The organism is Streptomyces sp. NBC_00028 (genome assembly GCF_045041065.1).
In the GTDB taxonomy this organism is placed as follows: domain Bacteria; phylum Actinomycetota; class Actinomycetes; order Streptomycetales; family Streptomycetaceae; genus Streptomyces.
The window spans coordinates 7,835,437-7,949,734 of sequence record NZ_CP108293.1; the positions used below are offsets into that span (position 1 = coordinate 7,835,437).

102 protein-coding genes and 1 tRNA gene (2 of these 103 running past the window's edge) are annotated in these 114,298 nt (G+C 71.5%); 50 read left to right on the forward strand and 53 right to left on the reverse strand.

What is annotated here, in order from left to right:
* The 5 genes from OG885_RS35340 to OG885_RS35360 form a co-directional block, all read right to left on the reverse strand.
* Positions 1-242: the 5' portion of a glycosyltransferase gene (locus OG885_RS35340; protein WP_405738565.1), read on the reverse strand. It extends 745 nt beyond the left edge of the window; 242 of the gene's 987 nt are visible here — the first part of the coding sequence; it begins with the start codon at positions 240-242; its stop codon lies off the left edge, out of view.
* Positions 239-1,060, reverse strand: coding sequence for a glycosyltransferase family 2 protein (locus OG885_RS35345; RefSeq protein WP_399957568.1), 822 nt, complete (start codon positions 1,058-1,060; stop codon positions 239-241). The genes OG885_RS35340 and OG885_RS35345 overlap by 4 nt, the downstream gene beginning before the upstream one ends.
* Before the next feature lie 376 nt (positions 1,061-1,436).
* Positions 1,437-2,534 (reverse strand): GNAT family N-acetyltransferase, encoded by a 1,098-nt coding sequence (locus OG885_RS35350; RefSeq protein ID WP_405738569.1) that lies wholly within the window; start codon positions 2,532-2,534, stop codon positions 1,437-1,439.
* 1 nt (position 2,535) lies between these two features.
* A complete protein-coding gene (locus tag OG885_RS35355) occupies positions 2,536-2,970 on the reverse strand; it encodes a hypothetical protein (RefSeq protein ID WP_405738571.1) in 435 nt (144 codons plus the stop codon).
* Between the two features lie 166 nt (positions 2,971-3,136).
* Complete coding sequence (locus OG885_RS35360; RefSeq protein WP_405738574.1) at positions 3,137-4,348, reverse strand: S8 family peptidase; 1,212 nt, start codon at positions 4,346-4,348, stop codon at positions 3,137-3,139.
* Positions 4,349-4,664: 316 nt separating this feature from the next.
* On the opposite strand from OG885_RS35360, the gene OG885_RS35365 reads away from it, so the two are divergent.
* Positions 4,665-5,459, forward strand: coding sequence for an SGNH/GDSL hydrolase family protein (locus tag OG885_RS35365; protein ID WP_405738577.1), 795 nt, complete (start codon positions 4,665-4,667; stop codon positions 5,457-5,459).
* A 3-nt stretch (positions 5,460-5,462) separates the two neighbouring features.
* Here OG885_RS35365 and OG885_RS35370 read toward each other — a convergent pair whose 3' ends face one another.
* The 4 genes from OG885_RS35370 to OG885_RS35385 all read right to left on the reverse strand — a co-directional run bounded on the left by OG885_RS35370 (position 5,463) and on the right by OG885_RS35385 (position 11,709).
* The gene (locus OG885_RS35370) at positions 5,463-7,061 is read right to left on the reverse strand and encodes a serine/threonine-protein kinase (protein WP_405738580.1); all 1,599 of its coding nucleotides are present in this window, start codon (positions 7,059-7,061) and stop codon (positions 5,463-5,465) included.
* Between the two features lie 84 nt (positions 7,062-7,145).
* On the reverse strand, positions 7,146-8,708 hold the full coding sequence (locus OG885_RS35375; RefSeq protein ID WP_405738583.1) for a sulfite exporter TauE/SafE family protein: 1,563 nt from the start codon (positions 8,706-8,708) through the stop codon (positions 7,146-7,148).
* The gene (locus tag OG885_RS35380; protein WP_405738585.1) at positions 8,705-10,207 is read right to left on the reverse strand and encodes a tetratricopeptide repeat protein; all 1,503 of its coding nucleotides are present in this window, start codon (positions 10,205-10,207) and stop codon (positions 8,705-8,707) included. Before OG885_RS35380 ends, OG885_RS35375 begins: the two co-directional genes overlap by 4 nt.
* Complete coding sequence (locus tag OG885_RS35385; RefSeq protein ID WP_405738588.1) at positions 10,174-11,709, reverse strand: DUF4331 domain-containing protein; 1,536 nt, start codon at positions 11,707-11,709, stop codon at positions 10,174-10,176. Before OG885_RS35385 ends, OG885_RS35380 begins: the two co-directional genes overlap by 34 nt.
* Positions 11,710-11,917: 208 nt before the next feature.
* Between OG885_RS35385 and OG885_RS35390 the strand changes: the two genes are divergently transcribed.
* The 3 genes from OG885_RS35390 (at position 11,918) to OG885_RS35400 (ending at position 13,713) form a co-directional block, all read left to right on the forward strand.
* Positions 11,918-12,460 (forward strand): sigma-70 family RNA polymerase sigma factor, encoded by a 543-nt coding sequence (locus OG885_RS35390; RefSeq protein ID WP_405738591.1) that lies wholly within the window; start codon positions 11,918-11,920, stop codon positions 12,458-12,460.
* A gap of 14 nt (positions 12,461-12,474) precedes the next feature.
* Positions 12,475-13,317 carry an anti-sigma factor domain-containing protein gene (locus tag OG885_RS35395; RefSeq protein WP_405743018.1) on the forward strand — a complete coding sequence of 281 codons (843 nt, stop codon included), beginning with the start codon at positions 12,475-12,477 and terminating at the stop codon, positions 13,315-13,317.
* A 126-nt stretch (positions 13,318-13,443) separates the two neighbouring features.
* On the forward strand, positions 13,444-13,713 hold the full coding sequence (locus OG885_RS35400) for a hypothetical protein (protein ID WP_405738594.1): 270 nt from the start codon (positions 13,444-13,446) through the stop codon (positions 13,711-13,713).
* 235 nt (positions 13,714-13,948) lie between these two features.
* On the opposite strand, the gene OG885_RS35405 is transcribed toward OG885_RS35400, so the two are convergent.
* Both OG885_RS35405 and OG885_RS35410 read right to left on the reverse strand, forming a co-directional pair.
* On the reverse strand, positions 13,949-14,731 hold the full coding sequence (locus OG885_RS35405; RefSeq protein WP_405738597.1) for an ABC transporter permease: 783 nt from the start codon (positions 14,729-14,731) through the stop codon (positions 13,949-13,951).
* Complete coding sequence (locus tag OG885_RS35410; protein ID WP_405738600.1) at positions 14,728-15,678, reverse strand: ATP-binding cassette domain-containing protein; 951 nt, start codon at positions 15,676-15,678, stop codon at positions 14,728-14,730. Before OG885_RS35410 ends, OG885_RS35405 begins: the two co-directional genes overlap by 4 nt.
* Before the next feature lie 63 nt (positions 15,679-15,741).
* Between OG885_RS35410 and OG885_RS35415 the strand changes: the two genes are divergently transcribed.
* Positions 15,742-16,458 carry a TetR/AcrR family transcriptional regulator gene (locus tag OG885_RS35415; RefSeq protein WP_405738603.1) on the forward strand — a complete coding sequence of 239 codons (717 nt, stop codon included), beginning with the start codon at positions 15,742-15,744 and terminating at the stop codon, positions 16,456-16,458.
* Here the strand turns inward: OG885_RS35415 and OG885_RS35420 are convergent.
* Genes OG885_RS35420 through hmgA form a run of 3 tightly spaced genes read right to left on the reverse strand, consistent with a single transcriptional unit; the run spans position 16,455 to position 19,726 of the window.
* Complete coding sequence (locus OG885_RS35420) at positions 16,455-17,606, reverse strand: type ISP restriction/modification enzyme (RefSeq protein ID WP_405738606.1); 1,152 nt, start codon at positions 17,604-17,606, stop codon at positions 16,455-16,457. The genes OG885_RS35415 and OG885_RS35420 overlap by 4 nt on opposite strands.
* A gap of 26 nt (positions 17,607-17,632) precedes the next feature.
* Positions 17,633-18,382 carry a GntR family transcriptional regulator gene (locus OG885_RS35425; protein ID WP_405738609.1) on the reverse strand — a complete coding sequence of 250 codons (750 nt, stop codon included), beginning with the start codon at positions 18,380-18,382 and terminating at the stop codon, positions 17,633-17,635.
* A 27-nt stretch (positions 18,383-18,409) separates the two neighbouring features.
* On the reverse strand, positions 18,410-19,726 hold the full coding sequence (gene hmgA, locus OG885_RS35430) for a homogentisate 1,2-dioxygenase (protein WP_405738611.1): 1,317 nt from the start codon (positions 19,724-19,726) through the stop codon (positions 18,410-18,412).
* Positions 19,727-19,917: 191 nt separating this feature from the next.
* Here hmgA and OG885_RS35435 point away from each other — a divergent pair, with 191 nt between their 5' ends.
* The 14 genes from OG885_RS35435 to OG885_RS35500 all read left to right on the forward strand — a co-directional run bounded on the left by OG885_RS35435 (position 19,918) and on the right by OG885_RS35500 (position 40,430).
* Positions 19,918-20,586 (forward strand): hypothetical protein, encoded by a 669-nt coding sequence (locus OG885_RS35435; protein ID WP_405738614.1) that lies wholly within the window; start codon positions 19,918-19,920, stop codon positions 20,584-20,586.
* Positions 20,583-21,206, forward strand: a complete 624-nt coding sequence (locus OG885_RS35440) for a TetR family transcriptional regulator (RefSeq protein ID WP_405738616.1) — start codon at positions 20,583-20,585, stop codon at positions 21,204-21,206. Before OG885_RS35435 ends, OG885_RS35440 begins: the two co-directional genes overlap by 4 nt.
* A 71-nt stretch (positions 21,207-21,277) precedes the next feature.
* The gene (locus OG885_RS35445; protein WP_405738618.1) at positions 21,278-22,141 is read left to right on the forward strand and encodes a hypothetical protein; all 864 of its coding nucleotides are present in this window, start codon (positions 21,278-21,280) and stop codon (positions 22,139-22,141) included.
* Entirely contained in the window at positions 22,119-27,539 is a 5,421-nt protein-coding gene (locus tag OG885_RS35450) for a caspase family protein (RefSeq protein WP_405738621.1), read from the forward strand. The genes OG885_RS35445 and OG885_RS35450 overlap by 23 nt, the downstream gene beginning before the upstream one ends.
* A gap of 68 nt (positions 27,540-27,607) precedes the next feature.
* Entirely contained in the window at positions 27,608-29,839 is a 2,232-nt protein-coding gene (locus tag OG885_RS35455) for a molybdopterin oxidoreductase family protein (RefSeq protein ID WP_405738624.1), read from the forward strand.
* Between the two features lie 122 nt (positions 29,840-29,961).
* The gene (locus OG885_RS35460) at positions 29,962-31,362 is read left to right on the forward strand and encodes a CitMHS family transporter (RefSeq protein WP_405738627.1); all 1,401 of its coding nucleotides are present in this window, start codon (positions 29,962-29,964) and stop codon (positions 31,360-31,362) included.
* Positions 31,363-31,387: 25 nt separating this feature from the next.
* A complete protein-coding gene (locus tag OG885_RS35465; RefSeq protein ID WP_405738630.1) occupies positions 31,388-32,626 on the forward strand; it encodes an MFS transporter in 1,239 nt (412 codons plus the stop codon).
* A 102-nt stretch (positions 32,627-32,728) separates the two neighbouring features.
* A complete protein-coding gene (locus tag OG885_RS35470; RefSeq protein WP_405738633.1) occupies positions 32,729-33,367 on the forward strand; it encodes a hypothetical protein in 639 nt (212 codons plus the stop codon).
* 55 nt (positions 33,368-33,422) lie between these two features.
* Positions 33,423-34,322, forward strand: a complete 900-nt coding sequence (locus OG885_RS35475; RefSeq protein ID WP_405738636.1) for a class F sortase — start codon at positions 33,423-33,425, stop codon at positions 34,320-34,322.
* Between the two features lie 206 nt (positions 34,323-34,528).
* Positions 34,529-35,869, forward strand: a complete 1,341-nt coding sequence (locus OG885_RS35480; protein ID WP_405738639.1) for an ABC transporter ATP-binding protein — start codon at positions 34,529-34,531, stop codon at positions 35,867-35,869.
* Between the two features lie 53 nt (positions 35,870-35,922).
* Entirely contained in the window at positions 35,923-36,366 is a 444-nt protein-coding gene (locus tag OG885_RS35485) for a DUF3574 domain-containing protein (RefSeq protein WP_405738642.1), read from the forward strand.
* Positions 36,367-36,463: 97 nt separating this feature from the next.
* A complete protein-coding gene (locus tag OG885_RS35490) occupies positions 36,464-37,852 on the forward strand; it encodes an aldehyde dehydrogenase family protein (protein ID WP_405738644.1) in 1,389 nt (462 codons plus the stop codon).
* A gap of 11 nt (positions 37,853-37,863) precedes the next feature.
* Positions 37,864-38,943, forward strand: a complete 1,080-nt coding sequence (locus OG885_RS35495) for a Zn-dependent alcohol dehydrogenase (protein ID WP_405738647.1) — start codon at positions 37,864-37,866, stop codon at positions 38,941-38,943.
* 164 nt (positions 38,944-39,107) lie between these two features.
* Positions 39,108-40,430: an MFS transporter gene (locus OG885_RS35500; RefSeq protein WP_405738650.1), complete on the forward strand. Its 1,323-nt coding sequence runs from the start codon at positions 39,108-39,110 to the stop codon at positions 40,428-40,430.
* On the opposite strand, the gene OG885_RS35505 is transcribed toward OG885_RS35500, so the two are convergent.
* From OG885_RS35505 to OG885_RS35515, 3 genes are all read right to left on the reverse strand, one after another.
* Positions 40,422-41,342 (reverse strand): DMT family transporter, encoded by a 921-nt coding sequence (locus OG885_RS35505; protein ID WP_405738653.1) that lies wholly within the window; start codon positions 41,340-41,342, stop codon positions 40,422-40,424. The two genes, OG885_RS35500 and OG885_RS35505, sit on opposite strands and share 9 nt — an antisense overlap.
* A gap of 132 nt (positions 41,343-41,474) precedes the next feature.
* Positions 41,475-42,200, reverse strand: a complete 726-nt coding sequence (locus OG885_RS35510) for an ArsR/SmtB family transcription factor (protein ID WP_405738656.1) — start codon at positions 42,198-42,200, stop codon at positions 41,475-41,477.
* Positions 42,201-42,234: 34 nt separating this feature from the next.
* Positions 42,235-42,876 (reverse strand): TetR/AcrR family transcriptional regulator, encoded by a 642-nt coding sequence (locus OG885_RS35515; protein WP_405738658.1) that lies wholly within the window; start codon positions 42,874-42,876, stop codon positions 42,235-42,237.
* A gap of 89 nt (positions 42,877-42,965) precedes the next feature.
* On the opposite strand from OG885_RS35515, the gene OG885_RS35520 reads away from it, so the two are divergent.
* The 3 genes from OG885_RS35520 (at position 42,966) to OG885_RS35530 (ending at position 45,217) form a co-directional block, all read left to right on the forward strand.
* Positions 42,966-44,117, forward strand: a complete 1,152-nt coding sequence (locus tag OG885_RS35520) for an acyl-CoA dehydrogenase family protein (RefSeq protein ID WP_405743020.1) — start codon at positions 42,966-42,968, stop codon at positions 44,115-44,117.
* Positions 44,118-44,197: 80 nt separating this feature from the next.
* Positions 44,198-44,485 carry a YiaA/YiaB family inner membrane protein gene (locus OG885_RS35525; protein ID WP_399957662.1) on the forward strand — a complete coding sequence of 96 codons (288 nt, stop codon included), beginning with the start codon at positions 44,198-44,200 and terminating at the stop codon, positions 44,483-44,485.
* A 108-nt stretch (positions 44,486-44,593) separates the two neighbouring features.
* Positions 44,594-45,217, forward strand: coding sequence for a TetR/AcrR family transcriptional regulator (locus OG885_RS35530; RefSeq protein WP_399957665.1), 624 nt, complete (start codon positions 44,594-44,596; stop codon positions 45,215-45,217).
* 19 nt (positions 45,218-45,236) lie between these two features.
* Here OG885_RS35530 and OG885_RS35535 read toward each other — a convergent pair whose 3' ends face one another.
* A complete protein-coding gene (locus tag OG885_RS35535; protein WP_405738662.1) occupies positions 45,237-45,698 on the reverse strand; it encodes a MaoC family dehydratase in 462 nt (153 codons plus the stop codon).
* A 95-nt stretch (positions 45,699-45,793) separates the two neighbouring features.
* Between OG885_RS35535 and soxR the strand changes: the two genes are divergently transcribed.
* Positions 45,794-46,294 (forward strand): redox-sensitive transcriptional activator SoxR, encoded by a 501-nt coding sequence (gene soxR / locus OG885_RS35540; RefSeq protein ID WP_405738665.1) that lies wholly within the window; start codon positions 45,794-45,796, stop codon positions 46,292-46,294.
* Between the two features lie 77 nt (positions 46,295-46,371).
* On the opposite strand, the gene OG885_RS35545 is transcribed toward soxR, so the two are convergent.
* From OG885_RS35545 to OG885_RS35555, 3 genes are all read right to left on the reverse strand, one after another.
* Positions 46,372-47,439: an RNA ligase (ATP) gene (locus tag OG885_RS35545; RefSeq protein WP_405738668.1), complete on the reverse strand. Its 1,068-nt coding sequence runs from the start codon at positions 47,437-47,439 to the stop codon at positions 46,372-46,374.
* A gap of 106 nt (positions 47,440-47,545) precedes the next feature.
* Positions 47,546-48,277, reverse strand: coding sequence for a 3-keto-5-aminohexanoate cleavage protein (locus OG885_RS35550; RefSeq protein ID WP_405738671.1), 732 nt, complete (start codon positions 48,275-48,277; stop codon positions 47,546-47,548).
* Between the two features lie 235 nt (positions 48,278-48,512).
* A complete protein-coding gene (locus OG885_RS35555) occupies positions 48,513-49,115 on the reverse strand; it encodes a hypothetical protein (RefSeq protein ID WP_399957679.1) in 603 nt (200 codons plus the stop codon).
* A 221-nt stretch (positions 49,116-49,336) separates the two neighbouring features.
* On the opposite strand from OG885_RS35555, the gene OG885_RS35560 reads away from it, so the two are divergent.
* Positions 49,337-52,123: a penicillin acylase family protein gene (locus OG885_RS35560; RefSeq protein ID WP_405738674.1), complete on the forward strand. Its 2,787-nt coding sequence runs from the start codon at positions 49,337-49,339 to the stop codon at positions 52,121-52,123.
* 23 nt (positions 52,124-52,146) lie between these two features.
* Here the strand turns inward: OG885_RS35560 and OG885_RS35565 are convergent, their stop codons facing one another.
* Positions 52,147-53,490 carry a serine-threonine protein kinase gene (locus tag OG885_RS35565; RefSeq protein ID WP_405738677.1) on the reverse strand — a complete coding sequence of 448 codons (1,344 nt, stop codon included), beginning with the start codon at positions 53,488-53,490 and terminating at the stop codon, positions 52,147-52,149.
* Between the two features lie 107 nt (positions 53,491-53,597).
* Entirely contained in the window at positions 53,598-54,833 is a 1,236-nt protein-coding gene (locus OG885_RS35570) for an exo-beta-N-acetylmuramidase NamZ domain-containing protein (RefSeq protein ID WP_405738680.1), read from the reverse strand.
* A gap of 190 nt (positions 54,834-55,023) precedes the next feature.
* Here OG885_RS35570 and OG885_RS35575 point away from each other — a divergent pair, with 190 nt between their 5' ends.
* The 3 genes from OG885_RS35575 to OG885_RS35585 are packed head-to-tail and all read left to right on the forward strand — an operon-like array spanning position 55,024 to position 58,095.
* Complete coding sequence (locus tag OG885_RS35575; RefSeq protein ID WP_405738683.1) at positions 55,024-55,797, forward strand: SDR family oxidoreductase; 774 nt, start codon at positions 55,024-55,026, stop codon at positions 55,795-55,797.
* Positions 55,794-57,461, forward strand: coding sequence for a class I adenylate-forming enzyme family protein (locus OG885_RS35580; RefSeq protein WP_405738685.1), 1,668 nt, complete (start codon positions 55,794-55,796; stop codon positions 57,459-57,461). Before OG885_RS35575 ends, OG885_RS35580 begins: the two co-directional genes overlap by 4 nt.
* Before the next feature lie 40 nt (positions 57,462-57,501).
* Positions 57,502-58,095 carry a TetR/AcrR family transcriptional regulator gene (locus tag OG885_RS35585; protein ID WP_405738688.1) on the forward strand — a complete coding sequence of 198 codons (594 nt, stop codon included), beginning with the start codon at positions 57,502-57,504 and terminating at the stop codon, positions 58,093-58,095.
* Here OG885_RS35585 and OG885_RS35590 read toward each other — a convergent pair.
* From OG885_RS35590 to OG885_RS35605, 4 genes are all read right to left on the reverse strand, one after another.
* Positions 58,031-58,954 carry a LysR family transcriptional regulator gene (locus tag OG885_RS35590; RefSeq protein ID WP_405738694.1) on the reverse strand — a complete coding sequence of 308 codons (924 nt, stop codon included), beginning with the start codon at positions 58,952-58,954 and terminating at the stop codon, positions 58,031-58,033. The genes OG885_RS35585 and OG885_RS35590 overlap by 65 nt on opposite strands.
* Before the next feature lie 171 nt (positions 58,955-59,125).
* Entirely contained in the window at positions 59,126-60,340 is a 1,215-nt protein-coding gene (locus OG885_RS35595; RefSeq protein WP_405738697.1) for an acyl-CoA dehydrogenase family protein, read from the reverse strand.
* A gap of 6 nt (positions 60,341-60,346) precedes the next feature.
* Entirely contained in the window at positions 60,347-61,369 is a 1,023-nt protein-coding gene (locus tag OG885_RS35600; RefSeq protein ID WP_405738700.1) for a phosphotransferase family protein, read from the reverse strand.
* Between the two features lie 227 nt (positions 61,370-61,596).
* Positions 61,597-61,893 carry a hypothetical protein gene (locus OG885_RS35605; protein ID WP_399957705.1) on the reverse strand — a complete coding sequence of 99 codons (297 nt, stop codon included), beginning with the start codon at positions 61,891-61,893 and terminating at the stop codon, positions 61,597-61,599.
* A 120-nt stretch (positions 61,894-62,013) separates the two neighbouring features.
* Here OG885_RS35605 and OG885_RS35610 point away from each other — a divergent pair, with 120 nt between their 5' ends.
* Positions 62,014-62,985, forward strand: a complete 972-nt coding sequence (locus OG885_RS35610; RefSeq protein ID WP_405738703.1) for an NADP-dependent oxidoreductase — start codon at positions 62,014-62,016, stop codon at positions 62,983-62,985.
* Positions 62,986-63,010: 25 nt separating this feature from the next.
* On the opposite strand, the gene OG885_RS35615 is transcribed toward OG885_RS35610, so the two are convergent.
* A complete protein-coding gene (locus tag OG885_RS35615) occupies positions 63,011-63,337 on the reverse strand; it encodes a DUF202 domain-containing protein (protein ID WP_405738706.1) in 327 nt (108 codons plus the stop codon).
* Positions 63,334-63,726: a YidH family protein gene (locus OG885_RS35620; RefSeq protein ID WP_194083759.1), complete on the reverse strand. Its 393-nt coding sequence runs from the start codon at positions 63,724-63,726 to the stop codon at positions 63,334-63,336. The genes OG885_RS35615 and OG885_RS35620 overlap by 4 nt, the downstream gene beginning before the upstream one ends.
* Positions 63,727-63,787: 61 nt before the next feature.
* Between OG885_RS35620 and OG885_RS35625 the strand changes: the two genes are divergently transcribed.
* Positions 63,788-64,675, forward strand: a complete 888-nt coding sequence (locus OG885_RS35625) for a hypothetical protein (protein WP_405738710.1) — start codon at positions 63,788-63,790, stop codon at positions 64,673-64,675.
* Here the strand turns inward: OG885_RS35625 and OG885_RS35630 are convergent.
* Both OG885_RS35630 and OG885_RS35635 read right to left on the reverse strand, forming a co-directional pair.
* A complete protein-coding gene (locus tag OG885_RS35630) occupies positions 64,650-65,165 on the reverse strand; it encodes an NUDIX hydrolase (protein ID WP_405738713.1) in 516 nt (171 codons plus the stop codon). The genes OG885_RS35625 and OG885_RS35630 overlap by 26 nt on opposite strands.
* Before the next feature lie 48 nt (positions 65,166-65,213).
* The gene (locus OG885_RS35635) at positions 65,214-66,107 is read right to left on the reverse strand and encodes a DMT family transporter (RefSeq protein ID WP_399957717.1); all 894 of its coding nucleotides are present in this window, start codon (positions 66,105-66,107) and stop codon (positions 65,214-65,216) included.
* Positions 66,108-66,522: 415 nt separating this feature from the next.
* Here OG885_RS35635 and OG885_RS35640 point away from each other — a divergent pair, with 415 nt between their 5' ends.
* The 4 genes from OG885_RS35640 to OG885_RS35655 all read left to right on the forward strand — a co-directional run bounded on the left by OG885_RS35640 (position 66,523) and on the right by OG885_RS35655 (position 70,461).
* Positions 66,523-67,473 (forward strand): hypothetical protein, encoded by a 951-nt coding sequence (locus OG885_RS35640; RefSeq protein ID WP_405738717.1) that lies wholly within the window; start codon positions 66,523-66,525, stop codon positions 67,471-67,473.
* 30 nt (positions 67,474-67,503) lie between these two features.
* Positions 67,504-69,027 carry an APC family permease gene (locus OG885_RS35645; RefSeq protein WP_405738720.1) on the forward strand — a complete coding sequence of 508 codons (1,524 nt, stop codon included), beginning with the start codon at positions 67,504-67,506 and terminating at the stop codon, positions 69,025-69,027.
* 74 nt (positions 69,028-69,101) lie between these two features.
* Positions 69,102-69,857, forward strand: coding sequence for a molybdopterin-dependent oxidoreductase (locus OG885_RS35650; RefSeq protein ID WP_405738722.1), 756 nt, complete (start codon positions 69,102-69,104; stop codon positions 69,855-69,857).
* Positions 69,841-70,461, forward strand: a complete 621-nt coding sequence (locus OG885_RS35655; RefSeq protein WP_399957729.1) for a cytochrome b/b6 domain-containing protein — start codon at positions 69,841-69,843, stop codon at positions 70,459-70,461. Before OG885_RS35650 ends, OG885_RS35655 begins: the two co-directional genes overlap by 17 nt.
* A 1,110-nt stretch (positions 70,462-71,571) precedes the next feature.
* Here OG885_RS35655 and OG885_RS35660 read toward each other — a convergent pair.
* Entirely contained in the window at positions 71,572-72,969 is a 1,398-nt protein-coding gene (locus OG885_RS35660; protein ID WP_405738724.1) for a GntP family permease, read from the reverse strand.
* Between the two features lie 49 nt (positions 72,970-73,018).
* Entirely contained in the window at positions 73,019-73,525 is a 507-nt protein-coding gene (locus tag OG885_RS35665) for a gluconokinase (protein ID WP_405738727.1), read from the reverse strand.
* A 127-nt stretch (positions 73,526-73,652) separates the two neighbouring features.
* Between OG885_RS35665 and OG885_RS35670 the strand changes: the two genes are divergently transcribed.
* The gene (locus OG885_RS35670; protein WP_399957738.1) at positions 73,653-74,354 is read left to right on the forward strand and encodes a FadR/GntR family transcriptional regulator; all 702 of its coding nucleotides are present in this window, start codon (positions 73,653-73,655) and stop codon (positions 74,352-74,354) included.
* 6 nt (positions 74,355-74,360) lie between these two features.
* On the opposite strand, the gene OG885_RS35675 is transcribed toward OG885_RS35670, so the two are convergent.
* From OG885_RS35675 to OG885_RS35695, 5 genes are all read right to left on the reverse strand, one after another.
* The gene (locus OG885_RS35675; protein WP_405738731.1) at positions 74,361-74,732 is read right to left on the reverse strand and encodes a YchJ family protein; all 372 of its coding nucleotides are present in this window, start codon (positions 74,730-74,732) and stop codon (positions 74,361-74,363) included.
* 19 nt (positions 74,733-74,751) lie between these two features.
* Positions 74,752-76,095 carry a M1 family metallopeptidase gene (locus tag OG885_RS35680; RefSeq protein WP_405738734.1) on the reverse strand — a complete coding sequence of 448 codons (1,344 nt, stop codon included), beginning with the start codon at positions 76,093-76,095 and terminating at the stop codon, positions 74,752-74,754.
* A gap of 68 nt (positions 76,096-76,163) precedes the next feature.
* A complete protein-coding gene (locus tag OG885_RS35685; protein ID WP_405738737.1) occupies positions 76,164-80,015 on the reverse strand; it encodes a Pls/PosA family non-ribosomal peptide synthetase in 3,852 nt (1,283 codons plus the stop codon).
* 264 nt (positions 80,016-80,279) lie between these two features.
* Entirely contained in the window at positions 80,280-81,839 is a 1,560-nt protein-coding gene (locus OG885_RS35690) for a polysaccharide lyase family 1 protein (RefSeq protein WP_405738740.1), read from the reverse strand.
* Between the two features lie 158 nt (positions 81,840-81,997).
* Positions 81,998-82,085 (reverse strand) — tRNA-Leu (locus OG885_RS35695).
* Positions 82,086-82,272: 187 nt separating this feature from the next.
* On the opposite strand from OG885_RS35695, the gene OG885_RS35700 reads away from it, so the two are divergent.
* The 3 genes from OG885_RS35700 (at position 82,273) to OG885_RS35710 (ending at position 85,024) form a co-directional block, all read left to right on the forward strand.
* On the forward strand, positions 82,273-83,598 hold the full coding sequence (locus OG885_RS35700) for a M20/M25/M40 family metallo-hydrolase (protein ID WP_059196582.1): 1,326 nt from the start codon (positions 82,273-82,275) through the stop codon (positions 83,596-83,598).
* Positions 83,599-83,742: 144 nt separating this feature from the next.
* Positions 83,743-83,976, forward strand: a complete 234-nt coding sequence (chpH, locus tag OG885_RS35705) for a chaplin ChpH (RefSeq protein ID WP_399957754.1) — start codon at positions 83,743-83,745, stop codon at positions 83,974-83,976.
* Positions 83,977-84,100: 124 nt separating this feature from the next.
* Complete coding sequence (locus tag OG885_RS35710; RefSeq protein ID WP_405738745.1) at positions 84,101-85,024, forward strand: chaplin family protein; 924 nt, start codon at positions 84,101-84,103, stop codon at positions 85,022-85,024.
* A gap of 66 nt (positions 85,025-85,090) precedes the next feature.
* Here the strand turns inward: OG885_RS35710 and OG885_RS35715 are convergent, their stop codons facing one another.
* Positions 85,091-85,279 carry a DUF5703 family protein gene (locus OG885_RS35715; RefSeq protein WP_005485166.1) on the reverse strand — a complete coding sequence of 63 codons (189 nt, stop codon included), beginning with the start codon at positions 85,277-85,279 and terminating at the stop codon, positions 85,091-85,093.
* Between the two features lie 47 nt (positions 85,280-85,326).
* Here OG885_RS35715 and OG885_RS35720 point away from each other — a divergent pair, with 47 nt between their 5' ends.
* The gene (locus tag OG885_RS35720; protein ID WP_405738747.1) at positions 85,327-85,989 is read left to right on the forward strand and encodes a hypothetical protein; all 663 of its coding nucleotides are present in this window, start codon (positions 85,327-85,329) and stop codon (positions 85,987-85,989) included.
* Between the two features lie 143 nt (positions 85,990-86,132).
* Here the strand turns inward: OG885_RS35720 and OG885_RS35725 are convergent, their stop codons facing one another.
* Positions 86,133-88,328, reverse strand: a complete 2,196-nt coding sequence (locus OG885_RS35725) for a helix-hairpin-helix domain-containing protein (RefSeq protein WP_405738750.1) — start codon at positions 88,326-88,328, stop codon at positions 86,133-86,135.
* Positions 88,325-89,311, reverse strand: a complete 987-nt coding sequence (locus OG885_RS35730; protein ID WP_399957765.1) for an aldo/keto reductase — start codon at positions 89,309-89,311, stop codon at positions 88,325-88,327. Before OG885_RS35730 ends, OG885_RS35725 begins: the two co-directional genes overlap by 4 nt.
* Positions 89,312-89,488: 177 nt before the next feature.
* Between OG885_RS35730 and OG885_RS35735 the strand changes: the two genes are divergently transcribed.
* Positions 89,489-90,544 (forward strand): LLM class F420-dependent oxidoreductase, encoded by a 1,056-nt coding sequence (locus OG885_RS35735; protein WP_405738753.1) that lies wholly within the window; start codon positions 89,489-89,491, stop codon positions 90,542-90,544.
* Between the two features lie 236 nt (positions 90,545-90,780).
* Positions 90,781-91,569 carry a ferritin-like domain-containing protein gene (locus tag OG885_RS35740; RefSeq protein WP_405738756.1) on the forward strand — a complete coding sequence of 263 codons (789 nt, stop codon included), beginning with the start codon at positions 90,781-90,783 and terminating at the stop codon, positions 91,567-91,569.
* A 10-nt stretch (positions 91,570-91,579) separates the two neighbouring features.
* On the opposite strand, the gene corA is transcribed toward OG885_RS35740, so the two are convergent.
* Positions 91,580-92,578: a magnesium/cobalt transporter CorA gene (gene corA, locus OG885_RS35745; RefSeq protein WP_405738758.1), complete on the reverse strand. Its 999-nt coding sequence runs from the start codon at positions 92,576-92,578 to the stop codon at positions 91,580-91,582.
* A 62-nt stretch (positions 92,579-92,640) separates the two neighbouring features.
* On the opposite strand from corA, the gene OG885_RS35750 reads away from it, so the two are divergent.
* The 5 genes from OG885_RS35750 to OG885_RS35770 all read left to right on the forward strand — a co-directional run bounded on the left by OG885_RS35750 (position 92,641) and on the right by OG885_RS35770 (position 97,301).
* Complete coding sequence (locus tag OG885_RS35750) at positions 92,641-93,327, forward strand: histidine phosphatase family protein (protein WP_405738761.1); 687 nt, start codon at positions 92,641-92,643, stop codon at positions 93,325-93,327.
* 69 nt (positions 93,328-93,396) lie between these two features.
* A complete protein-coding gene (locus OG885_RS35755) occupies positions 93,397-93,987 on the forward strand; it encodes a DUF3090 domain-containing protein (RefSeq protein ID WP_399957778.1) in 591 nt (196 codons plus the stop codon).
* Positions 93,951-94,766: an SCO1664 family protein gene (locus OG885_RS35760; protein ID WP_405738764.1), complete on the forward strand. Its 816-nt coding sequence runs from the start codon at positions 93,951-93,953 to the stop codon at positions 94,764-94,766. The genes OG885_RS35755 and OG885_RS35760 overlap by 37 nt, the downstream gene beginning before the upstream one ends.
* Before the next feature lie 111 nt (positions 94,767-94,877).
* Positions 94,878-96,107, forward strand: coding sequence for a cysteine--1-D-myo-inosityl 2-amino-2-deoxy-alpha-D-glucopyranoside ligase (gene mshC, locus OG885_RS35765; RefSeq protein ID WP_405738767.1), 1,230 nt, complete (start codon positions 94,878-94,880; stop codon positions 96,105-96,107).
* Positions 96,108-96,335: 228 nt separating this feature from the next.
* Positions 96,336-97,301, forward strand: a complete 966-nt coding sequence (locus OG885_RS35770; protein ID WP_405738770.1) for an SMP-30/gluconolactonase/LRE family protein — start codon at positions 96,336-96,338, stop codon at positions 97,299-97,301.
* Between the two features lie 64 nt (positions 97,302-97,365).
* Here OG885_RS35770 and OG885_RS35775 read toward each other — a convergent pair whose 3' ends face one another.
* From OG885_RS35775 to OG885_RS35810, 8 genes are all read right to left on the reverse strand, one after another.
* Positions 97,366-98,400, reverse strand: coding sequence for a PAC2 family protein (locus OG885_RS35775; protein WP_405738773.1), 1,035 nt, complete (start codon positions 98,398-98,400; stop codon positions 97,366-97,368).
* A 159-nt stretch (positions 98,401-98,559) separates the two neighbouring features.
* A complete protein-coding gene (locus OG885_RS35780; protein ID WP_405738776.1) occupies positions 98,560-99,231 on the reverse strand; it encodes a FadR/GntR family transcriptional regulator in 672 nt (223 codons plus the stop codon).
* Positions 99,232-99,357: 126 nt separating this feature from the next.
* Positions 99,358-100,662 (reverse strand): amidohydrolase, encoded by a 1,305-nt coding sequence (locus tag OG885_RS35785; protein WP_405738779.1) that lies wholly within the window; start codon positions 100,660-100,662, stop codon positions 99,358-99,360.
* Positions 100,659-101,411: a nucleoside phosphorylase gene (locus OG885_RS35790; protein ID WP_405738782.1), complete on the reverse strand. Its 753-nt coding sequence runs from the start codon at positions 101,409-101,411 to the stop codon at positions 100,659-100,661. Before OG885_RS35790 ends, OG885_RS35785 begins: the two co-directional genes overlap by 4 nt.
* Positions 101,408-102,280, reverse strand: coding sequence for an ABC transporter permease (locus OG885_RS35795; protein ID WP_405738785.1), 873 nt, complete (start codon positions 102,278-102,280; stop codon positions 101,408-101,410). The genes OG885_RS35790 and OG885_RS35795 overlap by 4 nt, the downstream gene beginning before the upstream one ends.
* On the reverse strand, positions 102,280-103,320 hold the full coding sequence (locus tag OG885_RS35800) for an ABC transporter permease (protein ID WP_405738788.1): 1,041 nt from the start codon (positions 103,318-103,320) through the stop codon (positions 102,280-102,282). The genes OG885_RS35795 and OG885_RS35800 overlap by 1 nt, the downstream gene beginning before the upstream one ends.
* 1 nt (position 103,321) lies before the next feature.
* Complete coding sequence (locus OG885_RS35805) at positions 103,322-104,863, reverse strand: ABC transporter ATP-binding protein (protein WP_405738791.1); 1,542 nt, start codon at positions 104,861-104,863, stop codon at positions 103,322-103,324.
* On the reverse strand, positions 104,844-105,893 hold the full coding sequence (locus OG885_RS35810; RefSeq protein ID WP_405738794.1) for a BMP family ABC transporter substrate-binding protein: 1,050 nt from the start codon (positions 105,891-105,893) through the stop codon (positions 104,844-104,846). Before OG885_RS35810 ends, OG885_RS35805 begins: the two co-directional genes overlap by 20 nt.
* 293 nt (positions 105,894-106,186) lie before the next feature.
* Here OG885_RS35810 and mtnA point away from each other — a divergent pair, with 293 nt between their 5' ends.
* Positions 106,187-107,218, forward strand: a complete 1,032-nt coding sequence (gene mtnA, locus OG885_RS35815) for an S-methyl-5-thioribose-1-phosphate isomerase (RefSeq protein ID WP_405738797.1) — start codon at positions 106,187-106,189, stop codon at positions 107,216-107,218.
* Positions 107,219-107,291: 73 nt separating this feature from the next.
* On the opposite strand, the gene mtnB is transcribed toward mtnA, so the two are convergent.
* Genes mtnB through OG885_RS35830 form a run of 3 tightly spaced genes read right to left on the reverse strand, consistent with a single transcriptional unit; the run spans position 107,292 to position 109,212 of the window.
* Positions 107,292-107,900: a methylthioribulose 1-phosphate dehydratase gene (gene mtnB, locus OG885_RS35820; RefSeq protein WP_399957815.1), complete on the reverse strand. Its 609-nt coding sequence runs from the start codon at positions 107,898-107,900 to the stop codon at positions 107,292-107,294.
* Positions 107,897-108,616: an acireductone synthase gene (gene mtnC / locus OG885_RS35825; RefSeq protein WP_405738800.1), complete on the reverse strand. Its 720-nt coding sequence runs from the start codon at positions 108,614-108,616 to the stop codon at positions 107,897-107,899. Before mtnC ends, mtnB begins: the two co-directional genes overlap by 4 nt.
* Complete coding sequence (locus OG885_RS35830; protein ID WP_405738803.1) at positions 108,613-109,212, reverse strand: 1,2-dihydroxy-3-keto-5-methylthiopentene dioxygenase; 600 nt, start codon at positions 109,210-109,212, stop codon at positions 108,613-108,615. The genes mtnC and OG885_RS35830 overlap by 4 nt, the downstream gene beginning before the upstream one ends.
* Positions 109,213-109,727: 515 nt before the next feature.
* On the opposite strand from OG885_RS35830, the gene OG885_RS35835 reads away from it, so the two are divergent.
* The 4 genes in view from OG885_RS35835 to mtnK are tightly spaced (at most 34 nt apart) and all read left to right on the forward strand, a layout consistent with a single transcriptional unit that may run on beyond the window.
* Positions 109,728-110,825 (forward strand): substrate-binding domain-containing protein, encoded by a 1,098-nt coding sequence (locus OG885_RS35835; RefSeq protein ID WP_405738806.1) that lies wholly within the window; start codon positions 109,728-109,730, stop codon positions 110,823-110,825.
* Positions 110,812-112,371, forward strand: a complete 1,560-nt coding sequence (locus tag OG885_RS35840; protein ID WP_405738809.1) for a sugar ABC transporter ATP-binding protein — start codon at positions 110,812-110,814, stop codon at positions 112,369-112,371. Before OG885_RS35835 ends, OG885_RS35840 begins: the two co-directional genes overlap by 14 nt.
* Positions 112,372-112,405: 34 nt before the next feature.
* Entirely contained in the window at positions 112,406-113,449 is a 1,044-nt protein-coding gene (locus OG885_RS35845) for an ABC transporter permease (RefSeq protein ID WP_405738812.1), read from the forward strand.
* A gap of 8 nt (positions 113,450-113,457) precedes the next feature.
* Positions 113,458-114,298 carry the 5' portion of an S-methyl-5-thioribose kinase gene (gene mtnK / locus OG885_RS35850; protein WP_405738815.1) on the forward strand. The gene runs 332 nt beyond the window's last position, so the window shows 841 of its 1,173 coding nt (coding positions 1-841); it begins with the start codon at positions 113,458-113,460; its stop codon lies beyond the right edge, outside the window.

Sequence of the window (114,298 nt, forward strand, 5' to 3'; positions counted from 1 at the left end):
ATACCGGTGTTGCGGCCGGCCGACAGCCCGCGGGGGCCCGCGTTGGCGAGCACGCGCACATCCGCGGCCTCTTTGTACTCCTTGGCCAGCCGGTCCAGGAGCGCCGGATTGTGGTCGACGACCAGCAGCGTCTCCCGCGCCGGACACGACTGCGCCCGCACCGAGGAGACCGCCGCGAGGATGTCCTCCCAGCGGTCCTCGGTGTAGACGCAGATCACGACGGAGACGTCGGGACCGCTCAAGACACCTCTCCCCGGACCGAGTCGAGCAGCGGGGAGTGATGGGCCTGACGGCGCAGCTCACGCCGGTTGGAGCGCTCGCCGAGGATCACCTTGAGCACCCGGAACCCGTCGCGCACGGCCCGCAGATTGCTCGCGCCGTGAATGCGGAGGTACTCGTAACTCGGTATCTCCTGCACCTTGAGCCCCGCCTTGACCACCCTGATGTTGATCAGGGTCTCGATCTCGAAGCCCGTGCAGTCGAGGTCGATCTTGTCGAGGCAGTGCCGCCAGAACGCGTTGTATCCGTAGCAGAGATCCGTGTAGCGGGCGCCGAACTTGCGGTTGACGATGGTGCACAGGGCCCAGTTGCCGAGCTTGCGGATGAAGGTCATGTCGTCCGTGCCGCCACCGTTGGCGAAACGCGAACCCTTGGCGAAGTCCGCGCCCGAGACCAGGGCGGAGACATAGCTGAGGATCTCGTGCCCGTCGGCCGAGCCGTCCGCGTCGACCATCACGATGATGTCGCCGGTGCAGGCCTCGAACCCGGTGATCAGCGCGTCGCCCTTGCCCTTGCCGGACTGCCGGACGACCTTGACCTCCGGCCACAGCTCCCGGGCCACTTCGACGGTGTCGTCGGTGGAGTTGCCGTCCACCAGGACCACTTCGTGGATCCAGTCGGGCAGCGTCTTGAAGACGTACGGAAGATTCTCCGCCTCGTTCATGGCGGGGATCACGACACTCACCGGCGGTGCGATGGCCAGGTGAGTGGAGACTGGCCGGTACTTGCCGGCCGTGGACGGATCCTGGCCCGTTGCCGCCGGGCGCAGAACAGAGCTCATGAGTCTGGTTCCCTCTCGTCCGGTCGGACCGCCCGCCCCTGGGCGGCCCGGCTTCGTGTCCGGTTCGAAAGGGGGGTTTGTCACCTACGGCATGACGAAATGGATCTCCGAGCATGCCCGGGTGAGCTGGCATAGCTGGCCGACAGCCGAAAACGGCCGCCGGTCGCGCGGCACGACCCGGTCACCCAAGCGGTCACCGAGCACGGCACCCCCCTACCGCGCCCCGCTCCGGTCTGTCGCGGTCCTTGAGCCCTCCCCTAGTACCGCTGACGACGGACCGATGCGAGTGAGATGTACGACGGTATTGACGATTGAACCCGTATGGCAAGACCTGGAACCAGGCCTCACGTTTTTGTTGGTTTGACCGTTACGGAACCTATTGGTTGTACGAACGGAGCCTTCCCATTTTCTTGAGCATCCGGTCCGCCGGCGCGAACAGCTCCGGCCGGGACTGGACGGTGTTGCGCAGCGCCCGGACCGGGGCGCGGCGCGCCCGGTGCCCGATCGCGACCGGGTGACGCCGGGTCACCCACCCCTCCGACACGGTGATCTCCCGTGTCTTCAGGGAGTCCTTGTACTCCTTCTGCCCCCGGCCGAGATCGAGGTACGCGATCCCGTCGGCGGCGGCCGCCTCGGCCATCCGCAGATGCAGGACCAGCCCGGGGGAGTACTTCGCGTACTCCGGGTCGTACGCCGGGAACCAGCACGCGAGGATCCGCTCGGTGCGCAGCCCGAAGTGCGCCGCGATCGGCCGCTCGCCCGCGTAGAGCACCGACAGGAGGCCCGCGAACGGCTCGGAACGGGTGTGGAACAGCTGCTGCACCAGCCGGCTGATCCAGTCGTGGGCGAAGCGGTCGCTGCGCCCGGTCCTGCGGTACTGCGCGGACTTCCAGCCCATCAGGGTGCGCAGCATCGCCGGGTCGCGCTCGTCGTGGACGTAGCGCACCTCGCCGGCGTCCCGGCCGAGCCTGCGTTCCTTGGCGAGCGTGGTCCGGGTGAACTTCGGTGCCTGGGAGCGCAGATGACGCAGATAGACGGCGTACCCCTGGTCGACGTCCATGACCGGGGACGGAAAGCCGGCTCGGGCCCCCGCGGCGAACGGCTCCTGGCCCTCCACCAGGTGGTCGAACTCCCAGACGGCGAGCCCGCAGGCGCGCAGCAAATCCTGTGCGTCCCAGCCGAAACCGGGCCGGTATACCAGCCCCTGGGCGTCGGAGACGCCGAGGCCGACGGCCCGGCCGACCCCGGTCGCGCTGCGCTGGAACGGGAAGAACGCGGCCGGCTCCCCGTCCTCTCTTACGACCGCGATCCGCACCCCCTTGCGGCACCGGCCCACCGCGAGCGCGAACTCGGGGGACAGGAACGGGTTCGCCAGCTCGGGCGAGCCCTGCAGATGGGCCTTGGACTGAAGGGACGTCCACGCCGCCCGGTCGGCCGCGCTCAGCTCGCCGGGGCGGTACACATCGATGTCCACGTCAGCGAGTCCGTCCCGTCGTGGTGCGGCCGCGCCGGCGTACCCAGAGCAGCAGCAGGAGCAGCGCGCTGATCATGGTCACGGCCACGACACCGCCCCGGTAGGACCACCGGTGCACGGCGAGCATGCCCTGGGCCACCAGCATGTTGACGACGACCGAGCCGGCCAGGGCGGTGAGCACCCGGGCGAGCGGTGCGAGGCCGTGCAGCGCGGCGGCGACGGCGACGGCGGGCGCCGCCAGCAGGAAGAACAGCGTGAACGGACCGCGCAGCGGCGAGTCGGAGCCGGTCAGCGCGAGGATCGCGCCGAACCCGCCGACGGCCGTCGCGGCCCCCGCGAGCAGCGGCGACAGATCTCGCTCCGCGCCTCTCCACGCCCCTGGTCGCGTGCCCTCGGCACGGTCCCTTGACGATGTCCTGATACGTATGGTCTGCATTGGCGACTTTGCCCCCCGAAGCGCCGGATGCCGGGCTTCAATGTGACTCAGCCCTGTGGCGGTCGTCAAGAGCCGGAGGGCCCTGTGCGGGGGATGGTACGGACAAGCGGACAAGTGTTCCCCGGAGGCGGAAGTCGCCTCCGGGGAACGGTCGTTCAGGTGCGTGCTACGGGACGAGCTTCAGGAGCTTGTTCGGCGAGCCGGTGCCCGCGCTGGTGACCACGCCGGAGGTGGCGCCGTTCACCAGGGCCGAGGCGACCGTGGCCGGGGTGGCCGAGGTGTGGCCCGCGAGGTAGACCGCCGCGGCGCCCGCGACGTGCGGGGTGGCCATCGAGGTGCCGGAGAGCGTGGCGGTGGCGGTGTCGCTGGTGTTGTAGCCGGCGACGATCGACGAGCCGGGGGCGAAGATGTCCAGCGTGGAGCCGTAGTTCGAATAGCTGGCCTTGGCATCCGTGCTGGTGGTGGCGCCGACCGTGATCGCGGTGGCGACGCGGGCCGGGGAGTACGAGGAGGCGTTGGCGGAGCTGTTGCCCGCCGCGACCGCGTAGGTCACTCCGCTCGCGATGGAGTTGGCGACCGCCGTGTCCAGCGAGGTGGAGGCGGAGCCGCCGAGCGACATGTTGGCGACGGCCGGGGTGGTGTGGTTGTTGGTCACCCAGTTGATGCCCGCGATCACACCGGCCGTGGTGCCCGAGCCGCTGTTGTCGAGCACCCGCACCGCCACGATGTTGGCCTTCTTGGCCACGCCGTAGGTGGAACCCGCGATCGTGGTGGCCACATGGGTGCCGTGGCCGTTGCCGTCGGAGGCGGTGGTGTCGCCGTCGACCGCGTCGTAGCCGTACGAGGCACGGCCGCTGATCTGGGTGTGGGTGATGCGCACGCCGGTGTCGATGACGTAGACCGTCACGCCGCTGCCCGCGGTGTCCGGGTAGGTGTACGTGCCGGAAAGCGGAAGCGCGGCCTGGTCGATGCGGTCGAGGCCCCAGGGGGCGCTGGACTGCGTGGTGTCGGCGAGCTTGACGACCTGGTTCTGCTCGACGTGGGCCACGGCCGGGTCGGCCGCGAGTCTCCTGGCCTCGGTCGCGGAGAGGGTGGCGGAGTAGCCGTTGAGCACGGTGCCGAACGTCTTCCCGACCGTGCCGCCGTACTCCTTGACCAGGTTCTTGCCCGCGCTCGACGACGCCTTCAGGCCGGCGGATCCCGTCTTGAGCGTGACGATGTAGCTGTCCTTGACCGCGGTGGGGGAGTCGGCGGCGAGGACCTTGCCCTCGGCCGGCGCGGCCTGGGCGGGAAGTGTGGTGAGCCCACCGACGAGGGCGGCGGTCGCCAGGCTGGTTATCGCGGCGAACCGGAGCTTGTTGCTACGCAGTTGTGCCATTACGAGGGAGTCCTCCTCATAGGCGACGCGCACCGGGGTCGGGCACGCGTCAGTGGGGGGTGCGCGCGTGATCGCGCACACGACCCGGAACGTCGCGTTCCCGTCTCGGGCTGAGTAAAGAGTGGGTCATCTACGGGGGTCGCTCAAGGGAGTTGAGCACCCGTCAACAAACCTGTCATGCACGCGTAATCAAACACACTGCGAACACACAGGGTCGCGGTGTGCAAGACCTGAAAAGTCTTGGCATGGACACTTCCCGTCAACACGCGTAGTTGCTACGACGGTTGTGGCAGAGATCCTGCTAAAGGGAGGTTCCATGAGACGTTCCCGACTTGCCGTATACGTCACCTCACTCCTCCTCGCCACCGGCGCCGCGCTCTTCGGAGCGCCCCCGGCCCAGGCGGCGACCGGCCCCTACGTGGCCCTCGGCGACTCCTATTCGTCCGGGGTCGGAGCCGGCAGCTACATCTCCTCCAGCGGCGACTGCAAACAGAGCACGAAGGCCTACCCCTACCTCTGGGCCGCCGCCAACTCACCCTCGTCGTTCAGCTTCAAGGCCTGCTCGGGCGCTCGAACGGGTGATGTTCTGGCGAACCAGCTCGGCACCCTCAGCACCGGCACCGCACTCGTCACCATCAGCATCGGCGGCAACGACGCCGGCTTCTCCGACGTCATGACCACCTGCGTCCTGCAGTCCGACAGCTCCTGTCTGTCCCGCATCAACACCGCCAAGGCGTACGTCGACTCGACGCTGCCCGCCCAGCTCGACAACGTCTACTCGGCGATCAGCAGCAAGGCCCCCAACGCCCATGTGGTCGTCCTCGGCTACCCGCGCTTCTACAAGCTCGGCACCACCTGCGTGGGCCTCTCCGAGACCAAGCGGTCGGCGATCAACGGCGCCGCGGACTACCTCGACGCCGCCGTCGCCAAGCGCGCCGCGAACCACGGCTTCACCTGGGGAGACGTCCGCCCCACCTTCACCAACCACGAGATCTGCTCCGGCAGCTCGTGGCTGAACAGCCTGAACTGGCTCAACATCGGCGAGTCGTACCACCCCACCGCGGCCGGCCAGTCCGGCGGCTATCTGCCCGTCCTGAACAGCGCGGCCTGACCGTCACTCCTCGGTCGGCGTAGCAGAGGGGGAGGCCCCGCCCGTCGGGGTCTCCGTCTCACAGGTCACCGAGAACGGCACCGAGTTGGACGTCGTCCTCGCCGGATCGCGGACCTCGACGCTGATCTCGTTCCGATACGTCCCGCTGTCGTCGTACGTCGTCACGAACGCCGTGTCCTGCCTGGACTTCCCGCCCCCCTCCGGGAACGACAGCGTCTTCCACCCCTGGTCCATGACCTTCCCGTCCTTGGACTTCCAGCGGTACGTCACCTGCGCCGGCAGCCGGCCCACCGTGATCGTCGCCGTGAAGGAGGGCGCCTCGGCCTGCGCCGGCGGGCAGCTTCCCGTGTACTCCGTGTGGGCGCCGGTCAGCACGGCCTGCACGGTCTGCGGCGGCGGCGCGCTGGTGGTGGGGGTGCTCGGACCGGACGAGGAGGGCGGCGGAGCCTCGGTGTTCTGGTCCGTCCTGCTCGGGGTGGTCTCGCCCCGGCTGGTGTTGCTGCCCGTGTTGGCGTCACCACCGCCGTCGTCCCGGTTGAGCAGTGCGTACGTCAGCCCCGCGATGGCCAGCGCCAGGGCGGCGAGCCCGGCGATCAGCACGACCGCGGCACGGCGGTTGCGGTCGGGGGGCTGGGGCTGGGGCTGCGGCGTTGTGGGGGTGGTGGGACCGGTGGGACCGGTGGGGATCGGCGCGGTCGGCGGCTCCTCGCGGTACCCGGCGGTCGTAGGCGCATACGGAAAGGGGGCGGCCGGGACCGCGTCCGTACGCAGGGTGCCGCCCGCCCCGACGATCCGCAGATCCTGCTCGGCACGGTCGGCGGACAGCCGCTCGGCCGGGTCCTTGCGCAACAGCCCCTCGATGACGGGGGCGAGCGGCCCGGCCCGGTGCGGCGGCGGCAGTTCGTCGTCGACGATCGCGCGCAGCGTGTTCAGCGGGGTGTTCTGACGGAACGGCGAGTTGCCCTCGACCGCCGCGTACAGCAGCACACCCAGCGACCACAGGTCCGACTCCGGACCCGGCGTACGCCCCAACGCCCGCTCCGGCGCCAGGAACTCGGGCGAGCCGATCACCTCGCCGGTCATCGTCAGCGCGGAACTGCCCTCGACCATGGCGATGCCGAAGTCGGTGAGCACCACCCGGCCGTCGTTCGACAGCAGCACGTTGGCCGGCTTCACGTCCCGGTGCAGCACGCCCGCCTCGTGCGCGGCCCGCAGCGCGGCCAGCACCTCCGCACCGATGTGCGCCGCCCGCTGCGGCGAGAGCGGGCCCTCCGCGTCCAGGACGTCGGCGAGCGACACGCCCCGCACCAGTTCCATGACGATCCAGGGCCGGCCGTCCTGCGTGGCCACGTCGTACACCGTCACCACGTTGCGGTTGGCGACCCGGGCCGCGGCCCACGCCTCCCGCTCCAGGCGGGCGTACATCCGCTCCACCTCGGACCCGGCCAGTCCGGCGGGCGCCCGCACCTCCTTGACGGCGACCTCGCGGTGCAGCACCTCGTCACGGGCGCGCCACACGGTTCCCATGCCGCCCTCGCCGAGCGGGGACAGGAGGCGGTAGCGGCCGGCGATCACACGTTCACTGCCCGGTTCTTCGGACACGGGCGCCCCCTCTTCGCAGCAGGCGCGGCCTTCGCCGCGTTCGCGACTCCGCATGACTTCGCGTGATTTCTCCCCAAAAGTAGCTCAGCCGAGTGCGGATGCCGCCCCCTTGAGCACCAATCCAGCCCCGAGCGCCACGACGAGCAACGCCGACATCAGCGGCGCGTGCCGGCGCACGAGGGCCGTGATCGGATGCGTGGCCCAGCGGGGGCGCCGGTCCAGCAGCCGATTCATCCCGGTACCCAGCCTGACGACGGCGAACCCCGCCGCGGTGAGCGTGAGGGCGAGCCCCACGCCGTACGCCACGACGAGCAGGAACCCGAACCACGCCTGCCCGAGCGCCATCGCGCCTACGAGGACGACGACCGCGGAGGGGCTGGGGACAAGCCCGCCGGCGAAGCCGAGGAGGATCGTGCCGCGGAGGGTGGGGGCGGTGGAGTGGCTGTGGGTGAAGCCACCGTGCGTGTGCGTGTGGGTATGCGCGTGCGAGTGATCGTGATCGTGATGATGGTCATGAGACTGGCCATGGTCATGAGAGTGGCCGTGGGGGTGGGCGCCGACCAGCGCCAACTCGCGCTCGGGGGCCGCGGCGGACACCTGCGCGTGCGCATGGCCGCGCTGGTGCCAGGCCCGTCGTACGAGGGTCAGGCCCGCCCCGATCACCAGCGCGCCGCTCGCGACGCCCAGCCAGGTGATCACCGAGGGCGCCGCCCCCGAGCCCGCCGTGACCAGCAGGCCCAGGGCGACCACGCCGAGGGTGTGCGTGACCGTGACCGACGCGGCCAGGGGCATGACGTCCTTGAGGCGGGCCCTGCCGCCGCGGGCGGTGGCCACCGCGGCCATCAGGGTCTTGCCGTGGCCCGGGGCGAGGGCGTGCAGCGCGCCGAGGGCGACGGCGATGAGGAGGGCGAGGGCGGCGAAGCCCACGGTGAGGTCGTGGCGGGCGACCAGGGAGTCCAGCGCCCGCGTCCAGCGGTCGGCGCCGCGCGGGAGGACGGAGGCGGCGGGGGCGTCGGCATTCTCCTCGGCGAGGGCGGGGCCACCGGGGCGGACGCGCAGTGCCGCGGTGGTGGTGTCGGCGGGGGAGGAGAGCAACTCGCCCGGGTAGGTGGTCAGTTCGCGGGAGACCGAGGTCTTCGGTACGTCCGAGGCCGTCAGCGTCGTCCGGTCGCCGCGCGCGGTGATCTCCCGCCAGCCGGGGCCGGAGGCCGCGCCCGCGCTGCGGAAGCCCAGGGACACGGTCGCGTCCTCGGGGAGCGGTGCCGTCAGTTCGCACTCCACACGCAGGGTGTCGAGCCCGGCCTGCCCGGGCCGTACCGCCGCCTTGCTGCTCCTGACGCTCAGGGCCGCCGCCGTGCCGTCGACCGTGACCTCGCTGCCTTTCGCCGCCGTCTCGCAGCGCTGCCGGGCCCATGCGCCCATGCCCTGCCGCTCGATGTCCGGCTTGGCCTGGGTCGCCGGGATCTCGGCGAGGTCCTCGACATGGTCGACGCGAAGCTGCCCGGGGGCGGTGACCAGTCCGTCGTAGCGGTTGACGGTGAAGTTGCCGAGGGGGTGCGCGCTCGCACCGCCGGAGGGGACGAGCACGAGCGCGCACACGGCCGTCAGGACGGCCGCACCGGAGGCGAACAGACGACGGGTCCTCACTTGGCCGCCTCCAGCGTCTTCAGTGCCTTACGGGCCTCGGCGGCGCCCAGGGGCGAGAAGCCGGGGTTCAGTTTCAGGGCCGCGGCGAGATGGGTGCGGGCGTCCTCGGCGTGGCCGGTGGCGCGCTCGATCATGCCGCGGTGGTAGAGGAACGCGGCGCTGCGGTAGCCGGTGGCGGTGGCCTGGCGGGCGTAGGGCAGGGCTTCGGCGTCCTTGCCGTTGACGTGCAGGGCCCAGGCGAGGGCGTCCGCGGTGTGCACGGTGTGCCGGCGGGCCCACTCGGCGCGGGCCGCGCGCAGCGCCGCGGCCTTGTCGCCGTGGTCGGCGGCGGCGAGGGCGGTGTCGAGGTCGGCGTTGACGCCGTTGGCGCGGGCGAGGGCGGTCCAGGCGTCGACGAGGGCGTACTGCTCGTCGGCCTTCGCCCGCTCGCCCGCCCGCTCGTACAGCTCACCCAGCTCGACCAGCGGTCCCGGCAGCGGATAGCGGGCGACCACGTCCTCCATGTTCTTGAGGGCGGCTGCCCCCTCGCCGCTCGCGGCCTGTGCGCGGGCCCGGCCTTCGAGGGCGGGGATGTAGTCCTCGTCGGCGGCGAGCGCACGGGCGTAATAGGTGAGGGCCGACTTGTAGTCGCCCTGGTTCCAGGCGAGTTGGCCGAGCTGGGCGGCCACGTACGCCACGTCGCCCGGGGTGGTCGCGGAGCCGAGCGCCTGCTTCAGCACCCGCTCGGCGGTCGTGACGTCACCGCGCAGCTCCCGTACGTACGCGTACCGGGTGAAGACGGGGACGCCGGGCTTGCGGGCGTCAGCCGTGTCGGCGGCCTTCGCGGCGTCGGCGTAACGGCCGAGCTCGACAAGGGCGTCGACCCGCAAGGAGAGGGCCCGCTCGTTGTAGGGGTTCTGCTTCAGCACCTGGTCGGCGTACTTGAGGGCGTTGCCGAAGTCGTGCCGGGCCGCGGCGAGGGCGGCGCGCCCGGCGAGGGCCTGCTCGTTGTCCGGCTTCAGCTTCAGCGACCTGTCCAGGGCCTTGTCGGCCTGCGGATAGCGGGAGGGGTCGCCCTTGGTGCGGGCCTGCTCGACATAGGCGAGCCCGAGGGTGGCCCAGCCGCCGAAGTCCTTCGGCTGGGACCGGAGATGGTCCTGGAGGGAGGCGATGCTCGTGTCGAGGTCGCCGTTGGAGAGCAGCGCCGGTGACATGGCGCTCGGCGCGGCGGCGGCACTCGTACCGCCGCCGTCCCGCAGGGCACCGAAGGCGATGGATCCGCCGGTGAGCGCGATGGCCAACAGCACGGCGGAGCCGCTGAGTTGAACGACCCGCCCCCACCGCCTTCCCGGCGGGTCGTCATGCTTTTGCGAGGCCATGCCCTCTCCTAGATATGTCGAACAGTGCGGCGCGACCCGCGCCGTGGGGGATGAGTACGCGCGGGTCGCGCCAGTTTCAAAGGGACGTCGACTGCAAGAGAACCGACCTAGTACGGCCGAGTCCTCATCCGCCGCCACCACATGAGGCCGGCGCCCACGAGGGCAATACCGGCCGCACCCGCACCGGCGCTCGCGGCGATCAGCGTCGTGTCGTCCATGCCGCCCGAGGCCCCGGCCGGCTGCAACGCATCACCGAGCTGGTTACGGACGTCGTTGCCACCACTCGTGCCCTTGGCCAGCGCACCCCGAGAACCCGCCGTCGGGTTGGCCAGATACGGGAACGACTTGCCGAACTTCTTGTCGTTCTTGTCGACCGCGTCACCCAAGTCGTTCTTGGAACCGACGAGTTCACCCTCGACGACCTGGAGCGCCGCGTCGAGCACGTCGTCGGAGAGCCGACGCCCGTTCGGGAAGCCCGCGTTGTCGCCGTCGAGCACACCGAGCCGCTTGGGATCATGCGTCGGCTTGATGGACGTGTTGAGGCGCAGCTCCTCCGCCGGCCGTACGTGCGGCGGCTGGTTGAGGCCCTCGACGCCCTTCAGGAAGACGTCGACCAGGTCGTTGCGGGGCTCGGCGGGCGCCTTGATCTTGTAGATCGCCTCGATGAGCTTCGGCAGCTCCGGGTTGGTCACGTTGTCCAGGAAGTCGGCGTCGTTCCAGGGCGCGGACGCGTTGAACTTGTCCTTGTCCTCGATGGGGTTGACGACCTCGTTCACCAGCGGGTTGCCGAGGCGGGAGACCTGGGAGTAGTAGCCCTGGGCGTTCTTGCGCTGGGTCGTCGACCAGATGCCGACGATCGGCTGCTCCGCGGACTCCGTGATCATGTCCGTCGGCACCTGGAGGGCTATGGAGTTGACGTTGTAGCCCTTGAGCGTGTCCCGGCCGACCTCGGACAGGTTCCCGCCGTACAGCAGGTCGAAGACGCGCAGGTCCAGGAAGAACGGGTCGTCGGCCTGGCCGGCGAACGTCGTTGCGCCGCTGGACAGTTCGTGGATCGCCTCCTTGCGCAGCTTGCCGTAGTTCGGCATCGACGCCTTGCCCACGTTCGACGGGGCGACGGGCACGTCGTCGGCGAGCTTCGTCTTGGAGACGACCCTCTGGTTGTGGAGCTTGAACAGCTCCAGGTCGTACGACTGCGTGACGTTCAGGTCGGGGTCGTCGAGGCTCTCGACGGCACCGGTGTTGTAGAGGAACGTCTTCTTGTTCTTCGTGTGCGTCTTGAACGTGTAGCGGAAGAGCAGCTCGCCCTGCGCGTCACCGTTGTTGTCGACGTGGATGTCGTACTGGGCGTCCTCGGCGAACGTGTAGAAGTTCGGGCCGCCCGCCGGGTCCTCGAAGGGGATCCAGTTGGCGATGATCGTCGTCGTGTCCGGCTTGTCCGGGCTGACGAAGGCGTACACGTCCGTGTTGTCGTACTGCGGGTCGCCCGAGATCAGCGGGGCCTCCCGGTGACTGGAGGCGGAGGCCGCCCCCGGTTCCAGCGTGGCCACGCCGGCGGCTGCGAGCCCCCCGGCGGCCAGCGCACCACATACGAGGGTCACAAGGCTCCTGCGCCCCGCACCGCTCCTGGAGATAGGTGTCATGCCGTCCGTCCTCAGTCCAACTTGCCTGACGCTGGAGGATTCGGAGCAGGGGGCGGGCCGGATTGGTCGAACTTGAAAACTTATTTCCTCGCAGCTCGACCCGCGTTTTCGACGTTCTGATCCGTAACCCCATCCGGAGGTGTGTTCGTTGCGAATACCTCGTGGGAAAGGACGACCCGGATGCGGGTTCGCGGGAGGGGGAGACGAGTTGGAGGCGGACGAGCTTCTGGTGCTCGTGGCCGGCGGTGACCAGAAGGCATTCGAGATGCTGTACGGACTGGTGTCCGGGCCGGTGTTCGGGCTCGTACGACGGGTCGTGCGCGATCCGGCGCAGTCCGAGGAGGTGGCTCAGGAAGTGCTGCTCGAACTCTGGCGCTCCGCCGCGCGGTTCGACCCCGGCCGGGGCAGCGCCCTGTCCTGGGTCCTCACCCTCGCCCATCGGCGGGCCGTGGACCGGGTGCGCAGTGCCCGCGCGGCCGGCGAGCGCGAGCAGCGGGAGGCCCACCGGGCCCACCACACCGCCTTCGACCAGGTGACCGAGGAGGTCGAGGCGGGACTCGAACGCGAGTGGGTGCGCCGCTGCCTGGAACGGCTGACCGACCTCCAGCGCCAGTCCGTCACCCTCGCCTACTACGACGGCTACACGTACCGTGAAGTGGCCGAGCGGCTCTCGCTGCCGCTGGGCACCGTCAAGACCCGGATGCGCGACGGACTGACCCGGCTGCGCGAGTGCCTGGGAGGTGTGGCGTGAGCCTGCTCGACAAGATGCTGCGCCGCGACGACCCGCACTCGCTGGCCGCCCCCTACGCCCTGGACGCCCTGGAGCGGGCCGAGCGGACCCGCTTCGAGAAGCACTTGAGGAACTGTCCGGTCTGCGCCGCCGAGGTCCGCGCCCTGTCCGAGGACGCCGTCCGGCTGGCCTGGTCGACGGCGGCCCCGCCGCCGCCCGCGATGCGCGACCGTGTGCTGGCCGCCGTACGCACCACGGCACAGGAGCCGGCCCGGGCGCGCGAGCCCGAGGCGCGCGCCCGGACAACGCAACTGCCGCCGCACGTCTGGGGCACGCAACCACCGCCGTCGCGCTCCGGGGGCCCCTCCCACGCTTTCGGCAGTGGGGGAGCGCCCCGCGCGCGCCGCCCCCTGTTCGTGCCGTTCGCCACCGCCACGGCCGCCGCCGCGCTCGTCGTCGCCTCCCTGTTCGCCGTACAGGCGAACCAGACGCAGGACCAGCTGAACGCCGAGCGCGCCCAGGCACGTGAGATCGCCCACGTTCTCGCAGCTCCGGACGCCCGGGCCAGCACGGGAAAGGACGCGGACGGCCGCAGCATCGGCGTGATCGCCTCCGCGGCGGAGGGACAGGCGGTCATCACGTTGCGCGGATACGACGACGTCCCGAGCGGCCGCGTGAACCAGTTGTGGCTCATGCGCCCCGGCGCGCAACCGCGCTCCCTCGGGCTCTTCGAGGGCGACACGCCCTTGGTCGCGACCGGTCTCGACAAGGCGGCCACATCACTCGCTGTGACCGTCGAGCCCGACGGAGGGTCACCGCAACCCACCAGCCAGCCAGTTGTCCAACTCGCCCTGAAATCGGTTGGATTCGGAGAGTAATCAAGGAGGGGTCGTCAACACCCTTACGGGGAAGGTGAATCCTGTGACCGCGATACACGAGTGCCCCGCGGGGGCGATAGGGTTACCCTGCCCGGGCCGGGTGGACTCGTACGGGTGGGGAGTGACATGGATCAGATAACAGTGCGCAGCAGGGCCAGGGTCCCTGCGATCACCTGCGGGAGCAGCGCGACCAGTTCGCGTCTCGACCGCCATCTCGCGGTGCTCGGGGGTCCCGTGGTGCCGCAGCAGAAGGCTGCCGAGGCCACCACGCTGATGCGTGAGCTGACAGCGCGTGAGCCCGTGCGCAACCAGAGCGACCAGAAGGCGCGGGTCCGTCGGGTCTCGCTCTTCGCGCCGCTGCGCCGACTGCGTCGATCGCTGTTCGGCGGGCGCTGAGCTCCCGACTCGCGCTCGGGCGGTCGCACCGGTCCGGCACGGCGCCGCGAACCCGTCGTCCGTCATCCCCACGGCATGCGGCACCCTCCGGGTGCGGCCGCCCGAACGCGAGTACGCACATTCCCCCGCTCCCCATGAACTCGTCCGCGACACCCACCCGTTGACGAAGAAGCCCCGGGGTGCCCCGGGGCTTCCGTAAGCCTGGCCGTTCAACTCACGTCTCGTGCGCCGGAGTTCACCCCTCGCCGCGTGCGTACCGGCGCACCCCCAGCGGCACGAACACCGCCAGCAGCACCGCGCACCACGCCAGCGACCCGGCGACCGGATGCGCCACCGGCCACGCGGCCCCCTGAGGGACGGGCGCGTTGCCGAACAGCTCCCGCAGAGCCGTGGTGAGCGCGCTGATCGGGTTCCACTCGGCGATCGCGCGCAGCCAGCCCGGCAGATTGCCGGTCGGGATGTAGGCGTTGGACAGCAGCGGCAGCATGAAGGTCGCGCTGCCCAGCTGACCGGCCGCCTCCTCGCTCCGCGTCAGCAGCCCGAGGAAGATCCCGGCCCAGGTGCACGCGAACCGGAACAGCAGCAGCAGCCCCACGGCCGCGACCGCCTCCGGCGCGGACCCCTCGATCCGCCATCCCACCGCGAGCCCGACCAGCAGGAACGGAACCGTGCCCACGGCCGTGACCACCAGGTCGGCGACCGCCTGGCCCACCGGCACGGCGGCCCGGCTCACCGGCAGCGTCCGCAGCCGGTCCGTGACCCCCCGGTGCACGTCCTGCGCCGCCTGGAACATCCCGGTCATGATCCCGTTGGCGGCGGTCGCCACCAGTAGCCCCGGCACCAGGAACGAGCGGTACTCCGCGCCCGGCATCGCCAGCGCGCTGCCGAAGACGTAGCCGAAGAACAGCAGCATGCTGATCGGCATGGTCTGGGTCAGGATCACCAGCGCCGGGTTGTTGCGGACCCGCAGCAGCTGCCGGCCCAGCATGGCCGTGCCGTCGTAGGCGAGGGTGCTCATGCGGCTACCTCCTGCTCCCGCTCGGCCGTCAGACGCAGGAACACGTCGTCCAGCGTGGGTGGTCTGAGACTTGCGTCGAGCAACGGCACTCCCGCCGCGTCGAGTTCCCGCACCAGGCGCGGCAGCGTGAGCGTGCTGTCCCGGGTGACCGCGCCGACGGCCACCCGTTCGTGGTCGAAGGAGGGCTGCCCGCCGGTGAGCCGGTCGAGCACACCGGCCGCCGGTACGAGCACGTCCGGGTCCGCGACGACGACCTCGACGTAGGTGCCGATCACCGCCTTGAGCTGGTCCGGTGACCCGGTGTGGGCCACCAGGCCCCGGTCCACCAGGGCGATGTCGTCGGCGAGCTGGTCCGCCTCCTCCAGGTACTGGGTGGTCAGCAGGACCGTCGTGCCGTCCCGCTTCAGCTCCCGCACCGCGTCCCAGATGTCCCCGCGGCTCGCCGGGTCGAGGCCGGTCGTCGGCTCGTCCAGGAAGAGGACCTCGGGGCGGCGGACCAGGCTCGCCGCGAGGTCGAGACGGCGGCGCATCCCGCCCGAGTAGGTGGACGCGGGCCGGTCGGCGGCCTCGGTCAGCCCGAAGCGCTCCAGCAGCTCGCCGGCCCGCTCGTTCGGCGCCCGCATCCGGTGCAGCCGGGCGAACAGCCGCAGGTTCTGCCGGCCGGTGAGGTCCCCGTCGACCGACGCGTACTGCCCGGTCACGCCTATGGCGCGCCGTACCGCCGCGGCCTCGCGGACCAGGTCGTACCCCGCGACCCGCGCCGACCCCGCGTCCGGGCGCAGCAGCGTCGTCAGCAGCCGTACCGCCGTCGTCTTGCCCGCCCCGTTCGGTCCGAGCACCCCGCAGACCGTGCCCCGCGGGACGGCCAGGTCCAGCCCACGCAGGGCACGCACCTCGCCGAACCGCTTCTCCAGACCCTCACTAAGTACAGCGTACGTAGTAGTCATGGGTCGACCATAGCGCACTACGTACGCTGTACGTAACTAGGATGGTGGCCGAGGTGATGATCGATGGCGGGCCGAGCGGCCGTACCCGAAGTGATCTGGGCGCGCCCCGAGCGTGCGGGGCGGGGGCCGAAGCCGGCGTACACGCGCGCCGACATCGCGGCGGCGGCGGTGCGGATCGCCGACACCGAGGGCCTGGACGGGCTGTCGATGCGGCGCGTCGCGGCCGAGCTGGGCTGCGGCACGATGTCGCTGTACAACTACGTCCCCCGCAAGGAGGACCTGTACGAGCTGATGATCGACGCGATCGGCGGGGAGCACGAGATCCGGGAGCCCTCGGGCGACTGGCGTGCCGACATGCTCCGCAACGCGATGGAGACCCGCGGGATCATGCATCGGCACACCTGGGTGCCGCGGCTGATGTCAGGGGTCTACGGCTTCAGCCCGAACAGCCTGCGCTATCTGGAGCACTGCCTGGACTGTCTGGAGCCGCTCGACCTCCCGTACGCCACCAAGACGGAGCTGGTCGCGCTGCTCAACGGGGTCGTGACGACGTACACCGCGAACGAGATCGCGACGGCCGAGCGGACGCGGTCGATGCCGTGGTCCGAGGAGGAGGAGAACGCGGTGCGGATCGCCTACCTCGGGAGTCAGGTGGCTACCGGGGCGTATCCGAGGCTGGCGGCGGCGTTCATGGAGCAGAGCGGGCCGATCGATCTGGAGGGGGTGTTCAGGAGGGCGTTGGAGCGGGTGCTGGACGCGTTCGATCCGGAACGGCGTTAGATCAGGCCCAGTTGGCCTTCCGGGCCTTCCTCGTGGTGGTCGAGAACCGATGCCGGGCGCCTTGCCGAGTCCGGTACCGGCAGGACGCCCGCCCTGCGCAGGTCCGTCGTTCTGATCCTCGGCGTCAACTCGTCCTGAAGTGGCTCCACTTCCGCCAGTAGCGCCAACACCGTGATCAGCTCCAGGAGTTCAGACGTCCATGTCTGGGTCCAGGTCGCCGGGCGGATCGCTGCCAGAGTGCCCGGCTCGGGTTCTGCCGTGCGCGTCGTGAACCACTCCTCCAGGACCCTCACCCCGGCCACCTCGTAGTCCCACGCCTCCGGCGGCACCGGGGAGACGCGGCCCTCGTCGAGGTGGAGGGTCTCCTCGTCGCGGTCGTAGTGGAGGGTGAGGGGGCGGGAGGGGAGGGGGGCTCTGACGTAGGGGCGACGGCCTCCCGGCAGCTTGGGCCGGTCGCCGTCGCGGCGCATCAGCCACAGCAGACGGTGGCCCGACTCGACGCCCCGCGCCCAGAGTCCCGGGTCGTCGGTGAGCGGGACGGTCAGGTCGGGGCGGACGGCCGTCATGATCCAGGCGAGCACGTCCAGGGGGGACGGGGCTTGGCCGAGACGCTCGCCCAGGTACCCCAACAGGCCCGGCGCGAGGTTCGGTTCGGTGGCTCCGGGGCGGCGGTAGAGGGGGCGGACGCGGCCGGGGCGGAGCAGCGGGAGCAAGGACGTGGCGACCAGCGGCGGGCCCCCACCGCCCGCCGTCTCCGCCACGAACACCTGGTCGTCGTCCGCCACCCGCCACAACTCCGGGCGGGCGATGTCGATCAGACGGTGATCGGGGATCAGCCACTGTTCGTCGAAGGGAGCCGACAGGACACGGACGGGCTCCGGGCAGGGACCGGTCGCCCTGACCAGCTTCTCCGTGCCGCCGGTCCGGCCCGGCAGCTGCCCGACCGCGGAGCGCAGGGTGCGGGAGCGCGTCGGCTCGAACAGGGCCTCCCGGTCCGGGCCTTCGGCCTTCAGCAGGGCGTCCCAGCGGGCTTTCAGGGATGCCGCGTCCGGACCCGCCGGCCACCCCCGGCCGAGCCGCGGCGGTGCGACGGACCACGGCATGAGGTCCGCGAGCAGCGGAGCGTCGTCGTGCGTCACGCTGGGCATCGTACGACTTGGAAACGGCACCGGGGTCAGGTCGCCTCCAAGGTCACCGTGAAGGAGAAGCGGTCGCCGCGGTAGTGGATGACCGCCGCGTCCAGCACCCGGCCCTCCGTGTCGTAGGTGACGCCCGTGTAGTGCAGGATCGGGCTGAGCAGCGGTACTTGGAGGAGCTGGGCCGTCTCCGGGTCCGCGAGGCGGGCCTCCACGGTGTCCGTGATGCGGCTGATGTCCGCCCCGACGACATCCCGCAGCACCTTCGTCATCGGCCAGCGGACCAGGTCCTCCGGGTCGACCCGGGCGGCGAGTTCGGGGCGGATCCAGTTGCGCACGTGGTTGGTCGGCTCGCCGGTCTTCTCGTCGGAGCGCAGCCGGTGGTACGTGCCCACCTCGTCCAGATCGGGGAAGTACTCGGCGAGTTCGGGCGGCACCGGCCCCTTGCCGTGGTCGAGCAGCTCTGTGGTCATGCCCGACTGCTGGGCCACGATCGCGTCCACCGAGCCGAGCAGCCGCACGGGCGCGGTCCGCAGGGCGTTCGGCTCGATGAACGTGCCGCGCCGGCGATGGCGGGTGATCAGCCCTTCGTCCTCCAGCTCCTTGAGCGCCTGCCGCATGGTCAGCACGCTCACCCCGTAGTGCCCCGCCAGCTGCTCCTCGGTGGGCAGCCGCAGCGGGTCCTGGGGCGAGCGGCCCAGTATCGAGGCGCGCAGCGACTGCGACACCTGGTACCAGAGCGGCAGTTTGCGGTTCAGGACGATCGAGTCCGGGGCGAAGGAGGTCACCAGGCCATCCGTACCGGTCGGGGATCTTCAGTGCAAGGGGCGGAAGTGGCGCTCCAGGCCCTTCCACACGTCGTCGTAGTGGCGCTGGAGATGGTCCGCCTGGGCCGCGTGCGCGGTGAGCGTGACCGGCCAGCGCGTCTCGAACATGAACGCCAGTCCGTCGTCCACCTTCCGCGGCACCAGCTCCGCCGCGCTCGCCCTGTCGAAGGTGTCCCGGTCGGGACCGTGCGCCGACATCATGTTGTGCAGCGAGCCGCCGCCCGGCACGAAGCCCTCCGCCTTGGCGTCGTAGGCGCCCTCGATGAGGCCCATGTACTCGCTCATCACGTTCCGATGGAAGTACGGCGGCCGGAACGTGTCCTCGCCCACCAGCCAGCGCGGCGCGAAGACGACGAAGTCGACCCCGGCGAGACCGGGGGTGTCGCTCGGCGACGTCAGCACCGTGAAGATCGACGGGTCCGGGTGGTCGTACGAGATCGACCCGATGACGTTGAAGCGGCGCAGGTCGTAGACGTACGGGAGGTAGTTGCCGTGCCAGGCGACCACGTCCAGCGGGGAGTGGTCGTACGTCGCCGTCCAGAGGTTGCCGCAGAACTTGTTCACCACCTCCACCGGACCCTCGACGTCCTCGTACGCGGCGACGGGCGCCTTGAAGTCGCGGGCGTTCGCGAGACCGTTGGCGCCGATCGGGCCGAGGTCGGGGAGGCGGAAGGGGGCGCCGTAGTTCTCGCAGACGTAACCGCGGGCTGCGGTGTCGAGGAGCTCGACCCGGAAGCGGACGCCCCGCGGGATCAGGGCGACCTGGCCGGGCTCGGCGTGCAGCAGCCCGAACTCCGTGCGCAGCAGGAGCCCGCCGCGCTCCGGGACGATCAGCAGCTCGCCGTCGGCGTCGCTGAAGACACGGTCCATGGAGTCGGTGGCGTGGTAGAGGTGCACGGCCATGCCGGTGCGCTGGGTCACGTCGCCGTTGCCGCCGAGGGTCCACAGGCCGGCCAGGAAGTCGGTGCCCTCCGTGGGCTCGGGGAGGGGGTTCCAGCGCAGCCGGTTCGGGTCCGGGACGGACTCGGTGAAGGGGGCCGTACGGATCCGGCCGTGGTGGGTGTGGGTGAACGCCGGGTGGGCGGCGGAGGGGCGGATGCGGTACAGCCAGGAGCGGCGGTTGTGGGCGCGGGGTTCGGTGAACGCCGTACCGCTCAGCTGTTCCGCGTAGAGGCCGAGGGGGGCGCGCTGCGGTGAGTTGCGGCCCTCGGGCAGTGCGCCCGGAACCGCCTCCGAGCTGTGCTCGTTGCCGAACCCGGAGAGGTAGGTCAGGCCCTCCGCGGTCTTCCGTGCGTCCCCGCTCATGATCGCTCCCTTGCGCTCTGATTCCTATGGAACACCGTAGGAATGCGTTTTCGTCCGCGCAAGAGGGAGGGCCCGGTCCGGTGATCGGCCTGGTGATCGGCCCGCTCCGGGGTGGGCCTCCTCATCAGGGAGGATGAACAACCAGCCTTCAGGGGGATCCGACTTTCGGATGACTGTTCTACGCTCCCGGCATGTCGTGGACGCGGGCCCTGCCGACCGCGCTCGCGGTCTGTGTCCTTGTGCTGACCGGAACCGCGAGCTGCGATTCGGACGACGGGCGACAGAAGGAACAGGCGGTGTCGCCCTCACCGGTGGGCAAGGTCCTCAAGGACACCGACGAGGAGGGGCGGCACTACCGTGAGGTGGACGACAAGGACGCCCCCGAGGTCGACATCGAGGTGCAGCCGGAGGCCGACGACAGCTGGGACGTACACCTGACGGTCAGCAACTTCCGCTTCTCGCCGGCCGGCACGGAACCGGAGGCGGTGGAGGGGCGCGGCCTGGTCTACCTCTACGTCGACGGCGACCTCGTCTCCCGGCTGCGCACCCCGGACTGCCGCGTCCCCGGCGACCTCGTCCCACGCGGCACCCACACCGTCACCGCCCGCCTCTACGCCGACGACGGCACCGTGTGGGCGGTCGACGGCGAGGCGGTGGAGAGCGCGGCCGACATCACGGCGTCGGGCGCGGAGGCGTCGCCGGGCGCGGAGACATCCCCTGGCCCGGCTGCGTCCCCGACCCCGGCCGCCTCGCCGAGTCCGGAGACCGCCGCCGCCACGCCGGACGCGCTGAGTGCACCGGGCACGTATGTCCGTACTGGGGGGCGAGGTTCACCGGACCGCGCCGGAAAGGCATCATGAAGCCCGTGCCCCACGCGACATCCGCGACATCGCTCCGCCGAGCCCCTGTGCAGCGGCGCAGCGCCGAACGGCTGACCAGAATCCTCGACGCCTGCGCCGACCTGCTCGACGAGGTCGGCTACGACGACCTGAGCACACGGGCCGTCGCCCAGCGGGCCGGCGTCCCCATCGGCTCCGTCTACCGCTTCTTCGGCAACAAACGGCAGATGGCGGACGCCCTCGCCCAGCGCAACCTCGAACGCTTCACCGAGCAGGTCGGCGAGCGCCTCCAGGGCGCCGACGGGGGCTGGCGGGTGGCCCTGGACGCCGTACTGGACGAGTACCTCGCCATGAAGCGCACGGTGCCCGGCTTCTCCCTCGTCGACTTCGGCAACCAGATCCCCGTCGGCGCCCGCGTCGCCGAACCCAACCACCGGGTCGCCGACCGCCTCATCGAACTCCTCTCGGGCTACCTCGGCCGCGACGCCGACGAGGATCTGCGGCGCACCTTCCTCATCGCGGTGGAGACCGCGGACACCCTGGTCCACCTGGCGTTCCGGGTGGCCCCCGACGGCGACGAGAAGATCATCGCCGAGATGCGGGAGCTGCTGCGGGCTTATCTGTCCAGGGTGCTGGACTGACGCGGAACGTCCCGTGCGGGCACCCCCGTTGCTAAGGTGATCCCGCCTCGGCCCGGCGACAGGGGGACGCCATGACGCGGGTGGTATGCATCCACGGTGTCGGTCAACAGCACGCGGGGGAGCGCCAGTTGGCCTCCGCCTGGCACACCGCGCTCGCCGACGGCCTGCTGCGCGCCGGCTCTTCGCTCGCCCTGACGCCCGACGACGTGCGCTGCGTCTTCTTCGGCGACCTGTTCCGCCGGCCCGGCCGCACCCTCGCCGTCGGCGACCCGCCGCTCGACGCCTCCGACGTCGAAGCGGGCTTCGAGACGGAGCTGCTCCTCGCGCTGTGGCAGGAGGCGGCCCGCACGGACCCCGCCGTCCTGCCGCCGGACGCGCGGACCCTCGCGCGCACCCCGCAGTCGGTCCAGCGCGCCCTGAACGCCCTCAGCCGGTCCCGCTTCTTCGCGGGCGTCGCCCTGCGCGCCCTCGTCCTCGACCTCAAACAGGTCCGTGCCTATCTGTGCGACACCGCAGTACGGGACGCCGTCCAGGCGCGGGTCGCGGCCGCCGTGGACGAACGGACCCGGGTGGTCGTGGCGCACTCCCTGGGCAGCGTCGTGGCCTACGAGGCCCTCTGCGCGCACCCCCGGTGGCCGGTACGGGCGCTGGTGACGGCCGGGTCGCCCCTGGGCATCCGCAACCTGGTCTTCGACCGGCTGCGCACCGGCGTGCACGGCAGACCGGGCGACTGGCCGGGCGGTGTCGAACAGTGGACCAACCTCGCCGACGAGGGAGACGTCGTGGCCCTGGTGAAGGACCTGCGGCCGCTGTTCGGCGAGCGCGTCCGCTGTCATGTGGTCCACAACGGGGCCCGGGCGCACGACGCGACGCGCTACCTGAACACGGCCGAGGCCGGCCGAGCGGTCTCCGATGGCTGCCGCGTCCCCGGCTGAGGCCCCGGCGCCCGGCCCGCCCACCGGCCCCCCGCGCCGTTACCTCATCGCCGCCGCCGTCACCGAGGTGTCGGCACACCCCGAGGCCGAACGCGCCGAACTCGCCGACGACCTGCGCCGGATCGAGAACCTGTTCCTCGACGAGCTCGGCTACCGCCTGGGTGCCGACACCGGCCTCGACCCCACCCGCGAGGACCTGTGCGCCGCACTGCGCGGCTTCGCCACCGACCCCGACCGCCGCCCCGACGACCACGTCGTCCTCTACCTTGCCGCCCACGGCGTCATCGACCCCGACAGCCACGGTCACTACCTGCTCCTGCGGGACAGCCGCACGGACGACCTGTACGGCACGGCCCTGCCCACCGAGGACCTGGTCGGCCAGGTCTGGCAGGGCACCTCCGTCGAGCGGCTGCTCGTGCTGATCGACGCCTGCTACGCCGAGGAGGGCGCCGACAAGGCCCTGCGCGGCGCCCTCGACGCCCGCCGCTACCGGGAGCCGGTCACCGAGCACGGCAACACCGGCCTGGTGCTGGTCTCCGCGTCCCGCCGCAAGGAGGAGGCCTTCACCGGGGCGCTCTCGGCCGCCTTCGACCGGGCCGTGCGCCGCCATGCCACGGCCGGACACGCACCCGCCCACATCAGCCTCGAACAGGTCATGGCGGCCATCAGCGCCGACCCCGAGGTGCCGCCCGCCCAGCGCCCGGTCTGGTCCCTCGCCCACGCCACCGGCGACATCCCCGCCTTCCTGCCCAACCCCCGGTACCTGCCCGACGCCGCCGGGCTGAAGCTGGAGGAGATCGACCGGATCGTGGCCGTCGCCGCCCGCGAGAAGGACGCCCGCGAACAGGACATGCGCGGCTTCTTCCTGCCCCGGGCCCGCGGCACCGACGTCGCCACCGAGGAGGTCTGGGACTTCACCGGCCGGCATGTGGCCCTGGGCGACATCACGACCTGGCTCGACCCGCGCCGCGCCGAGGAACGCCTGTGCGTGGTCACCGGGGACCCCGGCTCCGGCAAGTCGTCGGTGCTCGGGATGGTCGCGGTGCTCACCGACCCCGAGCGCGCGGACGCCGTGCCCCGCGACGGACTGCCACCGCTGCTGCCCCGCCCCGGAGACGTCGACGTCCGCGTCAACGCCAGTCATGTGACCACCCGCCAGCTGCTGGACGCCCTGTCCGCCGCGGCCGGCTGCGCCGCCGACTCCCTCGGCGCGCTCTCCGCCCATCTGCAGACCCGGAGCAGACCGCTGGTCGTGCTCCTCGACTCCCTCGACGAGGCCCTCGCCCCGCACGAGACCGTCGACGAACTCCTCGCCCCGCTCACCGATCCCGAACGCCGCCTCCCGCTGCGCCTCCTGGTCGGCGCCCGCCCGCACATCGCCGACCGACTGCCCGCCGACGCACCGCGCATCCACCTCGACTCCGAGCGGTACGGCGATCCCGGTGCCGTCCGCGCCTACGCCCGCAAGCTGCTCACCGCCCCCGGATCCACCCTGAGGCAGACCGAGCCCCGCCTCCTGGACGCCGTCGCCGAAGCGGTCGCCGAGGCCGCCGGCCGCTCCTTCCTCGTCGCCCGCATCACCGCCCGCACCCTGGCCCGGGAACCCCGCCCCCCTGATCCGTACGACCGGACCTGGCGCGACGGGCTGCCCAGACTGCCGGGCGAGGCCATGGAGCGCGACCTGGTCCAGCGCCACGGCCCCCTCGCCGCCCGCGCCCGCGACCTCCTGCTGCCGCTCGCCTACGCCCAGGGCGCCGGCCTGCCCTGGGCCGGCGTCTGGCCGCGCCTGGCCTCGGCGCTCACCGGCCGGGACTACGGCGACGAGCACGTCGTATGGCTGCGGCAGGCGGCGGGGTCGTACGTCGTGGAGAGCGTGGAGGCCGGGGGGTCGGTGTACCGGGTGTACCACCGGGCGCTGATCGAGTACCTGAGGGAGGGGCGGGACACGGAGGCCGTCCAGCGGACGATCACCGAGACGCTGCGGCCCGTCGAACACCCCTATGTGCGGCGGTACCTGGCGCTGCACGCGGGGGAGGGCGGGGTGCTCGACCCGCTGGTGCAGGACGCGGGGTTCGTGCTGGGCGCCGAGCCGGGGCGACTGCTGGCGGCGCTGCCGGCACTGCGGACGCGGGAGGGGCGGCGGGCCGGGCGGGCCGTGCGGGATCTGGAGGAGGAGCTGCGGGACCGCGCGGGACGGGGAGCGGACCCGGAAGGACGGGCCCGGCTCCGGCTGGCGGCGGTGTGTCGACGCGCCGAGCCGCTGGCCGCCTCCTGCGACCGGGGTGAGGAGGAACTGCCGTGGCGGGCGCGGTGGGCGGCGTGGAATCCGGAGCAGGGGGAGCGACGGTACGACGGGATGAACTTCGGGCTGGGGAGCGGGGTGGTGGTGCCGCAGGAGGACGGCGCCCGGTTCCTGGACCTGGAGCGGCGCATCCCTGTGTGGATCGACCTGGACGACGGGGGCATGTCGCGCGCGGACCAACAGGAGGCCCGCTGGTTCCGTCGGACCCTGACCGCCGTGCCTCAACTGGGGTACGCCGCAGCGGGGTTGTACGCCGACTTTCACGCCGCGCTGGACAAGGGACAGGTGCGCATGACGCACTTCGCGCGCCTGCTGCACCTCTGGCAGGACGCCACGCAACGTACGTGGGTGCTGCCGCCGGTCCCGGAGGTCGACCCACGGGTCGAGGAGCACTTTCCGCAGACCGCGGACCAACTGGTGGTGGCCGTCGGCCCGGACGGGCTCCCGACGGTCGCGGCCCTGCGGATGCGGAGCGGGCATCTGCTCGTCTACCGACTCGGCACCACCCGGGCCCATCCGCCGCTGACCCGGCGCCAGCGCCGCTCGCAGACGGAGTGGGCGCTGGAGGAGTGGCAGGAGCGAGCGGACTGGCTGACGGGCGTGACCGAGCTGGTGCTGTCCCCGGCGGAGACGGGATACCGCGTGACCGCCTGCACGGCGCCTCGACAGTCGGCCGGAACGCTGTTGCTGGGCTGCGACGACGGCCGGGTCGTGCATCTGGAGTGGGAGACCCACGAGAGTCGGGAGACGGCGGTCACCGGCCATGAGGGCGCCGTCACCCTCATCGAGCAGATCGGGCCCCACCCGCTCGGCCACCTCCTGGTGACCGCGGGCGAGGACGGCACCGTACGGGTGTCGTCCCTCGCCACCGGCGAACCCGTCAGAACCCTGCTGACGGACATCGCGCCGACCATCTCGCTGGCCGTCCACCGCGTCGGACGCCGGTGGATCGTCGCCGCCGTGACGGAGGACGGCCGTCTGCACCGCATCGACCTCGACAACGGACGTCCGCTCGGCCTGCCCATCCGCGTGGACCGGATCCGCGTCCACGCCGTGGCCTTCGATCTCGGCCCCACGGCCTGTGTCAGCGTCCAGGGCGACCGGCGCGGCCTGCAGATCTATGACCTGGTGACCGGCGAGCGCGTCGGCGGCCAGGTCCTGGAGCACGCCGCGACGGCGCTGTGCCGGGTCGGCGACACGGTCTGCGTCGGCGGCTCGGACGGTGTCGTACGCCTGTGGCCCACCCCGCACGCGGCGGACTCCACGCGGGTCACCGCGCACGAGTCGCAGGTGCTGGCCCTCGGGGAGATCCGCGGCCCGACCGGTGAGCCCGCTGTGGTGAGTGTCGGGCAGGACTGGGTGATCCGCTGCTGGGACCTGGCGAGGTCGCACGAACTGTGGCGGCGCTGGTTGCCCGTGCCGCCGCCCGGGCCCGGCGTGCGGGCGATCCACCCGGTCAGCTGCGCGGCCGTGGGCCACCTCGCCGACGGCCGCGACTACGCCGCCGTCGGCGAGTACGCCGGGCACGTCCGGATCCTCGTCCTGCGCGCCGGAACGCCGGTCGCCGAGCAGGAGTTCACCGTCGCGGACACGCTCACCGAACTGACCACGGGCCGCATACGGGGCCGGGACGTCCTGGTCGCCGGCACCGGGACGGGCCGGATCGTCTGCTGGGACGTCGGCGCCGGGCGGATGTACGTGTACGGTCCGGCTCCCGCCGAGGAGGTGTGGACCACCGCCCTGGCCCTCGCGCCCGACGGCACCGGACGACTGGCCGTCGGCGGGCTCGACGGCTCGGTGCGCGAGTGGTCCCTGCCGGCCTGCCGCCCCCTCGGCCCGGCCCGGCCCACGCATCGGGGCCTGGTGCGGGCTCTCGCGCACACCACCGGCGGGCTGGTGAGCGGCGGTGTCGACGGCCGGCTGATCGCGCACGACGACGGCTGGGAGCGACGGCTGCCCGAACCGGTCGCCACGCTGCACCGGACGGCGGACGGACTGCTGTGCGGTGACGACCGAGGTCACATCTGGTGGTTGCGGGAGGGACCGGAGGGCCGCCGGGTCGTGGAGGCGCTCGACGCGGTCCGTCCCGTGACGGCCGTCGCCGCCCTGCCCGCCGCGGCGCGGCCGGGAGGACTCCTGGTGGTGACGGGTGGCGGCGACGGCTCGCTCCAGGCCCGGGACGCGGAGCACGGCACACTGGTCCGTCGCCTGCGGCCGGTCGGGGAGTCCGCGCCGAACTGGCTGGGCACCGTGTCGGGAAGCCGGCCACGGCTCTTCGCCAGGAACGAGGAACGGCTCCTGCAGTACTGGGACTTCGGCCCGGACGGCATGCCTGCCGCGGACGGCCGTCCCGTCTTCCTGCCCCTGGACCACGAGCGTTCCGATGTGCGGCACACGACGCTCCCCGACGCGACCGGGGCCCAGGTGCTGTTGTCGCTCGCGACCGACTGGCCCATGAACCAGCGGGTTCTCGCCCTCGACGTCGACCGTGGCCCGTTGGCCGACGAACCGTGTCCCGTCGGCGGAACCAAGGGCTTCCCCGTCGGGACCCAGCTGGCGGTGTACTGCGCGGGCAGACTGCTCGTCCTGCTGGCGCTCGATCCGGAGGTGCTGGGTGTGCTCGACACCACGACCCGCCAGTGGGCGATTCTTCAGGTGCCGAGCAGTTGGCTCGTCGGCGCCTTCGCCCTGCCCGGTCCCGACGGCGGGGAACTGCTGCTGGTCAGCGACGTCGACACGGTGATCCTGCCGTGGAGCCGGCTCCGGACCCTGTTCGCGCCCCCTGGCGAGCGGCCGCGGCGATTCCGGGAGTTCCGGTTCCGGGGGCACAGCCGCTGGTACGGAGTCGCCGAGGGCGTGGGCGTGCGCACCGAGCACCCGCCCTCGTTCTTCCCGGACCTGTGCGTGCTCCTCCCCGACCGGCAGCGGTACGTCCTCGGCGACCGTGCCCAGCTGCTGGTCGCCCGCGCCCGCGGCGGCGCGATCCCGCGCCGCATCACCCTGCCCTCCCCCTGTACGGCCCTGGCCACCGGCCCCCAGGGCGAGCTGATCGTCGGCACCGGCAACGGACCGATCCTGTTCGACCGGCTCGGCTGACCCCTCCCCTCCATGCCTACTGGTCGGTATGCTCTCCCGGGACAGGCACCGCTGCCCCGGGAGGACCCGTGTCCCGCACCGCCCTGCGTATCTGCCCCCTGTGCGAGGCCACCTGCGGCCTGACCCTCACCATCGAGGGGACCCGGGTCACCGGCGCCCGCGGCGATCGCGACGACGTCTTCAGCCGGGGGTTCATCTGCCCCAAGGGCGCCTCCTTCGGCGCCGTCGACGGCGACCCCGACCGGCTGCGCACCCCGCTGGTGCGCCGGGACGGCGAGCTGCGCGAGGCCACCTGGGAGGAGGCCTTCGACGCGGTCGCCGCCGGCCTCCGCCCGGCCGTGGAGCGCTACGGTCCGAACGTCGTCGGCGTGGTGCTGGGCAACCCCAACGTGCACACCATGGCCGGCGCCCTCTACCCGCCGGTCCTGCTCGCCGGCCTCGGCACCCGCAGCGTCTTCACCGCCTCGACGGTCGACCAGATGCCCAAGCACGTCTCCAGCGGGCTCCTCTTCGGCGACGCCAACGCGATCCCGGTGCCCGACCTCGACCACACCGACCATCTGCTCCTCATCGGCGCCAACCCGCTGGAGTCCAACGGCAGTCTGTGCACCGCCCCCGACTTCCCCGGCAAGCTCAAGGCGCTCAAGGCCCGCGGCGGCACCCTCACCGTCATCGACCCCCGCCGCACCCGCACCGCCAGGCTCGCCGACCGCCACCTCGCGATCCGCCCCGGCGCCGACGCACTGCTGCTGGCGGCGATGACGTACACGCTGTTCGAGGAAGACCTCGTCGACCCGGGGGAGTTGACCCCGCACCTCCAGGGGTTCGACGAACTCCGGGATGCCGTACGGGACTTCACCCCCGAAGCCGTCGCCGAGGCCTGTGACGTCGACGCCGGCACCATCCGTACCCTCGCCCGTGAGCTCGCCGCCGCGCCCACCGCCGCCGTCTACGCCCGCATCGGCAGCTGCACCGTCCCGCACGGCACGCTGGCCAGCTGGCTGGTGGACGTACTGAACATCCTGACGGGGAACCTCGACCGTCCGGGCGGCGCCCTCTTCCCGCAGGCCGCCACCGACCGCACACCCCGGCCCGCCGGACCCAGCCACGGCTTCGCGCTGGGGCGCTGGCACTCCCGGGTGAGCCGGTATCCGGAGGCCAAGGGGGAGCTGCCGATCTCCGCGCTCGCCGAGGAGATCGACACCGCGACGCCCGAGGGCGAGCCCATCCGCGTGGTCGTCACCGTCGCCGCCAACCCCGTCCTGTCGGTGCCCGACGGCGACCGGCTCGACAAGGCCCTCGGCGGGCTCGACTTCATGGTCAGCGTCGACCCCTACCTCAACGAGACCTCGCGCCACGCCGACGTCGTCCTGCCCCCGCCCCCGCCCTCGCAGAGCCCGCACCACGACTTCGCCTTCAACACCCTCGCCGTGCGCAACCAGGTCCGATACAACCGCCCCGCCGTCCCGCTGGAGCCCGGCCGGATGGCCGAGACCGAGATCCTGGCCCGGCTGGTCCTCGCCGCGACCGGCATGCACGGCGCCGACCCCTCCGCCGTGGACGACCTGGTCATCGGACAGACCCTCGGCAAGGCGGTCAAGGAGACGTACTCCCCGGTGCACGGCCGTGACGCCAAGGAACTCGCCGGACAGCTGGCCGGCGTCTCCGGCCCCGAACGGCGGCTCGACATGATGCTGCGCCTCGGCCCCTACGGCGACGGCTTCGGCGTACGACCGGACGGGCTGAGCCTGGAGAAGCTGCTGGCCCATCCGCACGGCATCGACCTCGGACCGCTCGCCTCCCGGCTGCCGCAGCCCCTCAAGACGCGCAGCGGCAAGGTGGAGCTGCTGCCGCGGCCGATCGCCGACGATCTGCCGCGCCTGCGGCAGGCCATGGCCGAGCGTGCGGAGGGTCTGGTTCTCGTCGGCCGCCGCCATCTGCGTTCCAACAACAGCTGGATGCACAACGTCCCCGCCCTCACCGGCGGCACCAACCGCTGCACCCTGCACATCCACCCCGAGGACGCCGCCGGCCTCGGGCTCGTCGACGGACAGGCGGTCGGGGTGAAGGGCGCCGGGGGAGCGGTGACCGCCCCCGCGGAGATCACCGACACCGTGCGCCGGGGCGTGGTCAGCCTCCCGCACGGCTGGGGCCACGACCGTCCCGGAACCCGCATGAACCACGCGGCCAAGGACCCCGGCGTCAACGTGAACCAGCTGCTCGACGGCCGTCTCCTGGACCCGCTGTCAGGCAACGCGGTGCTCAACGCGGTACCGGTCGAATTGATCACGAAGCTGTGACCTGCAGTTTTGCGCTTATTGCTCGCACGTCAACGTCTTGTTAACACCGCTTGACGGCACCTAACGTCCATCGCACCGCCGGCCCTGGTGGGAGTTCAAGGGCGAACGTTAGGTATCCACTCATGCTGACCATCCTCGGCTTCGCCATGATCGCGACCTTCCTGGTCCTGATCATGATGAAGAAGATGTCGCCGATCGCGGCGCTCGTGCTGATTCCGGCACTGTTCTGTGTCTTCGTCGGAAAGGGCGCCAAGCTCGGTGACTACGTCATCGACGGCGTCACCAGCCTCGCCCCCACCGCGGCGATGCTCATGTTCGCGATCGTCTACTTCGGTGTGATGATCGACGTCGGCCTCTTCGACCCGATCGTGCGCGGGATCCTGAAGTTCGCCAAGGCGGACCCGATGAGGATCGTCGTCGGTACGGCGATCCTCGCCGCGATCGTCTCGCTCGACGGCGACGGCTCGACCACCTTCATGATCACCGTCTCGGCGATGTACCCGCTGTACAAGCGCCTGAAGATGAGCCTGGTCGTGATGACCGGTGTCGCCGCCATGGCCAACGGCGTGATGAACACCCTGCCGTGGGGCGGCCCGACCGCCCGTGCCGCCACCGCGCTCAAGCTCGACGCCAGCGACATCTTCGTCCCGATGATCCCGGCCCTCGCCGTCGGCCTGCTGGGCGTGTTCGTCCTGTCGTACTTCCTGGGTCTGAAGGAGCGCAAGCGCCTCGGTGTGCTGACGCTGGACGAGGTGCTCGTCGAGGAGAAGGAGTCCGAGACGGTTCTCGTGGGCGCCGGTTCCGGTTCCGGTTCCACGGGCAAGACGGTCACCGGCGGTTCGGGCTCCGGCACCGACGCCGAGGACGACGACGAGGAGCGCTTCACCGTCCTCGACCCCCACCGCGCCACCCTGCGCCCCAAGCTGTACTGGTTCAACGCGCTGGTCACGGTCACGCTGCTCACCTCCATGATCATGGAATGGCTGCCGATCCCGGTGCTCTTCCTGCTCGGCGCCGCGCTCGTGCTCACGGTCAACTTCCCGCACATCCCCGACCAGAAGGCCCGGCTCGCCGCCCACGCCGACAACGTCCTCAACGTCTCCGGCATGGTCTTCGCCGCCGCCGTCTTCACCGGCGTCCTCCAGGGCACCGGCATGGTCGACCACATGGCCCGCTGGATGGTCGACGTCATCCCCGACGGCATGGGCCCGCACATGGCCCTCGTCACCGGCATCCTGAGCCTGCCGCTCACCTACTTCATGTCGAACGACGGCTTCTACTTCGGCGTCCTGCCGGTCCTCGCCGAGGCCGGCGCCGCCCACGGCGTCTCCCCGCTGGAGATGGCCCGCGCCTCCCTCGTCGGCCAGCCGCTGCACATGTCGAGCCCGCTCGTCCCCGCCGTGTACGTCCTGGTCGGCATGGCCAAGGTGGAGTTCGGCGACCACACCAAGTTCGTGGTCAAGTGGGCCGCCCTCACCTGCCTGATCATCCTCGGGGCAGGCATCCTCTTCGGCATCATCTGAACCACCCTCGATGGAGGACTCGCACATGGCGCCCGGTAGGAACCGCGGCTGGCTGCTCCGCCTCGTCATCGCCTTCAGCTTCGCGCAGGGGGCGGTGTCGATGGCCCGGCCCGCCGTCTCCTACCGGGCCCTCGCGCTGGGCGCCGACGAGCAGGCCATCGGTGTCATCGCGGGGGTCTACGCCCTGCTCCCGCTGTTCGCCGCGGTCCCGCTGGGTCGGCGCACCGACCACGGCCGCTGCGCACCCCTGCTGCCCGTCGGGGTCATCCTGATATCCGGCGGCTGCGCGCTCAGCGGACTCGCCGACTCCCTGTGGGCGATGGCGATCTGGAGCGGGGTGATGGGCCTCGGACATCTCTGCTTCGTGATCGGCGCGCAGTCCCTCGTCGCCCGTCAGTCCGCCCCGCACGAACAGGACCGCAACTTCGGCCACTTCACCATCGGCGCCTCCCTCGGCCAGCTCGTCGGCCCGATCGCCGCGGGCGCGCTGATCGGCGGCGACGACATGGCCGGCACCAGCGCGCTCGCCCTGCTCGTCGCGGGGGCGGGCGCCGCGGTCGCCTTTGGCTCGCTGTGGCGCATCGAGGACCGTACGGCGGTGAAGTCCCGTACGCGGCAAGGCGACCGGGTGCCCGTCGGGCGCATCCTGCGCGCCCGGGGTGTCCCCGCGGGCATCTTCATCAGCCTCGCCGTCCTGTCCGCGACCGACATCCTCACCGCCTATCTGCCGGTGGTCGGTGAGCACCGGGGCATCGCCCCCTCCGTGATCGGCCTTCTGCTCAGTCTGCGCGCGGCGGCCACCATCGCCTGCCGGCTGGTGCTGACCCCGCTCCTGCGGCTGCTGGGCCGCGCCATGCTGCTGACCGTCACGTGTCTGCTGGCCGCCGTGGTGTGCGCGGGCATCGCCCTGCCGGTGCCGGTGTGGGCGCTCGCCCTGATGCTCGCCGTGCTCGGCTTCTGCCTCGGCGTCGGGCAGCCGCTGTCCATGACGACGGTCGTCCAGGCGGCCCCCGACGGCGCCCGCTCCACCGCCCTCGCCCTGCGCCTGACCGGCAACCGCCTCGGCCAGGTCGCCGCGCCGGCCACGGCGGGCCTGGTCGCTGGGGTCGTGGGCGCGGCGGCGCCGTTCGTGATGCTCGGGGCGCTGTTGCTGCTGTCGGCGGGCGTCGCGCTGCGCTCTCCGGCGAAGCCGGCCGGGGCGTCGGGGGCCGCGCCGGGGCTGCGCCGTTCGGGAAGGGCTGTGGGCCGTAAGGAGGACGCCTGACGGAGTGTCGGGCCGTGGTACCCCGCCGGAGAGGGCGCATATGACAGAGAGTCAGGCGCGATGCGATTCGTATGAAAATCGCCAGACTCGGAGGAATTGCGCATGCTCATCGCCGCCCGTCCCCGCCGCGCCAGCGGCCGTACCGCAGCCCTCGCCGCGCTCACCGTCGCCGGCACCGTACTGATCGGCGTACCTGGCACCGCCGCGGCGGCCCCCGGCGACAACGGCGACGTCAAGATCCACAAGACCGGCACGCCCCCCGGCGATCCCAGCAACGAGCCGAAGGTCTGTGACTTCTATCTGGACGCCGTCAACTTCGACGCTCTTGAGCACTTCACCTACACCATCGACGGGCAGGGCAACGGACCGAACGCGGGCACCGGGCACCTCGCGGGCAGCGCCACGGCAGACGCCCAGGGCGCCGCGCACACCGGGACGCTGACGCTGTCCGACGGGCTGTACAAGCTCGTCTGGAAGGGCGACAACTGGCAGGGCGCGGGCAAGCAGAAGGTGTTCACCGTCGACTGTGGCGGTTCGTCGCCGTCGCCGACGCCGACTCCCACCTCGACGAGGCCGGGCGGCGGCCCGGGCGGTCCCAACGGCGGCCCGCCGGCCGGCGGTGGCGGACTCGCCCGGGACGCGGCGATGGGGCCGGTCGCCGGCGCCGCCGCGGTCGGGTTGGCCGCGGTCGGCGGCGCGGTGTGGCTGCGACTTCGCCGTCGCCCGCATGGCGCGTCCTAGTCCGAGGCGCGGGCCCCGGCGCCGGACGCGTGTCTACCGGCTGACGAGGACGGTCGTGGCGGTCCTCGGTCTCGTGCTGGCCGGTGCGCTCTGGACGCACGACGCGGATTCCGGCGGCGCTGCGGTGCCCGGCACGGCGGTGGACGCCGCCGCGCCGGGCACCGCCGGGGCCCCGGCCGCCCGTGCGCAGGGAGGTACAGGGCGGGCGGAGGCGGGAGCGGGGCAGCAGGAGCGCCCCGCGAGGGGTACCGGCCTGCACATCCCGCCGTCCACCCCGGCCGGCGCCCGGAGCCCGGCCCCCGCCGCGGGCGGGAACAAGGCCCGGTCACCCCAGCCGTCCACGACCGGCAGCGGCGTACGGCCCGGCCGCCCTCCGGCCCCGACCGCAAGCGGTGTACGGCCCGGCCGCCGTCCGGCCCCGACCGCAAGCGGTGTACGGCCCGGCCGCCCTCCGGCCACGGCCCTTCGCCCCCTGCCGCCCTCCCGGGCCACCCGCATCCTCATCCCCTATCTGGACGTCGACGCCCCGGTCACGGACCTGCGCCTGGACCGGAACCGGCGTCTGGAGGCGCCGCCGGGTGACGATCCGAACCTGGCGGGCTGGTACAAGGACGGCCCGGCTCCCGGCGCGCAGGGGACCGCCGTGGCCGTGGGTCACCTGGACACCGACACCGGCGGTGCGGTCTTCGCGGGTCTGTCCGAGCTGAAACCCGGCCGTCTGATCGAGGTGCGGCGAGCGGACGGCCGGAGCGCCGTCTACACGGTTGACGCCGTGCGGGAGTTCGAGAAGGCGCACTTCCCCGACCGGGAGGTCTACGGCTCTCGAGGCCGTCCCGAACTGCGCCTCATCACCTGCGGCGGCAACTACGACCGCAGAACCGGCTACTCGGGCAACCTCGTCGTCTTCGCCCACCTGTCGGCAACCCGGGTGGCACCGGCGGCGCCCCGGCACTGAGGGCACCCCCTCCGGTCCGGCCACCCGGGGCTGAATATGGCCGTCCGGTTTCTCACTTGCTGGACCATGGCGTCCGATCCTGCCCATTCCCTTCCCCCTGCCGCGCACATTCCGTTAACTTCCGTGACTCATAGGCCCCGTGCGACTCGCCCGGGGCATTCGGCCACGGAGCAACAGCGCTCAGTCAGCCCCCGGGGGCACCTGCCATGACACGCGCCATCTCTCTGCACGACGTGAGCAAGAGCTATACGCGAGGCACCCGGGTGGTGGACCGGCTGACGCTGGACATCGCACCCGGTGAGTTCCTCGTGCTGCTCGGTCCCTCCGGGTGCGGCAAGTCCACCGTCCTCAGGATGATCGCCGGCCTGGAGGACATCGACGAGGGCGAGCTGCAGCTCGACGGCGAGTACGCCAACGATCTCCCGCCGTCGGGCCGGGACATCGCGATGGTCTTCCAGAACTTCGCCCTGTACCCGAGCATGACCAGCCGCGACAACATCGGCTTCCCGCTGCGCATCGAGACCCCCGGCGCGGACCCGCGTCCGCGCGTGGACGCCACCGCCCGGATGCTCGGCATCGAGGAACTCCTCGACCGCTTCCCCGCCCAGCTCTCCGGCGGCGAACGCCAGCGCGTCGCCATGGGCCGGGCCATCGCCCGCCACCCCTCCGCGTTCCTGATGGACGAGCCGCTGTCCAACCTCGACGCCAAGCTCCGCAACCACCTGCGCGCCGAAATATCCGCGCTCACCCGCGAGTTGGGCGTCACCACGGTCTACGTCACCCACGACCAGGCCGAGGCCATGTCACTCGGCGACCGCGTCGCCGTCCTGCGCGGCGGCGTCCTCCAGCAGGTCGGCAGCCCGCGCGAGGTCTACGCCCTGCCCCGCAACGTCTTCGTCGCCGCCTTCATCGGCACCCCGCGGATCAACCTCCTCCAGGGCCTGGTCCGGGCCCCGCTCGACGGCGCGATGACCATCAGCCTCGGCAAGCAGTACCTCCGGCTGCCCGAACCCCTGTCCCTGGACCACCAGTTGCTCCGCGTCCAGCAGGGCCGCGAGGTCATCGTGGGGCTGCGCTCGGAGGCGGTGCGCATCGCCAAACCGTCCGCCGCCCGCCCCGGCGAGATGCCGCTCACCGGTCTGGTCGAGCACGTGGAGTTCCAGGGCCACGAGAACCTCGTCCACTTCAACACCGGCTCCCGCCCGGCCGTCGTACCCGACCTGGAGGCCCCGCGCCCCGCGGCCCGCCCGACCCGGCGCCGCCGCCGTGAGGGAGGCCCCGGCGTCATGGACCGCCTCCGGCAGCGCGCCGACGCCCTGCGTGCCGGCCCGGTGGTGGTCCTCGACGAGCCGGTGGCCGCCGCGCCCGTGGTGCCCCCGGACGGCCGCCTCCCCGGCGACCTGATCGTCCGCACCACCCCCGACCTCCAGCTCCGCCACGGCATGCACGTCCCGCTCCTCGTCGACCTGGCCCACCTCTTCGTCTTCGACCAGCACGGCGAACGCATCAGCCCGACCCCGGCCCGCCTGCCCGACCTGGAGGAGTGAATCCCGGCGCGGTGTCCGGGTGCGGAGAGGCGTGTACCGCTAGGCATACCTGCATGAACGTGCACCTCACCCGAACCCGCGCCACCCTCACCGCCGTCGGCCTCCTCCTGGCCGTCGGCGCCCCCACGGCGTACGCCACGCTCGACGACGGCACCCCGCAGCGCGGCGAGCCCTACATCGAGACCTCCCTCTTCTTCGGCACCGAGCGCCCCGACGGCGGTCCGGCCGTCACCGACCGGCAGTTCATGGGCTTCGTCGACAAGGAGGTCACCCCGGACTTCCCGGACGGGCTGACCGTGCAGAACGGCCGCGGACAGTGGCGGGACGCGAGCGGGAAGATCGAGAAGGAGCGGTCGTACGAGCTGATCCTGCTGTACCCGGTGGCGCAGGCGGGCGCGAGCGACCGGAAGATCGAGGAGATCCGGCGGGCCTACGAGAAGACCTTCGGCCAGGAAGCGGTGGGGAGGGTCGACGACCGGGCCAGGGTCAGCTTCTGATGGCATGAGGGCATGAGCGTCTGGCATTCGAAAACTAACATCGCTAGTTTATGTGCCGGACGACGACATGGTCACGCCCCCGCCGGGAGGACGCACGATGAAGGCACATGACGGCATGTACATCGACGGCACATGGCGGCCCGCCGCCGGCCGGGACACGATCGAGGTCGTGAACCCGGTCGACGAGCAGGTGATCGGCCGGGTCCCGGCCGGTACCGCCGAGGACGTCGACACCGCCGTACGGGCCGCCCGTGCCGCCCTCCCGGCCTGGGCGGCCACCCCGCCCGCCGAGCGGGCCGCGCGGCTGACCGCCCTTCGGGACGCCCTGGTGGCCCGCAAGGACGAGATCGCCGAGACGGTCACCGCGGAGCTGGGCTCGCCCCTGAAGTTCTCCGAGAACGTGCACGCCGCCGTCCCGATCGCCGTCGCCGGCTCGTACGCCGAACTCGCCGCGACCCACGCCTTCGAGGAGAAGGTCGGCAACTCCACCGTCTTCCACGAGCCCATCGGCGTGGTCGGCGCGATCACACCCTGGAACTACCCACTGCACCAGATCGTCGCCAAGGTCGCCCCGGCCCTCGCCGCCGGCTGCACGGTGGTCCTGAAGCCCGCCGAGGACACCCCGCTCGTCGCCCAGCTCTTCGCCGAGGCCGTCCACGAGGCCGGCGTACCGGCAGGTGTCTTCAACCTCGTCACGGGCCTCGGCCCGGTCGCGGGCCAGGCCCTCGCCGAGCACCCGGGCGTCGACCTGGTCTCCTTCACCGGCTCCACCGCGGTCGGCCGCCAGATCGCCGTCACCGCCGGCGCCGCGATCAAGAAGGTCGCCCTCGAACTCGGCGGCAAGTCCGCCAACGTGATCCTGCCGAGTGCCGACCTGGCCAAGGCCGTGAACGTCGGCGTCGCCAACGTGATGTCCAACTCCGGCCAGACGTGCAGCGCGTGGACCCGCATGCTCGTCCACCGCGACCAGTACGACGAGGCCGTGGCGCTCGCCGCGACCGCCGCCGCCAAGTACGGCGACCGCATCGGACCGGTCGTCAACGTCAAGCAGCAGGCGCGGGTGCGGAGTTACATCGACAAGGGCGTAGCGGAAGGCGCCCGGCTGGTCGCCGGAGGGCCCGAATCCCCGCGCGAGCAGGGCTACTTCATCGCCCCGACCGTCTTCGCCGACGTCACGCCCGAGATGACGATCGCCCAGGAGGAGATCTTCGGCCCGGTCCTGTCGATCCTCCGCTACGACGACGAGGACGACGCCCTGCGGATCGCCAACGGCACGGTCTACGGCCTCGCCGGTGCCGTCTGGGCCGGCGAGGAGACGGAGGCGGTGGCCTTCGCCCGCCGGATGGACACCGGGCAGGTCGACATCAACGGCGGCCGCTTCAACCCCCTCGCCCCCTTCGGCGGGTACAAGCACTCCGGCGTCGGCCGGGAGCTCGGCGCGCACGGACTCGCCGAGTACCTCCAGACCAAGTCCCTCCAGTTCTGAGGAGCGCATCCATGGTTCGCGCAGCAGTCCTTCCCGCCGTGGGCGCCCCGCTGGAGATCACCGACATCGAACTCCCGGACCCCGGCCCCGGCCAGGTCCGCGTCCGGCTCGCCGCCGCCGGCGTCTGCCACTCCGACCTGTCCCTGTCCGACGGCACCATGCGGGTCCCGGTCCCGGCGGTCCTCGGCCACGAGGGCGCGGGCACGGTGATCGCCGTGGGCGAGGGCGTCACGGGGGTGGCGCCAGGTGACGGTGTCATCCTCAACTGGGCCCCCTCCTGCGGCCGTTGCCACGCCTGCTCACTCGGTGAGGTCTGGCTGTGCGGCAACGCCCTCAACGGCGCCGCCGACGTCTACGCCCGCACCGCGGACGGCACCGACCTCCATCCCGGCCTGAACGTCGCCGCGTTCGCCGAGGAGACGGTCGTCTCGGCGTCCTGCGTCCTGCCGCTCCCCGACGGCATCCCGCTCACCGACGCGGCCCTCCTCGGCTGCGCCGTCCTCACCGGCTACGGCGCCGTCCACCACTCGGCACGCGTCCGCGAGGGCGAGACGGTCGCCGTGTACGGCGTCGGGGGAGTGGGCCTGGCCACCCTTCAGGCGGCCCGGATCGCGGGCGCGTCGAAGATCGTCGCGGTCGATGTCTCCCCGGAGAAGGAGGAGTTGGCGCGCGCGGCCGGGGCCACGGACTATGTGATCGCCTCCGAGAACACCGCCCGCGAGATCAGGGGCCTCACCGGCAAGCAGGGCGTGGACGTGGCCGTGGAGTGCGTGGGCCGCGCCTCGACCATCCGCACCGCCTGGGACTCCACCCGCCGCGGCGGCCGGACCACGGTCGTCGGCATCGGCGGCAAGGACCAGCAGGTCACCTTCAACGCCCTGGAGATCTTCCACTGGGGCCGGACCCTGGCGGGCTGCGTCTACGGCAACTCCAACCCGGCGGAGGACCTGCCGGTGCTCGCCGAGCACGTCCGCGCGAGCCGCCTGGACCTCGGCGCCCTGGTGACGGAACGGATCGCACTCGACGGCATCCCGGCCGCGTTCGAGAACATGATCGCGGGCAAGGGCGGCCGGGCGCTGGTCGTCTTCTAGCGCGCGGCGCCTGTGACCCGGCCTGACCCGAGGCCGGGTCACAGGCGTGCCCACCGGCCCCTTGAGTGCTCCGGGCAACCTTCCCGCACAACCATTGCCTCCATACCGTCCGGTTAGTATGTTCGCCGCCAACGTCCCCACAGCACCCACCGGAGTGTGCACGCATGGACATGGCCCCCTCCGCTCCCTCCCTCCCCACGACCGCCCTCCCCACGGTCAACCGCCGCCGCGTAGCCACGGCGGCCGCCCTCGCCTCCGCCGTCGAGTGGTACGACTACTTCGTCTTCGGCATAGCCGCCGCCCTGGTCCTCGGTGATCTGTACTTCCCGGCGGGCAGCTCCACCGCCGGCGTCCTCGCCTCCTTCGCGACCTTCGCCGTGGGCTTCCTGGCCCGTCCGATCGGCGGCATCGTCGCCGGTCACCTCGGCGACAAGCGGGGCCGCAAGCCGATGCTGGTCCTGGCGCTCACACTCATGGGCCTCGCCACGACCGGCATCGGCCTGCTCCCGACCTACGACACGATCGGCGTCGCCGCCCCGATCCTGCTGGTCGCCCTCCGTGTCGTACAGGGCATCGCGGTCGGCGCGCAGTGGGGCGGCGCGATGCTGCTGGCCACCGAGTACGCCCCCGAGGGCAAGCGCGGCATCTACGGCAGCGTCGTCCAACTCGGCGTCCCCATCGGCGTGGTGACCGCCAACACGGTCTTCCTGCTGGCCGGCGCGTTCACCACGGACAGCGGGTTCGCGGCCTGGGGCTGGCGAGTCCCGTTCCTCATCGGCCTGTTCGTCCTCGCACTGGCCTGGTACATCCACGCCAAGGTCGAGGAGACCCCCGAATTCCGCGAGGCGGAACGGCAGTTGGCGGAGAGGGAGAAGTCGGAACAGAGCTCCCCGCTCCGCACGATCCTCCGCGACCACCTCGGCACGGTCCTCCTCGCGGGCGGCTCCTTCGCCGTGAACACCGCGACCTTCTACATCCTGATCACCGGCGTCCTCGACTACACGACCCGCGAACTCGACATGAGGAAGAGCGCGGTCCTCACCGTCTCGCTCTGTGTCAGCCTCACCCAGCTCGTCCTGATCCCGGCCGCGGCGGCACTCTCCGACCGCTACGGCCGCATCCGGATCTACACCATCGGCGCGATCGGCATCGCCGCGTGGGCGATCCCGCTGTTCCTGCTGATCGACACCGGCTCACTGCTCTGGCTCGCGGTCGCCACCTTCGTCGCCAGCTGCTTTTTGAGCATCATGTACGGCCCCCAGGCCGCCCTGTTCGCCGAGCTGTTCACGCCGGAGATGCGCTACACCGGCGCCTCCCTCGGCTACCAGATCGCGGCCGTGGCGGGCGGCGGACTCGCGCCCTTCCTGATGGTGCTGCTCCTGGAGGCGACCGGCACCTCCCTGGCCGTCTCCGGCTACATCATCGCCCTCTCCGTCATCGCCCTGATCTCCATCAAGGTCCTTGCGGGCAGGGCACGTTCACACTGAGTCGGTGACCTTCGCGGGCCGTGGCGCCACCGCCGCCGCGGCCCGCGACCGGGACACCGCGACCCCCGCGAGACACAGCACCCCGCCCGCCAGCGTGAACAGCCCCGGCACCTCACCGAGCACCACCCAGGACATCAGCACCACCAGCGCGGGCACCGCGTAGGTGGTCGCGCCCATCCGGCTGGCGGTCGTACGGGCGAGGGCGTACGCCCAGGTGGTGAAGGCGAGCGCGGTGGGAAAGACCCCCAGATAGACCATGTTGAGCGTCGCGGAGACGGGCGCGTCGGCCACCTGGCGGACCAGCTGCCCGGCGAACGGCAGACACACGACGGCCCCCACGAGACAGCCGTACGTGGTGACCTGCAGCGCACTCGCGGCCCCGAGCGCCGGCTTCTGCGCGACGACCCCACCGGCGTACGCGATCGCCGCCATCAGACACAGCACCACCCCGAGAACGGACGACCCACCCCCGCCCGACATCGACACCCCCACGGTGACGGCCCCCGCGAACGACACCGCCATCCCGGCGAGCAGCCGCGGCGGCATGGCATCCCTGAGCAACCGCGCCCCGAGCAGCGCGATGAGGATCGGCCCGATATTCACGACCAGCGCCGCGGTACCGGCGTCCACCTGCTGCTCACCCCAGTTCAGGACGACCATGTAGACCCCGAACCAGAGCAGCCCGGATATCCCGATCCCGGGCCAGGCGGCTCGGGGCGGGGGCCCTTCACGTCGTACGAGACACAGGGCGCTCAGCGCGATGACGCCGGAGAGCAGCCGCCCGAGCGCGAGGGCACCGGGCGAGTAGACATCCCCCGCACTCCGGATGGAGACAAAGGCGGAGGCCCAGAGCAAGACGGTGACAACGGCGGCACCGGCGGCTACAAGATCAGGGCGGCGGGCGTTCATCATTCTCCCGAGGCTAGGTAGAGAACAGGAGCGGGGCTCGCGCTTTTCAGACACGGAGCTGTGACGCCGCTCAGGGGCGCGGGGAACTGCGCGACCAGCCACGAAGCACCCGCAGACGCATACGAACCTGTGCAGTTACTTGAGCGCGCTTGACTCGATACCCAAGAGCTCACCCAGCGCCCGCTCACCCAACGCCGTCACCTTCACCGCCCGCTCCGACCCGATCCGCACACACCACCCCACCTCCAACGCATGCCGGCACAACGCCGCCCCCGCCACCCCGGCAAGATGAGGACGCCGCTCCGTCCAGTCCAGACACCCCCGCACCAACGGCCGCCGACTCTTCCGGTCGAGCCCGATCCCCACCGCGTCGAACCACGCCAACCCCGCGTCCGTAAGGGCGAACCCCGCGTCCTGGCTGAGCAGCAGACGCGTCGTCATCGCATCGGTGACCACGATCCCGAGCCGCCCCGCAAGATGGTCATAACAAGTCCGCCCCCGTGCCATCGCGGACCCCGCACTGGACTCGCGCAGACTCCGTGGCCGCGCACCCGCATCCGGCGGAGCCACCTGCGCCGCCAGTTCCTCCACCAACTGCGCCACCCGCGCGTCGGCGAGCCGCACATACCGGTGCCGCCCCTGCCGCTCCTCCGCGAGCAGGCCACCCGCGACGAGCTTGCCCAGATGCTCACTGAGCGTCGACGCCGCGACCCCCGCGTGCCGCGCAAGCTCACTCGCCGTCCACGCCCGTCCGTCGAGGAGCGCCAGCAGACACGCGGCCCGTGTCTCGTCGGCGATGAGCCCGGCCAGCCGGGCCAACCGGGCAGCCTGGGGATCCCTGGAGGTCATGCCTCCCAGCATGGAACACGAACGCTTCGGCGCCCACCGAAGCGTTCTACGCAGGCCGCCTGACCTGCTCGTACTGCATCGCCAACCCGTCCAGCAGCGCAGCGACCCCCGTCTCGAAGGCCCGCTCGTCGATCTTCTCCTGCTGCTCGGCGAGAAGGTGGGCCTGGCCGAGGTGCGGATAGTCGGCGGGGTCGTACGCGCTCTGGTCGTCCACGAAACCCCCGGCGAAGGAGCCGAGCGCGGAGCCCATGATGAAGTACCGCATCAGCGCGCCGATGGACGTGGCCTGCGCGGGCGGCCAGCCAGCGTCGACCATCGCGCCGTACACCGCGTCCGCGACCCGCAGTCCGGCGGGCCGTCGGCCGGGCCCCTGGGCGAGGACGGGAACGATGTGCGGATGGTCCCGCATCGCGGACCGGTAGGAGACGGCCCAGTCGTGCAGCGCGGTCCGCCAGTCGCGGCCGTCCTCGAACATCGACAGGTCGACCTGGGCGCTGACCGAGTCGGCCACGGCCTCCAGGATCTCGTCCTTGGTGCGGAAGTGGTTGTAGAGCGAGGGCCCGCTGACCCCCAGCTCGGCGGCGAGCCGCCGGGTGGAGACGGCCGCGAGGCCCTCCGCGTCCACGAGGGCCCGTGCCGTCTCGACGATCCGGTCGGTGCTGAGGAGGGGCTTGCGCGGTCGGGCCATGGCGCACATAGTAGGGCTGCACAAAGAAACTAGCAGTGCTAATTTAAATGTACTCCTTTCATGCGCCTTTCAAGTGGGGTGATCTCGTGGTGAACCTGGGACTCAGCGAGGAGCAGGAGGCCGTACGGCGGCTCGCCCGCGACTTCGTGGAGCGCGAGATCGCCCCGCATGTCATCGCCTGGGACCGCGCCGAGGAGGTCGACCGGGGCATCGTGAAGAAGCTCGGCGAGGTCGGGTTCCTGGGCCTGACGATCGACGAGGAGTACGGCGGCTCGGGCGGCGATCATCTGGCGTACTGCCTGGTCACCGAGGAACTCGGCCGCGGTGACTCCTCCGTGCGCGGGATCGTCTCCGTCTCCCTCGGCCTGGTCGCCAAGACCATCGCCGCCTGGGGGAGCGAGGAGCAGCGGCGGCAGTGGCTGCCGGGGCTGACCTCGGGGGAGTACGTCGGCTGCTTCGGCCTCACCGAACCCGGCACCGGCTCCGACGCCGGGAACCTCGTCACCCGCGCGGTGCGCGAGGGCGACGACTACGTCATCAACGGCACCAAGATGTTCATCACCAACGGCACCTGGGCCGACGTGGTGCTGCTGTTCGCCCGCTCCACCGACGCCCCCGGCCACAAGGGCGTCTCCGCCTTCCTCGTCCCGACCGACACCCCCGGCCTGAGCCGCCGCACCATCCACGGCAAGCTCGGCCTGCGCGGCCAGGCCACCGCCGAGCTGGTCCTGGAGGACGTGCGCGTCCCCGCCTCCGCGCTGCTGGGCGAGGAGGGCAAGGGGTTCTCGGTGGCCATGTCGGCGCTCGCCAAGGGGCGGATGTCGGTCGCGGCGGGCTGTGTCGGCATCGCGCAGGCGGCCCTGGACGCGGCCGTGCGGTACGCCGGTGAGCGGGAGCAGTTCGGCAAGCCGATCGCGGGCCATCAGCTGGTCCAGGAACTGATCAGCGACATCGCGGTCGACGTCGACGCGGCCCGGCTGCTCACCTGGCGGGTCGCCGACCTCATCGACCGCGGCCTGCCCTTCGCCACCGAGTCGTCCAAGGCCAAGCTCTTCGCCTCGGAGGCCGCGGTCCGGGCCGCCAACAACGCCCTCCAGGTCTTCGGCGGCTACGGCTACATCGACGAGTACCCGGCGGGCAAGCTGCTGCGCGACGCCCGCGTGATGACCCTCTACGAGGGCACCAGCCAGATCCAGAAGCTGGTCATCGGGCGGGCGCTGACCGGGGTTTCGGCCTTCTGAGGCGTTCTGAGTACCTGCGTCGGCGGGCCTGAGTATCTCGGCGGATGTGGCGCGCACCGCGTCCGCCGAAGCTGGTCCCCATGAGCGACACACCGGTCAAGCAGCAGAGCACGGCGGCCTTCTACGGCCAGGCCGTCGCGTCCTTCGCCGTCGCCATGGCGGCGACCGCCATCGGCATCGTCCGACTGGACGCCAACGCCTGGGTGCGGGGCTTCCTCGCCATCGCCGTCCTGTATCTCGTCACCTCCGCCTTCACCCTCGCCAAGGTCATCCGGGACCGCCAGGAGGCCGGGCAGATCGTCAGCCGCGTCGACCAGGCCCGCCTGGAGAAGCTCCTCGCCGAGCACGACCCGTTCGAGAAGCTCTGAGCCGTGTTGCTGGACTGCGGCGACCTGATCCGCCGGACGGGCACTAAGCGCTCGCTCACCTGGGGCGGTATGGTGGTGCCTCTGTACGTGGAGAGGGGCGAGCAAGCGATGAGTACGGCGGAGGACACGGCCGGCGGCGAGACGTCGGCGTGGGGCGAGGTCACGCCCGACGCGGCACGGCGCCTGCTGATCGCGGCGGTGGAGGCCTTCGCCGAGCGCGGCTACCACGCCACGACGACGCGGGACATCGCGGGCCGCGCGGGCATGAGCCCCGCCGCGCTCTACATCCACTACAAGACCAAGGAGGAGCTCCTCCACCGCATCAGCCGGATCGGCCACGCGAAGGCCCTGGAGATCCTGCGGACCGCGGCCCGCCGCGAGGGCACCGCCACCGAGCGGCTCGCCGACGCGGTCGGCTCCTTCGTCCGCTGGCACGCCGGCGGCCGTACGACGGCCCGCGTCGTCCAGTACGAGCTGGACTCCCTCGGCCCCGACGCCCGCGCCGAGATCCTCGACCTGCGCCGGCAGTGCGACGCCGAGGTGCGGGCGATCATCGAGGACGGCGTCGCCTCCGGCGAGTTCGACGTCCTGGACGTCAAGGGCACCACCCTCGCCGTGATGTCCCTCTGCATCGACGTGGCCCGCTGGTTCAACGTCGACGGCCCCTGGACGCCCGACGAGGTCGGCGCGCTCGACGCCGACCTCGTGCTGCGGATGGTGGGAGCCAAGTAGCTCGCGGGGGCGGTGGCCCTCAGAGGTAGTAGCGCGACACCGACTCGGCGACACACACCGGCTTGTCGCCGCCCTCGCGCTCGACACTGAAGGCGACGGTCACCTGGACGCCGCCCGGCACATCGTCGACCCCGGTGATCACCGCGGTGGCCCGCAGGCGCGAGCCGACCGGGACGGGCGCGGGGAAACGCACCTTGTTGGTGCCGTAGTTGACGCCCATCTTCACGCCCTCGACCTTGATCAGCTGCGGCCCGAAGAGCGGGAGCAGGGAGAGGGTCAGGTACCCGTGCGCGATGGTCGTGCCGAACGGCCCGGTGGCGGCCTTCTCCGGATCGATGTGGATCCACTGGTGGTCGCCGGTGGCGTCGGCGAACAGGTCGATCCGCTTCTGGTCGACCTCCAGCCAGTCGGTGTGCCCCAGCTGCTCGCCCACCGCCGCCTTCAGGTCGTCGGCGCCCGTGAAGATCCTCGGCTCTGCCATGTCCCGCCTCCTCGTTCCGGACTCACTCTAAGCGACTGCTTAGCATGGTCGGCCTCGGGGGCCGTGTCAACGGAAGTCTGGGTAGGGTTCGAGGGGTGCCCCAGATTCCCGAGAAGATCCACGAGCTCACGGTCGGCCAGCTCGCCGCGCGCAGCGGTGCCGCCGTCTCCGCCCTGCACTTCTACGAGGCCAAGGGTCTGATCAGCAGCCGCCGCACCACGGGCAACCAGCGCCGCTACGCCCGTGACGCCCTGCGCCGGGTCGCCTTCGTGCGGGCCGCGCAGCGGGTGGGCATTCCGCTGGCGACGATTCGCGAGGCGCTGGCCGAACTGCCGGAGGAGCGGACGCCGACGCGGGAGGACTGGGCGCGGTTGTCGGAGGCGTGGCGGTCCGAACTCGACGAGCGGATCAAGCAGTTGAATCGTCTGCGGGATCACCTCACGGACTGCATCGGGTGCGGGTGTCTGTCGTTGGAGTCGTGTGTCCTGTCCAACCCGGATGACGTCTTCGGGGAACGGCAGGGGGCGGGGTCGCGGTTGCTGGTGGAGAAGCGGGATCGGGGGGAGCGGTGTGTGCCTGAGGAGCGGTGCGGCTAAGGGGGCGGGGGGGGGGCGTTGCCGGGTGCGGGTGCGTTGTGGCTGGTCGCGCAGTTCCCCGCGCCCCTTAGGTGCGTTCACTCGTACTCTGTTGCGTTCTTCCTGGTCAGATACTCCGGACTCACCGCCTTCGCTATTGCCCTGCCACCCGTCACCTCGCTGTAGCGCTCGGTCGTCGGACGGATCACGACGCCCTCTCTCAGGTGCAGGTCGCGGCCCGACACCGTTTCTTTGCCGCTTGCCGCCTCCAGCACCCGCTCGATGTCGTACGGCCCCTCGAAGAGCCTCGGGACCAACGGCAGCTCCCCGTCCAGGAGTTCCGCCGGGTTCAGCCAGCGCACCTCGCCGTCGATCTCCGCGGAGACGTCGAAGACCGCGTAACCGAGGGTGTCCCGGCGGCCGTCCGCGCCGTACGTGAGGTCCTGCACGCCCGCGCCGTAGACCTCGGCGAAGATGCCGACCCGGGTCGCGCCGAGCCGGTCGGCCAGGCGGGCCGCGGCCTCGGGGACGCCATGGGCGTGCACTGCCCGCCAGTACAGGTTCCGCGGATCCTCCTTCAGCGCCAGCGACTTCGCGCCGAAGCCCTTCGAGGAGACGTACACCCGCTCCTCGCCCGCGAGATACGTGAGCAGGCACGCCGAGCCGTGCAGTTTCTCGGTCAGGACCACCGGCTCGCCCGGGGTGAAGACGTCCGGGTAGCGCTGGATGTTCTCGATGTCGACCCAGGGCAGCAGATCGGGCGCGGACTCCACCTCGCCGCTCATCGTGGGCGGGATCGGGGGCACCCACTTGGTGATGCCGAGCCGCTCCGCGAAGTCGGTGCCGTCCACGGCGGCCCGCGTCAGGTCGACGCCGGCGAGTGCCGAGGGCCGGCACACGATGCCCTGCGAGAGCTCACCGCGCAGCCGTACGGCCTTGACCCGGTCCGCGTTGCCACCGGCCAGCCGTCCGGTCAGCCCCAACTCCTCGATCAGACCGGCGGGCAGCACGGACTGCTCGGGGATGTACACGGCCGCGTCGCCGGTGCGATAGGCGCCCTTGGCGACGACGGCCCGGTACAGGCCCACCTGGGCCAGTTCGAGCGCGTCGGCGTTGGGGTGGTCGTGGACGGTCAGCACTTCGGCGGTGACGCGCAGCGTCGACATCGGGGCTCCTCGGTCATGTGCTCAGGTGTGTTTCATCGCCTCCAACTGTCCGTATGTGAAAGGGGTGGAGCGAGGGGATTTGTGGCTGGTACCGTCGCCGGTCCGTTCACGACGAGCGTCTCGCCCACCCGTACTGGACCAGCCCCGCCGCCACCAACTGCGCGTTGGACGCCGCCGGTTCGCCGTCCGGCAGCAGCAGCGTGTCCTCCAGGCCGATCCGGGTCGCAAGACGCAGGCGTCCGGCCAGCCGCAGGACCGGCCACGCCCCGCCGTCCTCGCCGTGCAGCAGCACCGGGCGGCCGTGCGGTGCCGTGCCGAGGTCGGTCAGCAGGGCGCGGGCCGTGTCCTGGGCGGTGTCCGGTGAGGTGTCCGTCACCTCGGCCAGCACCCGCAGCATCCTCGGCCCGAGCGGTGATCTCGCGAACCGCGCCGCCGCGTCCGTACCGGACCAGATCCCGGCCTCCACGCCCACGCCCCGCTCGATCAGCGCGGCGGCCAGCTCCTCCGCACCCGGTTCGTGCCAGTTGACCGACGCGTGGTCGGGGAGTGCCGTCCAGCTTCGGATCCGCTCCAGGCGGGCCGCGGGGTCAGGTTCCGCCCAGGCGCCTGTGGTGACGCCGACCGGGACCGACACCCGTGCCCGTATCGCCTCCAGGGTGGTCGCGAGCACCCGGGGTGACAGCGTGTCGCCGCCGCAGGGCGTCTTGGGGTGGACATGGACGTCCGTGGCCCCGGCCGCGACCGCCGCCGCCGCGGACTCGGCCATCGCCTCCGGTGACAGCGGCACCGCCGCACCGTCGGCCGCCCCTCGGGGCCCGTTGAGACACACCTGAACCATGACTCGATGGTGCCAGTCGGCACCGACAACGACCCCGGCGAAGGCCGTACCTGTGGACAACCGGCCCGATGTGGAAAACCCGGGGCAACGCTCACGGCCGCCATACGTCGTCACACGTCTCGTACGTCGTCGTACGCCGCCATACGTCGTCACACGTCTCGTACGTCGTCGTACGTCGTCGTACGTCGTCAAAGAGGGGGTGCGGCATCCCCGGCGCACCCCCGGGTCGCACCACTCAGGCGGACACCAGCAGCCGTCCACGCCTGGACGCCGCCAGGGCCTCGGGCGTCAGCACCGGACGCGGCACCACGATCCCGCAGTCCGTGCAGACGGGGCCCGAGGAGGGTTCGTGGGCCAGGTCGTACTTCCAGACCAGTCGCTCCCCGCGGCACACCGGGCACAGGGAACCCGGTTCACGCTCCAGCCCGGAGATCAGTTTGCGCAGCACGTCGGCCAGCGGTTCACGGGGGTGGAGCCGCGGGTCGTCGCACCAGGCGACACCGAAACCGCCCCAGGTCAGCCGGTGCCAGTCGTCGACACTGCCGGGCCTGCGCAGTCCGTCGTGCTTCTCCTTCTTGCGTCGCTCGGCGAACTCGACCTCATAGGCCAGCCAGACCGAACGCGCCTCCTCCAGCTCGTCCAACGCGGCCACGAGCCGCGCCGGATCGGGGGAGCGGTCCTCGGGACCGAATCCCGCCCGGGAGCACAAGTGGTCCCAGGTCGCCCTGTGTCCGTACGGAGCGAAGCGCTCAAGGCACTTGCGCAGTGAGTAGCGTCGCAGCGCCAGATCGCACCGTGGATCTCGCACCTGTCTCGCCAGACTCCGGAAACCGGCCATCGCCCTGCACCTCCGTCACACCTGCACCTGTACTTCGGTCACTTCGGCGTCGTCGAACGGACGTCGCCGAATAGACGTATCGACAAGCGATTTGGCTCCATCCGATTTCCGATGACCCCCATTCGCCTCCGGATCGGGTACCAAAACTTGACGCATGTTCATCTTCAATCCCGGGGATACCGGCGGTAACGTCCGGCCCACCCCCGTCGGTAGGAGCTGCCATGCCTCGGCGCACCTCACGCACCGCTCTCGACAGACTGAGAACTCCCGGCAGACTCACCGGGTTCCTGAAGACCGCATCCGTATGCGCCCTGATTGCCGGTCTTTTGTCCCCTCTTGGCCAAGCAGCGGCGGCAGCCGAGGCGACGGCCGCCAACGACTACTGCGGCAGTCAGTGCTCCGACATCCTGCCGCCCGGCGAGAACGGCAACGCCACCCTCGCCCAGATCCTCCTCAACCAGGCCTTCGGCTCCCAGCCCGAGCACGCCGAGGACCAGCTCGGCCCCTACGCCAACCTGGCCAAGGGCTACTCCTCGCTCACCAACGCCACCATCAACACCTTCTTCAACGACGCCTCGTTCGGCGTGGCCTCCGATCAGGTCGCCTCCACCCTCAGCCCGGCGGGCCGCACCGACGTGACGATCGTCCGCGACAAGAAGACGGGTGTGCCACACATCACCGGTACCACCAGATACGGCACCGAGTTCGGCGCCGGCTATGCGGCGGCCCAGGACCGGCTGTGGCTGATGGACGTCTTCCGCCACGTCGGACGCGGCCAGCTGACCACCTTCGCCGGCGGCGCCCCCTCCAACCAGGGCCTTGAGCAGCAGTTCTGGCGCAACGCCCCCTACAGCGAGGCCGATCTCCAGACCCAGATCGACAACGCCGTGGCCAACAACGGCACCCGCGGCCAGCAGGCGCTCGCCGACGCCAACGCCTACCTGGCCGGCATCAACGCCTACATCGACGCCTCCGACAGCGGCCGCTACTTCCCTGGCGAGTACGTGCTGACCGGCCACAAGGACTCCGTCACCAACGCCGGCACCATCGACCACTTCAAGCTCACCGACCTGGTCGCGCTGGCCTCCGTCATCGGCGCCCTGTTCGGTTCCGGCGGCGGTGGCGAGGTCAACAACGCGATATCGCTGCTGGCCGCCCAGGAGCAGTACGGCGTGACGAAGGGCACCGAGGTCTGGGAGTCCTTCCGCGAGCGCAACGACCCCGAGGCGGTCCTCACCGTCCACAACGGCGAGAGCTTCCCGTACGCCACCAAGCCCACGACCCCGCAGGGCGAGGCACTCCCCGACGCCGACTCCGTGTCCACCGAGCCCCTGGTCTACGACCCGACCGGCACCGGCGGCGACCAGAGCGCCTCGGCGGCAGCCGCCACGGCGACCGCGAACGCCCTCACCTCCGCCAAGCGCGGCATGTCCAACGCCCTCGTGGTGAGCGGCAAGTACACCGCGAGCGGCCACCCGGTCGCCGTCTTCGGCCCGCAGACCGGCTACTTCGCACCCCAGTTGCTCATGCTCCAGGAGATCCAGGGCCCGGGCATCAGCGCCCGCGGCGCCTCCTTCGCGGGTCTGAGCATGTACGTCGAACTCGGTCGCGGCCAGGACTACGCGTGGTCCGCCACCACCTCCGGCCAGGACATCATCGACAGCTACGCCGTCGAGCTGTGCCAGGACGACTACCACTACCTCTACCACGGCACCTGCACGGCCATGGAGAAGATCGAACAGAAGAACTCCTGGGCCCCGACCACGGCCGACGGCACCGCCGCCGGCTCGTACACCATGCGGGTCTGGCGCACCAAGTACGGCCCGGTGGAGTACCGCGCGACCGTCGGCGGCAAGAAGGTCGCCTACACCACCCTGCGCTCGTCGTACATGCACGAGGCCGACTCGATCATCGGCTTCCAGATGCTGAACGACCCGGACTACGTCAAGAGCCCGCAGACCTTCCAGAGCGCGGTGCAGCACATCAACTACACGTTCAACTGGTTCTACGCCGACTCCACGCACACCGCGTACTACAACAGCGGCGACAACCCGGTCCGCGCGAGCGGCGTCGACGCAGAGTTCCCGGTGTGGGCGCAGTCGGCGTACGAGTGGAAGAACTGGAACCCGACGACCAACACCGCCGACTACACGGCGGCTTCGGCCCACCCCAACTCCATCGACCAGGACTACTACATCTCCTGGAACAACAAACAGGCGAAGGACTACACCACCGCGCCCTGGGGCGACGGCTCGGTGCATCGCGGCAACCTCCTGGAGGACCGCGTGAAGAAGCTCGTCGCCGCGGGCGGCGTCACCCGGGCCGCGCTGGTGAAGGCGATGGCCGACGCGGCGCTCGCCGATCTGCGCGCGGAGGACGTGCTGCCCGACCTGCTGAAGGTCATCAACAGCAGTACGGTCACCGACTCCACGGCCGCGGCGGCGGTGACCAAGCTCCAGACCTGGCTCACGGCGGGCGGCAAGCGCACGGAGACGTCGGCGGGTTCGAAGGCGTACGCCAACGCGGACGCGATCCGCATCCTGGACGCGTGGTGGCCGCTCCTGGTGGAGGGCGAGTTCAAACCCGGCCTCGGCAGTGACCTGTTCACCGCGTTCCAGGCCAACCTGCCCGTCGACGAGTCCCCGTCGGCCGCGCACGGCCCGACCGGCGCGCACGCGGGCAGCTCCTTCCAGTACGGCTGGTGGTCCTACGTCGACAAGGACATCCGCGCGGTGCTCGGCGAGACCGTGCAGGGGCCGCTGGCGAACAAGTACTGCGGCGGCGGCAGCCTCAGCGCCTGCCGGGACATCCTGATCAGCACCCTGAAGACGGCGGCCGGCAAGACCGCGGCCCAGGTCTACCCGGGTGACGACCTGTGTTCCGCGGGCGACCAGTGGTGTGCCGACTCGATCGTCCAGCGCACCCTCGGCGGCATCAAGCACTACAACATCAGCTGGCAGAACCGGCCGACCTACCAGCAGGTCGTGGAGTTCACCTCACACCGGTGAGCTGAACGGACGGTGGCGGCGGGTCAGCGGATACGGCCCGCCGCCACCACCAGCTGTGCCAGCTCGCGGTGCACGATGTCGCTGTGCGCGCCGGCCGGCGCACCGCCGTCCTTCACCACCGACGCCGCGTCGACGTTCACGCACCCCGAGGTCGGCAGCGTCGTCTTGAGCGCGTCGGCGAGCTTCCACGCGCGCGTACCCGGCACGGCCTGCACCCCGTCATGGCCCATCGCCCCCCACTTGGCGCCCAGCATCCGCCCCAGGTCCACCCCGGCGGCGCTCGCCGCGTCCCCGGCCATGCGCGAGGCCAGCGGATACATGGTGCTCAGCGCCTGGTCGAAGCGGGAGAAGCAGCACACGAGGGGGCCGTCGATACGGTTCTGCTGCCCCTGCAACACCCCGCCCGCGCGCGCGTCGTGCGGCAGCCGGGCCGCGAACGCGTAGTGCGAGAAGGCCCCTTGGAGCAGCGTCACCGACTTCACGGTGTGCACCCCCTCGGGCAGGCCGCGCAGCGCGAACGACACCAGACGCCCGCCGAAGCTGTGCCCGACGAGATGCACCCGCACCTCCGGCCGCTTCGCCGCGAGCTGCCCGATCACCCGCCCGAGCCCCCGCTCACCGACCGTCCCGGCGCGCCGCTTCATCGCGTAGTACGTCGCCTGCCGCAGCAACTCGTGCGCCCCGTCCCAGGGGTTGGGGATCGAGAACCCCTCCGTCACGCCGTCCGGCACTCCCTCCGGCACCCCGTCCGGTGCCTCGACCTCGGCGAGCCCCCGCGCGAAGTCCTCGCACACCCCCACCACCGGACCGGAGAACATGTCCGGCTCGCTCTGCGGCACGCCCTCCGCGAGGGTGTCCGCCCCGAACAGCGCCTGCGGCCCCGCCGGGACCACCTCGACCAGCATCCGTACCAGCCGCCCGAACTCCTCCAACTCGGACTCCTCGCGGGGCTGCTGGTCCAGCATCCGCGCGATCTGGTCGATCACGGTCGCCCGGCCCGGGAAGGTCTCCAGCAGGGCGTGCCGGGTGTCCTTGTCCAGCGCCGGACGCCGGGTGGTCTCGGCCGCCACCGACCGCGGGAAGTCCGGGATCGGCTCGTCGCAGAACCGCATCGACGGCCACACCACCCCCACGAACCCGAGCTTCGCCTTGGGCGCGAGCTCCGGGATCGGCGCGAAGAAGCGGCTGTAGAGCCGGGTCGCGCCCGAACGGTCGTTGTTCCAGCCGTGCGCGAAGACGATCAGATCCTTGACGCCGCGCTCCGCGACACCGGACAGCAGCCGGTCGCGCCGTCCGCCGTCCGGGTCGCCGTCCGCGTCGAAGGTCAACTCCCAGTACGGACTCACGCTCATCGCCGGATCCGCCATGACTGGCCCCCTCGTCCCCCGAAGTGGTGCGATGCCGTCGCATCGTCCTCCTGTGGGGCGAAGTTGGCCATACTTCGCGAGTCAACTGCCCGGTTCGGCCCAGGGGCTCATCTGTACAGCAGGTACTCCTTACGGATGCGGCGGAACGCCGCCAGCTCCTCCCGCCAGCCCGCCACCACCTCGTCGGGGCCCGCGCCCGCGTCGATCGCGGTCCGCACCTGGGTCGAGCCGGTGAGCTTGTCGATCCAGTTGTCGGACCGCCAGGCGAACCCGGACCACCCGCGTTTCGCGGTCACGAGCAGCGCGACCCCCGTGCGCACGGGGTCGTACGCGGCCCGGTCGTGCACATGGATCTGCACCCCGCCGACCGTCCTGCCCTGGAACTTGGAGAACGTCGGCGCGAAGTACGCCTCCCTGAAATGCACGCCCGGCAGCCCGAGTTCGTTCGCGGCGGCGGCCCACCGCCCGTCGATCCCCTCCGCGCCGAGCAACTCGAAGGGACGGGTGGTGCCCCGCCCCTCCGACAGGTTCGTCCCCTCGAAGAGACACGTCCCCGAGTACACCAACGCGGTGTCCGGCGTGGGCATGTTGGGGCTCGGCGGCACCCACGGCAGCCCGGACGCGTCGTAGAACTGCGACCGCTTCCATCCGGTCATCAGTACGGTGTCCAGCGCGACGGGCGTGGTCAGGAACTCCCCGTTGAACAGCCGCGCCAGCTCGGCGACCGTCATGCCGTGCGCCTGCGAGATCGGCTGCCTGCCGATGAAGGTGGCGAACTCCTTGTGCAGGACGGGGCCTTCGGCAAAGCGGCCGGTGACCGGGTTCGGGCGGTCGAGCACCACGAACCGTTTCCCGGCGAGCTGGGCCGCCTCCATGCAGTCGTAGAGCGTCCAGATGTACGTGTAGAAGCGCGCGCCCACGTCCTGGATGTCGAAGACGACGGTGTCGACGCCGGACGCGGTGAAGACGTCGGCGAGGGGTTGGCCGCTCTTCAGATAGGTGTCGTAGACCGGGAGCCCGGTGGCGGGGTCGTCGTAGCGGCCCTCGGAGCCGCCGGCCTGCGCGGTGCCGCGGAAGCCGTGTTCCGGGCCGAAGACGGCCCGGAGGTCCACGTGAGGATCGGCGTGCATGACGTCGACGATGTGCCGGGCGTCCCGGGTGATGCCGGTGGGGTTGGTGACGATTCCTACGCGTTGGCCGTTGAGGAGGGTGTAGCCGTCGGCTGCGAGGCGCTCGAAGCCGGTGTGCAGGTGGCGGTGCGGGGCTGCGGAGGCGGGGGGTGCGGAGGAGAGTGCGGTTGCTGCCGTGGTCGCTGCGAGGAGTGCTCGTCTGGATAGGCGCATGAGGTGCACGTTAGGGGCTCCCGCGGGTTGTGTGGAGAGTGCGGGCCGCCAGTGGCTTGTCGCGCCCACGCGGCGGAGCCGCAAGTCGATACAGACCCGCGCCCCCAGGGGCGTGATCCCACCCCCTTCCTAGAGACATACCGACCGGTTAGTCTGGCCGTCTCCGCAGAGCCGCAGTCGAAGGAGATTGATGGTGGAAGCCTTGCAAGGTGCTGGTGTCGTCGTCACCGGAGCCGGAGGGGGGATCGGGGCCGCTCTCGCGCGGCGGTTCGCTGCCGAAGGGGCTCGGGTCGTCGTCAATGATCTCGACGCCGACCGGGCCAAGGCCGTCGCCGACGAGATCGGCGGCATCGCAGTGCCCGGGGACGCCTCCGCGGTCGTCGCCGACGCGCGCGCCGCGCTAGGCGGGGACGTCGACGTCTACTGCGCCAACGCCGGCGTCGCCTTCGGCGGGCCCGAGGTGGACGACCTCGCCGATGCCAAGGCCTGGGAGCTGTCCTGGGACGTCAACGTCATGGCCCATGTGCGTGCCGCCCATGAACTGCTCCCGGGATGGCTGGAGCGGGGGAGCGGGCGGTTCGTGTCGACCGTGTCCGCGGCCGGGCTGCTGACCATGATCGGGGCCGCCCCGTACGCCGTCACCAAGCACGGGGCGTACGCCTTCGCCGAGTACCTGTCGCTGACCTACCGGCACCGGGGCGTCAAGGTCCACGCCATCTGTCCCCAGGGCGTGCGCACCGACATGCTGGCCGCCACCGGCACCGCGGGCGACCTGGTGCTCAAGCCGACCGCCGTCGAGCCGGAGGACGTCGCCGAGGCGCTGTTCCAGGGCATCGAGGAGGACCGCTTCCTGATCCTTCCGCACCCCGAGGTCGCCGCGTACTACCAGGCCCGCGCCGCCGAGCCCGACCGCTGGCTGGCCGGCATGAACCACCTCCAGCAGAAGTGGGAGGAGGCGCGGTGACCGACTCCCTGTACGCCGCCAAGCCCTGGGTCGCCCTCCTCAACGACGCCCAGCGCGCGCCCATAGACCCCGCCGACTCCCTCGTCCACGCTCTGCGAAGGGCTGCCGGTGACGTCCCCGACCGCGCCTTCCTCGCCTACTTCGACGGGCGGCTCAGCTACCGCGAGGTCGACGAGCTGAGCGACTCCGTCGCCGGGCATCTGGCCGCCCGGGGCCTGGAGCGCGGCGACCGGGTGGCGATCCTGCTGCAGAACTCGCCGCACTTCGTGATCGCCCTGCTGGGCGCGTGGAAGGCGGGCGCGATCGTCGTGCCCGTCAACCCCATGTACAAGGCGGGGGAGGTCACCCATGTCCTGCGGGACGGCGAGGTGGCCGCGCTGATCTGCTCCGACCGGGCCTGGAAGTCGTATCTGCGCGAGACGGCCGCGGACTCGCCGGTGCGGATCGTGCTCACCGGCTGCGAGCTGGACTTCCAGACGCGCGACGACGCGCGCGTACTGGCCTTCGAGCGGCTGCCGCAGGCCGCCGACGCCGACGACCTGGCTGCTGTGGCCCGCGCGGGCCACCAGGCCCCCGAGGGCCGTGACCCGGCCCCCTCCGACATCGGGCTCATCAGCTACACCTCGGGCACCAGCGGCGCCCCCAAGGGCGCCACCAACACGCACGCCAACATCATGTGCAACGCCGAGCGGCAGCGCATGGGCCTGGCCCTGCCGGACGCGCCGGTCTACTACGCGCTCGCCCCGCTGTTCCACATCACCGGGATGGTGTGCGAGCTGGGGGCCTGTCTCAACAGCGCGGGCACGCTGGTGCTGACGTACCGCTTCGAGACGGGTGTCGTGCTGGAGGCGTTCGCCGAGCACCGGCCGCACTACACCGTCGGCCCGTCCACCGCCTTCATGGCGCTGGCCGCCCACCCGGACGTCACCCCGGACCACTTCTCGTCCTTCGTGAACATCTCCTCCGGTGGCGCCCCCGTGCCGCCCGCGCTGGTGGAGAAGTTCCGGGCGGGCTTCGGGCCGTACATCCGCAACGGCTACGGGCTCACCGAGTGCACCGCGCCCTGCGCCTCCGTGCCGCCCCAGCTGGAGGCGCCCGTCGACCCGGTGTCCGGGACGCTGGCCGTGGGCCTGCCGGGGCCCGAGACGGTCGTGCGCATCGTCGACGACCAGGGCGCCGAGGTGCCCTTCGGTGAACAGGGCGAGATCCTCGTGCGCGGACCCCAGGTCGTGCCCGGCTACTGGCGGCGCCCCGAGGCCACCGCCGAGACCTTCCCGGACGGCGAGCTGCGCACCGGCGACATCGGGTTCATGGACGAGCAGGGCTGGCTCTACGTCGTCGACCGTAAGAAGGACATGATCAACGCGTCCGGCTTCAAGGTGTGGCCGCGCGAGGTCGAGGACGTGCTGTACACCCACCCGGCGGTGCGCGAGGCGGCGGTCGTCGGCGTGCCGGACGGGTACCGCGGCGAGACCGTCAAGGCGTACATCAGCCTGCGTCCGGGTGTCGACACGGACCCGGATGAACTCGCGGTGTACTGCAAGGAGAGACTGGCCGCCTACAAATACCCGAGGCAGGTGGAGATCCTCCCCGACCTGCCGAAGACGGCGAGTGGGAAGATCCTCCGACGGGAACTGCGTTCCCGCCCGCAGGACGAGCACTAGCGAACGAGCGGCAGCAAACGGAAGGGCAGGTGGCGACAGAGTGGCCAGGACGACGGACGGGGACGGTACGCCCGTCCCGCAGCGGCTGCTGGCCGCCGCCACCCGGCTCTTCGCCGAACAGGGCTACGACCGCACCTCCGTGCAGGAGATCGTCGAGGCGGCCGGCGTCACCAAGGGGGCGCTGTACCACTACTTCGGCTCCAAGGACGACCTCCTGCACGAGGTGTACGCGCGCGTGCTGCGCGTCCAGCAGGAGCGCCTGGACGCGTTCGCGAACGCGGACGAGCCCATCGAGAAGCGGCTGCGGGGCGCGGCGGCGGACGTCGTCGTGACGACCATCGAGAACCTCGACGACGCGTCGATCTTCTTCCGCTCCATGCACCATCTGAGCCCGGAGAAGAACAAGCAGGTGCGCGCCGAGCGCCGGCGCTACCACGAACGCTTCCGTGCGCTGGTCGAGGAGGGCCAGGAGGCGGGCGTCTTCTCCACCGCCACCCCGGCCGACCTGGTCGTGGACTACCACTTCGGCTCGGTCCACCACCTGTCGACCTGGTACCGCCCCGACGGCCCTATGGCCCCGCAGGAGGTCGCCGACCACTTGGCCGACCTGCTGCTGCGGGCACTGCGCCCGTGAGATGACCGAGGAGGGCCCCGGCCGCCGGATTGCGCGGCCGCGGCCCCCGCCCGGCGAGCACCACCGTCCGCCCCGGCTCCGGCTGCCGGATCTCCACGCACGGCAGCCCGGCCCGCTCCCCGATCGGCCGCGGCACGAACGCCACCCCGATCCCGGCCCGCACCAGCTCCACCAGCAGCCCGGCCTGGGTGACGTCACAGGTGATCCGGCGCTCCAGCCCGCAGTGGGCCGCCAGCCGCCGTACGGCCGTCTCCAGGCCCGTGCCCGCCCGGAAGTCGACGAACGGCTCCTCGGCGAGGTCCTTGATGAGCGTGCGGCCCGCCCTGGCCAGCGGATGGCCCGGCGCGGTGATCAGCACCAGCTCCTCGTGCCAGGTCGCGTACGCGGTGAGCCCCTCGGGCAACTCCCGGGCGTCCGGCGCCAGATACGCCAGGTCCAGCTCCCCGGCGCGCAGCGCCTCCGTCAGCTCGGTCACCGTCGCGTCCCGTACGGACACCTGGATGCCGGGGAAGTCCCGGTGGAAGGCGGCGAGTTCGGCGGGGAGGTCGACGCAGGTCAGCGTCTGGATCGTGCCGATCGCCACCCGCCCCGCCGCCAGCCCCGCCACGGCGGCTACGGCGTCCCGCGCGGCCTCCGCGCCGGCGAGCAGCGCGCGGGCCTGGGGCAGCAGGGCGCGCCCCGCCTCGGTCAGGACGACCCGCCGCCCCGTGCGGTCGAACAGATCGGCGCCCAACTCCCGTTCCAGGTTGCGGATCGAGGTGCTGAGCGCCGACTGGACGATGAGTTCGGCCCGGGCGGCGGCCGTGAAGCCGCCCTCGGTGACGACCGCCATGAAGTGGCGGAGCTGGCGCATCTCCATCCATCTATCCTAGAGATGGCGCCCAGCGAATCCATCTGTTGGACCGTTGGACGGCCCGCGAGCCAGGCTGGACGCATGACTCGCAGACCGACTCTCTGGCACCGCCTCGTCTCCTTCGCCCGCGCCCTCGCGCGCGCGGACCATCACTACTCGGGCGGCTATTGACGGCTACTAGAGGTACTTCTTCAACTCCCGCCGCGCCAGCGACCGCTGGTGCACCTCGTCCGGGCCGTCCGCGATCATCAGCGTCCGCGCACCCGCGTACAGCTCGGCCAGCGGGAAGTCCTGGCTGACCCCGCCCGCGCCGTGCAGCTGGATCGCGCGGTCGATGATGTCGACCACCGCGCGCGGCGTGGCGATCTTGATGGCCTGGATCTCCGCGTGGGCGCCCCGGTTGCCGACGGTGTCCATCAGCCAGGCCGTCTTCAGAACCAGCAGCCGCAGCTGCTCGACCGTCACCCGCGCGTCGGCGATCCAGTTGTGGACCACGCCCTGCTGGGCCAGCGCCTTGCCGAAGGCGTTGCGGGACACGGCCCGCCGGCACATCAGCTCGATCGCCCGCTCCGCCATGCCGATCAGCCGCATGCAGTGGTGGATCCGGCCCGGACCGAGGCGGGCCTGCGCGATGGCGAAGCCGCCGCCCTCCTCACCGATCAGGTTCGCGACCGGCACGCGCGCGCGGTCGAAGATCACCTCGGCGTGACCGCCGTGGTAGTGGTCCTCGTAGCCGAAGACCTTCATGGCGCGCTTGACCGTCACACCCGGGGTGTCGCGGGGGACCAGGACCATGGACTGCTGGCGGCGGATGTCGGCGCCGTCCGGGTCCGTCTTGCCCATCACGATGAAGATCTTGCAGTCCGGGTTCATCGCCCCGGAGATGTACCACTTGCGGCCCGTGATGACGTAGTCGTCGCCGTCGCGCTCGATGTACGTCGTGATGTTGGTGGCGTCCGAGGAGGCCACCTCCGGCTCGGTCATCGCGAACGCCGAGCGGATCTCCCCCGCCAGCAGCGGCTCCAGCCACTGCTTCTTCTGCTGCTCGTCGCCGAACTGGGAGAGCACCTCCATGTTGCCCGTGTCCGGCGCCGCGCAGTTCAGCGCGGTCGGCGCCAACTGCGGCGAACGGCCGGTGATCTCGGCCAGCGGTGCGTACTGGAGGTTGGTCAGCCCGGCCCCGTACTCGGCGTCGGGCAGGAAGAGGTTCCACAGGCCCTGCCTGCGCGCCTCCGCCTTCAGCTCCTCCACCACGGCGGGCGTGTCCCACGGGGACGCGAGCGCGGCGCGCTGCTCCTCCGCCACCGCCTCGGCCGGGTAGACGTACTCGTCCATGAAGGCGAGCAGCTTGGCGCGCAGTTCCTCGGTGCGCGCGTCGAACGCGAAGTCCATGGCGGGTCAGCCTTCCTGAAGGGTGGTGAGGCCGTGCTGGATGAAGACGGGGACGAGGTCGCCGATGCGGTCGAAGCCGCGGCCGACCGTCTGGCCCAGGGTGTAGCGGTAGTGGATGCCCTCCAGGATCACGGCGAGCTTGAACCAGGCGAACGCCGTGTACCAGGAGACCTGGGAGACATCGCGCCCCGAGCGGGCCGCGTAGCGCTCGACCAGCTCCGCGGGATCCGGGTGTCCCGGTGCCTCGGCGGTCGTGGAGACGGGGGAGTCCGGCATGCCCAGCGGCAGGCTGTACATGACCAGCAGCCCCAGGTCGGTGAGCGGGTCGCCGAGCGTGGACATCTCCCAGTCGAGGATCGCCTTGATGCGGTCGTCCTCACCGATGAGCACGTTGTCGAGCCGGTAGTCACCGTGGATGACCGTGGCGGCGGGAGAGGCGGGCAGCCTGCGCCCCAGCGTCGCGTGCAGCTCGTCGATGCCGGCCAGCTCACGGTTGCGGGAGGCGTCCAGCTGCTTGCCCCAGCGGCGCAGCTGTCGGTCCAGGAAGCCCTCGGGGCGGCCGAAGTCGGCGAGGCCCACCTCGGCGGGGTCCACCGCGTGCAGCTCGACGAGGGTGTCCACGAGCGCCAGCACCGCGTCACGCGTGCGTGCCGGGCCGAGCGGGGCGAGCTGGTCGGCGGTGCGGTACGGGGTGCCCTCGACGAACTCCATGACGTAGAACGGCGCCCCGAGCACCTCCTCGTCCTCGCACAGCAGCAGCGGCTCGGGCACCGGCACGTTCGTCGGGTGCAGCGCGCTGATCACCCGGTGCTCGCGCCTCATGTCGTGCGCGGTGGCCAGGACGTGGCCGAGCGGAGGCCGTCGTACGACCCAGCGCGAGGTGCCGTCGGAGACCGTGTAGGTGAGGTTCGAGCGTCCGCCCTCGATCAGCCGGCCGGTCAGGGGGCCGTGGACCAGGCCGGGCCGCTCGCGGTCGAGCAGGCCGCGCAGCCGGTCGAGGTCGAGGCCGGGCGGATGGTCGGGGCTCATGCATCGCTCCTACGGGCAGGTGAACGGTGTCTGAGGACCATGATGCCGACCGGTCGGTATGCCGTCCAGTGTGCAGGGCGAACGTGATTCGGGCCACGATAGGCCGACGGCTCCCCGCGCGCCTACGACGGGGAGCCGTGGAACCGCTTCCTACGTGCTTCTCGGTGCCTTCGCCGGGGCCTTCTTCCGCGCCCTCTGCGCGCCTTCTCGGGCAGGTCGGCGACGGGTCAGTGATCGTCCCAGTGCCCGTTGTGCGCGGCGTGCCGGTGGCCGTCGTGCAGATAGTCGACATGGTCGCCGTGCAGGACGCTCTCGTGACCGCAGCCGTCCCCGTGCCGGTGCTCGTGGGCCTCGTGGGCGACATGGTCGCCCGGCTCGCACTCGTCCCAGTGCCCACCGTGCTCGCGGTGCAGATGCCCGCCGTGGGCGTAGTCGACGTGGTCCCCGTGCGGGACCTCGGTGTGTCCGCAGTCCGGGCCGTGGGCGTGCGTGTGGGAGGCGTGTTCCTGGTGGAGGGTGCTCATGTGCTCACCTTCGGAGAAGCCTGGGGTCTTGCCGATGACGTCGGACAGGCTGCCACGCGAACGCCGCATATCCGGGCATCCCGCTTGCGTGGCGTCCGACTACCCCGGAGGGTCGGTGCCATGAAGGCCATCAGCTACTCACGCTACGGCGGCCCCGAGGTCCTCGCGTACGGCGATGTGCGCGACCCCAAGGTCGGGGTCGACGCGGTGCTGGTCAAGGTCCGCGCGGCGGCCGTCAACCCGGTCGACTGGCACTGCCGTGAGGGGCACCTCGACCGGATCCTCGACCCCGTCTTCCCGGTCGTCCCCGGCTGGGACGTCTCCGGAGTGGTCGTCCAACTCGGCGTCTCCGTCACCGAGTTCGAGGTCGGCGACGAGGTCATCGGCTACGTCCGCGAGGACTTCCTGTCCCGCGGCACCTTCGCCCAGTACGTGGCCGCCCCCGTGCGCACCCTCGCCCGCAAGCCCCGCAACCTCTCCTTCGAGGAGGCGGCCGGCCTGCCGCTGACCGGTCTGACGGCTTACCAGGTGCTCGTCAAGGCGCTCCAGGTAAAACGCGGCGAGACGGTCCTCGTGCACGCCGCGGCCGGCGGGGTCGGCTCGATCGCGGTACAGCTCGCCCGACACATCGGCGCCCGGGTCATCGGTACGGCGAGCCCGGCCAACCACGACTTCGTACGGAGCCTCGGCGGCGAGCCGGTCGCGTACGGCGAGGGTCTGGCCGAACGGGTGCGTGGGCTGGCCCCGGAGGGCGTGGACGCGGCGTTCGACACGATCGGCGGCGAGACCCTGACGGTCTCCGCCAACCTCCTGGCCCCCGAGGGCCGCCTGGTCTCCATCGTGGACGCCGAGGTCGTCGCCTACGGCGGCCGCTACTTCTGGGTCCGCCCCGACGCCGACGACCTCCAGCGCCTGTCCGAGCTCGCGGAACAGGGCGTGGTCTCGGTGCATGTGTCGGAGAGCTTCCCGCTGGAGCGGGCGGCGGAGGCACAGCGGCTGAACCAGGAGGGGCGGACCAGGGGGAAGATCGTGGTCACGGTGGACTGGGAGGCGGGGGAGGTGGGGGAGGACGGCGCGGACTCGCCGGACTAGCCGGGCCGGCCGGGCCAGCCGGGTCTCAGAACACCAACGCCGCCCCGCACACCGCCACCGCCACCGTGCACAGCGCCGCGGCCGTGGCGTGCCGCGGGGTGAGCGCCGAGGGGCTCGTCTCCGCGGCGAGCGCCCGGATACGGCGGTGCGCGAGCATCAGGAAGCCCAGCCACAGCACGGTGCACAGCGCACACGCGACGGCGCCGACCGCGGACACCTCGCCGTGCAGCGCGGTCTTCACGGCGAGGACGGCGGCGACCGTGCCGGACAGGGTCGTACGACGCCACGCGAGCCGTGTGCGCTCCGGCTGGAGCCCCGGATCGCGTCCGGCGTCGGTGACCGCCGCGCTCACCCCTCCCACCCGACGAGCACGACGACGACCATCGCGAGGGCGACGACCGCGACGACCACGCTCAGCAGCGCCGGGAACCGCGACACCGGCAGATCCTCGCCCCGGCGCATCGCCCGTTCGCAGCGCATCCAGTGATTGACCGCCCGCAGGGAGCACAGCACACCGGCGCCGAGCAGCGCGAGGGCCAGCCCGACCCGCCAGCCCCAGCGCAGGTCCGGCAGGAACTGGTCCACGGCGAAGCCCCCGCCGATCAGCGCGAGCGCGGTGCGCAGCCAGGCCAGGAAGGTGCGCTCGTTGGCGAGCGAGAACCGGTAGTCGGGCGTACCGCCTTCCTCCCGGACCTCCTCGGGCGCGAACCAGAGCCGGACGTTCCGTGCGAATTCGATCACGCGCAGGACCCTACCCGGCGGGCCCGGGCCGTTGTCAGTGGCGGTCGCTACGGTTCGGGACATGGATCTTCCCCCGCCGCTCGCCGGGTACGCGCAGCCCGGCCACGCCATCGCCCCCGCCGAGCACCTGCTCGTGCTGCCGGGGTTCTGGCCGGCGTACCTCGGGCCCGTCTGGCGGGAGTTCGCCGACGAGCCCGAGGTGTTCGGCGCGGACGCGGCGGACGTCGACGCGGCGGCCGAGGCGCTGTACGGGCCGACGGAGAGCTGGCCGGCGTTCCGGATCCCGCTGCGCGGCGGACGGGTGCTGTGGGTCGTGCACCGCAACTTCCCGGACGACGCGGGCACGGACTACCTGCTCACCGACCCCGACGGGCCCACGGAGACGCGGCTGGCCTCGATCGACGGCCACCACAGCGGGCCCGGCCTGTCCTGGCCGGACCTGGTGTCGGCCGCCGACGAGGTGCCGCCGGCCGCCGAGGGAGTGCGGGCCCCGGCCCAGCGGCTGCTCCTGCTCCTCCCGGCGTTCGCCGACGCGGAGGTCCCGGACGACGAGGGTGCCGAGCGGATATCCGGCGCGCTCACCCTGGTGGGCGTGCCCGAAGAGGCGGCGGGCGGCATGGCGGACCGGCTCCTGGAGCACCCCCTGTGGCCCGCGCCGTTCTGGCCCGGCCGGGGTCGCAGCCCACTCGGCCGAGGCAGCGGACCGGGTGGGCCGGCCTCCGCCCCTGCGGGCAGCGGACCGGGTGGGCCGGCCTCCGCTCCTGCGGGCAGCGGACCGGGTGGGCCGGTCTCCGCTCCTGCGGGCAGCGGACCGGGTGGGCCGGTCTCCGCTCCTGCGGGCAGCGGACCGGGTGGGCCGGCCGCCGCCCCTGCGGGCAGCGGACCGAGCGGGCCGGTCTCCGCCCCCGCGGGCGTGCTCGGCCTCAGCTCCCCATCCGGTGCTCCCTGAGCCGCGCGTACGCGTCCACCCCGTCCGGCACCCACTCCCACTCCGTCAGCCGCCGCTCCACCTCGTCCTCGGTCAGGAAGTCGTGCCAGGCGACCTCCTCCACCTGCGGACTGACCGGCAGCTCGCAGCGCACCTCGTACACCGCCGACCACCAGGTCTGCCCGGCCCCGTCGTCGTACAGGAACTTGAAGAGGAAGGTCGGCTCGGGGAGGCCGCTGACGCCCAGCTCCTCCTCGGCCTCGCGCAGCGCCGCCCGGTCGTAGGACTCGCCCGCGCCGACCACCCCGCCGACCCACATGTCGTAGAGGGACGGGAAGACCAGCTTGGTCGGGGTGCGGCGGTGCACGAAGAGCCGCCCGTCGGCGTCCCGCGCCTGGATGAAGACGCAGCGGTGGCGGAGCCCACGGGCGTAGGCCTCACCGCGCGGGGACCGCCCGACGACCTGGTCATGCTCGTCGACGATGTCGAGGATCTCGTCAGCAGCGCTCATGGGCCCATCCAAGCAGCCCGGGCGGACACGCCTGCCGCGTCCTCGGCCTCAGTTCGGCTGGAGCCGCCGCGCCCGGACTGCCTGCGTCGCCCCGCTCGGCATGGCCGGGTGCAACCCGAGGAGCACGATGCCCACGACGACCGCCGCGAGGCCCGCCGCCTCCCACGCCAGTGCCCCGGTGTCGGTGCGGAGCCGGTCGCCGAGGAAGCCGACGCCGCAGATGATGCCGGCGAGGGGCTGGGCGGCGGTCAGGGCGGGCAGGGACATACGGAGGGAGGCCGTCTCGAAGGCGCTCTGGACCAGGACCAGGCCGGTCACGCCGAGCGCGAGGACGGCGTAGGGCTGCCAGCCGGTGAGGACCTCCATGAGGCCGCCCTCGGAGAAGCGCTGGCCGGTGACCCGGGTGAGGGCGTCCTGGACGCCGTAGAGGAGTCCGGCGGCGACGGCCAGCAGCGCCGGGCCCGAGCTGAGGCGCGAGCGCTTGGCGTACGTCGTCAGGAGCAGCGCGAGCCCGATCATGGCGCCGATGATCAGCCAGTGGCGGAAGGGGTCGGCCACGGCGGAACCGCCGCGCGGCTCACCCGCCACGATGAACGCCGTCACGCCACCCGCGAGCAGCAGCAGCCCCGCCCAGCCCTGGCGGCCCAGCGACTGCTTGGTCTGATGCCGGGAGAGGGCCATCGCGAAGAGCAGGTTGGTCGCCAGCAGGGGTTCGACCAGGGAGATCTCGCCCTGCCCCAGCGCGATCGCGCCGAGGACCATGCCGGCCACCATCAGTGCGATGCCGCCGAGCCAGCGCGGTACCCGCACCAGGTCGAGGAGCAGCCGGGGCGAGAGGAAGTCGTTCAGGGGCGCGCGCTGGGCCGCGTTCTGCTGGAGGACGAAGCCGATGCCCAAGCAGCAGGCCGCGCTCACGGCGAGAACCAGAACCAGAACCGACACGCTGCGTACCTCGATCACTCGGCCGGGCCACGGGGCGGGTTAGGGGCCGACTGTAGCGCCGTTGACCCCGGCCTGCTCCCGGGAGTACCCGGATCCGGGCGGTTGACTCGGCCACGCATCGGGACGGCGCGGCCTTTCCGTCATGGTGGGCGCCCTCGTCGCGCGGCGCCATGGCGTGCGCCACATCCGGCCGTACTCAGGTTCGCAGGCGGGCGGTGAAAATTCACAACTACCCCACCAGTCCCTCAAGTTGACGCGTGTAACACCCGTTCCAGCCTTGACGGGAACCATTGGCTGCGGGTTTGCTGTCCGTGATCAGTTGCCCACGCCCTGATGATCAGTCCGCTGATCACCCCGTGGGCCCACCCCTGCCGACAGTCGACGTCGCGCCACGTCGCACGAGGAAGTCTCCGCGGTGTCACCACCCCCGCCACCCCTGGGCCGCAGCCGCCGACGCGCGGCCCAGGCCTTCGACGCCGCCCTCGACGACGCCGAACTCGTCGCCGCCCGCGCCGCCCTCGCCCAGGGCCGCTGGCAGGCCGCCCGCTCCCTCCTCGCCCACACGGGCGACGACTGGGACCTGCGCGGCCACCGCGTCACCGGCCTTGCCCAGGAGTCCTACAGCGCCGCCTGGACGCGCGACTGGCAGCTCGCCGAACCCGAGTCCGCCGACGCCGCCGTCCTGCTCGCCCTCGCCCAGGTCCAGCGCGCCCTGCGCGGCAAGGAGAAGCCGGAGCGCGCCCGAGAGGCCTGCCGGGCCGCCGCCGACCGGGCGCCCGCGGATCCCACGCCCTGGCTCGGCCTGCTCATGCTGGAGCAGGGCTCGACCGCCGCCGAGAACGCGGTCCGGCTCTTCGAGCAGATCCGCGCGCGCTTCGCCGACCATCACCACGCCCACCACCTGATGGTCGCCCGCCTCGCCGAGCACCGCGCCGCTTCCGGCCCCGACCCGCTCCACGAGGTCTACGACTTCGCCAACTGGGCCGCCGAGCAGGCCCCCGCCGACTCGCCGCTCGCGATCCTCCCGGTCGTCGCCCACGCCGAGCGCTACCGCGTCCTCGCCACCGCCGGACACGAGCCCCCCGACCCGGCCGCCTCCGGGCACTGGGTCGGCCGCCGGGCCCGCCAGGTGATGAAGGCCGCGTTCGACTGGTGGCTGGAGTGGGAGCACGAGGGCCACCCCCGCCGTCTGGTCGACCTCAACTTCCTCGCCCACGCAAAGGTCTGCGAGGGCCGCGGCGCCGAGGCCGCCGCCCTCTTCCACCGCATCGGCGAACACGCCACCCCGGCCCCCTGGTCGTACCCCGACCGGGACCCGCACTCCGCCTTCCGTGCCGCCCGCGACAGCGCGCTCGGCACGGCGTAACGCCCCCGAACCCAGCTAAGGACGGTCCCGATGACCACGAGCAGAGCCAGCGCCGGCGACGGCATCAGTACCTACAAGGGCCAGGAACGGGCCCTGCGCGCCGACCGCCTGGGCACCGGCGGCCTGCTTCTGTCCGTCCTCGCCGCGACCGCCCCCCTCATGGTCGTCGCGGGTGTCATGCCCACCACATTCGCGGTGATGGGCATCGTCGGCCAGCCGCTGCTCTTCGTCGTCCTCGGCGTGATCCTCATCCTCTTCAGCGTCGGCTACGCCGAGATGAGCCGGCACGTCCACAACGCGGGCGCCTTCTACGCCTACATCTCCCGCGGCCTCGGCGGCACCGCCGGCGCGAGCGCGGCCCTCGTCGCCCTCGTCGCCTACAACGCCCTCCAGGTCGGCATCTACGGCATCTTCGGCTTCGAGGTCTCCGGCCTCTTCGCCACCTACGCCGACCTGGAGATCGCCTGGTGGATACCGGCGCTCGCGGCCGTGGCCGCCGTCGGCGCGCTGGGCTGGCTGAAGATCGACGTCAACGCGAAGGTGCTCGGCGTCCTGCTGGTCATCGAGGTCGCCCTGGTCGTCATCTTCGACATCGCCGCCGTCGCCGACCCCGCCAAGGAAGGCCTGTCCCTGCACGCCTTCAACCCGGACACCCTCACCGGCGCGGGGGTCGGCACCGCGCTCTGCTTCTGCATCGCCGCCTTCCTCGGCTTCGAGCAGGCGCCCGTGTACGCCGAGGAGACCAGCCGCCCGCACGTCCTGGTGCCGCGCGTGATGTTCCTCGCGGTCGGCGGCGTCGCCGTCTTCTTCGCGCTCAGCAGCTGGGCCCTCACCGTCGCCACCGGCCCCTCCGCGATCGTCGGCGAGTCGCAGACGCAGAGCGCGGGCCTGCTCTTCGGCCTCACCGAGTCCCGCCTCGGCGGCACCTTCACCGACGTCCTGCACGTGCTCTTCGTGACCGGCATGTTCGCGGCGATGGTCAGCTTCCACAACGTCGTCGCCCGCTACGCCTTCGCCATGGGCCGCGAGGGACTGCTGCCGCGCGCCTTCGGCCGTACGACGGGTTCCAGCGGCGCGCCCGGCACCGGCTCGCTGCTCCAGACCGCCGTCTCCGCGCTGGTGGTGATCGCCTTCGCGGTCGCCGACGACAAGCCGACCGGCGACCCCACCGAGCCCGTCCTGCACCTGTTCACCTGGGGTGGCAACATCGGCGCCCTCGGCGTGATCCTGCTGATGGCCGCGGCCTCCTTCTCGGTTGTCGTCTTCTTCGTCCGCCGCGGCGCCGCCGGCGCCCAGGCCTGGCGGCTGGCCACCTCCGCCGTCGCGGGCCTCGCCCTCCTCGTCATCGCCGGCTACACGGTGAAGGACTTCGACGTCCTGGTCGGCGCGGGCCCCGACTCGTCCCTGAGCTGGCTCCTGCCCGGCATCGTCGGCGCGTCCGTGCTGGTCGGCCTCGCCCAGGGCCTGTACCTGCGCTCCCGCTCCCCGGAGGCCCACGCCCGCATCGGCCTGGGCAACGAGGCGTTCCAGCTGGAGAAGGCGGCGCAGTCGTAAGAAGTGGTTACGGAAATCTGACGGGCACCCGCGAAACCTGGTCCGCCAGGGCTCGCGGGTGTTCGAATGACTACGTGAATCCCGAACAACCCGGGGCGGAGGGCCCGCACCCCCAGACGCCCGAGACGGCGGGCCGGCCCATCGGCCGCCGCGTCCTCCTCGGCACCCTCGGCCTGGGCGCCCTCGGCGTGGTCGCGGCGCCCACCCTCCAGCGCGGTCTGGAGGCCTTCCTCGGCAGCGCCGCCGACAAGGACCCCACCGGCCTCACGGGGCTGCTCCCCAACGGCGGCGGCTTCCGCTACTACTCGGTCGCCTCCTCCGTCCCCCACAAGAACGCCGCGAACTACCGCCTGAGGATCGACGGCCTCGTCGACCGCCCGGCCACCTACACCCTGAACGACCTGCGCGCGCTGCCGCAGACCCGGATGGTCAAGGACGTCCAGTGCGTCACCGGCTGGAGGGTCCCGGACACCCCGTTCGAGGGCGTACGCCTCTCCCATCTGCTCGACACCGCCGGAGTGCGGGCCGAGGGCACGGCGATCCGCTTCTCCTGCTTCGACGGCACCTACACCGAGAGCCTCACCCTCGACCAGGCCCGCCGCGCCGACGTCCTGGTCGCCCTGCGCATGCAGGACAAGGACATCGGCCACTCCCACGGCGGCCCGGTCCGCCTCTATGTGGCCCCCATGTACTTCTACAAGTCGGCCAAGTGGCTCTCCGGCATCACCGTCACCAAGGACGTGCAGCCCGGCTACTGGGAGGACCGCGGCTATGACGTCGACGCCTGGGTGGGCCGCTCGAACGGACGGGACGATGACCCTACGAGCTGACGCCCCGCCCGCGACGAGGATCCGCCGCTTCGGACCCGCGCAACGCTGGGTCCACCGCACGACGGCCGCCCTGATGGGCGTCTGCGTGGCCACCGCCGCCTGTCTCTACATCCCCGAGTTCGCCGAACTCGTCGGGCGCCGCGAACTCGTGGTCCGTATCCACGAGTGGGCGGGCCTCGCCCTGCCCGTCCCCGTCCTCGCGGGCCTCGTCTCCCGCGCCTTCCGCGCCGACCTCGGCTTCCTCAACCGCTTCGGCCCGCACGACCGCCGCTGGCTCCGCGCCGCCCTGCACCGCGACAAGCGCCCCTCGTCACGCCCCGCGGGCAAGTTCAACGCCGGGCAGAAGATCTACGCCTCCTGGATCGCCGGCGCCACCCTGGTCATGCTCGGCACGGGCCTGCTGATGTGGTTCACCCACCTGACCCCGATCCGCTGGCGCACCGGCGCGACCTTCGTCCACGACTGGCTGGCCCTGACCATCGGCATCGTCCTCGCGGGCCACATCGGCATGGCCCTCGGCGACCCGGAGGCCCGCCGCGGCCTGCGCACGGGCCTGGTCAGCAAGGAGTGGGCCGACCGGGAGCACTCCCTGTGGCGTCACTGACCCGCCCGGTGTCGCGGCCCCATCAGGCGCTACGACGGTGAAGGCGCCCTGCGCCCGCACCTCGACGCCCCCGAACTGAACGGCCACGTCGACGCTCCTGGGCAGCCCGCCCGGGTCGAGCGCGGGCACCACCACGTCCAGCACCATCCGGTCACCCTCCTGGGCGCCGAGTACCGGCGGCCCCTCCGGCAGCCGCCCGTCGATCAGCACCCGCCCGTCCCGCAGCAGTTCGGCGGGGTCGAAGTAGACGCCGGTCAGCTCGACGGCGACCGTCTCGCCGGGCCGCGTCTCGCCGTCACCGCCGGTGTCGACACCGGCCAGTCGGCAGGCGCAGGCGGGTGCCCCGGAGGAACGGGCATCCAGCCGCACGGCCGCGGCGGGGTGTCGCCGGTGGAAGTCCAGCAGACCGCCGAGGACGGCGTACGCGGCACGCCCCTTGCAGGTGGCGGCTCGCCCGGCGACGGCCGCGTACTCCTCGGCCGCCGTCTCCCAGCCGCCGCCCTTGCCCTGCACGGCCAGACAGGCGGAGGCCAGGCCGCGCAGCACCTGCCATTCGGCATCCGCCGACGCGGCCGGGATGCCGTCGAGGACGGTCCCGCATTCGGCTGGGGCGCGGAGCCGGTCGTAGACGCTCGACGGGTCCGAAGTGCCGTCGGTGTTCGGTGAGTTCGGGCCGGGCGGTAGCCACGGAGGGCTCTGGAGGGGCCGTATGCCGGGCGAAGGGGTGGGGGAGTGGCTGGAACTTCCGGTCCCGCGCGGACTGTCGGTGACGTGCGGGGTGCCCGCGTGGCCGTGGGGTGACGGGCGGGCCGGCGTGGGGGAGGGCAGGGGCGCGACCCCGCGTCCCGCGGGGGCGTCGCTCGACGGACCGGCGGTGACGGCCCCACCGCCTCCGTATCCCCGGTCCGGCGTGTCCCTCCCGTCCCCGGTGAAGGCCGCGGCGGCCACCGCGACCGCTCCCGCGATGAGCAGCCCCGAGACACGCACCCCCAGGGAAACCGCCATGACGCCCCCCGACGACGGTAGGCCCCTGGGGTCAGAACCCAGGGGCCTACCATCATCGGGCCACCGGCGGCCGCTGGGGAAGCCGGTGAGTGCGACGTCGTACCGCTAGATGATCAGCGAGAGCAGCAGGACCAGACCGCCCGCGACCACCGAGATGATCGTCTCCATGACGGACCAGGTCTTGAGGGTCTGGCCGACGCTCAGGCCGAAGTACTCCTTCACCAGCCAGAAGCCCGCGTCGTTGACATGGCTGAAGAAGAGCGAGCCGGCGCCGATGGCGAGGACGAGCAGAGCCGTGTGGGTCGTCGACATGTCGGCGGCGAGCGGGGCGACCAGACCGGCCGCGGAGACCGTGGCCACCGTCGCCGAACCGGTCGCGAGACGGATCGCGACGGCGATGAGCCAGGCCAGCAGCAGCGCCGGGATCGACCAGTCCTTGGAGATGTCGAGGATCATCGCGCCCACGCCGGTGTCGATCAGCGTCTGCTTGAAGCCGCCGCCCGCGCCGACGATGAGGAGGATGCCCGCGATGGGCGCGAGCCCCTTCTCCACCAGCGGCGTAAGACGGTCCCTGCCGAACCCGGCGGGACGCAGCAGCGTGAAGATGCCGACGATGACCGAGGCGAGCAGCGCGATCAGCGGGGAACCGATGACGTCGAAGACACGCTGCGTCGTGTTCTCGGGGTCGTCGATGACGATGTCGACGAGCGCCTTGGAGAGCATCAGCACGACCGGCAGGAGGATCGTCGCCAGCGTGGCGCCGAAGCCGGGACGCTTGTCCAGGTCCTCCGAGACGCGCTGCGGAATCATCTTGTCCGGGGCCGGGACGTCCACCCAGCGGGCCGCGTACCGGGAGAACAGCGGACCGGCGATGATCACCGTGGGGATCGCGACGAGGACGCCGAGCGCCAGCGTGACGCCCAGGTTCGCCTGGACCGCGTCGATCGCGACCAGAGGGCCGGGGTGCGGCGGGACCAGGCCGTGCATCACGGACAGACCGGCGAGGGCCGGGATGCCGATGCGCATGAGCGAGTAGTTGCCGCGCTTGGCGACCATCAGCACGACCGGGATCAGCAGGACGACGCCGACCTCGAAGAACAGCGGCAGACCGATCACCGAGGCGATGAGCACCATGGCCCACGGCATCGACCGGCCGCCCGCCTTGGCGAGGATCGTGTCGACGATCTGGTCGGCGCCCCCGGAGTCGGCGAGCATCTTGCCGAGGATCGCGCCCAGCGCGATCAGCACGCCCACACCGGCCACGGTGGTGCCGAGACCGGTGGTGAAACTGGCGATGGCCTTGTCGAGGGGCGCTCCGGCGAACGCGCCCAGCGCCAGCGACCCGATGGTCAGCGACAGGAACGCGTGGAGCTTGAACTGGGTGATGAGCAGGACGATGACGGCGATGCCCGCCAGGACGGCGATGCCCAGCTGAGCGTGACCGGCCGAGGTGATGGGCTCGACGGGGTCCGCTGCCAGCAACTCGACGCTGAGTCTGGTCACGGGGGTTTCCCTTGCAGGTACGGGGACGGGGGAGAGAGGCTGCGGGGGGTTACGGGAGTTCGCTCAGGGCCTTCGCGGCCCGGGCGGTGATCTCCTCGGGGCTGCCGGTGACGTCCACCACGACACCCGTCTCGTCGCCCTCCAGCGGCTGGAGGGTGGCGAACTGGGAGTCGAGCAGCGCGGTCGGCATGAAGTGCCCCTGCCGATGCGACATCCGGTCCTCGATGAGGGCGCGGTCGCCCGCGAGGTGCACGAAGACGAGCCCGGGAGCGGCGACGCGGAGCCGGTCGCGGTACGACCGCTTCAGCGCCGAGCAGCTGACCACCCCGCCGAGCCCCTCCCGCCCGTGCGCCCAGTCGCCGATGGCGTCCAGCCATGGCCACCGGTCGTCGTCGGTGAGCGGGGTGCCGGCCGACATCTTGGCGATGTTGGCCGACGGGTGGAAGTCGTCGCCCTCGGCGTAGGGGACGCCGAGACGCGCTGCGAGCAGGGGACCGATGGTGGTCTTGCCGGTGCCCGCGACGCCCATGACCACGACGACATGGGGGGTGTTCATCGCTGCCTACCTGTCTTCGTTGACGTGATGTCGACGCAACTGAAACTCATTAGGTACGACTAATCAAGAGTCTGTGACGAATAAGTCTGACTTTTTGAGCCCGTGATCCGCCGCGTACGCTGAGTGCATGAGCACACCGGGCCGGGGTCTGCACGGCCAAGTACTGGACACCCTCGGCCCCGCGATCACCGCGGGCGAGTACCCGCCGGGCAGCGTTCTGCGCACGGACGAACTGGCCAAGGAGTTCGAGGTCTCCCGCTCCGTCATGCGGGAGGCGGTCCGCGTCCTGGAGTCCATGCACCTGGTCGAGTCCCGCCGCCGCGTGGGCGTGACGGTCCGCGCCAAGTGCGAGTGGAACGTGTACGACCCGCAGGTCATCCGCTGGCGCCTGGCCGGCGCCGACCGCCCTCAGCAGCTGCGCTCGCTGACCGTCCTGCGCTCGGCGATCGAGCCGGTCGCGGCGGGCCTGGCCGCCAAGCACGCCACCGCGGAGCAGTGCGCCGAACTCACCGAGTCCGCCCTGGGCATGGTCGCCCACTCACGCGGCCACCAGCTGGAGGGCTATCTGCTCCACGACATGGCCTTCCACCGGGTGATCCTCACGGCCTCGGGCAACGAGATGTTCGCCCGCCTCGGCGACGTCGTCGCCGAGGTCCTGACCGGCCGCACCCACCACGAGGTCATGTTCGAGGACCCCGACCCGGCCGCGGTCACCCTGCACGTCCAGGTCGCGGAGGCGGTCCGCGAGGGCGACGCGGTCCGCGCGGAGACCCTGACCCGCGAGATCACGGTGGGCGCGCTCCAGGAACTGGACATCCTGGCGCCGTAGCGGGCGCTACGCGGGAAACTCCCCGTCGACATACACCCAGGCCCCGTCCACCCGCTCGAACCGGCTGCGCTCGTGCAGCGAGCCCCCGGCGTACGAGGCCCGGAACTCCACGGTCCCGGTGTGGTGGAAGGCGGACCCGTCACCCGTGCCCAGAATCTCCAGCCCCGTCCACCGCATCCCCGGATCGAGGTCGAGCCGCGCGGGCCTCGTCCGCGGATGCCACGTCCGCAGCAGATACCCCGCGTCCAGCCGCACGAAGGCGCAGTACCGGGACCGCATCAGCGCCTCGGCGGTCGGCGCGGCGGCACCGGAGTGGTACCGGCCGCAGCACTCGTCGTAGGGCTGGGGCAGGCCGCAGGGGCAGGTACGCGCGTTCATGGCCCCCATTCTCGCGGAACTAGCCGGCCGCCCGTGTCTCCGGCATCGGCAGCGCAGGCAGCTCCGCCCCGTACACCCACGCGTCGAAGACGTCGTCCAACGGCTCGGGCGCGAACCGCGCCACATGCGCGGTGAACGTCGTGGTCGTCACCGCCCCGCCCCGGTGCAGCCCCGCCCACCCGCGCAGCATCCGGAAGAAGGGCTCGTCGCCCATCGCGCAGCGCACCGCGTGCAGGGTCAGCCCGCCGCGCTCGTAGAGCCGGTCGTCGAACATCGACTTGCGGCCCGGGTCGGCCAGCCGCAGGTCCTGCGGCAACCCCGACAGCAACCGGTGTGCGGCGGCGGCGAGTTGCTGGGCGCTACGGCCGCCCGAGCGCTCCGACCACAGCCACTCCGCGTACTTCGCGAACCCCTCGTTGAGCCAGATGTGCCGCCAGTCGGCGATCGAGACACTGTTCCCGAACCACTGGTGCGCCAGCTCGTGCGCCACCAGCCGCTCCGAACCCCGCGCCCCGTCCACATGGTTGGCGCCGAAGAGCGACAACCCCTGTGCCTCCACGGGCACATCGAGCTCCTCCTCCGTCACCACCACCGCGTACTCGTCGAACGGGTACGGGCCGAACAGCTCCTGGAAGAGGTCCATCATCTGCGGCTGACGCGCGAAGTCCCGGGAGAACTCGGGGAGCAGCTGCGCCGGGATGTGCCCGTGCTGCGGCACCCCGCCCGGCCCCGGATCGCCCAGCAGCACCGTCTGGTACTTGCCGATCGCCAGCCCCACCAGATAACTCGACGTCGGCGCCGCCTGCTCGTACACCCAGGTCGTCGTGGAGGCACGGGTCGTACGGGTCAGCAGTCTGCCGCCCGCGACCACCGCGTACGCCGACGGTGTCGTGATCGAGATCTGGTACGACGCCTTGTCCGCCGGACGGTCGTTGCACGGGTACCAGGACGGCGCCCCGATCGGCTGGCTCGCCACCAGCGCCCCGTCCTCCAGCTCCTCCCAACCCAGGCCACCCCACGGGCTGTTGACCGGTCTGGGATTACCCGACCAGTGCACCTCCACGGTGAACGCCGCTCCCGGCCGCACCGCCTTGGCGGGGCGGACACGCAGCCTGCCGCCGCGGTGCGAGTAGTGCGGCTGCCGCCCGTCCACCCGCACCCGGCCGATCCTGAAGTCGGCGAGATTGAGCACGAACTCGGTGAGCGGCGAACGGCCCGCTATGGCGTTGATCCGGGCCGTCCCCGACAGCCGGTTCGGGCCCGGACGGTAGTCCAGCGCGAGCTCGTACCGGTGCACCCGGTACCGCGCGTCACCGTTGTCCGGGAAGTAGGGGTCGGACCCCGCCGCCTGCTGAACCGCCACTGCCTCTTCTGCTCCCTGCGCCGTACTGCCACTCAGAGTGTCGCCCACGGGCTCCGAGTGGCCCGCGCTCAGGGACGCCATGCCTCGATCGGATTGCCGAGCCAACGGGTGTCGTCGGGGACGGACTCCGCGGCCATGACGAGCGACGCGGGACCCAGGGTCGTACGGGCCCCGATCATGCTGCCGGGCAGCACGATCCCGCCAGGACCCAGCGTCGCGCCCTCACGGAGGACCACAGTATCCGTCCGCAAGATCCGGTCGTGGAAGAGGTGCGTCTGGAGCACACAGCCCCGGTTCACCGTCGCCGCGTCCTCCAGCGTCACCAGATCCGTCTCCGGCAGCCAGTAGCTCTCCACCCAGACACCCTTGCCGATCCGCGCCCCGAGCCCCCGCAGCCACGCCGTCATCAGCGGCGTCCCCGGCACCGAACCCGCCAGCCACGGCACCGCCACGACCTCGACGAACGTGTCCGCGAGCTCGTTGCGCCACACGAAGGAGCTCCACAGTGGATGCTCCCCGCTGCGATGCCGCCCCACGAGCAGCCACTTCGCGACGATCGACAGCAGCGCCGCCGCCGCGCCCGCCGTGAGCAGCACCAGGCCCGACAGGGCCCACGCCCACCCGTCCAGCACGCACAGGGCCGCCACCGTCAGCACCCCGATCGCCGCCGAGCAGAACACCGGCACGATCCGGCACAGCTCCACCAGGCCGCGCGCCCACAGCAGCCGCGCCGGCGGGTCGTACGTCCGGCTCTGGTCACCGTCGGCCGCACTGCGCGGCAGCCGCACCGGCGGCAGCCCCAGATAGGAGCTGCCCTTCTTCGCCTTCTTCGGCGTCGCCGACAGCACCCCCACCAGACCCCCGTCCGGCACGGACCGCCCCGGTGCGGTCATCCCCGAGTTCCCGAGGAACGCCCGCCGCCCGATCTCGGCCCGCCCGATCCGCATCCAGCCGCCACCCAGCTCGTACGGCGCGGTCAGCGTGTCGTCCGCCAGGAACGCCCCCTCACCGACCGTCGTCAGGCTCGGCAGCGCGAGCACGGTCGACACCTCGGCCCCGCGCCCGATCCGCATTCCGAGCAGCCGCAGCCACACCGGCGTGACCAGCCCGGCGTACAGCGGGAACAGTGTCTCCCGCGATCGGTCCATCAACTGCGTCACCGTCCACGCCTGCCACCCCACCCGGCTGTGCGTCGGATGCGTCCCCTCCCGCAGCCCGAGGCTCAGCAGCCGTACGGCGACCAGGATCAGCAGCGCGTACGCCGCCCCGAAGGCCAGCGTCGCCGGTACGAGCGCCAGCGCGGCCCCGCTGAGGGGCGCGTCCGGCGTGAAGAACACCCGGCCCACCAGGAACGCCGCCGCCCCCGCCAGCACCGGCAGCGCGCTCAGCCCGAAGCCCGTCACGCCGTACATCACCCGCCAGTGGGTGCCCTTGCGCGGCCGCTCCTTCGGCCAGTTCCGCTTGGCCTTGCCCAGCTTCACCGCGGGCGCGCCCGCCCACCGCTGGCCCGTCGGGATCTGCCCGGTCACCGCCGAACCCGGCGCCACCTCGGCCCGCTTGCCGACCCGCGCGCCCGGGAAGAGGATGCTCCGCGTCCCGACCACGGCGTGCGCGCCCACCTTGACCGCCCCGACCTCCAGCCGGTCGCCGTCCAGCCACCAGCCGCTGAGGTCCACCTCGGACTCCACGGCGGCGCCCCGGCCCAGCTTGAGCATGCCGGTCACCGGCGGCAGCGAGTGCAGATCGACGTCCGGGCCGATCCTGGCGCCGAGCGCCCGGGCGTACCGCTCCAGCCACGCGCCGGTCAGCCCGCTCGCCCCGCTGAACTCGGCCAGTCGCTCCGCGGTCCACAACCGGAGATGCACACTCCCGCCGCGCGCGTACCGCCCCGGTTTGAGCCCCCTGAGCAGCAGCCGTGCTCCGCCCGCGGCGATCGCGAGCCGCCCCGGCGGACTGAAGAGCACGAGTGCCAGGGCCCCGACCAGCCACCAGGGGGCCGTCGGCAGCCAGGTGTACGGCAGTACGTTGCCCAGCGCGGCCAGCACCACCGTCCAGCGAAGCCCCAGCAGAGTGAATAGCGGCACCAGCAACAGGAGTTGCAGCACCTTCGCGCGCGCCGGAACCGGCTCCACGAACCGCGTGCCGCCGTCGTCCTGCGCCGACTTCTCCAGGCGCCGGGCCAACTTCCGCAGCACCGGCTGCTGGTAGATGTCCAGGACGGCCGCGCTCGGGTAACGGGTGCGCAGCCGCGTGGTCAGCTGCGCGGCGGCGAGACTGCTGCCGCCGATCGCGAAGAAGTCGTCGGACGCGCCCGTGACCGGGATGCCGAGGACCTCCGCCCACTGCTCGGCGAGCCAGGCCTCGGTGCCGTACAACTGCTCGGCCGGACCGGCGGTCTCCAGATTCCTCAGCGGCCAGGGCAGGGCGTTGCGGTCCACCTTGCCGCTGGTCCGCGTCGGCAGCTCGTCGACCGGCGCGAGCAAGGGCACCAGCGCGGCGGGCAGTTCGGCGCGCAGCTTCTCCACGGCCGTCGTCTGGTCCCAGCCGTCCTGCGTGACGACATACCCGACGAGCAGCTGATTGCCGCTGCGCGCGGCCCGTACGGCGGCCGCGGCACCGGCGACACCCGGCAACGCCTGGAGCGCGGCGTCGACCTCACCGAGCTCGATCCGCCGCCCGCCCAGCTTGATCTGCTCGTCGGCCCGCCCAAGGAAGACCAGCCCCTCGGGTTCCGCCTGCACCAGATCCCCGCTGCGGTACGCGCGTTCCCAGCCGAGCGACTCCAGCGGCGCGTACTTCTCCGCGTCCTTCTCGGCGTCCAGATACCGCGCGAGCCCGACCCCGCCGATCACCAACTGCCCACTGGCGCCCATGGGAACGGGCTCCCCGGCCTCGTCGACGACCGCCAACTCCCAGCCGCGCAACGGCAGTCCGATGCGGATCGGCTCCTCGCCGGTCATCAGCGCGGCGCAGGCCACGACGGTCGCCTCGGTCGGCCCGTAGGTGTTCCACACCTCGCGCCCCTCGGTCACCAGCCGCTGCGTCAGCTCGGGCGGGCAGGCCTCACCGCCGAAGATCAGCAGCCGTACGTCGTTGAGGGTCTCCGGCTCCCACAGCGCGGCGAGCGTGGGCACCGTGGAGACGACCGTGATCTCCTGCTCGACCAACCAGGGCCCGAGGTCGGCTCCGCTCCTGACCTGCGCGCGCGGCACCGGCACCAGACAGGCCCCGTACCGCCACGCCAGCCACATCTCCTCGCAGGACGCGTCGAAGGCGACCGACAGGCCCGCCATGACCCTGTCACCCGGACCGATGGGCTCGTCGGTGAGGAACAGCGCCGCCTCGGCGTCCACGAACGCGGCGGCGCTGCGATGACTGACGGCGACACCCTTGGGCTTCCCGGTGGACCCGGAGGTGAAGATGATCCACGCGTCGTGCTCGACCCCGGGCCGCGCGGCGGGCGTCTCCCCGCGCCCGGTGACGGTCAGCTCGTGCCGGGCGCCGATGACGGCCCGTACCTCCGCCTCCCCGAACACCAGCTCGGCCCGCTCGTCGGGATCCTCGGCGTCCACCGGCACATAGGCGGCACCGGCGGCCAGTACGGCGAGAACGGCGACGTAGAGATCATTGGTACCCGACGGGACCCGTACCCCCACCCGGTCCCCGAGCCCGACCCCGGCCTCCGCGAGCCGGCGCCGCAGCCGCTCCACCTCGACGGCCAGCGCACGGTAGGTGAGGCAGGTCGTGCCGTCGTCCAGGGCGGGCTCGTCGGGACAGGCGCGCACCGACGCGTCGAAGATGTCGACGAGCGTGCGCGCAGAGGCCGCCGGGCCCCCGGAGAGACGTGCCGTGTCCCCGAACCGCTCGCGGATCTCCTCGTCGAGCAGGCCGAGAGCACTGCTCTCGTGAATGGCTGCCATCGGTCCTCGCGTCTCGAGCCGGAGAGCCCTCCGGGCGCTGGCGGGCCCGCAGGTCTGCCTGGGGTTGTCCGGGTCCAGCTCGTAACAAGCCGGAAATTTTAGTACGACGCTAGGTCCGGGCTCCTGGGGCAGCCACTGGAGAGGCCCGTCCGGGTGGGTACCCGAACGGGCCGCACACCGTCTGACCTGCGGAACCCGGCGGTGGACGAGACATGCCCCACATCACCCAAGAGCTCTGAGAACAGGCGGAGTTGGTGCTTTTGTTTACTGGGCGTACGTCTCGAATTCAGCGACCTGTGGGGTGCCGTTCGCGCTGCTGATCACGAAGGTGAGCTTCTTCAGCGAGGTCGAGGCGAAGGAGATCGTGCCCGCGCCCGTGCCCGAGGTCAGCACCGCGCCGGTGTCGCCGTTGAGGACCTGCCAGGAGCCGATGCGGCCGGCAGCGGCCGAGGTCTCCTTGATGACGGCCTTCGAGACGGTGGTGGCCGAGCCCCACTTGATGGAGACACTGCCGGTCGAGCCGCTCGGGGACCAGTAGGTGCTCGTGTCACCGTCACGGACGTTGCCGTAGCTGGTGCCGTCGGCCTTGCTGGAGCCGTCGGAGCCCGCGCCGATGCTGAGGTTGGTGCCGGTGGGCGCGGTGGCGGTCGCGGTGGGCGTCGCCGTGGGCGTCGTCGTGGCGGTCGGCGTCGCGGTGGGCGTCGGAGTCGTTGCCGTGCAGCTGCCGTCCGACACCGCGAGTCCCTTGCCCGCGCCCGCCGTCTTGGCCACGATCGCGGGGACGCAGGACGCCTGGTCCAGCGTGTAGGCGTACGGGATGCTCACCGAGGTGTTGGACACCGGGTTCGGGCCCGCCGGGTTGTTCTCGGCCCCGGGGGAGGACCAGGTCACGTTGTCGAAGACGTTGCCGCTGACCTGCCAGTACCCGGCGAGGTCGGTGTAGAAGGTGCCGAGGACGTCCTTGGAGTCCTCGAAGTAGTTGTTGTCCACCTTCGCCTTCGCGCCGGCCCGCGAGTTGATGCCGGACTCGTTCAGGCTCACGTATTGGTTGTTGTACATGTGCGCCGTGCCGCCGCGCAGCAGCGGCGCACGGGAGTCGATGTTCTCGTACAGGTTGTGGTGGAACGTGACATAGCTGCTGGAGAGATCACTGTCGCTGGAGTTGATCAGCCCGCCGCGGCCCGAGTTGCGCAGCGTGCTGTACGACAGCGTGACGTACTGGGTGTTGGCCTTCAGGTCGAACAGGCCGTCGTAGCCCTCCGATTCGCCGCCGGAGGCGAGGAGCGAGACGTGGTCGACCCAGACGTTGTGGACATCGCTCTCCATGCCGATGGCGTCACCGCCGTTGGAGGTGGGCGAGCCCGACTTCTTGACGTTCTGGACGGTCACGTTCTGGATGATGATGTTGCTGGACTCCCGGACATGGATGCCCAGTTGGTCGAAGACGGCACCGCTGCCCACGCCGACCAGCGTGACGTTGCTGATCTGCTTCAGCTCGATCACCCCGTCCGCGGTGTTGCAGCTGGCGCCGGAGACCTTGCTGGTGTTGGCGTGGTTGATGGTGCCCTCGACCTGGATGGTGATCGGGGTGCTGCTGCTGGCCCGGCCGCACAGGGCCTGGTGGATCTGGGTGCCGGTGGTGGCCTTGACGGTCGTCCCGCCCGCCCCGCCGGTGGTCCCGCCGTTCTGTGTCGCGTAGCCGGTGGCGCCCGGGGTGGCCGCGGAGGCCTCCGGCATCACCAAGGCCGTGCCGGCCGCGGCCACCAGGCCGAGTCCGGCCATCGCGGCGTACAGCTTCGGGGAACGTGCACGTGCTCGTCTCATCCGCTTCATCCCTGTTCGTCCCTGAAGGGGGGTGCTGGATGGTGCTGTGTGTCAGGGACTTGTCACCGCGGACGGCGCGGAGGTTGCCGACCTGGCGGCGGAGATTTCACGAATGTTGGGGGAAAAGCAAAAAACCCCTGATCAACAGGGGTTTCAGCTGGTGTCCGAGGGGGGACTTGAACCCCCACGCCCGATAAAGGGCACTAGCACCTCAAGCTAGCGCGTCTGCCATTCCGCCACCCGGACAAGGTGTCTGTCGTGCGGGGTTTCCCTCGCGGCGACAGAGGAAACATTACCAGGCTTTCGAGGTGCCCCGATCACCCCCTCGCTCCCGCGTGAACGGCGTGTGACGGGCCGGGTCCGGTCTTGGGGGAAGCCGGTCGGAGAGAGAGGATGAGGGGAACCACCAGCAGGTACAGCGGGAGGAAGCAGCGTGAGCGGGACGGACACGACCAGGCACGTCACCGGCGAGGACGAGGTCGTGGACCTCTGCCGCGAGCTGATCCAGATCGACACCAGCAACTACGGCGACCACTCGGGGCCGGGCGAGCGCAAGGCGGCCGAGTACGTCGCCGAGAAGCTCGCCGAGGTGGGCCTCGACCCGCAGATCTTCGAATCGCACCAGGGGCGGGCCTCCACGGTCGCCCGCATCGAGGGCGAGGACCCCTCCAAGCCCGCGCTGCTCATCCACGGCCACACCGACGTCGTACCGGCCAACGCGGCGGACTGGACCCACCACCCCTTCTCCGGTGAGGTCGCGGACGGGTGCGTGTGGGGCCGGGGCGCCGTCGACATGAAGGACATGGACGCGATGACCCTCGCGGTCGTCCGCGACCGGCTGCGCAGCGGACGCAAGCCCCCGCGCGACATCGTCCTCGCCTTCCTCGCCGACGAGGAGGCCGGCGGCACGTACGGCGCCCGGTACCTCGTGGACAAGCACCCCGACCTCTTCGAGGGCGTCACCGAGGCGATCGGGGAGGTCGGCGGGTTCTCCTTCACCGTCAACGAGAACCTGCGGCTCTATCTGGTCGAGACCGCCCAGAAGGGCATGCACTGGATGCGGCTCACCGTGGACGGCACCGCCGGCCACGGCTCGATGACCAACACCGACAACGCCATCACCGAGCTGTGCGAGGCCGTCGGCCGGCTCGGGCGGCACAAGTGGCCGGTGCGGGTCACCAAGACCGTGCGGTCCTTCCTCGACGAGCTCTCCGACGCCCTCGGCACCGAGCTCGACCCCGAGAACATGGACGAGACCCTCGCCAAGCTCGGCGGCATCGCCAAGATGGTCGGCGCGACGCTCCAGAACTCGGCGGCGCCGACCATGCTCGGCGCCGGCTACAAGGTCAACGTCATCCCCGGCCAGGCCACCGCCCACGTCGACGGCCGCTTCCTGCCCGGCTACGAGGAGGAGTTCCTCGCCGACCTCGACCGCATCCTCGGCCCGCGCGTGCGCCGCGAGGACGTGCACGGCGACAAGGCGCTGGAGACCGACTTCGACGGCCGGCTCGTCGACGCCATGCAGACCGCGCTGAGCGCCGAGGACCCGATCGCCAAGGCCGTGCCCTACATGCTCTCGGGCGGTACCGACGCCAAGTCCTTCGACGACCTCGGCATCCGCTGCTTCGGCTTCGCGCCGTTGCAGCTGCCGCCGGAGCTCGACTTCGCGGGCATGTTCCACGGCATCGACGAGCGGGTGCCCGTGGAGGGGCTGAAGTTCGGCGTGCGGGTGCTGGACCGTTTCATCGACGCGTCCTGAAAGTTGACGTTGCTTATCGGGCGCGCGTACGAGTGCGACTGAGAAGGGTGAATGCGCTCATAAGCTCGTAGCTCCATTACTCCCTCCTCGTTACAGGTGATGCGATCGGCAACACGAGATCGCTTTTGCCAACAAGGAGGAATAATGATCAAGAAGGTCGTCGCCGCTGCGGCTGCCACCGGTGGCCTCGTTCTCGCCGGCGCGGGCCTGGCTGTCGCCGACGCGGGTGCCCAGGGTGCTGCCGTGCACTCCCCGGGTGTCCTGTCCGGCAACGTCGTCCAGGTGCCCGTGCACATCCCGGTGAACGTGTGCGGCAACACGATCTCCGTGATCGGCGTGCTGAACCCCGCCTTCGGCAACACCTGCATCAACAAGTGACGCCGATCCACTGAGGGTCAATTTCACGTCCGTCGGCCTCGGAGCGCGCGCCATGCGCTCCGGGGCCGACCGGTCTTTTCACGAGGATCGCAGGTCGGAAACGAAGGCAGGGGGAATTCAGGAAATGCGACAGGTCACCCGCAAAGGCCTGATGACGGTGGCGGCCGCGACGGGCGTGATCGCCGCGGCCGGGGGCGCCGCCCACGCCGACTCGGGGGCGAGCGGCTCAGCGTCCCACTCACCCGGCGTGCTGTCGGGCAACACGGTGCAGGCGCCGGTGCACGCGCCGGTGAACGTGTGCGGCAACACGGTCGACGTCGTCGGGGTGCTCAACCCGGCGGCCGGCAACAAGTGCGCCAACCAGAGCGGCTCGTCCGGCTCCGGTGGGCACGGCTCCGGTGGGTACGGGGACTCCGGTGGGCACGGCGGACATGGGGGACACGGAGGCTCCGGGGGCGGCTCGTCGTCCGGCGGGCACGCCTCGGACTCGCCGGGCGTCGGCTCCGGCAACCATGTCGAGGCGCCGATCGACGTCCCGGTCAACGTCTGCGGCAACAGCGTCGACGTCATCGGGGTCGGCAACTCCACCACGGGCAACGAGTGCGGCAACGGTGGCGGCTACGGCGGTGATCACGGCGGTGGTCACGGGGGTGGCCACCCGGGCACGCCGCCCGGTGGCGGGGACCACCAGACGCCGTCTCCCGGCACCCCCGGAAACCCTGACGCCCCCGGGAACCCTGGCACGCCTGGGAACCCTGGCACGCCTGGCAATCCTGGTACGCCAGGCACTCCCGGTAATCCCGGAAACCCGGTGGAGCCGGGCCTGCCCGGCACCCCGGGCACGCCGCCCGCCACGGGTGTCGAGACGCCGGGAGGCGGGACCTCGGGCGGCAGCCACCCGGGGACCCAGACCGTCACCCAGCCCCTCGGCTCCGCCCAGCTCGCCCACACGGGCAGCGACCTTCCGCTGGGTCTCACCCTGCCGGTCGGCGCGGGCGCGCTGCTGGCGGGCGCGGTGCTCTACCGCAAGGCACGCGCCGCGGCGTGATGGATCACACACAGAACGGAGCGGGCCCCGCAGCTGCGGGGCCCGCTCCGTTTCCCTGGCCTCACCTCACCAAGTGGCACGCACCTGGCGGATGATCCTGCGGCGCAGCCGCACCCTGCGGCTTCCGTCACGCAGCAGGCTCAGGCGGTCCAACTCCCAGTGTCCGTACTCGGCATGGTCCGTCAGCAGACGTGTGGCGTCCTTGCGGGAGACCCCGCGCGGTACGTACACGTCGACAAATTCGTATTCCGGCATCGCATCTATTGTGCGGGCTGGGGCTCGGTACGGATAGCGTCTGCACTATGTCTGATGCTGTGCAGCCCACCGCTGCCGAGGTACGTGCCGCCGCCGAGGCGGTCAAGACCGCGCTCGACCGCCACCTGGCCGCGGTCGAACGCCGGTCGGGGGAGGACGACCAGGCCGTCTACGAGGCGTTCAACGAACTCGCCGCGGCCGCCGAGGTGTACGACGAGCTGCTCTACGACCGTTATGACGAGGTGACGCCCTTCGAGATCCCCGGCGCGGAGGAAGAACTGCCTCCGTACGCGGGCCCCGAGGAACCCAACGCGCTGAGCGTGCTGATCCGCCGTGACTACGCGGTCGCGGAGCCGCAGCGGCTGCTGGCGCAGGCCCAGCGCATCGAGGCGGCGGACTCCGACGCGGAGGCCTCCGGCACGGTGCACGGGGCGCTGGGCTTGCTGTTCGGTGAGTACGAGCCGGACGAGATCGCCTCGCGGCACAAGGAGTTCGGGCTTGAGGAGGGCGACTCCACGCTCTGGGTCACGGCGGCGGACGAAGCGGCCGATCCCGGGGAGTGGCTGGAGGAGCCGTTCGAGGGTGTGGATCCGCAGCAGGTGGTGTGCCGGTTCGATGTGAGCGCGGTCTTCGACGAGGAGATCGACGACGAGCTGGACGAGCTCGATACGGATCTGGACGAGGACGAGGATCTGGAGCGGCACGCATAGCCGAGGGCTGGCTTCAGCGGCGGCGGTCACGGGAGGTTCGGTTTCCGTGACCGCCGTCGGGTTTTGCACGGGTGCGCCGTGGAGGCTGTGGTGCGTGCGTGACTGCGGGGCGGTGGGGGCTTGTCGCGCAGTTCCCCGCGCCCCTAGGTCGGTTGGCCTGGTTGTGGGCTGAGAAGTACCGGGAGGCGGGTGGTGCGGGGCTTTGCCTCGATTTCTGTGACTGCCCTTGGGAGTGCCTGTTCCGCGCCGTGTACCACCGACAGGTGGCGGGAGGCTCTGCCGAAGGCGGTGTAGACCCAGGGGCGGGTGAGGGACTGGGCCGCGTCGCCCGGGAGGACCACGACCACCGCCGGCCAGCGGCCCGCCGCTGCCTGGTGTGCCGTGAGGGCCCAGCCGTGCCGCAGGGACTGTTCCACCCGGTCCTTGGGTACGACGATGTCCTCGCCCGCGCAGGTCAGATGCAGGCCCACGGCGTCGGCCTTCACCACCTGGCCCGGCACCGTGCGGCCCGGGGCGGGGGAGTAGGCGACGCGGTCGCCGGGGTCGAAGCCGCCGAAGCGGCCCGGGCCCGGGTTGAGGCGTTCCTTGAGAGCCGCGTTGAGGGTGCGGGTGCCCGCCGCTCCGCCGTGGCCCGGCGTGATGACCTGGGTGTCCTCCGGGGGGACGCCGATCGCCCGGGGCACGGAGTCGGCGACCAGCTGCACGGTCCGGTGCACGGCCTCGCCCGCGTCCCGCACCGGCACGATCACGATCTCCTTGCCGGGGGCCTCGACCTGGTTCAGCTCGCCGATGCCGATGCCGGAGACCAGCTCACCGAGCGGCCCGGGGTCGGGGAGCCGGGAGGCGACCTGGGGGCAGACCCGCGCGGCCAGCAGATCGGCGAAGACCCGGCCCGGACCCGCCGACCACAGCACCGTCGGATCCCCGGCCAGCAGCAGCCGCGCCCCGTCCGGCAACGACTCCGTGAGCAGCGCCGCCGTCTCCACGTCCAGCTGGGGTGCGTCCAGGACGACGAGGAGGTCCAGGTCCAGGGCGCCGTCGGTGTCCCGGCCGGGGCCCTCGGTGCCGGAGAGCAGGCCGCCGACCGTGACGACGCTGGTCCTCTCGGCCTCGGACACCAGGGCCGCGAAACGGTCACGCCCCAGGGAGCCGTGGGCCGCCGCCCAGGCGCGCAGGCCGAGCCGCTCCGCCGCCCGCAGCAGTGCCGCCGGCTCTGCCAGGGATGCCTCGCCGCCGGTGTGCAGGACCAGGCCGTGGCCCCCGACCGCGCGGATCAGCTCGCCGGCCGAACCGGGCGCTGAGGCGGCGGCGTGCTCCCAGTCCTCGGCCGAACCGTCCTGCTTCGGCGCCGAGTTGATCAGCCGGCCCAGGCCGTCGGCGAGGCTCTCCTCTGCCAGTGCGTACCGCTCCAGACCGACCAGGATCCGCACCGGCCGCTCCTCGTCCTCCCCTTCGGGCTCCGGGGCCCGGGGGTCGAGGGCGTCCTGGAAGATCAGGGCCTCGCCTTCCGCGAGGGTGTTCTGTACGGCGGCGTCGGCGTCCGGCACGCCCTGCTTGCCCAGCGCGGTGACGAGCGTGGGCAGTTCGAGCGCCGTGTGCCCGGCCAGCGCGGCCTGCTCCAGGAGCCAGACGGTCACGGCACGGCCGCGGCGCTCGTCGTCCGGGCCGCACTCGGCGCCGAGCAGTGCCCGCGCGAACCCGTCGGCCTGCTCCGGCCGTACGCCGGTGACGCGCAGCAACTGCCAGGGATCGGCGCGCAACTGCTCGGCCGCGCCCTCTCCGAGGCCGGCGGCGACCTGCGCGACGAGTGCTTCAGGGGCGCCGCCCTCGGTCAGTACGCTCCGCACGGACTCGACGGTCTGCTCGGCGGGGGCCGCGGGTGCGTCCGCCGCGACGGGCTGGGGGCGTCGCACGGGTTCCGGGGCGGGCCTGCGGGGGGCCGGGGGTTCGCTGAAGACCGCTGCCACGGGCTTGGCGCCGCTCTCCACCGCCCGTACGGCGGCGAGCAGATCGGCGGCTTTCCCGCTGAGCTTCGCTCCGGCCTCGACGGGCCCCTGCTTCTCGGCCTTGCGCCGCTCGATCCGCTCTCGTTCGAGCTTCTGCGCCGCGAGCTCGGCCTCGGCCTCGGACAGCTGGGGAGCGGTCTCGCCCTTACTGTCGGCAGGGGCCTCGCCCTCCTCGCCGACGGCCTCGGGTCCGTCCCCGGTGGCCTCGTCGGACCCGGGTTCCTCCTGCGTGACCTCGTCGGCCTCGCCCTCGGTGGCCTCGGCCCGTGGGGGCGCGGTCGAGGTGTCCTCCCCGGTCGGTGTCTCCTCCGTGGGCCCCGGCTCCGTGCTCACAGCGTGCTCCAGTCGTGATCGGGATAGCGGTGCACGGGCGCCGACACATCGTCGAGCGCCCGGCAGATCTCGTCAGGAAGACTAAGGGCCTCCACTGACAATGCCGCCGTGAGCTGCTGCGCGTTGCGCGCGCCGACGATCGGCGCGGTCACCCCGGGCCGGTCGCGGACCCAGGCGAGGGCCACCTGGAGCGGGGTCACCGCGAGCCCGTCGGCCGCGGTCTGCACGGCGTCCACGATGCGGCTCGCCGTGTCGTCGAGGTACGGCTCGACGAACGGCGCCAGATGTTCGGAGGCGCCCCGTGAGTCGAAGGGCGTGGCGTCCCCCCGGTACTTGCCCGTCAACACCCCCCGGCCCAGCGGGGAGGAGGGCAGCAGGCCGATGCCCAGGTCCAGCGCGGCCGGCAGCACCTCGCGCTCCACGCCCCGTTGGAGCAGGGAGTACTCCAGCTGCGTGGCGGCCAGCCGGGTCCGGGTGCCCGGTGCCGCCAGTTGCCAGGTCGCGGCCTTGGCGAGCTGCCAGCCGCAGAAGTTGGAGACGGCGGCATAGCGCGCCCGCCCGCTGCCGACCGCCAGGTCGAGCGCCTGGAGGGTCTCCTCCAGCGGGGTGTCGGGGTCATGGGCGTGGACGTGCCACACGTCGACGTAGTCCGTGCCGAGCCGGGCCAGCGAGGCGTCGAGCGCGGAGAGCAGATGCCCCCGCGAGCCGTCGACGCGGCGGTCCGGGTCCGGGACGCTGCCCGCCTTGGTGGAGATGACCAGGTCCCGGCGCGGGACCAGCCCTTCTATGAGGCGTCCGAGCAGATACTCCGCCTCCCCGTCGCCGTACACGTCCGCCGTGTCGACGAGGCTGCCGCCGGCTTCCCAGAACGTCTTCAAGAGGTCCGCGGCGTCGTGCTCGTCGGTGTCCCTGCCCCACGTGAGGGTGCCGAGTCCGATACGGGACACACGCAGGCCGGTGCGGCCGAGATGCCTCTGCTCCATGAGCGCCGACATTACTGGCCTGAACCAGTGGTGTGGGGGCCTGTGGACAACCAGTTTCCCTGATCGCCACGGGCGTTGTTGTGGGCGGAAGAACACGACCGCGAACTGCCCCGATCCATGACCCCGCGCTAAGGTCAGCCCACAAGGGACGTTACTGATCGGTAAGGGGAATCGGCCATGCAGCTCGGCATCAACCTCGGTTACTGGGGCGCCGGAATGGACGCGGACAATCTCGCCGTCGCCCAGGAGGCCGACCGCCTCGGCTACGCCGTCTGCTGGGCCGCCGAGGCCTACGGCTCCGACGCGCCCACCGTGCTCAGCTGGGTCGCGGCGCAGACCGAGCGCATCGACGTCGGCTCGGCCATCTTCCAGATCCCGGCCCGCCAGCCGGCCATGACCGCGATGACCGCCGCCACCCTCGACTCGCTCTCCGGCGGCCGCTTCCGCCTCGGCCTCGGCGTCTCGGGCCCGCAGGTCTCCGAGGGCTGGTACGGCGTCAAGTTCGACAAGCCGCTGGCCCGCACGCGTGAGTACGTCGACATCGTGCGCAAGGCGATGACCCGCGAGCGGCTGTCGTACGAGGGCGCGCACTGGACGCTGCCGCTGCCCGGCGGCCCGGGCAAGCCCCTCAAGCTGACCGTGCACCCGGAGCGCGAGCACATCCCGCTCTACATCGCCGCGATCGGCCCCAAGAACCTGGAGCAGACCGGTGAGATCGCCGACGGCGCCCTGCTGATCTTCCCCTCCGCCGCGCACCTGGAGGAGACGACGATCAAATACCTGCGGGCCGGGCGGGAGAAGGCGGGCAAGACCCTCGAGGGCTTCGACGTCCACCCGACGGTGCCGCTCGCCCTGGGCGAGGACAAGGACGTGGCGGCTCTCGCCGACACCTTCCGCCCCTACACCGCGCTGTACGTCGGTGGTATGGGCAGCGCCAAGCAGAACTTCTACAACCAGCTCGCCCAGCGCATGGGCTTCGAGGCGGCCGCCGCCGAGGTCCAGGAGAAGTACCTGGCAGGCGACAAGCAGGGCGCCGCGGCCGCGATCCCGCACGACCTGATCGACCAGACGACGCTGCTCGGCTCCGTGGACCGCATCGCGGACCGGATGAAGGAGTACGCCGCCGCCGGTGTCACCTCGATGAGCCTCGCCCCCGCGGGCTTCACGCTCGACGAGCGGATCGCCGCCCTCCGCGCCGGGGCCGAGGCCCTGGAGTTGGCCGGGCTCGCGTAACACGGGCATCAGGAGGCCGGAAAGTTTCTGCGGCCGTGGTGGGGGCTCGGGGGTCTTCCCCGCCACGGCCGTCACGCAGAACAACGCGCGCGCGCCCGCCGGGTTACGCCCCCGACGTGACCCTGTGGGTCCTCCTTTTGGCGGAGTTGTCCGACACAGCTGTTGCAGCACCCCTCTCGCCGCATTTGACTCGTTCTTTGCGGAGTGCCGCGGAGCCCCGCAGAGAGGTGCCCACGATGCTTTCGGCCAAGAGTCTGTTCACCGAGATCCTCGACAACGACGATTCCTTCCGGCTGTTCTGTTCCATCGCCGCCAGCGGCGAGTCGCAGGGCGGCTGGGAGAACGCCCGCATCGCCGCGCTCGTCCCGGAGAGCGAGCGCGACCTCGCCCCCAAGATCACCCGGCACGGCGCCGACGAGGACAAACACGGCCGGATCTTCAACGCCCTGATGAAGAAGCGCGGCCTCGAACCCGCCCCGGTGCCCCCCGAGACCGACTACACGATGCTCCTGGAGCAGCACGGCATCGGTCTCGCCCACGACAAGCTCAAGGCCGACCAGCCGCTGACCGTGCGGGACATCGTCACCTACCTCGCCCACAGCCGCGTCACCGAGCAGCGCGCCTCCGAGCAGATGGAGCTGCTGCGCAAGCACTTCGCCGACCACCCCGAACTCGGCCGCGCGGTGAAGATGATCTCCAGCGACGAGGACAACCACCTCGCCTACTGCCACGAGGAGTTGCTGCGCTTCGCGCGCGCGGGCCACGGCCGGGACATCCAGCGCGTCCTCAGGGAGTGCGCCCTCGCCGAGATCCGCGTCTACCGGGACGTCAGCCTCGCCGTCATGGCTCACATGGGCCGCATCCTGGGCTGGTCCAGGGCCAGGGCGGCGGTCCTCGCCGCGGGCATCCACGCCGTGTACGCCTACGAACGGGCCGTCGGCTGGCGCCGGATGGTGTCCTTGAACATGCCCGAACGACGCGACGCCCTAGGCGGCCCGGCCACCGCGGCCCCCGAGTTCGCCTGACCCCGGTGGCCTAGAGCCAGCCCCGGCGTTTGAACGTCCGGTACAGCAGGATCTCCAGGGCGGCCATCAGCGCGATCACCGCCGGATACGACCACACCCAGTGCAGTTCCGGCATGTGGTCGAAATTCATGCCGTAGATCCCCGCGATCATCGTGGGGATCGCGGCCATGGCCGCCCACGCGGAGATCTTCCGCATGTCGTCGTTCTGCCGGACGCTCATCTGCGCCAGATGCGCCGACAGGATGTCCGACACCAGCCGGTCCAGGCCCTCCACGGACTCGTTCACACGCGTGAGGTGGTCGTTGACGTCCCGGAAGAAGGGCCGCGCCTTCTCGCTGACGAACGGCACCGAGCCGCCGAACTGGCCGACCCCCGCCAGCCGGGTCAGCGGCAGCGCCAGTGGGCCCGTGGCCCGGCGGAACTCCAGGATCTGCCGCTTGAAGGTGTAGATCCGCGACGCCGTGTGCCGCGAGCCGCCGCCCCCGTCCGGCGAGAACACCTCCGTCTCCAGCTCCTCCAGGTCCGTCTGGAGCTCGGTCGCGACCTCCACGTAGTGGTCGACGACGGCGTCCGAGACCGCGTAGAGCACCGCGGTGGGGCCCTTGTGCAGCATGTCGGGCTCCTGCTCCAGACGGCGTCGTACGGCCTTCAGCGGGGCGCCCTCGCCGTGCCGGACGGTCACCACGAAGGAATCGCCGAGGAACAGCATGACCTCACCGCTCGACACCCGGTCGCTCTTGGGCTCGTACACCACCGGCTTCAGGACGAGGAACAGCGAGTCGTCGTAGACCTCCAGCTTGGGCCGCTGATGAGCCTTCAGGGCGTCCTCGACGGCCAGCGGGTGCAGCCCGAACTCCTCGGTGACGAGAGCGAACTCCCGCTCCGACGGCTCGTGCAGCCCGATCCAGACGAACCCGCCCGCGGCCCGCGCCTCGGCGAGGGCGTCGGACAGGTCGTCGGGTCCCTCGGTGCGGTGCCCATCGCGATAGACGGCACAGTCCACGATCACGGTGCGTATTCTCCCGTCACTCGCCCGCCGGCGCACACGCGCGTGCGCCTACCCTGGGCCGCATGCCCACGCTGATCCTCGTCCGGCACGGACGATCCACCGCCAACACCGAGGGACTGCTCGCCGGGTGGACACCCGGTGTCGCCCTGGACGAGCGCGGCCGGACGCAGGCCGCCGCGCTGCCCCAGCGGCTCGCCGCGCTGCCCCTCGCCGAGATCGTCAGCAGCCCCCTCCAGCGCTGCCAGGAGACCCTCCAGCCCCTCCTGGACGCCCGGCCCGGACTCACCGCGCACACCGACGAGCGGATCGGGGAATGCCATTACGGCGACTGGTCCGGCCGCAAGCTCGCCGAGCTCAGCGGCGAACCCCTGATGGAGGTCGTCCAGGCCCACCCCTCGGCGGCCGCGTTCCCCGGCGGCGAGTCGATGCGCGCGATGCAGACCCGCGCCGCCGAAGCCGTACGGGAGTGGAACGCGCGCGTGGAGCGCGACCACGGCGCCGACGCCGTCTACCTCATGTGCTCGCACGGCGACATCATCAAGTCGCTCGTCGCGGACGCGCTCGGACTTCATCTCGACCTCTTCCAGCGGATCTCCGTCGAACCGTGTTCCATCACCGCGATCCGTTACACCCGTCTGCGCCCCTTTCTCGTACGCCTCGGCGACACCGGTGATTTCGCGTCCCTGGCGCCGCGCGAGGTGCCCCCGTCGGACGACGCCCCGGTCGGGGGTGGTGCGGGCGCACCGTGATCGTCGGGCGCAGTAGGGTGAAGCGGTCGCAAGCGCGGCGCACCCATCCACGACTCCAGGAGACAGGACGTGTCCCGTCAGGTGTTCCTCTACGACCCCCCGGACCGCTTCGTGGCCGGTACGGTCGGGCTGCCCGGACGCCGTACGTTCTTCCTCCAGGCCACTTCCGGCTCCCGGGTGACCAGTGTGGCCCTGGAGAAGACCCAGGTCGCCGCCCTCGCCGAACGCATGGACGAACTGCTCGACGAGGTCGTGCGGCGCAGCGGCGGCAACGCCTCCGTGCCGGCCATGGCGCCCACCGAGATCTCCGACACCGCCCCGCTGGACGCCCCCGTCGAGGAGGAGTTCCGCGTCGGCACCATGGCGCTGGCCTGGGACGGTGAGGAACAGCGCATGATCGTCGAGGCCCAGGCCCTCGTGGAGCTCGACGCGGACTCAGAGGAGGACCTCGCCGAGGCCGAGGAACGCCTCCTCCAGGACGAGGAGAACGGCCCCCCGATGCTGCGGGTCCGGCTCACCGGCGTACAGGCCAGGGCCTTCGCCAAGCGGGCCCTGGACGTCGTCAACGCCGGACGGCCGCCCTGCCCGCTGTGCAGTCTCCCGCTCGACCCGGAAGGACACGTATGTCCGCGCCAGAACGGATACCGCCGCGGAGCGTGACCACGGCAGAACTGCTCACCCTCGGTGAGCTGACGGTGCGCGGACAGATCCGGGACGCCTCCAACGCGGTGCTGTACTGCTCCGTGGCGCACGACGGCCAGGAGGCCCTCTGCGTCTACAAGCCCGTCCGCGGCGAGCGCCCCCTGTGGGACTTCCCGGACGGCACCCTCGCCCAGCGCGAGGTCGCCGCCTACGAGGTGTCCGAGGCGACCGGCTGGGACCTCGTACCGCCCACCGTGCTGCGCGACGGGCCCTACGGCGAGGGCATGGTCCAGCTGTGGATCGAGGGCGCGCCCGGCGCCGAGCTGCTCGCCCTGGTCGACGGCGAGGAACCCGAGCCCGGCTGGAAGGCCATCGGCTTCGCCGAGGTCGACGAAGGCAGGACCGCGCTCCTCGTGCACGCCGACGACGAACGGCTGCGGCGGCTCGCCGTCCTCGACGCCGTCATCAACAACGCGGACCGCAAGGGCGGCCATCTGCTGCCCGCGGGCGACCGCCTCTACGGCATCGACCACGGAGTCACCTTCAACGTCGACAACAAGCTCCGCACCCTCCTGTGGGGCTGGGCGGGCGAGCCCCTGACGGGGGAGGCGGTCGACGTCCTCAAGGGCCTCAAGGAGGCGCTCGGCGCCGAGGGAGCCCTGGCCGCGCGTCTCGCCGTACTCATCACCCCCGCCGAACTCGACGCCACGCGCGCGCGGGTCGACGACCTGCTCGCCACCGGCAAGCACCCGGAGCCCAGCGGGGAGTGGCCGGCCATTCCCTGGCCGCCCGTCTAGGGCCTGTCCGGCCCTGGCAGCACACTGGACGGCAGTCCACAAGAACGCCTTACCGGCCATCTGGCCCGGTCCGGTTCGTATACGGAACATCCGTCCGGTTAGGCTCATGACATGCATGCCTGGCCCGCTTCCGAGGTCCCCGCCCTGCCTGGTCAGGGCCGCGACCTGAGGATCCACGACACCGCGACCGGCGGTCTGGTCCCCCTCGACCCCGGTCCCGTCGCCCGTATCTACGTCTGCGGCATCACGCCGTACGACGCCACCCACATGGGGCACGCGGCGACCTACAACGCGTTCGACCTCGTGCAGCGCGTGTGGCTCGACACCAAGCGCCAGGTTCACTACGTCCAGAACGTCACCGACGTCGACGACCCGCTCCTGGAGCGCGCCGAGCGGGACGCCGTCGACTGGGTCGCCCTCGCCGAGAAGGAGACGGCCCTCTTCCGCGAGGACATGACGGCCCTGCGGATGCTTCCGCCGAAGCACTACATCGGTGCCGTCGAGGCGATACCCGGGATCGTTCCGCTGGTGGAGCGGCTGCGGGACGCGGGCGCCGCCTACGAGCTCGAAGGCGACATCTACTTCTCCGTCGAGTCCGACCCGAACTTCGGCAAGGTCTCGAACCTCGACGCCGCCGCCATGCGGCTGCTGTCCGCCGAGCGCGGCGGCGACCCGGACCGGGTCGGCAAGAAGAACCCGCTCGACCCGATGCTGTGGATGGCCGCCCGACCGGGCGAGCCGAGCTGGGACGGCGGCTCGCTCGGCCGCGGACGCCCCGGCTGGCACATCGAGTGCGTCGCCATCGCCCTCGACCACCTCGGCATGACCTTCGACGTCCAGGGCGGCGGCTCCGACCTCGCCTTCCCGCACCACGAGATGGGCGCCTCCCACGCCCAGGTGCTGACGGGCGAGTTCCCCATGGCCAAGGCGTACGTCCACGCCGGCATGGTCGCCCTGCACGGCGAGAAGATGTCCAAGTCCAAGGGCAACCTGGTCTTCGTCTCCGCGCTGCGCCGCGAGGGCGTCGACCCGGCCGCCATCCGGCTCGCCCTGCTCGCCCACCACTACCGGGCCGACTGGGAGTGGACCGACCAGGTGCTGGCGGACGCCGTCGCCCGTCTCGGACGCTGGCGTGCCGCGGTCTCCCGGCCCGACGGCCCGTCCGCCGAGGGCCTCGTCGAGGAGATCCGCGAGGCCCTCGCGAACGACCTCGATGCCCCGGCCGCGCTCGCCGCGGTCGACCGCTGGGCCGCCCTCCAGGAGGAGTCGGGCGGCACGGACGAGAGCGCCCCCGGTGTCGTCTCGCGCGCGGTGGACGCGCTGCTGGGCGTCGCGCTGTAGGCAGTCGCAGGCCCATAGGGAAGGGCGTTTCCTCCGGCAAGGAGGAGACGCCCTTCGTGTCACCCGAGACGCCGATCCCTGGGCAGGACGTGCATGCGGTCCTGCCCGACATGTTCGTCACGTCACAATCCGGCCGAAGCCTGCGGGCGTGACGGCCATGTGATGGGGTGGGAGCGTCTGTTGACCGTTCGGCCGGCCTTCGTCGGCCCCCTGGCAGAAGGACGCACAGTGGCACCCACAGCACGTTCCTTCGCACGTAGAAGACTTCTCACCGGAGCCGCGGCGCTGACCGGAGCGGCGCTCCTCGGCGGCACCGCGACCGGTACCGCGCACGCGGCCGGGACGGCGAAACCCGCCTGGCCCGACCAGTTCCCGCTGCCCGACGGCTTCCAGCCCGAGGGCATCACCATCGGCAGCAAACCCTTCGCCTACTTCGGCTCCCTGGCCAACGGTGACATCTACCGCGCGAGCCTCGCCACCGGCCGCGGCTCCGTCGTCAGCAAGGGCCTCGGCACCGGGCATCCCACCGTCGGCCTCAAGACCGGTCACGGCAGGCTGTTCCTCGCCGGCGGCGACAGCGGTGAGATCCGCACGGTGGACCTCCGCTCGGGCGCCGTCGAGAAGGTGTACGCCACCGGCGGCACGTTCGTGAACGACGTGATCCTCACTCCCGGCGCGGCCTGGTTCACCGACTCCTTCAAGGCCCAGCTCTACCGCGTGGCCCTCACCAAGCACGGCGAGCCCGGGTCCCTGACGACCCTGCCGCTGTCCGGCGACTGGGTCCAGGGCACCGACTTCACCGCCAACGGCATCGAGCGCACCCCCGACGGCCGCGCCCTGCTCGTGGTGAACTGCTTCGCCGACGGCGGCACCCTCATGCGGGTCGACCCGCGCACCGGAGCCGCGACCGCCGTCGACCTCGGCGGTGCCAAACTCCCCAACGGGGACGGCATGTTGCTGCTCGGCCGGACCTTTTACGTCGTCCAGCAGGCGCAGAACGCCATCGACGTCTTCCGCCTGAACGCGGCCGGCACCAAGGGCACGGCGATCACCCGGATCACCGACCCGCGCTTCCGCATCCCGACGACCGCGGCGGCCTGGGGCGACCGGATCTATCTGCCCAACGCCCGCTTCGACGTGGAACAGCCCACACCGGACACCGACTACGACGCGGTGGCCGTACCGCAGGTGTGACGCCTGCCCGGGACATGAAAAGGGCGGTGCGCGCGAGGCGCACCGCCCTTCCCCGTCCCATTGCTCACTCCTCCGACGAATCCCCTGAATCCTCGCCGTCGGTTCCCGTCTCCGTACCGGGCTCAGGATCCGGCTCGGGGTCCGTGTCCGCGCTCGGTTTCGGCGGCTTCGGCGGTCTGGTACGGCCACTGGGGCTGTCCCGCAGATACGACGTACCCTCGCCGCTCTCCGTCGCGTGCCCGCCCGCCGGACCGCCGCCGCCGTCCCGGCGCCGCAGATACCGCTCGAACTCGCGGGCGATCGCCTCGCCCGACGCCTCCGGCAGCTCGGCGGTGTCCCGGGCCTCCTCCAGCGTCTGGACGTACTCGGCGACCTCGCTGTCCTCGGCGGCCAGCTGGTCCACGCCCACCTGCCAGGCGCGCGCGTCCTCGGCCAGCTCACCCAGCGGGATACGGACGTCGATCAGGTCCTCGAGCCGGTTCAGCAGGGCCAGCGTGGCCTTCGGGTTGGGCGGCTGCGACACGTAGTGCGGTACGGCCGCCCACAGCGACACCGCGGGCACGCCCGCGTGTGTGCACGCCTCCTGGAGGACGCCGACGATGCCCGTGGGGCCCTCGTACTTGGTCTCCTCCAGGTCCATGCGCTGGGCCAGGTCCGGGTCGGACGTGGTCCCGCTGATCGGGACCGGACGCGTGTGCGGGGTGTCACCGAGCAGGGCGCCCAGGATCACCACCAGCTCCACGCCCAACTCGTGCGCGAAGCCGAGGAGCTCGTTGCAGAACGAGCGCCAGCGCATGGACGGTTCGATACCTCGGACCAGGACGAGATCACGCGGCTTGTCACCGCCGACCCGGACCACGGAGAGCCGGGTCGTGGGCCAGGTGATCTTGCGCACTCCGGCGTCCATCCACACCGTGGGCCGGTTCACCTGGAAGTCGTAGTAGTCCTCGGCGTCCAGCGCCGCGAACACCTCGCCCTTCCACTCCCTGTCCAGATGCGCGACCGCGGTGGAGGCGGCGTCGCCGGCATCGTTCCAGCCCTCGAACGCGGCCACCATGACCGGGTCGATCAGCTCGGGAACCCCCTCGAGCTCGATCACCCAGTGCCTCCTTCCGACGTGCCCTCACGTACGCCCCAACCTTACGGCGTCCGGCGGGGGCGACCGCAGCCCCCTTGCACGGGGGAGTGAACGCATCACTGCCCCATTAGCCACCCCGGAACACCCCTCGGTGATCAGCGCCGTGTCGAATCACCCGTTTCACAGTGACGCGCGTAGCCACTGCTCCACGCTCGCGATGTGCACCGTCGCCCACGACCGCGCCGCCTCCGCGTCCCGGTCCCGCAGGGCGGCGAGGATCATGCGGTGCTCGTGCAGGGTGCGGCTGACGGCGTCCTCCTGGGTGAGGCCGCGCCAGATGCGGGCCCGGGTCGTCGGCCCCGACAGACCGTCGAGCAGCGAGCAGAGCACCGAGTTGCCCGAGCTCTGCACGATCCCCCGGTGGAAGTCCAGATCGCTGGCGACCAGCTCCTCCACCGAGGGGTCGTCGCCGAGCCGGTCCAACTGGGCCGAGAGCGCCTTCAGTTGCTGCTCGCTGATCCGGGAGGCGGCCATCGCGGTCGCGGCCGGCTCCAGGATGCGGCGCACCGCGAGGAACTCCAGGACCGTGTCGTCGCGGTGGAAGTCGACGACGAAACTCAGGGCCTCCAGGAGGAGTTGGGGGTCGAGGCTGGTCACATAGGTGCCGTCGCCCTGTCGCACGTCCAGGATCCGGATCAGCGACAGGGCGCGCACCGCCTCGCGCAGGGAGTTGCGGGACAGCCCGAGCTCGGCGGCGAGTTCGGACTCCTTGGGCAGCCGGTCGCCGGGGCGCAGGGCGCCGGAGACGATCATGCCCTTGATCTTCTCGATCGCCTCGTCGGTCACTGCCATAACCGGCCTCCTGTGGTTCACGCGCATGTCCGTCGAGACATCCGATGTCTCAGGTCATTATGGGGGCCCACAGGCCGTTCGGGAGGGGGAATTCCCCGGTCAGAACGGTCAGGACGGTCGGAACGGTCAGACCGGTCGGACGAGAACCTCCAGGTCGGCGATCACGGCCGCCTCGTCCAGCGTCGTCAGCACCCGGTCCCGCATCAGCACCCGCCCGTCGACCACGGCGTCCCGTACGTCCGCCGAGTGCGCGGCGTAGGCGAGCGTCGACCACGGGTCGTGCAGCGGCCGCAGATGCGGGGCGTTCAGGTCGAGGACGACGAGGTCGGCCCGCTTGCCCGCCTCCAGCGAGCCCAGCCGCTCCCCGAGCCCGAGCGCCCGCGCGCCCTCGATCGTCGCCATGCGTACGGCCTGTTCGGCGCCGACCGCCGTGGGGTCGCCGCCCGCCTTCTGCACGAGCGCCGCCAGCCGCACCGCCCCCAGTACGTCCAGCGTGTTGGAGCTGACGGCCCCGTCCGTACCGAGCCCGACGGTCACCCCGGCGCTCAGCAGCCGCGCCACCGGCGCGATCCCGCAGCCCAACTTCAGGTTGGAGACCGGACAGTGGGCGACCGAGGTGCCGGTGCGGGCCAGCGCGGCGATCTCCGGGCCGGTCAGGTCCACGGCGTGGGCGAGCAGCACGTCGTCGCCGAGCAGCCCGAGCGAATCCAGCAACTCCACAGGCCGCTTGCCGTACTTGACCTCGACGGTGGCGACCTCGGTGGCGTTCTCGGCCGCGTGGATGTGGACGAGGGCGCCGAACTCCCGTGCCAGGGCGAAGATCTCGACGAGCTGGTCGGGGGAGAGGGTGTACGTCGAGTGCGCGAACACCACGGGCCGGTTGCCGGGGCGGGCCGGGCCACGCGCCTGGAGGTCCCGCCGCGCCCAGTCCAGCCGGTCCTCGTACGCGATGCCGTCCGGCGGTCCGGGTACGTCCATGAAGGTCGGCCCGGTGTGCAGCCGCCAGCCCGCCTCGCGCGCCACCTGCTCGGCCGCCTCGTGGAACCAGTACATGTCGAGCGCGGAGGTCACCCCGGCCCGTACGCTCTCGGCGACCGCCAGCCGTACCGCCGCCGCCACGTTCTTCGGCGCCAGCAGCTCGGCCTCGGCGGGCAGCACCCGCTCCAGGAAGCCCTGGAGGGTGACGTCGTCGGCGAGACCGCGTATGAGGGTCATCGCGAGATGGGTGTGCGTGTTGACGAGACCGGGGAGGACGAGGCAGCCCGCCGCGTCAATGGCCTCGGCCGCTGTAAAGCGCGCTTTCAGCTCCTCGGCGGGACCGACCGCGACGATCTCGCCCTCGTGGACGGCGACCGCCCCGTCCCGTACGACGGTTCCGGCGTCGTCGACGGTGAGGACGTCACCGCCGTGCACCAGCAGGTCGACGCTCACAGCCCGTACTCCTCCGCCAGCACCCGCAGCGCCTCCAGCGACACCACGGCACCCCGCTCCACACCCGCCGCGACGACCTCGCGGTGCGGGTCGTAGGCGCTCTCGCCGCCCTCGTCCACCAGCTCGTCCGCGTTCGCCCCGTCGATCACCAGCACACCGCCCGCGACCAGACCGCGCAGCGACGCCGTGATCAGCAGGGCGGAGAGCTCCATCTCGATGGCGGCGAGGCCGGCACCGTCGTAGGAGAAGAGGGGCAGCAGGCCGGGCTGGAAGGCCGCGCGGGTCCAGACGACGCCACGGTGGTGCGGGGCGTCGGCCGCGCGGGCCGCGCGCTGGAGTGCGAAGACGGCCTCGGGGGAGGAGACCGCCGGGTACTCCGGCGGCAGCAGCTGCTGGGTGACACCGTCGTCGCGGACGGCCGCCTCCGCGATCACGAGGTCGCCGTCAGCGATCCCCGGCTTCATCGCACCCGCCGTACCGAACCGCAGCAGCACCCGCACGCCCGCGTCCGCGAGCTCCTGGAACAGCAGGATCGCGCCCGGGCCGCCCACGCCGTGCGAGGCGACGACGACCGGCAGACCCTTCCAACTGCCGCTGAACACACGGTACTCCCGGTGGTAGGACACCTCCTCGGCGCCGTCGAGCAGGGCGGCGACGGCCGCGGCGCGCGCCGGGTCACCGACGACGACCGCGTGGGCCGGCAGGCCGGTGCGGGGTATACGGGTGATGGGCAGCAGGTCCTGCGTCATGAGGCGGCTCCGGTGGACGACGGGCGGACACGGCGACGACGGCGTGCCGTGGTGAGGAAGAGAGCGCCGAGCGTGACGACGTACGGCGCCGCGTCGGTGGCCTGTTGGGGCAGACCGAGACCCTGGAGGCGGAAGCCGGCCGCCTCGGCGAGCCCGAAGAGCAGCGCGGCGAGCAGGACGCCGAGGGGCAGGGCGCGGCCGAGCATGACGGCGACGACGGCGATCCAGCCGCGGCCCGCGGTCATGTTCTCGGTGAACAACGTGACGTTGCCGAGCGCGAGTTGGGCCCCGGCCAGACCGCACAGCACGCCGGAGACCAGCACGGCCGCGTACTTGTACTTGGCGGGGCTCACCCCGAGCGTGGCCGCCGCGTCCGGCGCCTCGCCGACCCCGCGCAGCCTGAGCCCCCACACATGCCGGGACAGCATCAACGCGGCCACCCCGACCGCCGCCCACGACACATAGGCGAGCGGGCTCAGTCCGCCGATCAGCGGCAGCCCGGCGAGTGACGGGTCGTCAAAAGTGCCCTGCACACCGAAGACCGTACGGAGGAGGAAACTCGTCAGACCCACGGCGAGGAGGTTCATCGCGACGCCCAGAACGACCGCGTCCCCGCGCAGGGTCACCGTCCCCACCGCCAGGATCAGCGAGTACGCCGCCGCGGCCAGCGCCGCCGCCAGCACGCCGAGCCACGGGCTGCCGGTGAACCAGCTCGTGGCCACCGCAGTGAAGCAGCCCATCAGCATCATGCCTTCGAGGCCGATGTTGAAGACGCCGGCCCGCTCGCAGATCGCACCGCCCAGCGCGGCCAGCAGGATCGGGGTCAGGGCGCGCAGCGCCGACATCAGGAGATCGGAGTCGAAGAACATCACACCGCCTCCTTGCGACGGTTGAACCACCTGCTGGGAAAGCGCAGTCGGGCCGCGAGGAACACGATCACGATCGCCTGGAGCACCTGGGTCAGCTCGCGCGGCACCTCCGTGGTCCGCTCCATCGCCAGGCCGCCGACCTGGAGGACGGCGAAGAAGAAGGACGCGACGACCGTGCCGAGCGGAGCGGCCGTCGCCAGCAGCGCGGCGGTGAGTCCCGTCCAGGTGTAGCCGGGCGCGGTCAGCGAGCCGTCCACGAAGCGGTACGGGAAGCTCAACACCCCGATGGCGCCCACGAGTCCGGCGGTCGCGCCCGAGACGGACATCAACTTCAGGGTCAGGCCCCGGCGTTCGACGCCCGCGTAGGCGGCGAAGCGGGAGTTGAGACCGGTCATCCGTATTTCGTACCCGATCGCGGTCCGCTGGTCGGTGAACCAATAAGCGGCTGCCGCGAGGACGACCAGAACGAGCCCCCAGGTGACCGTGGAGTCGCCGAACGCGGGCAGCGCCACCCCGTCGGGCAGGGAACGGGTCTGCGGCAGGCTGGAGCCGGGCTCCTTCAGCGGGTAGCGCGCCAGATAGGAGGCGAGCGACACCGCCGGGTAGCTCAGCAGCAGGCTGCTGACCAGCAGCGGGACACCGAAGTGGTTCTCGCACAGGGCGGCCAGAGCTGCGTACGCGGCGCCCGCCGCCATGCCCGCGAGCAGCGCGAGCACGACGGTCAGCGGGGCCGGCAACGGGGAGTAGAGGCCGGTCACGGCCGCCGTGATGCCGCCGAGGACCATCTGGCCGTCGCCGCCGAGGTTGATGAGTCCGGCCCGCAGCGGGATGGCCAGCGCCAGCGCCATGCCGAGCACACTGGTGCCGGTCGTCAGCGTGGAGCCGATGCCGTCGGCGCCCAACGAGCCGGTGAGGACCGCCTCGTAGGACGCGATCGGGTCCGCGCCGGTCCCGACGAGGAACAGGGCGCCGATCAGGACGCCCGCGAGCACGGAGAAGGTGATGGGGGAGCGCAGGGCTCCGAGGATCCGGTTGTTCATGTCAGTCGACGGCCTCCACCGTGACGGCTTCCCTTGAGGCGCCGCCCGCCATCGCGAGGCCCAGCGTCCGTTCGTCCGCCTGGTTCTTGTCGTACGACGCCGTGATCCGGCCCTCGTACATGACCAGCACCCGGTCCGCCAGCCCCCGGATCTCGCTCAGTTCGGCCGAGACGAGGAGCACGGCGTGACCGGCGTCGCGGTAGGCGATCAGCTGGTCGTGGATGTTCTGGATGGCGCCGATGTCGACCCCGCGGGTCGGCTGCTCGACGAGCAACAGGGGTACCTCGTGGGCGAGTTCACGGCCGATGAGCAGCTTCTGGAGATTGCCGCCGGAGAGCGCGGAGGCGGGCACCTCGGGGGTCGGGGCCTTGATGCCGAAGCGTTCGATGAGCTGCCGTGCGTGCGCCCTGACGCCGGCCGGGGGCAGCAGGCCGCGGGACGACAGGGTCGTACGGTGATGTCCCATCGCGAGGTTCTCGGCGACGGACGCGGCAGGGGCCGTACCGACCGCGTGACGGTCCTCGGGGACGTACGCGAGCCCCTTGAGGCGGCGTTCGGTGGCCGAGGCGTGGGAGATGTCCTGCTGAAGGAGCGTCACCCTGCCCGCGGTGGTCGGCCGCAGTCCGGCCAGCGCCTCGATCAGCTCGCTCTGGCCGTTGCCCGCGACGCCCGCGATGCCGACGATCTCGCCCGCCCGCACCGTGAGCGAGGCCTCGCTCACCCCGTCGGTGGTGAGGCCGGACACGGCCAGGACCACGTCACCCGGGGTGCCCGGGGCGTGGATGCGGTCGAGTTCGACCGCGCGGCCGGTCATCGCGGCGGCGATCTCGTCGGCGGAGGTCTCCGCGGTGACCAGACGGGCGACCACCCGGCCGTCGCGCAGGACGGTCACGCGGTCGCTGCCTTCGAGGACCTCGCGCAGCTTGTGCGTGACGAGGATCACCGTACGGCCCTGTGCGGCCAGGGACTTGAGGACCGCGAACAGCGCGTCCGCCTCGGCGGGCGTGAGCACCGCCGTCGGCTCGTCGAGGATCAGCGTGCGGGCGCCGCGGTGCAGCAGCTTCAGGATCTCGACGCGCTGGCGCAGGCCGACCGGCAGCTCGCCGACGCGTGCGTCCGGGTCCACGGCCAGGCCGTGTTCCTCGGCGAGTTCACGCACCCGTCGGCGGGCCGCGGCCCGGTCCACCAGGCCGAAGCGGCGCGGCTCGGCGGCGAGGACGACGTTCTCGGCCACGCTCAGCGAGTCGAACAGCTTGAAGCTCTGGTGGACCATGCCGAGTCCGGCGGCCATCGCGTCGCCCGGGCTGGCGAAGTCCGCCTCGCGCCCGTCGACGAGGACCGAGCCGGCGTCGGCGCGCGTCATGCCGTACAGGATCGACATGAGGGTGGACTTGCCCGCGCCGTTCTCGCCCATGAGGGCGTGGATCTCGCCGCGCCGGACGGTCAGGTCGACGGCGTCGTTGGCGACCGTGCCGGGGAACCGCTTGGTGATTCCCCGGAGTTCGACGGCGACGTCCGGGGCGTCAGCTCGCGGCGGGGTCATCGACCGTCAGCTTCCCGGACACGATCTGGTCGCGCAGTTCCTTGACCTTCGCGAGCACGTCCGTGTGGTCGGCGATCACGCACTTCGACGTCTCGACGCCGTCCTCCAGGCCGGTCAGGCTGATGCCGCCCTCCTTGAGGCCGTAGGAGACGGTCGTGCCCGTCTTCCCACCGAGCACCGACTCGATGCCCTTCTCGACGGCGATGTCCGTGCGCTTGATCACGTTGTCGACGACCGTGCCGGGCGCCGCGGTGCACTGGTTGACGTCGACGCCGTACGCGTAGGCGCCCTTGGCCTTCGCGGCCTCGAACACGCCGTAGTTGCCTGCCGCCGCGGCCGCCATGAGCTGGTCGTAGCCCTTGGCGAGCAGGGTGCCCGCCTGCTCCTTGGCGCGGGCCGAGTCGTCGAACGGGGACTGGCCGCCGACGAAACGGGTGTCCGTCGTGGTCTTCGGCGCGACCTTCTTGGCACCGGCCGCGAACGGGTCGCTGTAGCGGCGGAACTGGGGCGTGTCGAGGACGTCGACCGCGCCGACCTTGCCGGACTTGCTGAGCAGACCCGCCTCGGCGCCGGCGAGGTAGACGCCCTCGTGCTCGCGGAAGACCGCGCAACTGACGTTCTTGAAGGTCTTGGTGGTGCAGGCGTCGATGATCAGGAACTGCTGCTTCGGGTTCTTCTCGGCCTGCTGGGCGACGATGTCCGCGAACTCGAAGCCGACCAGCACGACGACATCGGGCTTGGCGTCGACCGCGGCCTGCACGTTCTGCTGCTGGGAGGCGCTGTCGGTGGACTCGTAGACCTTCTGCGTGCCGTCGTGCTTCTTCGCCGCGGACTCGATACCGGTGACAGCGAGCTTCAGGAACTCGTTCTGGCCGACGGCGTCCGGGGTGACCAGCGTGAACGACGTGTCGCTGCCCGCGCTCGCGCCGGCGGATTCGCTTTTCGCGGCGGCGTTGCAGGCGGTGGCCGCGGTGACCATGAGCGCGGTGGCGGCGGCGACCTGGAGGGTACGACGGGATCTGCGAAGCATCGGGGAGACCTTCCGGATACGGCGATGCGCGCTCCGTCAGGAGCGCGTGAGGGTGGACGGGGTGACGCTGCGGGGACGGGGGTCAGCGTCGACAGCCGTCGCCGGCACACCGGCCGAAGTCGAGGAAACGGCGCTTGGTCAGCAGCACGGTCTTTCCTCCTTCGTCTCGGTCTGCGGACTGATTGGCGGACAGTAGCATCCGTTTCCGGACATCTGCTCGACTGTCTCGAACTATGGTTCGTGCAGGTCATGTACGGTGGCGGAGACCACCGGAACATCAGGAGTGTCCCGATATGCCCCAGGAATTGCGCGCGGTCGATTGGACCGGGGAGAGCCTCGCCCTCATCGACCAGACGCTGCTGCCCCAGCGCACCGAGACGATGGATGTCCGCGATGTGGACACCCTGGTCGACGCGATCCAGCGTCTCGTGGTGCGTGGCGCGCCCGCCATCGGGGCGGCCGGCGCGTACGGAGTCGCGCTCGCGCTCATCGAGGGGCAGCGCGAGGGCTGGTCGGTGGACGAGGTCCGCGCGGCCGTCGCCCGGGTCCGCGCGGCCCGCCCCACGGCCGTCAACCTCATGGTGTGCGTGGACCGGGTCATGACCCGCTTCGAGGAGGGCCTCGACGCGGTCCTCGCGGAGGCCGCCGCCGTCCAGCGCGAGGACGTCGAGGCGAACCGCGCGATGGGCGCGCACGGCGCCGACTGGCTGCTCGACATGGTCGGCGAGGACCGCTCGTTGCGCATCCTGACCCACTGCAACACCGGCGCCCTCGCCACCGCCGGCTGGGGCACGGCACTGGGCGTCATCCGCGAACTCCACGCGCGCGGACGCCTGGAGGTGGTGTACGCCGACGAGACGCGCCCGCTGCTCCAGGGATCGCGGCTCACCGCCTGGGAGTTGGTCCAGGAGGGCATACCGCACTACGTCCAGGCCGACGGGGCCGCCGCCGGAACCATCCTGCGCGGCGAGGTCGACGCGGCGATCGTCGGCGCGGACCGCATCGCGGCCAACGGCGACACCGCCAACAAGGTCGGCACCGTGGGCGTCGCGCTGGCCTGCGCCGACGCCGGCATCCCGTTCCTGGTGGCCGCGCCGACGACGACGGTCGACCTCGCCACCAAGACCGGCGACGACATCCACATCGAACTCCGCGGCGAGGCCGAGGTGTTGGAGTGGGGCGGGGTACGGACGGCACCCGCCGAGTCGCGCGGCCACAACCCCGCCTTCGACGTGACGCCGGGGCGGCTGGTGACGGGGCTGGTGACGGAGCGGGGCGTCCTGGAGGTCGCCGCCGGTCAACTGCCGGGCGATCACCTCAAGTAGACGGAAGCCGAAGAAGGGGACCCCTGGAATCCGTAGTCTCCGGGGGTCCCCTTCTTCATGTTCTCCATGCCGCTCAGCGCTGCGACAGCTCCAACTCCAGCAGCCACTCCACCACTTCGGTGTGGTGCCGCGCCTGACGGGGGTCGGCGCCCCACACGTACAGCCCGTGCCCCGCGACCACGACGGCCGGCATCCGCGGGTTCCGCGCCTCCTCCAGCCGGTCCCCGAGCACCTTCATGTCCTGGCTGTTGGCGATGACCGGCAGCGTCACCTCGACGTCGTGCGCGGGCTGGCCGACGCCCTTGAGCATCTCCAGGTCCCGGAAGACGATCCCGCCCGGATCGCGCCGGCCCATGGCCACGGACGCCACCGTGTGGACGTGTACGACCGCCCCGGCGCCCGTCAGCGCGGCGACGCGCGCGTGCAGTTCGGCCTCGGCGGACGGCTTGCCGCCCTGGACGGCAGCGCCCTGTCCGTCCACCAACACCACGTCGGCGGGCGTCAGTTCGCCCTTGTCGTGGCCGCTCGCGGTGACCGCGAGCCGCAGCGGGTCACGGGTGAGCACCACGGACAGGTTGCCGGAGGTGCCCCGCATCCAGCCGAAGGCGGCGAAGCGGGCGGACTCGGCGGCGAGGACCGCCCCCGCCTCCTCCAGGTCGAGTGCGCTGATCTCGGCGGTCATGCGGTGCTCCTAGAAACGGTGATCTCGTCGAACGTCCCCGCCTGCGCGTGGTCGCCGACGCCTTGCTCGTAGTACGGCTCCCCGGGCCGCCGGATGCCGACCGCGTGCCAGCCGGCCGCGCGGGCCGCGTCCAGCTCGCCGGGGCGGTCGGAGAGGAAGAGAAGTCTGGCGGGCTCGACGCCGGTCGCCCGCGCGATACGGCGGTACGACTCCGGCGCCTGCTTGGGTCCCGCGTTCTCGGTGTCGTACAGCCCCGAGACCAGCGACGTGAGGTCGCCCTCCGGGCTGTTGGTGAACCACGCCCGCTGCGCGGCCACCGAGCCGGACGAGTAGACGTACAACGTGAGGCCGGCCGCGTGCCACGCGCGCAGGCGCGGTACGACGTCGTCGTAGAAGTGCGAGACGAGGTCGCCGCGGGCGAAGCCCTCGGACCAGATGATGCCCTGGAGTGTCTTCAGCGGGGTGGCCTTGCGGTCCTCGTCGAGCCAGGCGTTCAGGGCCTTCTCGACGGCCGCCGCGTCCGCGTCCGGGTCGCCGAGCTCCTCGCGGACCTGGGCGACGGCCCGCTGGACGTCCGGATCACCGCTCCGCTCAGAGAGCAGTGCTCCGAAACGTGAGCGGGAGTACGGGTAGAGGACGTCGATGACGAAGCCCGTGGCGCTCGTGGTGCCCTCGATGTCGAGCACCACGGCGTCCACGTCGTACAACAGACTCATGCGGAGGCCTTGTCCGCCTCGTAACCCGCCGCGATCGTGTCGTAGTCCGGGAAGCGGGACGCGATCGGCGAGCCGGTGAAGTTGCCGATCCAGCCGTCCTCCTCGTGGAAGAAGCGGATCGCGGTGAACGAGGGGTTCGTGCCCATGTCGAACCAGTGGGTGGTGCCGCGCGGGACGCCCAGCAGGTCGCCCTTCTCGCAGAAGACCGCGTGCACCTCGCCGTTCACGTGAAGGTAGAAGATGCCGGAGCCGGAGACGAAGAAGCGGACCTCGTCATCGTCGTCGTGCGTGTGCTCCTGGAGGAACTTCTCGCGGGCGGCCTTGGCCTTCGCCGGGAACTCCGGGTCGTCACTGGGGTGCAGACCGAGGACGTCGACGGTGGTGAAGCCCTCCTCGGCGTTCAGCTTCTCGATCTCGGGGCCGTACGCGGCGAAGACCGTGTCGCTGTCGGCGTCGAAGGGCACGTCCTCGCGGATCGGCCACTGCTCGTAACGCACACCGAGCGGCAGAAGCGCCTCGGCGATCTCGGCGGGGTCCGAGGTACGGCGGACCTGCGTCTCGGGGCCGGACTCGGACCAGGTGGTCAGCAGCGTCATGGGAACAACTCCGGGAGTCTGGAAGGAAAGTCCGGATACCGAGACAAGCACCGGACGGGCGGGAGAGGAAGAGGGGGCGGCGAAACGGGACGGGACAGTCGGTCAGCCGCGACACAGCGCGCGACAACAGCGGCGCATGCAGGGCATACGCAGCGCTTTTGCGGCTGGTGTCGTCATCGGGGCCTCACTGTGCCGGGTCGGGTGCCGGTCCCGCGATGGTAACCCGCCATGTCAGGTCAATCCGGTGTGACGTAGTCGTTGTCTCACGTGCTGAGAAACCGCTTCCGCTCCTTTGACGTATGGCTGAAATCGTTCTCATGATCTGCGTATGAAGACGCTGCTGCTCGTACGGCGGCTGTACGTGGACCTGCTCCGGACGACCACCGCCAGCTGTCGCTGACCCCTCCCGGAGCCCCGCCCTGCCCTTTTCGCGGTGGCGCATTCCCTCCCTGCTCGCGCTCCGGGCCCGGCACCCTCTTCCTCTGCTCAGCACCACCCCGCACCTGGAGCCCCTCATGTCCCGCACCCGTCTGCCCCTCGCCGCGCTCTCCCTCGCCTCCGTGTCCGCGCTCGTGCTGTCCGGCTGCTCCCAGTCCACCGACGCCTCCAAGGACACCGGCGACACCGCCGCCTCCGCCTCGGCCGCCACCGGCAAGAAACCCGCCCCCTTCAGCGCGGGCGCGGTCAAGGTCGCCCTGGTCCGACAGAGCGGCGCCGGCGACTACTTCGAGCAGTGGGGCAACGGCGCCAAGGCGCAGGCCAAGGCCCTTGGCATCGATCTGACCGTGTACGACGCCCAGGCGGACAACGCCAAGCAGGCCACCGACCTCTCCTCGGCCATCAACTCCGGCGCCAAGGCGATCATCATCGACCACGGCTTCCCGGCGACCATCCAGCCGGAGATCGACAAGGCCGTGAAGAAGGGCATCAAGGTCGTCGTCTACGACGTCGAGACGGCCACCAAGGGCGTCGTCTCCACCAAGCAGGACGACGCCAGCATGGCGCAGGCCGTCCTCGACGTGATGGCCAAGGAGGTCGGCAAGGACGCCAAGGTCGGCTACGTCAACGTCGCCGGCTACGCCGCCCTCGACAAGCGCAACACCGTCTGGACGAAGGAACTCGCCGCGCAGGGCTGGAAGCAGGAGTTCAAGGTCGGCAAGGTCACCGACTCCACGGCCACTGACAACGTTCCCCTCGTCTCCGCCGCGCTCACCCAGCACGGCGACGTCGCCGGTGTCTTCGCCCCCTACGACGAGCTCGCCAAGGGCACCGTCCTCGCCGTGCAGAACAAGAAGCTCCAGGACAAGGTGAAGGTCTTCGGCGCGGACGTCTCCAACGCCGACATCCAGCAGATGACCGCCGCCGACAGCCCCTGGGTCGCCACGGCAGGCACCGACCCGTCCGCGGTCGGCGCCGCCGTCGTCCGTACCACCGCCCTGGAACTGGCCGGTCAGCTGAACAAGACCTCGGTCGAGTTCCCGGCCGTCGCCATCACCCAGGACTTCCTGCGCGAGAAGAAGATCGCGAACATGGACCAGCTGCGCGAGGCGCTGCCCGCGCTGAACCTGGCCCAGGTCTCGACCGCGGACTGGATCTCGAATGTCGCCCACTGAGACGACCGGGACGAGCGGGGCCGCCGGGTCGGCTGAGACGCCGGCGGTCTCCCTGACCGACGTCAGCATGGCCTTCGGCGGCAGGACGGTCCTGGAGTCCGTCTCGCTGGACATCGCACCGGGCAGCGTCGTCGCGCTGCTCGGCGCGAACGGCGCCGGCAAGTCCACGCTGATCAAGATCCTGTCGGGCGTGCACACGGACCACGGCGGCGAGGTGCGGGTCGCCGGGGAGCCCGCGGCTCTCCAGTCACCGCTGGCCGCCCGGCAGTTGGGCATCCAGACCGTGCACCAGCGCATCGGCGAGGGCATCGTGCCCGGCCTCTCGGTCGCCGAGAACCTCGTCTTCGAGGAACTCGCCCAGCGCCGCGGCAACCCCTTCCTCAACGGCGCCAAGCTGCTGGCCCGCGCCCGCGAGATCCAGGCGGGTCTGGAACTGGGCTGGAGCGACACCTTGCTGAGAAGGGATGTCACCGAACTCGGCATCTCCGACCGTCAGTTGCTCATCCTCGCCCGCGCCCTGGCCACCCGCCCGCGCCTCCTCATCCTCGACGAGCCGACCTCCGCACTGTCGGCGGCCGAGGCGGAACGCCTCTTCGCCCTCGTCGAGAAGATGCGCGACGACGGCATCGCCGTCCTCTACGTCTCCCATCGCCTCGGCGAGATCGACGCCCTGGCCGACCGGCTGGTCGTCCTGCGGGACGGCCGTCTCACCGAGGACCAGGCCAAGCCCTTCGACTGGGACGCGGCCCTGCGTGCGATGCTCGCCCAGGCCCAGGAGGCGACCACGGCACGGCCGGTGCGGGAAGGGGCGGCTTCCGGTGAGGTGGTCCTCTCACTGAGAGGGGTCCGTCTCTTCGACGGCCGCACACCCCTCGACCTCGACCTCCGCACCGGCGAAGTCACCGGCGTCGTCGGCCTGTTGGGCGCGGGCAAGACCGAGCTGGCCCGCGGCCTGTTCGGCGCCGAACCCTTCACCAGCGGCGCGGTCGAGCTGGACGGCAAGCCCTACACGCCCCGCCGCCCCGCCGACGCGATCCGCGGCGGCATCCACCTGGTCCCCGAGGACCGGCACGCCGACGCCCTCGTCCCCGGCTGGTCGCTCGCCCAGAACATCTCGCTGCCGTTCCTGAAGTCGCTGTCCCGGCTCGGCCTCGTCAACACGGCGAAGGAGGACGCCCTCGGCCGCGACACCGTCGACGCCCTCGGTGTCGTCACCCGCGACGAGCACAGCACCGTCGAGGAGCTGTCCGGCGGCAACCAGCAGAAGGTCGTCGTCGGCCGCTGGCTCGCCGAGACACCCCGCGTCCTCATCCTGGACGAGCCGTTCCGAGGCGTGGACATCGGCGCCCGCCGGGACATCGGCCGCCGTGCCCGTGCCCTGGCCGCCGAGGGCGCCGCGGTGCTCGTCCTGTCCGCCGACGTCGACGAGGTGCTGGAGGTCGCCGACCGGGTCGTCGTGCTGGCCGCCGGCGAGATCCACCTCGACGCCTACGGCGAGGACGCGGAACGCGACCGCGTGATCCAGACCATCTCGGCGTCGGTGTGACGCCCGCGCCCGCCGCCGCCGAAGGAAGCAATCCATGACCACAGCCCAGAGCACCCCGGTGAAGACGGCGACCCCGTCCGCCACGGCCACCCCCGCGGCCCGCCTCCAGAACGCCGTCATCAAGTACGGCTTCATCTTCGTGACGGTCGCGCTGTTCCTCTACTTCGCGCTCAGCGAGGGCTCGTTCCGCGAGTCGGCGACCCTTCTCGACACCCTGCGCTATGTCTCCGTGGCCGCCATCCTCGGCCTCGGCGTCACCCTCACCATGGCCGTCGGCGGCATGGACATGTCCGTCGGCGCGGTCGCCGGCCTCGGCGTCTCCGTCGCCGCGCAGACCATGGTCGTCTACAACCAGATCGGTACGGTCGCGATCCTCGCGGTGCTCGCGGCCGGCGCCGTGGTGGGCCTGCTCAACGCCCTGCTGATCGTCGTCCTGAAGATCCCCGACATGCTGGCGACGCTCGGCACCCTGTTCATCGTCCAGGGCCTCAAACTCGTCCTGGTCGACGGCCAGTCCATCACCCCGGGCATGACCCTGGACGACGGCACCACCGCCCCTGGCAAGTTCACCGAGGGCTTCCTGAAGATCGACCGCGGCACGGTCCTCGGCATCCCCATCTCGGTCCTCGTCTTCGGCGGACTGACCGTCGTCGCCTGGGTCTTCCTCGCCCGTACCCGCTGGGGCCGGGTGCTGTACGCCATCGGCGCCAACCCCGAGGCGTCCCGGCTGGCCGGCATCCGCGTCGGCGCCTACCGGGCCCTCGCCTACGTCCTGTCCGGCGTCCTCGCCTCCGTCGGCGGCCTGATCCTGGCCTCCCGCATCGGCCAGGGCGACGTGTCCGCCGGCACCTCGCAGCTCCTGGAGGCCGTGGCGGTCGCGCTGGTCGGCACCTCCGTGCTGGGCCGGGGCCGCCCCAACGTCTGGGGCACGGCCCTCGGCGCGGTCCTGATCGGCATCATCACCACCGGCCTGACCATCAAGGGCCTGCCGTACTACACCCAGGACGTCGTCGAGGGCGCGGTCCTCATCCTCGCCCTGGTCTTCAGCTTCACCTTGTCCAAGCGCCGCACGGCCTAAGGAGAGTCATGGGTTACCGCATCCTGGAGACCGAGGACATCCCGGCGTACCTGCGCGAGCGCGGCCACTGGGACGAGGCCGCAGACCCGGAGGTCCGCGAGGTCTCCGACGGCAACATGAACCGAGTCTTCCTCGCCACCGCGCCCGACGGCACCCACAGCCTCGCCGTGAAGCAGGCCCTGCCGTGGGTCCGCGTGGCGGGACCGTCCTGGCCGATGAACCCGGACCGCGCGGACGCCGAGGCCCGCGCCTACGACCAGGTCGCCAAGGTCGCCCCCGACAAGATCCCGGTGATCCACGGCTACGACCCCGAGAACTACGCGCTCGTCATGGAGGACATGTCGGACCTGGAAGTCCTGCGCACGCTCCTCAACGACGGCGCGGCGTACGGCCCGGCCACCTCGGCCCGCGTGGGCGAGTTCGTGGCGCAACTGGCCTTCGCCACGAGCGACTTCGGCATGCCCTCCGCCGAACGCAAGGCACTGATCGCCGCCTCCGTCAGCCCCGAGCTGTGCAAGATCACGGAGGACGTGGTTCTCTCCGAGCCGTACATCGAGCACGAGCACAACCACTGGCACGAGGGCGTCGCCGACCTGGCGGCGGAGTTCCGCGCGGACGCGCGCCTGCGCACGGAGGTCGCCGACCTCCGGCACACCTTCATGACCAGCGCCCAGGCCCTCCTCCACGGCGATCTGCACACCGGCAGCATCATGGTCGGCGACCGCGAAGGCGCCCCGGTCGTCCGGGTCTTCGACCCCGAGTTCTCCTTCGTCGGACCGATCGGCTACGACCTCGGCCTGTACTGGGCCAACGTGCTGGTGTCCGAGGAACGGGCGCGGGCGTTGGGTA

Excerpts from the sequence above, each read along its gene's own strand:
- OG885_RS35345 (WP_399957568.1), bottom strand. The coding sequence starts at position 1,060 with ATGAGCTCTGTTCTGCGCCCGGCGGCAACGGGCCAGGATCCGTCCACG.
- OG885_RS35355 (WP_405738571.1), bottom strand. The coding sequence starts at position 2,970 with ATGCAGACCATACGTATCAGGACATCGTCAAGGGACCGTGCCGAGGGC.
- OG885_RS35360 (WP_405738574.1), bottom strand. The coding sequence starts at position 4,348 with ATGGCACAACTGCGTAGCAACAAGCTCCGGTTCGCCGCGATAACCAGC.
- OG885_RS35365 (WP_405738577.1), top strand. The coding sequence starts at position 4,665 with ATGAGACGTTCCCGACTTGCCGTATACGTCACCTCACTCCTCCTCGCC.
- OG885_RS35385 (WP_405738588.1), bottom strand. The coding sequence starts at position 11,709 with ATGACACCTATCTCCAGGAGCGGTGCGGGGCGCAGGAGCCTTGTGACC.
- OG885_RS35395 (WP_405743018.1), top strand. The coding sequence starts at position 12,475 with ATGCTGCGCCGCGACGACCCGCACTCGCTGGCCGCCCCCTACGCCCTG.
- OG885_RS35400 (WP_405738594.1), top strand. The coding sequence starts at position 13,444 with ATGGATCAGATAACAGTGCGCAGCAGGGCCAGGGTCCCTGCGATCACC.
- OG885_RS35405 (WP_405738597.1), bottom strand. The coding sequence starts at position 14,731 with ATGAGCACCCTCGCCTACGACGGCACGGCCATGCTGGGCCGGCAGCTG.
- OG885_RS35410 (WP_405738600.1), bottom strand. The coding sequence starts at position 15,678 with ATGACTACTACGTACGCTGTACTTAGTGAGGGTCTGGAGAAGCGGTTC.
- OG885_RS35415 (WP_405738603.1), top strand. The coding sequence starts at position 15,742 with ATGGCGGGCCGAGCGGCCGTACCCGAAGTGATCTGGGCGCGCCCCGAG.
- OG885_RS35420 (WP_405738606.1), bottom strand. The coding sequence starts at position 17,606 with ATGCCCAGCGTGACGCACGACGACGCTCCGCTGCTCGCGGACCTCATG.
- hmgA (WP_405738611.1), bottom strand. The coding sequence starts at position 19,726 with ATGAGCGGGGACGCACGGAAGACCGCGGAGGGCCTGACCTACCTCTCC.
- OG885_RS35435 (WP_405738614.1), top strand. The coding sequence starts at position 19,918 with ATGTCGTGGACGCGGGCCCTGCCGACCGCGCTCGCGGTCTGTGTCCTT.
- OG885_RS35440 (WP_405738616.1), top strand. The coding sequence starts at position 20,583 with ATGAAGCCCGTGCCCCACGCGACATCCGCGACATCGCTCCGCCGAGCC.
- OG885_RS35445 (WP_405738618.1), top strand. The coding sequence starts at position 21,278 with ATGACGCGGGTGGTATGCATCCACGGTGTCGGTCAACAGCACGCGGGG.
- OG885_RS35450 (WP_405738621.1), top strand. The coding sequence starts at position 22,119 with ATGGCTGCCGCGTCCCCGGCTGAGGCCCCGGCGCCCGGCCCGCCCACC.
- OG885_RS35460 (WP_405738627.1), top strand. The coding sequence starts at position 29,962 with ATGCTGACCATCCTCGGCTTCGCCATGATCGCGACCTTCCTGGTCCTG.
- OG885_RS35465 (WP_405738630.1), top strand. The coding sequence starts at position 31,388 with ATGGCGCCCGGTAGGAACCGCGGCTGGCTGCTCCGCCTCGTCATCGCC.
- OG885_RS35470 (WP_405738633.1), top strand. The coding sequence starts at position 32,729 with ATGCTCATCGCCGCCCGTCCCCGCCGCGCCAGCGGCCGTACCGCAGCC.
- OG885_RS35480 (WP_405738639.1), top strand. The coding sequence starts at position 34,529 with ATGACACGCGCCATCTCTCTGCACGACGTGAGCAAGAGCTATACGCGA.
- OG885_RS35485 (WP_405738642.1), top strand. The coding sequence starts at position 35,923 with ATGAACGTGCACCTCACCCGAACCCGCGCCACCCTCACCGCCGTCGGC.
- OG885_RS35490 (WP_405738644.1), top strand. The coding sequence starts at position 36,464 with ATGAAGGCACATGACGGCATGTACATCGACGGCACATGGCGGCCCGCC.
- OG885_RS35495 (WP_405738647.1), top strand. The coding sequence starts at position 37,864 with ATGGTTCGCGCAGCAGTCCTTCCCGCCGTGGGCGCCCCGCTGGAGATC.
- OG885_RS35500 (WP_405738650.1), top strand. The coding sequence starts at position 39,108 with ATGGACATGGCCCCCTCCGCTCCCTCCCTCCCCACGACCGCCCTCCCC.
- OG885_RS35505 (WP_405738653.1), bottom strand. The coding sequence starts at position 41,342 with ATGATGAACGCCCGCCGCCCTGATCTTGTAGCCGCCGGTGCCGCCGTT.
- OG885_RS35510 (WP_405738656.1), bottom strand. The coding sequence starts at position 42,200 with ATGCTGGGAGGCATGACCTCCAGGGATCCCCAGGCTGCCCGGTTGGCC.
- OG885_RS35515 (WP_405738658.1), bottom strand. The coding sequence starts at position 42,876 with ATGGCCCGACCGCGCAAGCCCCTCCTCAGCACCGACCGGATCGTCGAG.
- OG885_RS35525 (WP_399957662.1), top strand. The coding sequence starts at position 44,198 with ATGAGCGACACACCGGTCAAGCAGCAGAGCACGGCGGCCTTCTACGGC.
- OG885_RS35530 (WP_399957665.1), top strand. The coding sequence starts at position 44,594 with ATGAGTACGGCGGAGGACACGGCCGGCGGCGAGACGTCGGCGTGGGGC.
- OG885_RS35535 (WP_405738662.1), bottom strand. The coding sequence starts at position 45,698 with ATGGCAGAGCCGAGGATCTTCACGGGCGCCGACGACCTGAAGGCGGCG.
- OG885_RS35545 (WP_405738668.1), bottom strand. The coding sequence starts at position 47,439 with ATGTCGACGCTGCGCGTCACCGCCGAAGTGCTGACCGTCCACGACCAC.
- OG885_RS35550 (WP_405738671.1), bottom strand. The coding sequence starts at position 48,277 with ATGGTTCAGGTGTGTCTCAACGGGCCCCGAGGGGCGGCCGACGGTGCG.
- OG885_RS35555 (WP_399957679.1), bottom strand. The coding sequence starts at position 49,115 with ATGGCCGGTTTCCGGAGTCTGGCGAGACAGGTGCGAGATCCACGGTGC.
- OG885_RS35560 (WP_405738674.1), top strand. The coding sequence starts at position 49,337 with ATGCCTCGGCGCACCTCACGCACCGCTCTCGACAGACTGAGAACTCCC.
- OG885_RS35565 (WP_405738677.1), bottom strand. The coding sequence starts at position 53,490 with ATGGCGGATCCGGCGATGAGCGTGAGTCCGTACTGGGAGTTGACCTTC.
- OG885_RS35570 (WP_405738680.1), bottom strand. The coding sequence starts at position 54,833 with ATGCGCCTATCCAGACGAGCACTCCTCGCAGCGACCACGGCAGCAACC.
- OG885_RS35575 (WP_405738683.1), top strand. The coding sequence starts at position 55,024 with ATGGTGGAAGCCTTGCAAGGTGCTGGTGTCGTCGTCACCGGAGCCGGA.
- OG885_RS35590 (WP_405738694.1), bottom strand. The coding sequence starts at position 58,954 with ATGGAGATGCGCCAGCTCCGCCACTTCATGGCGGTCGTCACCGAGGGC.
- OG885_RS35595 (WP_405738697.1), bottom strand. The coding sequence starts at position 60,340 with ATGGACTTCGCGTTCGACGCGCGCACCGAGGAACTGCGCGCCAAGCTG.
- OG885_RS35600 (WP_405738700.1), bottom strand. The coding sequence starts at position 61,369 with ATGAGCCCCGACCATCCGCCCGGCCTCGACCTCGACCGGCTGCGCGGC.
- OG885_RS35605 (WP_399957705.1), bottom strand. The coding sequence starts at position 61,893 with ATGAGCACCCTCCACCAGGAACACGCCTCCCACACGCACGCCCACGGC.
- OG885_RS35610 (WP_405738703.1), top strand. The coding sequence starts at position 62,014 with ATGAAGGCCATCAGCTACTCACGCTACGGCGGCCCCGAGGTCCTCGCG.
- OG885_RS35625 (WP_405738710.1), top strand. The coding sequence starts at position 63,788 with ATGGATCTTCCCCCGCCGCTCGCCGGGTACGCGCAGCCCGGCCACGCC.
- OG885_RS35630 (WP_405738713.1), bottom strand. The coding sequence starts at position 65,165 with ATGAGCGCTGCTGACGAGATCCTCGACATCGTCGACGAGCATGACCAG.
- OG885_RS35645 (WP_405738720.1), top strand. The coding sequence starts at position 67,504 with ATGACCACGAGCAGAGCCAGCGCCGGCGACGGCATCAGTACCTACAAG.
- OG885_RS35655 (WP_399957729.1), top strand. The coding sequence starts at position 69,841 with ATGACCCTACGAGCTGACGCCCCGCCCGCGACGAGGATCCGCCGCTTC.
- OG885_RS35665 (WP_405738727.1), bottom strand. The coding sequence starts at position 73,525 with ATGAACACCCCCCATGTCGTCGTGGTCATGGGCGTCGCGGGCACCGGC.
- OG885_RS35670 (WP_399957738.1), top strand. The coding sequence starts at position 73,653 with ATGAGCACACCGGGCCGGGGTCTGCACGGCCAAGTACTGGACACCCTC.
- OG885_RS35675 (WP_405738731.1), bottom strand. The coding sequence starts at position 74,732 with ATGAACGCGCGTACCTGCCCCTGCGGCCTGCCCCAGCCCTACGACGAG.
- OG885_RS35685 (WP_405738737.1), bottom strand. The coding sequence starts at position 80,015 with ATGGCAGCCATTCACGAGAGCAGTGCTCTCGGCCTGCTCGACGAGGAG.
- OG885_RS35690 (WP_405738740.1), bottom strand. The coding sequence starts at position 81,839 with ATGAGACGAGCACGTGCACGTTCCCCGAAGCTGTACGCCGCGATGGCC.
- chpH (WP_399957754.1), top strand. The coding sequence starts at position 83,743 with ATGATCAAGAAGGTCGTCGCCGCTGCGGCTGCCACCGGTGGCCTCGTT.
- OG885_RS35710 (WP_405738745.1), top strand. The coding sequence starts at position 84,101 with ATGCGACAGGTCACCCGCAAAGGCCTGATGACGGTGGCGGCCGCGACG.
- OG885_RS35715 (WP_005485166.1), bottom strand. The coding sequence starts at position 85,279 with ATGCCGGAATACGAATTTGTCGACGTGTACGTACCGCGCGGGGTCTCC.
- OG885_RS35720 (WP_405738747.1), top strand. The coding sequence starts at position 85,327 with ATGTCTGATGCTGTGCAGCCCACCGCTGCCGAGGTACGTGCCGCCGCC.
- OG885_RS35730 (WP_399957765.1), bottom strand. The coding sequence starts at position 89,311 with ATGGAGCAGAGGCATCTCGGCCGCACCGGCCTGCGTGTGTCCCGTATC.
- OG885_RS35735 (WP_405738753.1), top strand. The coding sequence starts at position 89,489 with ATGCAGCTCGGCATCAACCTCGGTTACTGGGGCGCCGGAATGGACGCG.
- OG885_RS35740 (WP_405738756.1), top strand. The coding sequence starts at position 90,781 with ATGCTTTCGGCCAAGAGTCTGTTCACCGAGATCCTCGACAACGACGAT.
- OG885_RS35750 (WP_405738761.1), top strand. The coding sequence starts at position 92,641 with ATGCCCACGCTGATCCTCGTCCGGCACGGACGATCCACCGCCAACACC.
- OG885_RS35760 (WP_405738764.1), top strand. The coding sequence starts at position 93,951 with ATGTCCGCGCCAGAACGGATACCGCCGCGGAGCGTGACCACGGCAGAA.
- mshC (WP_405738767.1), top strand. The coding sequence starts at position 94,878 with ATGCATGCCTGGCCCGCTTCCGAGGTCCCCGCCCTGCCTGGTCAGGGC.
- OG885_RS35780 (WP_405738776.1), bottom strand. The coding sequence starts at position 99,231 with ATGGCAGTGACCGACGAGGCGATCGAGAAGATCAAGGGCATGATCGTC.
- OG885_RS35790 (WP_405738782.1), bottom strand. The coding sequence starts at position 101,411 with ATGACGCAGGACCTGCTGCCCATCACCCGTATACCCCGCACCGGCCTG.
- OG885_RS35795 (WP_405738785.1), bottom strand. The coding sequence starts at position 102,280 with ATGTTCTTCGACTCCGATCTCCTGATGTCGGCGCTGCGCGCCCTGACC.
- OG885_RS35800 (WP_405738788.1), bottom strand. The coding sequence starts at position 103,320 with ATGAACAACCGGATCCTCGGAGCCCTGCGCTCCCCCATCACCTTCTCC.
- OG885_RS35805 (WP_405738791.1), bottom strand. The coding sequence starts at position 104,863 with ATGACCCCGCCGCGAGCTGACGCCCCGGACGTCGCCGTCGAACTCCGG.
- OG885_RS35810 (WP_405738794.1), bottom strand. The coding sequence starts at position 105,893 with ATGCTTCGCAGATCCCGTCGTACCCTCCAGGTCGCCGCCGCCACCGCG.
- mtnA (WP_405738797.1), top strand. The coding sequence starts at position 106,187 with ATGCCCCAGGAATTGCGCGCGGTCGATTGGACCGGGGAGAGCCTCGCC.
- mtnB (WP_399957815.1), bottom strand. The coding sequence starts at position 107,900 with ATGACCGCCGAGATCAGCGCACTCGACCTGGAGGAGGCGGGGGCGGTC.
- mtnC (WP_405738800.1), bottom strand. The coding sequence starts at position 108,616 with ATGAGTCTGTTGTACGACGTGGACGCCGTGGTGCTCGACATCGAGGGC.
- OG885_RS35830 (WP_405738803.1), bottom strand. The coding sequence starts at position 109,212 with ATGACGCTGCTGACCACCTGGTCCGAGTCCGGCCCCGAGACGCAGGTC.
- OG885_RS35835 (WP_405738806.1), top strand. The coding sequence starts at position 109,728 with ATGTCCCGCACCCGTCTGCCCCTCGCCGCGCTCTCCCTCGCCTCCGTG.
- OG885_RS35840 (WP_405738809.1), top strand. The coding sequence starts at position 110,812 with ATGTCGCCCACTGAGACGACCGGGACGAGCGGGGCCGCCGGGTCGGCT.
- OG885_RS35845 (WP_405738812.1), top strand. The coding sequence starts at position 112,406 with ATGACCACAGCCCAGAGCACCCCGGTGAAGACGGCGACCCCGTCCGCC.